Annotated in this window: 100 protein-coding genes, 4 tRNA genes, 1 pseudogene and 1 riboswitch (1 of these 106 running past the window's edge); of the genes and pseudogenes, 38 read left to right on the top strand and 67 right to left on the bottom strand. The window is 59.5% G+C overall.

Going from position 1 to position 115343, the window contains the following annotated elements; translation table 11 throughout:
* The 3 genes in view from hflK (LVD08_RS00525) to hflK (LVD08_RS00515) are tightly spaced (each overlapping or abutting the next) and all read right to left on the bottom strand, a layout consistent with a single transcriptional unit that may run on beyond the window.
* Window positions 1-417: the start of a protease modulator HflK gene (gene hflK / locus LVD08_RS00525; RefSeq protein WP_027610320.1), read on the bottom strand. 645 nt of this gene lie to the left of the window's left edge; only the first 417 of its 1062 coding nucleotides appear in the window; the start codon lies at window positions 415-417; the stop codon falls past the left edge of the window.
* The gene (gene hflC / locus LVD08_RS00520) at window positions 414-1460 is read right to left on the bottom strand and encodes a protease modulator HflC (RefSeq protein ID WP_247267135.1); all 1047 of its coding nucleotides are present in this window, start codon (window positions 1458-1460) and stop codon (window positions 414-416) included. The genes hflK (LVD08_RS00525) and hflC overlap by 4 nt, the downstream gene beginning before the upstream one ends.
* Window positions 1457-3421 (bottom strand): protease modulator HflK, encoded by a 1965-nt coding sequence (hflK, locus tag LVD08_RS00515; RefSeq protein ID WP_247267356.1) that lies wholly within the window; start codon window positions 3419-3421, stop codon window positions 1457-1459. The genes hflC and hflK (LVD08_RS00515) overlap by 4 nt, the downstream gene beginning before the upstream one ends.
* Window positions 3422-3631: 210 nt before the next feature.
* On the opposite strand from hflK (LVD08_RS00515), the gene lpdA reads away from it, so the two are divergent.
* The gene (gene lpdA / locus LVD08_RS00510) at window positions 3632-5032 is read left to right on the top strand and encodes a dihydrolipoyl dehydrogenase (RefSeq protein WP_247267134.1); all 1401 of its coding nucleotides are present in this window, start codon (window positions 3632-3634) and stop codon (window positions 5030-5032) included.
* Window positions 5033-5189: 157 nt separating this feature from the next.
* Here the strand turns inward: lpdA and LVD08_RS00505 are convergent, their stop codons facing one another.
* Window positions 5190-5663 (bottom strand): Lrp/AsnC family transcriptional regulator, encoded by a 474-nt coding sequence (locus LVD08_RS00505; RefSeq protein ID WP_141126007.1) that lies wholly within the window; start codon window positions 5661-5663, stop codon window positions 5190-5192.
* Between the two features lie 144 nt (window positions 5664-5807).
* On the opposite strand from LVD08_RS00505, the gene LVD08_RS00500 reads away from it, so the two are divergent.
* Entirely contained in the window at window positions 5808-6437 is a 630-nt protein-coding gene (locus tag LVD08_RS00500; RefSeq protein ID WP_041073815.1) for a LysE family translocator, read from the top strand.
* On the opposite strand, the gene LVD08_RS00495 is transcribed toward LVD08_RS00500, so the two are convergent.
* From LVD08_RS00495 to LVD08_RS00470, 6 genes are read right to left on the bottom strand one after another with little or no spacing between them, the layout of a single operon-like run.
* Window positions 6434-8566 carry a hypothetical protein gene (locus LVD08_RS00495; protein ID WP_247267133.1) on the bottom strand — a complete coding sequence of 711 codons (2133 nt, stop codon included), beginning with the start codon at window positions 8564-8566 and terminating at the stop codon, window positions 6434-6436. The two genes, LVD08_RS00500 and LVD08_RS00495, sit on opposite strands and share 4 nt — an antisense overlap.
* Window positions 8553-9746, bottom strand: a complete 1194-nt coding sequence (locus tag LVD08_RS00490; protein WP_247267132.1) for a DUF3142 domain-containing protein — start codon at window positions 9744-9746, stop codon at window positions 8553-8555. The genes LVD08_RS00495 and LVD08_RS00490 overlap by 14 nt, the downstream gene beginning before the upstream one ends.
* A 48-nt stretch (window positions 9747-9794) precedes the next feature.
* Window positions 9795-10613, bottom strand: coding sequence for a class I SAM-dependent methyltransferase (locus LVD08_RS00485; RefSeq protein WP_027610312.1), 819 nt, complete (start codon window positions 10611-10613; stop codon window positions 9795-9797).
* Window positions 10607-11761: an acyltransferase family protein gene (locus tag LVD08_RS00480; protein WP_247267131.1), complete on the bottom strand. Its 1155-nt coding sequence runs from the start codon at window positions 11759-11761 to the stop codon at window positions 10607-10609. The genes LVD08_RS00485 and LVD08_RS00480 overlap by 7 nt, the downstream gene beginning before the upstream one ends.
* Window positions 11758-13062, bottom strand: a complete 1305-nt coding sequence (locus tag LVD08_RS00475; RefSeq protein WP_247267130.1) for a glycosyltransferase — start codon at window positions 13060-13062, stop codon at window positions 11758-11760. The genes LVD08_RS00480 and LVD08_RS00475 overlap by 4 nt, the downstream gene beginning before the upstream one ends.
* Window positions 13056-14615, bottom strand: coding sequence for a glycosyltransferase (locus LVD08_RS00470; protein WP_247267129.1), 1560 nt, complete (start codon window positions 14613-14615; stop codon window positions 13056-13058). The genes LVD08_RS00475 and LVD08_RS00470 overlap by 7 nt, the downstream gene beginning before the upstream one ends.
* Between LVD08_RS00470 and LVD08_RS00465 the strand changes: the two genes are divergently transcribed.
* From LVD08_RS00465 to LVD08_RS00450, 4 genes are all read left to right on the top strand, one after another.
* Entirely contained in the window at window positions 14614-14757 is a 144-nt protein-coding gene (locus LVD08_RS00465) for a hypothetical protein (protein ID WP_247267128.1), read from the top strand. The two genes, LVD08_RS00470 and LVD08_RS00465, sit on opposite strands and share 2 nt — an antisense overlap.
* A gap of 284 nt (window positions 14758-15041) precedes the next feature.
* Window positions 15042-15377, top strand: coding sequence for a hypothetical protein (locus tag LVD08_RS00460; RefSeq protein WP_247267127.1), 336 nt, complete (start codon window positions 15042-15044; stop codon window positions 15375-15377).
* Window positions 15377-15640, top strand: coding sequence for a hypothetical protein (locus LVD08_RS00455; RefSeq protein ID WP_431061409.1), 264 nt, complete (start codon window positions 15377-15379; stop codon window positions 15638-15640). Before LVD08_RS00460 ends, LVD08_RS00455 begins: the two co-directional genes overlap by 1 nt.
* Complete coding sequence (locus LVD08_RS00450; RefSeq protein ID WP_247267126.1) at window positions 15637-17085, top strand: glycosyltransferase family 4 protein; 1449 nt, start codon at window positions 15637-15639, stop codon at window positions 17083-17085. Before LVD08_RS00455 ends, LVD08_RS00450 begins: the two co-directional genes overlap by 4 nt.
* A 19-nt stretch (window positions 17086-17104) precedes the next feature.
* On the opposite strand, the gene LVD08_RS00445 is transcribed toward LVD08_RS00450, so the two are convergent.
* The 19 genes from LVD08_RS00445 to mnmG all read right to left on the bottom strand — a co-directional run bounded on the left by LVD08_RS00445 (window position 17105) and on the right by mnmG (window position 36756).
* A complete protein-coding gene (locus tag LVD08_RS00445; RefSeq protein ID WP_247267125.1) occupies window positions 17105-19135 on the bottom strand; it encodes a pyridoxamine 5'-phosphate oxidase family protein in 2031 nt (676 codons plus the stop codon).
* A 60-nt stretch (window positions 19136-19195) separates the two neighbouring features.
* Entirely contained in the window at window positions 19196-19822 is a 627-nt protein-coding gene (locus LVD08_RS00440; RefSeq protein WP_247267124.1) for a glutathione S-transferase family protein, read from the bottom strand.
* Window positions 19823-19924: 102 nt separating this feature from the next.
* Entirely contained in the window at window positions 19925-20851 is a 927-nt protein-coding gene (locus tag LVD08_RS00435) for a LysR family transcriptional regulator (RefSeq protein ID WP_247267123.1), read from the bottom strand.
* Between the two features lie 75 nt (window positions 20852-20926).
* A complete protein-coding gene (gene glmS, locus LVD08_RS00430; RefSeq protein ID WP_247267122.1) occupies window positions 20927-22759 on the bottom strand; it encodes a glutamine--fructose-6-phosphate transaminase (isomerizing) in 1833 nt (610 codons plus the stop codon).
* Between the two features lie 2 nt (window positions 22760-22761).
* Window positions 22762-23538 (bottom strand): DeoR/GlpR family DNA-binding transcription regulator, encoded by a 777-nt coding sequence (locus LVD08_RS00425; protein ID WP_096795461.1) that lies wholly within the window; start codon window positions 23536-23538, stop codon window positions 22762-22764.
* Between the two features lie 228 nt (window positions 23539-23766).
* Complete coding sequence (gene glmU / locus LVD08_RS00420) at window positions 23767-25134, bottom strand: bifunctional UDP-N-acetylglucosamine diphosphorylase/glucosamine-1-phosphate N-acetyltransferase GlmU (protein WP_247267121.1); 1368 nt, start codon at window positions 25132-25134, stop codon at window positions 23767-23769.
* 117 nt (window positions 25135-25251) lie between these two features.
* On the bottom strand, window positions 25252-25677 hold the full coding sequence (locus LVD08_RS00415) for a F0F1 ATP synthase subunit epsilon (RefSeq protein ID WP_007954164.1): 426 nt from the start codon (window positions 25675-25677) through the stop codon (window positions 25252-25254).
* A 45-nt stretch (window positions 25678-25722) separates the two neighbouring features.
* Window positions 25723-27102 carry a F0F1 ATP synthase subunit beta gene (atpD, locus tag LVD08_RS00410; protein ID WP_027610292.1) on the bottom strand — a complete coding sequence of 460 codons (1380 nt, stop codon included), beginning with the start codon at window positions 27100-27102 and terminating at the stop codon, window positions 25723-25725.
* 27 nt (window positions 27103-27129) lie between these two features.
* The gene (gene atpG / locus LVD08_RS00405; protein ID WP_010565870.1) at window positions 27130-27990 is read right to left on the bottom strand and encodes a F0F1 ATP synthase subunit gamma; all 861 of its coding nucleotides are present in this window, start codon (window positions 27988-27990) and stop codon (window positions 27130-27132) included.
* 50 nt (window positions 27991-28040) lie between these two features.
* Window positions 28041-29585, bottom strand: coding sequence for a F0F1 ATP synthase subunit alpha (atpA, locus tag LVD08_RS00400; protein ID WP_047596971.1), 1545 nt, complete (start codon window positions 29583-29585; stop codon window positions 28041-28043).
* Between the two features lie 21 nt (window positions 29586-29606).
* Entirely contained in the window at window positions 29607-30143 is a 537-nt protein-coding gene (locus tag LVD08_RS00395) for a F0F1 ATP synthase subunit delta (RefSeq protein ID WP_007911956.1), read from the bottom strand.
* 12 nt (window positions 30144-30155) lie between these two features.
* Entirely contained in the window at window positions 30156-30626 is a 471-nt protein-coding gene (locus LVD08_RS00390) for a F0F1 ATP synthase subunit B (protein ID WP_011336718.1), read from the bottom strand.
* Between the two features lie 59 nt (window positions 30627-30685).
* Window positions 30686-30943: a F0F1 ATP synthase subunit C gene (gene atpE / locus LVD08_RS00385; protein WP_003097235.1), complete on the bottom strand. Its 258-nt coding sequence runs from the start codon at window positions 30941-30943 to the stop codon at window positions 30686-30688.
* A gap of 133 nt (window positions 30944-31076) precedes the next feature.
* Window positions 31077-31946 (bottom strand): F0F1 ATP synthase subunit A, encoded by an 870-nt coding sequence (atpB, locus tag LVD08_RS00380; protein ID WP_247267120.1) that lies wholly within the window; start codon window positions 31944-31946, stop codon window positions 31077-31079.
* A gap of 16 nt (window positions 31947-31962) precedes the next feature.
* Window positions 31963-32370, bottom strand: a complete 408-nt coding sequence (locus LVD08_RS00375; RefSeq protein WP_003229783.1) for a F0F1 ATP synthase subunit I — start codon at window positions 32368-32370, stop codon at window positions 31963-31965.
* A 148-nt stretch (window positions 32371-32518) separates the two neighbouring features.
* Window positions 32519-33391, bottom strand: coding sequence for a ParB/RepB/Spo0J family partition protein (locus LVD08_RS00370; protein ID WP_007960777.1), 873 nt, complete (start codon window positions 33389-33391; stop codon window positions 32519-32521).
* Between the two features lie 9 nt (window positions 33392-33400).
* Complete coding sequence (locus LVD08_RS00365; RefSeq protein WP_003229787.1) at window positions 33401-34198, bottom strand: ParA family protein; 798 nt, start codon at window positions 34196-34198, stop codon at window positions 33401-33403.
* 18 nt (window positions 34199-34216) lie between these two features.
* Window positions 34217-34861 (bottom strand): 16S rRNA (guanine(527)-N(7))-methyltransferase RsmG, encoded by a 645-nt coding sequence (gene rsmG, locus LVD08_RS00360; RefSeq protein WP_003229789.1) that lies wholly within the window; start codon window positions 34859-34861, stop codon window positions 34217-34219.
* Window positions 34858-36756 (bottom strand): tRNA uridine-5-carboxymethylaminomethyl(34) synthesis enzyme MnmG, encoded by a 1899-nt coding sequence (mnmG, locus tag LVD08_RS00355; RefSeq protein ID WP_247267119.1) that lies wholly within the window; start codon window positions 36754-36756, stop codon window positions 34858-34860. Before mnmG ends, rsmG begins: the two co-directional genes overlap by 4 nt.
* 568 nt (window positions 36757-37324) lie before the next feature.
* On the opposite strand from mnmG, the gene LVD08_RS00350 reads away from it, so the two are divergent.
* The 3 genes from LVD08_RS00350 to LVD08_RS00340 all read left to right on the top strand — a co-directional run bounded on the left by LVD08_RS00350 (window position 37325) and on the right by LVD08_RS00340 (window position 41331).
* Window positions 37325-37831, top strand: a complete 507-nt coding sequence (locus LVD08_RS00350) for a sigma-70 family RNA polymerase sigma factor (protein WP_247267118.1) — start codon at window positions 37325-37327, stop codon at window positions 37829-37831.
* Entirely contained in the window at window positions 37831-38778 is a 948-nt protein-coding gene (locus LVD08_RS00345; RefSeq protein WP_247267117.1) for a FecR domain-containing protein, read from the top strand. Before LVD08_RS00350 ends, LVD08_RS00345 begins: the two co-directional genes overlap by 1 nt.
* A gap of 117 nt (window positions 38779-38895) precedes the next feature.
* Window positions 38896-41331 carry a TonB-dependent siderophore receptor gene (locus LVD08_RS00340; protein ID WP_247267116.1) on the top strand — a complete coding sequence of 812 codons (2436 nt, stop codon included), beginning with the start codon at window positions 38896-38898 and terminating at the stop codon, window positions 41329-41331.
* Window positions 41332-41371: 40 nt separating this feature from the next.
* Here LVD08_RS00340 and mnmE read toward each other — a convergent pair whose 3' ends face one another.
* The 5 genes from mnmE to rpmH form a co-directional block, all read right to left on the bottom strand.
* Window positions 41372-42742: a tRNA uridine-5-carboxymethylaminomethyl(34) synthesis GTPase MnmE gene (gene mnmE / locus LVD08_RS00335; RefSeq protein ID WP_247267115.1), complete on the bottom strand. Its 1371-nt coding sequence runs from the start codon at window positions 42740-42742 to the stop codon at window positions 41372-41374.
* An 81-nt stretch (window positions 42743-42823) separates the two neighbouring features.
* A complete protein-coding gene (yidC, locus tag LVD08_RS00330) occupies window positions 42824-44506 on the bottom strand; it encodes a membrane protein insertase YidC (protein WP_027610285.1) in 1683 nt (560 codons plus the stop codon).
* A 2-nt stretch (window positions 44507-44508) separates the two neighbouring features.
* A complete protein-coding gene (gene yidD / locus LVD08_RS00325) occupies window positions 44509-44754 on the bottom strand; it encodes a membrane protein insertion efficiency factor YidD (RefSeq protein WP_080761984.1) in 246 nt (81 codons plus the stop codon).
* Window positions 44747-45148: a ribonuclease P protein component gene (gene rnpA, locus LVD08_RS00320; protein WP_011336726.1), complete on the bottom strand. Its 402-nt coding sequence runs from the start codon at window positions 45146-45148 to the stop codon at window positions 44747-44749. Before rnpA ends, yidD begins: the two co-directional genes overlap by 8 nt.
* A gap of 16 nt (window positions 45149-45164) precedes the next feature.
* Complete coding sequence (gene rpmH / locus LVD08_RS00315) at window positions 45165-45299, bottom strand: 50S ribosomal protein L34 (protein WP_003213577.1); 135 nt, start codon at window positions 45297-45299, stop codon at window positions 45165-45167.
* A gap of 566 nt (window positions 45300-45865) precedes the next feature.
* Here rpmH and dnaA point away from each other — a divergent pair.
* The 5 genes from dnaA to LVD08_RS00290 all read left to right on the top strand — a co-directional run bounded on the left by dnaA (window position 45866) and on the right by LVD08_RS00290 (window position 53407).
* Window positions 45866-47389, top strand: coding sequence for a chromosomal replication initiator protein DnaA (gene dnaA / locus LVD08_RS00310; protein ID WP_095139791.1), 1524 nt, complete (start codon window positions 45866-45868; stop codon window positions 47387-47389).
* Window positions 47390-47428: 39 nt separating this feature from the next.
* A complete protein-coding gene (dnaN, locus tag LVD08_RS00305; protein WP_003220202.1) occupies window positions 47429-48532 on the top strand; it encodes a DNA polymerase III subunit beta in 1104 nt (367 codons plus the stop codon).
* A 14-nt stretch (window positions 48533-48546) separates the two neighbouring features.
* Window positions 48547-49650, top strand: a complete 1104-nt coding sequence (recF, locus tag LVD08_RS00300) for a DNA replication/repair protein RecF (RefSeq protein WP_003220208.1) — start codon at window positions 48547-48549, stop codon at window positions 49648-49650.
* A 5-nt stretch (window positions 49651-49655) separates the two neighbouring features.
* Window positions 49656-52073 carry a DNA topoisomerase (ATP-hydrolyzing) subunit B gene (gene gyrB, locus LVD08_RS00295; protein WP_007960764.1) on the top strand — a complete coding sequence of 806 codons (2418 nt, stop codon included), beginning with the start codon at window positions 49656-49658 and terminating at the stop codon, window positions 52071-52073.
* A gap of 111 nt (window positions 52074-52184) precedes the next feature.
* Window positions 52185-53407, top strand: a protein-coding gene (locus LVD08_RS00290; protein ID WP_247267114.1) for an IS3 family transposase whose coding sequence is annotated in 2 segments (ribosomal slippage) — window positions 52185-52536 and window positions 52536-53407 — 1224 coding nt in all. Because the reading frame shifts where the segments join, the coding sequence is not laid out codon by codon here.
* Between the two features lie 87 nt (window positions 53408-53494).
* Here the strand turns inward: LVD08_RS00290 and mgtE are convergent.
* Entirely contained in the window at window positions 53495-54937 is a 1443-nt protein-coding gene (gene mgtE / locus LVD08_RS00285; RefSeq protein ID WP_027612263.1) for a magnesium transporter, read from the bottom strand.
* A gap of 321 nt (window positions 54938-55258) precedes the next feature.
* On the opposite strand from mgtE, the gene LVD08_RS00280 reads away from it, so the two are divergent.
* Window positions 55259-55777, top strand: a complete 519-nt coding sequence (locus LVD08_RS00280; protein WP_247267113.1) for a cell envelope protein SmpA — start codon at window positions 55259-55261, stop codon at window positions 55775-55777.
* 18 nt (window positions 55778-55795) lie between these two features.
* Here the strand turns inward: LVD08_RS00280 and LVD08_RS00275 are convergent.
* The 8 genes from LVD08_RS00275 to ltaE all read right to left on the bottom strand — a co-directional run bounded on the left by LVD08_RS00275 (window position 55796) and on the right by ltaE (window position 61907).
* Window positions 55796-55872, bottom strand: a tRNA-Arg gene (locus LVD08_RS00275).
* 71 nt (window positions 55873-55943) lie between these two features.
* Window positions 55944-56020 (bottom strand) — tRNA-Arg (locus tag LVD08_RS00270).
* A 71-nt stretch (window positions 56021-56091) separates the two neighbouring features.
* Window positions 56092-56168: transfer RNA gene (locus tag LVD08_RS00265), tRNA-Arg, on the bottom strand.
* Between the two features lie 107 nt (window positions 56169-56275).
* Window positions 56276-56366 (bottom strand) — tRNA-Ser (locus LVD08_RS00260).
* 62 nt (window positions 56367-56428) lie between these two features.
* On the bottom strand, window positions 56429-56617 hold the full coding sequence (gene csrA / locus LVD08_RS00255; RefSeq protein ID WP_002554426.1) for a carbon storage regulator CsrA: 189 nt from the start codon (window positions 56615-56617) through the stop codon (window positions 56429-56431).
* Between the two features lie 188 nt (window positions 56618-56805).
* Complete coding sequence (locus tag LVD08_RS00250; RefSeq protein ID WP_025112914.1) at window positions 56806-58047, bottom strand: aspartate kinase; 1242 nt, start codon at window positions 58045-58047, stop codon at window positions 56806-56808.
* Between the two features lie 90 nt (window positions 58048-58137).
* The gene (alaS, locus tag LVD08_RS00245; protein ID WP_247267112.1) at window positions 58138-60756 is read right to left on the bottom strand and encodes an alanine--tRNA ligase; all 2619 of its coding nucleotides are present in this window, start codon (window positions 60754-60756) and stop codon (window positions 58138-58140) included.
* Window positions 60757-60902: 146 nt separating this feature from the next.
* On the bottom strand, window positions 60903-61907 hold the full coding sequence (gene ltaE, locus LVD08_RS00240) for a low-specificity L-threonine aldolase (protein ID WP_247267111.1): 1005 nt from the start codon (window positions 61905-61907) through the stop codon (window positions 60903-60905).
* 275 nt (window positions 61908-62182) lie between these two features.
* Window positions 62183-62354: riboswitch (FMN riboswitch) on the top strand.
* Window positions 62355-62455: 101 nt separating this feature from the next.
* On the opposite strand from ltaE, the gene LVD08_RS00235 reads away from it, so the two are divergent.
* A complete protein-coding gene (locus LVD08_RS00235) occupies window positions 62456-62965 on the top strand; it encodes a 6,7-dimethyl-8-ribityllumazine synthase (protein ID WP_027612643.1) in 510 nt (169 codons plus the stop codon).
* 165 nt (window positions 62966-63130) lie between these two features.
* Here LVD08_RS00235 and astE read toward each other — a convergent pair whose 3' ends face one another.
* The 7 genes from astE to LVD08_RS00200 all read right to left on the bottom strand — a co-directional run bounded on the left by astE (window position 63131) and on the right by LVD08_RS00200 (window position 70993).
* Window positions 63131-64141 carry a succinylglutamate desuccinylase gene (astE, locus tag LVD08_RS00230; RefSeq protein WP_096795017.1) on the bottom strand — a complete coding sequence of 337 codons (1011 nt, stop codon included), beginning with the start codon at window positions 64139-64141 and terminating at the stop codon, window positions 63131-63133.
* A 12-nt stretch (window positions 64142-64153) separates the two neighbouring features.
* The gene (locus LVD08_RS00225; protein ID WP_007963090.1) at window positions 64154-64441 is read right to left on the bottom strand and encodes a hypothetical protein; all 288 of its coding nucleotides are present in this window, start codon (window positions 64439-64441) and stop codon (window positions 64154-64156) included.
* 57 nt (window positions 64442-64498) lie between these two features.
* Complete coding sequence (gene astB / locus LVD08_RS00220) at window positions 64499-65845, bottom strand: N-succinylarginine dihydrolase (protein ID WP_247267110.1); 1347 nt, start codon at window positions 65843-65845, stop codon at window positions 64499-64501.
* A gap of 163 nt (window positions 65846-66008) precedes the next feature.
* Window positions 66009-67478, bottom strand: a complete 1470-nt coding sequence (gene astD, locus LVD08_RS00215; RefSeq protein WP_247267355.1) for a succinylglutamate-semialdehyde dehydrogenase — start codon at window positions 67476-67478, stop codon at window positions 66009-66011.
* Entirely contained in the window at window positions 67475-68500 is a 1026-nt protein-coding gene (astA, locus tag LVD08_RS00210; protein WP_027612638.1) for an arginine N-succinyltransferase, read from the bottom strand. Before astA ends, astD begins: the two co-directional genes overlap by 4 nt.
* A gap of 51 nt (window positions 68501-68551) precedes the next feature.
* Window positions 68552-69571 carry an arginine/ornithine succinyltransferase subunit alpha gene (gene aruF, locus LVD08_RS00205; RefSeq protein ID WP_025112905.1) on the bottom strand — a complete coding sequence of 340 codons (1020 nt, stop codon included), beginning with the start codon at window positions 69569-69571 and terminating at the stop codon, window positions 68552-68554.
* A gap of 201 nt (window positions 69572-69772) precedes the next feature.
* Window positions 69773-70993 (bottom strand): aspartate aminotransferase family protein, encoded by a 1221-nt coding sequence (locus LVD08_RS00200; RefSeq protein WP_247267109.1) that lies wholly within the window; start codon window positions 70991-70993, stop codon window positions 69773-69775.
* A 310-nt stretch (window positions 70994-71303) separates the two neighbouring features.
* Between LVD08_RS00200 and LVD08_RS00195 the strand changes: the two genes are divergently transcribed.
* Entirely contained in the window at window positions 71304-76349 is a 5046-nt protein-coding gene (locus tag LVD08_RS00195; RefSeq protein ID WP_247267108.1) for a leucine-rich repeat domain-containing protein, read from the top strand.
* A gap of 26 nt (window positions 76350-76375) precedes the next feature.
* Here the strand turns inward: LVD08_RS00195 and LVD08_RS00190 are convergent, their stop codons facing one another.
* The 7 genes from LVD08_RS00190 to acs all read right to left on the bottom strand — a co-directional run bounded on the left by LVD08_RS00190 (window position 76376) and on the right by acs (window position 84654).
* Entirely contained in the window at window positions 76376-77368 is a 993-nt protein-coding gene (locus tag LVD08_RS00190) for a GlxA family transcriptional regulator (protein WP_247267107.1), read from the bottom strand.
* 232 nt (window positions 77369-77600) lie between these two features.
* Entirely contained in the window at window positions 77601-78365 is a 765-nt protein-coding gene (locus tag LVD08_RS00185; RefSeq protein WP_003227281.1) for an ABC transporter ATP-binding protein, read from the bottom strand.
* A 27-nt stretch (window positions 78366-78392) separates the two neighbouring features.
* Window positions 78393-79505: a M14 family metallopeptidase gene (locus tag LVD08_RS00180; protein ID WP_247267106.1), complete on the bottom strand. Its 1113-nt coding sequence runs from the start codon at window positions 79503-79505 to the stop codon at window positions 78393-78395.
* A 1-nt stretch (window position 79506) separates the two neighbouring features.
* Window positions 79507-80205 (bottom strand): ABC transporter permease, encoded by a 699-nt coding sequence (locus LVD08_RS00175; protein WP_097085837.1) that lies wholly within the window; start codon window positions 80203-80205, stop codon window positions 79507-79509.
* Window positions 80202-80891 (bottom strand): ABC transporter permease, encoded by a 690-nt coding sequence (locus LVD08_RS00170; protein WP_003227287.1) that lies wholly within the window; start codon window positions 80889-80891, stop codon window positions 80202-80204. Before LVD08_RS00170 ends, LVD08_RS00175 begins: the two co-directional genes overlap by 4 nt.
* 91 nt (window positions 80892-80982) lie before the next feature.
* Window positions 80983-81756: an ABC transporter substrate-binding protein gene (locus LVD08_RS00165; protein ID WP_027612633.1), complete on the bottom strand. Its 774-nt coding sequence runs from the start codon at window positions 81754-81756 to the stop codon at window positions 80983-80985.
* 942 nt (window positions 81757-82698) lie between these two features.
* Window positions 82699-84654, bottom strand: a complete 1956-nt coding sequence (gene acs / locus LVD08_RS00160; protein WP_027612632.1) for an acetate--CoA ligase — start codon at window positions 84652-84654, stop codon at window positions 82699-82701.
* Window positions 84655-85129: 475 nt separating this feature from the next.
* Between acs and LVD08_RS00155 the strand changes: the two genes are divergently transcribed.
* The 5 genes from LVD08_RS00155 (at window position 85130) to LVD08_RS00135 (ending at window position 90135) form a co-directional block, all read left to right on the top strand.
* Entirely contained in the window at window positions 85130-85390 is a 261-nt protein-coding gene (locus LVD08_RS00155; protein WP_247267105.1) for a DUF2790 domain-containing protein, read from the top strand.
* 553 nt (window positions 85391-85943) lie between these two features.
* On the top strand, window positions 85944-87194 hold the full coding sequence (locus LVD08_RS00150; protein ID WP_027612630.1) for a ribonucleotide-diphosphate reductase subunit beta: 1251 nt from the start codon (window positions 85944-85946) through the stop codon (window positions 87192-87194).
* A 346-nt stretch (window positions 87195-87540) separates the two neighbouring features.
* Window positions 87541-88074 carry a BRO-N domain-containing protein gene (locus tag LVD08_RS00145; RefSeq protein WP_247267104.1) on the top strand — a complete coding sequence of 178 codons (534 nt, stop codon included), beginning with the start codon at window positions 87541-87543 and terminating at the stop codon, window positions 88072-88074.
* A 113-nt stretch (window positions 88075-88187) separates the two neighbouring features.
* Window positions 88188-88901, top strand: coding sequence for an HNH endonuclease (locus tag LVD08_RS00140; protein WP_115989079.1), 714 nt, complete (start codon window positions 88188-88190; stop codon window positions 88899-88901).
* A 250-nt stretch (window positions 88902-89151) separates the two neighbouring features.
* The gene (locus LVD08_RS00135) at window positions 89152-90135 is read left to right on the top strand and encodes a hypothetical protein (protein ID WP_247267103.1); all 984 of its coding nucleotides are present in this window, start codon (window positions 89152-89154) and stop codon (window positions 90133-90135) included.
* Window positions 90136-90138: 3 nt separating this feature from the next.
* Here the strand turns inward: LVD08_RS00135 and LVD08_RS00130 are convergent, their stop codons facing one another.
* Both LVD08_RS00130 and LVD08_RS00125 read right to left on the bottom strand, forming a co-directional pair.
* Window positions 90139-91275, bottom strand: coding sequence for a hypothetical protein (locus LVD08_RS00130; protein ID WP_247267102.1), 1137 nt, complete (start codon window positions 91273-91275; stop codon window positions 90139-90141).
* A 63-nt stretch (window positions 91276-91338) separates the two neighbouring features.
* Window positions 91339-92154, bottom strand: coding sequence for a sulfite exporter TauE/SafE family protein (locus tag LVD08_RS00125; protein ID WP_247267101.1), 816 nt, complete (start codon window positions 92152-92154; stop codon window positions 91339-91341).
* Window positions 92155-92265: 111 nt separating this feature from the next.
* On the opposite strand from LVD08_RS00125, the gene LVD08_RS00120 reads away from it, so the two are divergent.
* Both LVD08_RS00120 and LVD08_RS00115 read left to right on the top strand, forming a co-directional pair.
* A complete protein-coding gene (locus LVD08_RS00120; protein WP_247267100.1) occupies window positions 92266-93033 on the top strand; it encodes an AraC family transcriptional regulator in 768 nt (255 codons plus the stop codon).
* Between the two features lie 93 nt (window positions 93034-93126).
* Window positions 93127-93435 (top strand): XRE family transcriptional regulator, encoded by a 309-nt coding sequence (locus LVD08_RS00115; protein ID WP_247267099.1) that lies wholly within the window; start codon window positions 93127-93129, stop codon window positions 93433-93435.
* A 9-nt stretch (window positions 93436-93444) separates the two neighbouring features.
* Here the strand turns inward: LVD08_RS00115 and LVD08_RS00110 are convergent, their stop codons facing one another.
* Together LVD08_RS00110 and LVD08_RS00105 are read right to left on the bottom strand one after the other, a co-directional pair.
* Window positions 93445-94962: an amidase family protein gene (locus LVD08_RS00110; protein ID WP_247267098.1), complete on the bottom strand. Its 1518-nt coding sequence runs from the start codon at window positions 94960-94962 to the stop codon at window positions 93445-93447.
* Between the two features lie 112 nt (window positions 94963-95074).
* The gene (locus LVD08_RS00105) at window positions 95075-96151 is read right to left on the bottom strand and encodes an MBL fold metallo-hydrolase (RefSeq protein ID WP_027612616.1); all 1077 of its coding nucleotides are present in this window, start codon (window positions 96149-96151) and stop codon (window positions 95075-95077) included.
* A 215-nt stretch (window positions 96152-96366) separates the two neighbouring features.
* Between LVD08_RS00105 and LVD08_RS00100 the strand changes: the two genes are divergently transcribed.
* The 5 genes and pseudogenes from LVD08_RS00100 (at window position 96367) to LVD08_RS00085 (ending at window position 100394) form a co-directional block, all read left to right on the top strand.
* Window positions 96367-96975 carry a TetR/AcrR family transcriptional regulator gene (locus LVD08_RS00100; RefSeq protein WP_247267097.1) on the top strand — a complete coding sequence of 203 codons (609 nt, stop codon included), beginning with the start codon at window positions 96367-96369 and terminating at the stop codon, window positions 96973-96975.
* A 156-nt stretch (window positions 96976-97131) separates the two neighbouring features.
* Entirely contained in the window at window positions 97132-98181 is a 1050-nt protein-coding gene (locus LVD08_RS00095) for a diguanylate cyclase (protein WP_027612614.1), read from the top strand.
* Between the two features lie 128 nt (window positions 98182-98309).
* A pseudogene (locus LVD08_RS28175) lies at window positions 98310-99170 on the top strand (PAS domain-containing protein); the annotation flags it as partial.
* A gap of 51 nt (window positions 99171-99221) precedes the next feature.
* Window positions 99222-99716 carry a methyl-accepting chemotaxis protein gene (locus tag LVD08_RS28170; protein WP_371260358.1) on the top strand — a complete coding sequence of 165 codons (495 nt, stop codon included), beginning with the start codon at window positions 99222-99224 and terminating at the stop codon, window positions 99714-99716.
* 144 nt (window positions 99717-99860) lie between these two features.
* Entirely contained in the window at window positions 99861-100394 is a 534-nt protein-coding gene (locus tag LVD08_RS00085) for a DUF1003 domain-containing protein (RefSeq protein WP_247267095.1), read from the top strand.
* On the opposite strand, the gene LVD08_RS00080 is transcribed toward LVD08_RS00085, so the two are convergent.
* Entirely contained in the window at window positions 100395-101336 is a 942-nt protein-coding gene (locus LVD08_RS00080) for a LysR family transcriptional regulator (RefSeq protein WP_247267354.1), read from the bottom strand. It lies immediately after the preceding gene.
* Between the two features lie 51 nt (window positions 101337-101387).
* Here LVD08_RS00080 and LVD08_RS00075 point away from each other — a divergent pair, with 51 nt between their 5' ends.
* Both LVD08_RS00075 and LVD08_RS00070 read left to right on the top strand, forming a co-directional pair.
* Window positions 101388-102089 carry a CTP synthase C-terminal region-related (seleno)protein gene (locus LVD08_RS00075; RefSeq protein ID WP_247267094.1) on the top strand — a complete coding sequence of 234 codons (702 nt, stop codon included), beginning with the start codon at window positions 101388-101390 and terminating at the stop codon, window positions 102087-102089.
* Entirely contained in the window at window positions 102086-102400 is a 315-nt protein-coding gene (locus LVD08_RS00070; protein ID WP_027612609.1) for an antibiotic biosynthesis monooxygenase family protein, read from the top strand. Before LVD08_RS00075 ends, LVD08_RS00070 begins: the two co-directional genes overlap by 4 nt.
* Window positions 102401-102595: 195 nt before the next feature.
* On the opposite strand, the gene LVD08_RS00065 is transcribed toward LVD08_RS00070, so the two are convergent.
* On the bottom strand, window positions 102596-102922 hold the full coding sequence (locus tag LVD08_RS00065; protein WP_247267093.1) for a DUF2025 family protein: 327 nt from the start codon (window positions 102920-102922) through the stop codon (window positions 102596-102598).
* A 222-nt stretch (window positions 102923-103144) separates the two neighbouring features.
* Here LVD08_RS00065 and LVD08_RS00060 point away from each other — a divergent pair, with 222 nt between their 5' ends.
* The 3 genes from LVD08_RS00060 to LVD08_RS00050 all read left to right on the top strand — a co-directional run bounded on the left by LVD08_RS00060 (window position 103145) and on the right by LVD08_RS00050 (window position 106049).
* Window positions 103145-104269 (top strand): glycerophosphodiester phosphodiesterase, encoded by a 1125-nt coding sequence (locus tag LVD08_RS00060; RefSeq protein ID WP_247267092.1) that lies wholly within the window; start codon window positions 103145-103147, stop codon window positions 104267-104269.
* Between the two features lie 138 nt (window positions 104270-104407).
* Entirely contained in the window at window positions 104408-104713 is a 306-nt protein-coding gene (locus LVD08_RS00055) for a PepSY domain-containing protein (RefSeq protein WP_007917758.1), read from the top strand.
* 160 nt (window positions 104714-104873) lie between these two features.
* Window positions 104874-106049, top strand: a complete 1176-nt coding sequence (locus LVD08_RS00050) for a GAF domain-containing sensor histidine kinase (protein ID WP_247267091.1) — start codon at window positions 104874-104876, stop codon at window positions 106047-106049.
* Between the two features lie 123 nt (window positions 106050-106172).
* On the opposite strand, the gene LVD08_RS00045 is transcribed toward LVD08_RS00050, so the two are convergent.
* Together LVD08_RS00045 and LVD08_RS00040 are read right to left on the bottom strand one after the other, a co-directional pair.
* Window positions 106173-106619 carry a hypothetical protein gene (locus LVD08_RS00045; RefSeq protein WP_096795042.1) on the bottom strand — a complete coding sequence of 149 codons (447 nt, stop codon included), beginning with the start codon at window positions 106617-106619 and terminating at the stop codon, window positions 106173-106175.
* Between the two features lie 110 nt (window positions 106620-106729).
* Window positions 106730-108352 carry a methyl-accepting chemotaxis protein gene (locus tag LVD08_RS00040; protein WP_247267090.1) on the bottom strand — a complete coding sequence of 541 codons (1623 nt, stop codon included), beginning with the start codon at window positions 108350-108352 and terminating at the stop codon, window positions 106730-106732.
* 276 nt (window positions 108353-108628) lie between these two features.
* On the opposite strand from LVD08_RS00040, the gene LVD08_RS00035 reads away from it, so the two are divergent.
* Together LVD08_RS00035 and LVD08_RS00025 are read left to right on the top strand one after the other, a co-directional pair.
* Window positions 108629-109651 carry a transporter gene (locus LVD08_RS00035; RefSeq protein ID WP_247267089.1) on the top strand — a complete coding sequence of 341 codons (1023 nt, stop codon included), beginning with the start codon at window positions 108629-108631 and terminating at the stop codon, window positions 109649-109651.
* Between the two features lie 383 nt (window positions 109652-110034).
* Window positions 110035-111648: an inorganic phosphate transporter gene (locus LVD08_RS00025; RefSeq protein ID WP_247267088.1), complete on the top strand. Its 1614-nt coding sequence runs from the start codon at window positions 110035-110037 to the stop codon at window positions 111646-111648.
* A gap of 121 nt (window positions 111649-111769) precedes the next feature.
* Here LVD08_RS00025 and LVD08_RS00020 read toward each other — a convergent pair whose 3' ends face one another.
* Window positions 111770-112666, bottom strand: coding sequence for a LysR family transcriptional regulator (locus LVD08_RS00020; protein WP_247267087.1), 897 nt, complete (start codon window positions 112664-112666; stop codon window positions 111770-111772).
* 120 nt (window positions 112667-112786) lie between these two features.
* Here LVD08_RS00020 and LVD08_RS00015 point away from each other — a divergent pair, with 120 nt between their 5' ends.
* Window positions 112787-113542 carry an SDR family NAD(P)-dependent oxidoreductase gene (locus LVD08_RS00015; RefSeq protein ID WP_123588718.1) on the top strand — a complete coding sequence of 252 codons (756 nt, stop codon included), beginning with the start codon at window positions 112787-112789 and terminating at the stop codon, window positions 113540-113542.
* Window positions 113543-113701: 159 nt separating this feature from the next.
* Here the strand turns inward: LVD08_RS00015 and LVD08_RS00010 are convergent, their stop codons facing one another.
* Entirely contained in the window at window positions 113702-114133 is a 432-nt protein-coding gene (locus LVD08_RS00010; protein WP_247267086.1) for a multidrug/biocide efflux PACE transporter, read from the bottom strand.
* 89 nt (window positions 114134-114222) lie between these two features.
* On the opposite strand from LVD08_RS00010, the gene LVD08_RS00005 reads away from it, so the two are divergent.
* On the top strand, window positions 114223-115077 hold the full coding sequence (locus LVD08_RS00005; protein ID WP_247267085.1) for a LysR family transcriptional regulator: 855 nt from the start codon (window positions 114223-114225) through the stop codon (window positions 115075-115077).
* Window positions 115078-115343: the final 266 nt, after the last annotated feature.

The following is a 115343-nucleotide window of genomic DNA, read 5'->3' as shown; positions in this document are numbered from 1 at the left end:
CACCCGCACATCCAGTTGCACCACGCCGGCGTCGCCGGTCAGTAAATAGCCGGAACCGGCCAGTGCATCGCTCAGTGGCGTGGCGAAGGTTGCTACACGATCAGCCTTGATCGCCTCACTGCTGCGCAGCAGGTTTTCCACTCGGCGCTCGATGACCCGATCCGCCGCCGGCAGCAAAACCACCTGCTCGAACGGCTGCGGCCAGGCCAGCAACAGCCCGGCATTCTGGACGCGGTGCAGTGCGCCAAAGTGCAAGACCACCGCGCGATTTTGCGGATCAATCTGCCGCACATTGGAAAACGCCCACGCCAACGCAGCCAATACCGTTACCGCATATAAGGCGAAAAACGCCAGGCGTCCGGCCTGAATCCACGGACTGCTCAACGAATGTGTTCCACGTGGAACTTCATCACTCATGGCTGCGATCCGGATTTGTTTTCAACAGTCGGCGGGCCGTCCACCAGCACGCGGAATGGCGCGGCGTCGGTGCGCAGGATCAGCTTGGTGTCCGGCGTAACGATGGTGCCAAGGGTATCGAGTGAGCGCAGCAGGTTGTACAGCTGCGGCGAGCCAGCATAGGCACGGCCGTAGATTTGCGCGGCTTCGACCCGCGACTGTGCTTCGATTTCTGCGGCCTTCACCGTGGCATCGGCCTGGACAATTCGCGCATCGCGCTCGGCCGCAGAACGGATCTGCGCGGCTTCTCGCTTGCCGATGGCGGTGCGTTCGGTGGCGATTGTTTCACGCTCGGCGCGCATCCGATCAACCGTGGCCGTGAGCGTGACCGAAGGCAAGGTCAGGCGTTCGATGCCCACCTGAACCACACGCACGCCGTAGGTGGCGAGCAGTTGCTGGTCGATCTGCTGACGCAGTTGCGCTTCGAAATCGGCGATACGCACTTTGCTGGCATCGGTATTCACCAGATCCGCCAGGTCGAAACTGCTGGCGGTGGTTTCCAGCGCCGAACCGACAAAGGTGCGAATCTGCCGCGCCGCTTCGTCCGGCTGGTTCTGCACCGCGCGCATGAAACGCTGCACATTGTCCGGGTCGCCCTGCACCTGCCACGCCACGTAAGCCTGAACGATGATGCGCAAACCGTCGCGGGTGCCGACATCCTGCAAACCACTCGAGGTGGTACGCAGGCGCAGATCCACCGGGATCGCCGCTTCGAACGGCGCCGGCCAGCGCCAGCTCAAACCAGGCTCAAGCAGTACCCGCGACGGATTACCGAAACGAGTGATGACGGTGGCCTCGCCCGAGCGCACCTGGACCAGGCTTGCCGCCGCGATGGCAAACCCCACCAGCAACAACGCCCAGCCCATGCGCCGCCACGGGAATGGCCCCGCCTCTTCCGGCGCACCGTGGTGATGGTGATGATGCCCATGATGATGGTGATGCCCGGCGTGGCCGTGATCGTGGCCGCTGTGGTCATGGGAATCGTGAGTGTGCGACTGGCTCAAGGGGCAACTCCTGGTTGAGCGGTGGTGCGCGCAGGCGTCGGATCAGCCGGCAGCGTGAACGTACGCAGATCGATGGTCGGCGCATTGCTGCTGCCGCCTAAACGGTGGTCGAGTACCAACAATTTGGCCTTGTTCAGACCCAGGCTGAGCTGACTCAGATATTGCTCGAGCACGAACGCCTGGCCAGCGCTGGCATAGGCTTTCTGCTCAGCCTTGAATTTCAGATCCGCCGCCTGCGCGGTGGCGTTGATTTCACGGGCGCTGGCAATGGCCTGATCGCGGGCGAGACTGGCCTGCAACTGCGCCTGATTACTCGCTTCTGCCGCAGCACCGCGCTCACGGGAGATCAACGCCTGCGCGCCGATCTGCGCGGCTTGCACGCCGTGATAAGCATTGGCGGCGCCGGCAGGGGGATGAATTGCTTCGACCACGGTGGCGAGAATCTCAACACCGCTGTCGAGTTTCTGTAGATCACCTTGCACTGCGCGGCCGATTTCTTCGCCCAGCCCTACCCGGTCAGCACCGAGCAAACCGTCGAGGGTGCGCGAGGCAAAATCGTGCACCAGAATCCGGCTCGCGGTGCTGCGAATCAGCGTCGGCACATCAGCGTTGTTGTAAGTGGCGGCCAAGGCATCCTGATCACGCAGACCAATGCGATAAACGAAGCGCACGTCCATGTTGACGATCTGAAAGCTCTGCTGATCGCCACGGCTGCTGGCGATCACCTGGGATTTGTCATTGACGTGGCTGGCATCCCACAAGCGGTTGGCGGCCATCGGCGCCGGGCCTTCGGCAGGCTCAGCCTGGGTCGGGGCAGGAGCATCGCCGACGCTGGTCGCCAACTCATGCACCACGCCATTCTCGACGTTCAATACACGGCCCAATGGCCACGGCAGACCGGCGTGCAATCCCGGACCGAACACTTGCACCGGCTTGCCGAAGCGCTCGTAGATACCTCGCCCCTGCAGCGGGATTTCGTGGATACCGGTCAGTAACCAGCCGACCGCAGCGACCAGCACCAGCACCGGCAGGAAGGCCCGGCGCATATAGCTGAACGCCCAGATCTGGCGCAGATCGATGCCGAACCGGTTGTGCAGTTCATGCTGCAAGGCGAGCAACGGCTGCGGTGGCCAGCGCAGCATATCGGCAACAAAACTGCGCGCCAGCAGGGTCGGTTCGAGCTGCTCGCGTCGAGGGCTGAACACCGACAGAACTGCGCGCAATAGCAACTCGATCGCGACGAATGCCGGCAAGATCCCGATCAACACCGCAAGCCGTACTGGCCACACCGACGCCTCGCTGGCGAACAGCAGGCACAACGCGCCCAGCACCAGACTGATGATCGCCACCCGCGCCAGTTGCGCGAGAGACCCGGCTTCCGGCCATTGCGCCGGACTCTCCTGAGCCAGTTGCCGCTCCAGCACCAGCAGGCCGAAACCCAGCAGCAACATCAGCGCCGCGCCCACCGTGGCCGACAACCCGACCGCAGCGGCAGGCAATGCCAGATTCCACACCTGCCCGATGGCGAGCACAATCAGCACTGACCAGCCGCCCAGCCACAACGTGGCCGCACCAATCTGACCGAGCAGGTGCAGACCACGCTGACTCAATCGCTCCAGCAGCCGTTCGTACCAGCCATCTGGCGCTACTGGCTCCAGCTCCTCGGTCAGCGCCACCGATACCTGCGGGTCAATCACCCCTGCACGCCATTGCGTCACCCACCACGCCGACTGCAAGCCGGCGACCAACACCAGCAAAGCCGCGCCCAAATTCACCAACAAGGCCGGCCATATCGATTGCGCGGCAAACAGTTCGACAAACAGCGCCAGCAGCCACCCTGCCCCGGCCAATCCGCCGAGACCGATGGCCAGACGACGCAAACGTCGCCCCTGCGTGGACGCTTGTTGAAAGCGCGGCAACCCGGTCACTTGCGTGCCATCGACATCCAGATCGACTTGCATATCACCCCAAAGCCATTGATTCACCGGTCTTATCGTTACGATATAACGAAAAGCGTGAAATATTCGTACACAAATTCGCTTATCTAAAGATGCGCAACCTGTCGCTTGCCTGAAGCCTTGACCGAAATGTCCGGAAACGCACATATTACGTTCGTAATTTTATCGACCGACTACTTTTAGCGATCCGCATCCCCAACGAGGAGCAACAGCATGAGCAACTACGACGTGGTCATTCTGGGCGGCGGCCCCGGTGGTTATAACGCGGCGATCCGCGCCGGCCAGCTGGGCCTGAAGGCAGCCTGCGTGGAAGGCCGCGCCACCCTCGGCGGCACCTGCCTGAATGTCGGCTGCATGCCGTCCAAAGCCTTGTTGCACGCCTCGGAGTTGTACGACGCGGCCATGGGTGCGGAATTCGCCAACCTCGGCATCGAGGTCAAACCCACGCTCAACCTCGCGCAAATGATGAAACAGAAAGACGAAAGCGTGAGCGGCCTGACCAAAGGCATCGAGTTTCTGTTTCGCAAGAACAAGGTCGACTGGATCAAGGGCTGGGGCCACATCGACGGCCCGGGCAAAGTCACGGTGACCGACGAGCAAGGCAACAAGACCGAGCTGAGCGCCAAGGACATCATCATCGCCACCGGCTCCGAACCTACGCCCCTGCCCGGCGTCGAGATCGACAACAAACGCATCCTCGACTCCACCGGCGCGCTGTCGCTGAGTGAAGTACCCAAGCATCTGGTGGTGATTGGCGCCGGGGTGATCGGCCTGGAACTGGGCTCGGTCTGGCGGCGTCTCGGCGCCCAGGTGACCGTGGTCGAATACCTCGACCGCATCTGCCCGGGTGTTGATGGCGAGGCCGGCAAAACCCTCCAGCGTGCGCTGAGCAAGCAAGGCATCAGCTTCAAATTGAGCTCGAAGGTCACCAGCGCCACCCCCTCGGTCAACGGTGTGCAGCTCAGCGTCGAACCCGCCGCCGGTGGCAACGCTGAATTGCTCGAAGCCGATTACGTGCTGGTCGCGATCGGCCGGCGCCCGTACACCAAAGGCCTGGGCCTGGAGAACGTCGGCCTGAGCACCGACAAGCGCGGCATGCTCGCCAACCGCCAGCACCGTACCGAGGCAACCGGCGTATGGGTGATCGGTGACGTGACATCCGGGCCGATGCTCGCACACAAGGCCGAAGACGAAGCGATGGCCTGCGTGGAACAGATCGTCGGCAAGGCCGGCGAGGTCAACTACGAGCTGATCCCCAACGTCATCTACACCCGGCCGGAGCTGGCCAGCGTCGGCAAGACCGAAGAGCAGCTCAAGGCTGAAGGGCGCGCTTATAAGGTCGGCAAGTTTCCGTTCACCGCCAACAGCCGGGCCAAGATCAACCATGAGACCGAAGGCTTCGCCAAAGTCCTCGCCGACGAACGCACGGACGAAATTCTCGGCGTGCACCTGGTCGGCCCGAGCGTCAGCGAAATGATCGGTGAGTACTGCGTGGCTATGGAGTTCAGCGCGTCAGCCGAAGACATCGCGCTAACCTGCCATCCGCACCCGACCCGCTCCGAGGCGCTGCGTCAGGCGGCGATGAATGTCGAGGGGATGGCGACGCAGATGTAGATGGTCACCCGAACCCTGTGGGAGCTGGCTTGCCAGCGATGGCGTCAGTCCTGTAACCATTGCGATCGCTGACACACCGCTATCGCTGGCAAGCCAGCTCCCACAGTTGACCGTGTTCCTGCTGGAGGATTGCGGTCGAATGTGGGAGCAACCCGCTCTACAGCGGAAGATGCCCCAACGGCAACGCCCCCGGCGTCTTCACCGTGTGAATCGCAAAGTTGCTGCGAATGTCACTCACCCCCGGCAGCTTCAGCAGGCAGCCGCTGAGAAAGCGGTCGTATGCGCGCAGGTCCGGCACCACCACCTGCAACAGAAAGTCCGACTCCCCCGACACCAGAAACGCGGAGATCACTTCCGGCAGCGCCGTGACCGCTGTGTAAAAGGCTTCGGCCTGCTCATCGTTGTGGCGCTCGACCTTGACTCCGACAAACACTGTCAGCCCCAGTCCCACTTCATCGCGATCGAGGTTGGCCTGGTAGCCACGAATCACCCCGGCCTCCTCCAGCATCCGCACCCGGCGCAAGCAAGGTGACGCCGACAGGCCGATCTCGTCCGCCAGCTCGACATTGCTCAGCCGTCCGTTGCGCTGCAAGGCAGCGAGAATCTTGCGATCAAAAGCGTCGAGTTTCATCTTTGGCAGATCCTGCTGGTCAAGGCACAAAAAGAAAGCAGGTTATGCCAATCGCAAGGGTTTTTGAAGCTGACTTCGCAAGCACCTGCCCCGCCCTTGCGCCATAGACTTTGCTCACCGAATCGATAACGAAAGGGCTGCGACATGACGAGTTTCTGGCTGTTTTTTCTGGCATTGGCGGTGGTCTTCCTGTTGCCCGGCCCGGACATGATTCTGTTGCTGCAAACCGGTGCCCGCCAGGGTCGCGGTGCGGCGCTGGCAACCGCCGTTGGCCTGGCGATCGCCCGGGGCTGTCACGTGGCATTGGCGGCATTGGGTCTGGCGGCGCTGTTCAAGGCGGCGCCGTGGACGTTTGATCTGGTGCGCCTGGCCGGTGCGGCGTACCTGCTGTGGATCGGCATTCAATGCCTGCGCAGCAGCCTGCTGCCGAACCTGAATACGGCTGCCGTGACTGACACCCAAGGACAATGGCGCGAGGCGATTCGCCGTGGCCTGCTGACCAATCTGCTCAACCCCAAGGCCTTGCTGTTCTGCTCGGTGCTGTTGCCGCAATTCATCGTCAATGACGGCGCAGCGGTGCTGACCCAGTTTGCCACCCTCGGCGGGTTGCTGGTGGGCATCGGGCTGCTGTTCGACAGTGCCTATGCCCTGACCGGCGCGGCGCTGGGCCGTTGGCTGCAACACAGTCCAACCGCCCAACGCGTTCAGCAATGGCTGTTCGGCAGCCTGTTGATCGGCTTCGCCGTACGCCTGACGTTTATTCAGCAGGCCTAGGGTTTGCGGGACTTGCGCCGACGACTGAACAACACCAGCACGCCAGCACTGATTAACAGCAGGACACCGACCACCGGCCACTTGTACGGACGCAACGAATTGCGCACAGCGTCGGTCACCTGGGTGACGTAACGCTTGTCGGCGTTTTCGAAATCCGGATAGGGGCACTGATTACCGAAGTCCACCGCCCACGGCACGTACGGGCCTTCATTGACGTAGCGTCGATACAGCGCGCTCTGCTCTTCCAGGCTGCTGTTGAAACCCGCAGCGTTACACAACACCGCCGCAAACGCCTGACTGGTGTGCGGCAAATTATCGGCGGCCCGGCTGGCCAGCGCGGTGGCGACAAAACGGTAGTGATAACGCTCATCCGGCTGCGCTTCACTGGCCTTCTGGCGCTGGACTTCAGCCTCGGCCAGCAGCGGCCCGACTTTCAGCTCGGTGTTTTCCAGGCTGTAGTTGCCGCCAAACGTGGCGTAGTCCGGCGCCATCTCGTAACCGAGAATGTCCATGCCCCATTCACGCGCGGTCCACGCCGCGTTGTACAAGGCGCTGGCGCGTCTGGTCGGCCACCACGCAGCGTCAGCCTTCATCCGTTGCTCGCCGTACAGACGGGCCTTGTGCTGCAGATCGGGATTGTCGAAATAGCCGACCGCTTCCTCGTAATGCCCTTCACGCAGCAAGCGTCGCCCCAGCAGATTGCGCAGGCTGGCGGCGACCGGCAGCGGCACGTAGTTGTCGCGCTGCTGCTGGGTCAGCGCGGGTGGCGCCGGCACGTTGTCATCGACATAGCGTTTGAGCTCATCGACGGTCAGCACGCGCTCGGCCACCGTCGCCGCGTCGAACCAATAAATGCCGTTGCTGCGATACAACTGCACGAACGCTTGCAGGTATTCGCCACGTTGCAGCGCCAGAATCGCACTTTCGCCCTCGACCCGGCATTTCGGCTGGACGGTTTCGAAGTCCCAGTAAGGGGTGCGCCGGTAACCCCAATCTTCGCTCTGCGGGAACGCCTGCGCAGCTTTGGCATAGGCGGCAGCTGCGGCATTTTTATCGCCGTCACGCACCGCCAGTTTGGCCCGCAGCCACCACGCCAGTCCGCCGTCACCGGCGTTTTCAAGGAAGGCTTTGGCGCTGGCGTAATCACCTTGTTGATAGTTCATGGCCGCCAGTCGATCGGCGTTTTCCAGGCTGCCACGGGTGCTGTCCTGCAGCAGCTTGATCAGTTTCTTCTCATTCGGCGGTTGCTCGTCGAATGACCAACCCATGCGGCTGATCAACGAAGCGGTAACCAGTTGCTGCACGGCTTTGCGCTCCAGCAACTTGGCCAGTTGCGGCTCGGGCAGTTCGGCCAGCTCATTCATCAGTTGTTTCAGCGAGGTGTAACCCACGGCCGAACCGTGCAGGTTCTGCGCTTCATACAATTCGATGGCGCCGTTCCAGTCGCCGGCGTTGCGCAGCACCCGCGCCTCTTCACCGAGGCTGGCCACACCGAGTTCCAGCGGATCACTGAAGCCATCGATGCTCAGTTGTCGAGCCTGACGGAAGGCCCCACGTGCATCCTCCAGCACTTCGATGACATCGCCCGCCTCGGCACTCGTGGCAAACCAGGCACGGCCCAGGGAATACGCTGCCCAGGTGCTGCGCAGCGGGCGCTGATCGGCCGGCAGTGCCAGCACTTTGTTGAAGTATTCGATCGCCAGCGGATGATCGCCAGTGGCAAACGCCACCGCGCCGGCCACGTACAAGCGAATTTCCGCTGGCAGGCTGGCGCCCTGCGCCTCGACCTGACGCGCATCGCTCAGGCCACGCAGTTGCTTGACCAGCGCCTGTTGTTCGGCGCTCAGACCGACCTGCTCGGCTTTTTCGCGCAGCGCAGCAGGCTCGCTTGCGTCGCCGTACATGTCGTCGGGATTGTGCGTCGCAGCGGTGACGTTCTTCAGCCCGGCAATGGTCTTGCCGAGGCGGCTGATCTCGAAGTTGAAGTTGCCCTCCGGCAAATCGGCCAGGGTTTGCCCGCGATTGTCGAGCAGGCGCATGGGGAAGTCCGGGCCGCAGGCCAACGCCGAACCCAGCGGCAGGCTGAGGCTCAGGCAGAGCAGATGGCGGGGCCAGTTACGGGTCAACATGCGAACCTCCTTGATCAATAAATGCACAGCGCGCCCAACCGATGGCGCGTTGTCCACCCGCCGGCAAACGACCGTCGCGCAGGCGGGTGAAGGTAAGCAGATCCGCGCTCTGTTGCAACGAGTAACCGGCAAGCGCATCGGCGCCTTCGCAAGCGCTGGCCTTGACGATGATGCGCGTGGGCCAGGCACTGTCGAGGTTTCCGACATTGCGCAGGGCGATGTCCTGCAGGCCATTGTGGTCGCTGAACGTCAGGCCGAGTTGGCTGCTCAACGCATCGCCGCGGGCCACGGCGCGCAACGTGGTCAGGCTCCAGGCCCGACGATCATTGGCCAGCGGCAGGCGAAACCAGATCAGCCCGGCCAGATGTTCCTGCGGGTCCTCGCGCAGCGCTTTTGCAAGTCGGCTCAGTTGCAACGGATCGGCGAGCAGTTCCCGGCGTTGCCCTTCACGTTCGATCGGTACTTCGCTTTCCACCACCGGGGCACCGTCGGCATCCGGCAGCAGCGCCACGCCATAGGCCGGCAGCGCCAGATAGAACGGTTTGCTGCTGATTTTGCCCCAGGCGCCGGCCCAGCGCCGAGCCTGCTCGGGGTCGAACAGCCCGCGTCGCGGATCGCTGACGGCGTGCACCTGCAGCACACTGCTGTCGACTGTGGCCAACATCGCCGGCAGCTGTGAACTGCCGAGCCACGCCGGCAGCGCGGTGATGCTCAGCGGCAACGATGCGGGCAACGCGGAATGCAGATGTGTCAGGAACTCGGTGTATTCCGGCAGACGCGCATTACCCGCGTCATGATCGATCTCGACGCCACTCAGGGTCAGCCCCTGCGCCTGCCAGTCGGCGACAACCTGAAGAATCTGCGCCGTGACCTGCGACTGATCCAGACTTTTGAGCTGACCGTCGAGACGAATCACCGCGATCAGAGGCCGGCCATCGTGCTTGAGCAACGGCGCATCGATCCGCGCCCGATGCCAGCCGTCACTGGGGAATGCCTGCAAGGCCAACACGCGCAGGGTCGAAAAGTCGCTGCGGCTGTCTTTCAGCGCGAGCTCATGGGCGGACGTCCATTGCCGTTGCCAGACGTAGAGTTGCTGATCGATTGGCGCTGCGTCCTGTCGTTCACAAGCACAGAGCAACAACACCGCCAGCATGGCCGACAACCCGACGATAACGCGCATACCTTGCAGATCCCTGAGACATCAGGCTGCAAGGTTACACAAAAGCACTCAGGGCTTGCGGGCAATGATCACCTGACTCTTCGCCACCACCGCGTCCAGCGCCTGCTTGATCTGTGCACCACGGGGCGAATCGAGCACCGCTTGCCAGGTATTGGCCCAATGCTCGAGCAACGGGTGATCGGGGTTACTGAATTCGACCTTGGCTTCCCAGAACAACAGCATCCACATCGACCAGTAAAAGCCGTATTGACTGTGGCTGATGATCTCCAGCCCGGCGTCACTGACCATCGCCTTGAACTGCTCTTCACTGATGATGCGAATGTGGTTGGGTTTCTGGAAATAATCCGGCGAGGCAATGTCTTTCTGCAAATCTTCCGAGCTGGGATGCGGCACGCTCAGCAGGTACAGCGCTCCCGGCTTGCCGACCCGTACCAGTTCGGCGAGAAATTGCGCCGGATCGTCGACATGCTCGATGACTTCGGTGGAGACCACGCGGGTGGCGGTGGCATCGGCAATCGGCAGCGGGTTGCAGTCGGTCACGTGGCATTCGACGCTGCGTGCCGGGGTATCGCTCAGACGCTGGCGGGTGGCCTCGACTTTGGCCGCGTCGATGTCGGCAATGATGATCTTCGCCCCGCGCATGCCGCAGAAATGCACATTACCGCCGTCGCCACAGCCGACATCGAGCAACGTGTCATCGGCGCTCACCCGAAAGCCTGTGAACAGCTCGTCGGTCTCCTGATTGAACCAGCCACTGAGCTTTGCGTCGTACAGGCCGAGCATGTACGGATCAACCTTGTCGGCGGCAGATGGCACAGCAACCGGTGCGGGAGACGTTGCCGTGAGTTTCTTCAAAAGGCTCAGCATGAGGTAGCTCCAGAGGATGGGACGGCGGTTCGCGACGTACCGAGGCGGCGCACCAGCGCGGCGCCGCGATTGCGCATCGGCATTTCGATGAATCGGTAATTCAATTCGCTGAGCAGCGCGATCAGACCGCCGGCGATCAGCACCGTGAGAATCGGGTGCCCGGCCGGACTGGGCAGCCCCGCGTCCTGCAAGCGGAAGATCAATTCACGGACCAGCAGATAGGCCGGAATATGGATCAGGTAGATGCCGTAGGAACGGCTGCCGATCCACGCCATCAGCCGTTGCAACCTTCCGGGCGGCAGCAGGTAATCGCGGTTGTACGAGGCAATCCACACCAGCAGCGCGCTGAGCACGGCGATCGTGCCGATGCGGTAAGAGGCGAACGTGAAGCGGTCGGTGGCCATGTAACTCAGCAGCAACGCCAGCACAGTCAGTACCGAAACGCCGGCCCACGGCCGCCGCAGGAACCTCGGTTCCCAACGGGAATACCCCGGCTGCGCGCTCCACATCGCCAGCAATACGCCGAGGGCCAGGGCATCGGTGCGCACCACCATCAGCAAGGGCGTGCGCAACGTGAACAGTTGCACCGCGACCAGCGCCAGCAATACCCAGCCCAGATGTCGGCGACACACGACAATCAGCAGCGGGAACAGCAAGTAGAACTGCTCCTCCAGTGCCAGGCTCCAGTAGACGAAACTGCTGCCGTATTCGTACTGAAAGAAACTGTCGGCAAAACGGAAATTGGCGTACTGCAACACCCCGGCCAGCGTTGCCTGCAGGTTGGCGTGCAGCGTGCCAAACGCACCTGAGCGATTGAGCAAGACACAGGCCAGCAACATCAGCGCCAGCCACAGCCAGGCCGAGGGCAACAAACGAAAGGCCCGGCGCAGCCAGAAATTGCGTGTCTGCTCCCAGCACTGTCGACGGCTCGTGCAGCCTTGCAGCACGGGGATCAGGCTGCGGGCGATGACAAATCCGGAGATCGCAAAAAACAGGTCAACGCCCCACCAGGACTGCGCCCAATGGTGGACTGTTTGCAGCAGCGGCACGGTGTCGGTGAACAGGCTGCCCTGCAGGTGATGAAACAGCACACCGAGCACCGCGATCGCACGCAGTACCTCGATGTCCATGATCCGCTTGCCGTTCATGCCCCGCGCATCTCGGGGTCTGCGGCGAACCGGCGCTCGAACAACTGCCCCAGAAACACCTGCAACCGCTGCTCGGCCACTGCCTGACTGCAGAAATCCTGCAGGCTGCTCACCGCCTGAGCGGCCATCTGTGCATAACGTTGCGGATCGTCTTTGGCGACCGCATAGCTGGCGCGATAGGCCGTGCACAACGACGTCCAGTTGGTCACATAACGCAGGGTGCGGAAGGCCTTGCGCGGGTCATGCGGCCAGGCCGTGAGCTCGTCGGTGGAGTCGATCAGAAAGGCGTTGTCGGCACTCAGGTAATCGATCATTGCCGTCGTACGCGGCGCCACCGCCGGTTTGCCGCAGGACATGAATTCCATCAACGGCAGGCACTGGCCCTCGCCGTAGGACGTGTTGACCACATAGCGGGTCGCCTGCACCAGGCGCTCATAATCGGCGTCCGCGAGGTAGCCGTAGATCAGCACGATCCGGCAGCGGTAGGACTGATTCTTGTACAGGTGGTGGAGGATGTCGCTCAGCGCTTCTTCGGCATCGTGGTGCGTCAGTTTCAGCACGAGCGTTGCGTCCTCGACCTCGCGGAACGTCACGCAGAATGCACTGAGCATGTCCTCCCAGTTCTTGCGCCCATCGCCGGGATTGAACACTGAGGTGTAGACCACGCCGTCGAGCAGCAACTCCTGCTCCCTGACCGGCGCATGAAAATCGAGTCCCTTGCCCGTGCGCAAAGGCCGGGGGGCGAATGCGTTCAAGTCAAGTTTGCGACTGTCGGCCACCAATCCCTTGATCTTCAACCGTACCGGTCCATTCGGTGGCTGGCCCTGCAACGGCGCACCGCGGGCGGCAAAGCGATCCCATACCGGCGCAGGCACCGCGACGATCGGGTAATCGCTGTCCATTGCCTCGCGCACCGCGTTAACGGTGTAGCTGGAATGGGTGATCGCCGCTCCGCAAGCCTGCAGCACCGTGCGCCAGTCGTTGCGCGGCTCACCGGCAAACGGCTCATTGGGGATGGTGCTGAACTCCCACGCAAACACCGGCAAAGTCGGACACATCAGGTGTACCGGCGTGCGATGGGGCGGCGAGAACGACAGGAAGACGCACGGCTCGCCACTGGCCCGGCATTCCTCGTAAAGCGCGTCGACTTCGGTCAGCGGATCGGCCACTTCCACCACGCGTCCGAGACGCTCGAGTACCGGGCGATATTCCTTGAGCACGAAGTAATAGCTGTACTCCGAGCGCCCCAGATTCTGTGCAATGGTGTGCTGGTTGGTTTCCGAATGAATGATGATCAGCATGAGGCGTTTTCCGTCACTGACGCAGCATTGGCGGGATGCGGTGCAAGCCCGAAAAATTCCGCCATGCGCGTTTGCACGGGGGCAAAAGCGCAGTAGTCATGCATGCGCTCGACCGCTGCCGCCGACATCTGCCGGTACCGCTCCGGCTGGTCTTTGGCCATGCGGTAGCTGTCCTCGTAGGCTTGTTTCAGTGAAGCCCAATCCGGGCGGTGGCGCAGGGTGCGGTAAATCAGCCGCGAGTCCTGCGGCCAGATGGCGGGTTCTTCGCTGGACTTGATCACGAAGGCGACGCTGTCGTCGATGTAGTCTTCCATGGCCGTGTGGTCCGGAGCGATTACCGGTTTGCCACTGGACATGAACTCCATCAATGGCAGACACAGGCCCTCACAGCGCGAGGCGTTGACGTAGTAACTGGCAGCGGCATAAAGCCGGGTGTACTGGGCGTCATCCAGATAACCGTGCAACACCACCACCCTGCAGGCAAAGGGTGAGAGCTGCGCCAACAGGGTCATTAATTCGCTGTAGTAAGACGCGAGGTCGTTCTGGGTGATTTTCAATACCAACGTGGCATCGGCCGTTTCCCGAAACGCCCAGCAAAACGCGGTGATCAGTTGATGCCAGTTCTTGCGGCCATCTTTGGGGTTGAATACGGTGACGTAGACCACACCGTCGACCGTGGTGTCGACCACCGACGTGGTGTCCGGCAGATCCAGCGGCGGCGGTTCGACCACTGCCACCGCCTGTGGACCGGCGATACTCGGCAGCTGTCGCTCCAGCCAGGCATGCGCCCTGCGTGAGAAAAGATCACGCAGTCCCTCCCAATACCAGTGATGCAGAAACTTCACCCGCGGCTGTTGCTGTTCGCGGCCTGCATCCAGGCGCCACTGGCGCAGGTAGTGCCGGGCGATGACCAGGCGCCGTTTGAAGGTCAGCGGAGGAGGTCGCTGTGCCTCGATCGCGGCCAGTTGCTCGGCGGTCAGTGGTTTGGGCAGCAGGTCATCGGCTGAGAGCGCCAGCGTACGGCTGTCGAAAATGCAGCCCTTGATCGCCAGCGGCGTGCCTGGATTGACCGGCGCCGGAACTTGCTGCTGACGAATCGCCGCAAAGTTCTCCCACAATGGTGTCGGCAACACCAGTACCGGAAAGTCCTCGCCCAGCGCCCGGCGAATCGCCCGGGCAGTATGGCTGGACAGAGTAATCACCCGCCCTTGTCGGGCCAGCATCAGCGTCCAGTCGTGGCGCGGATCGTTGTCCCAGATCTCGTCCGGGATCGAATCGAACTCCCAGGCAACCACACACAGGGTCGGACACTCGAGATCGGTCGGCGTATTTTGCGGCGGGGTGAAGGAGAGAAACAGGCTGTCTTCGCCCGCCTCGCGCAATTGGCGAAAGAGCGGATCAACCTCGGTGATGGCGGACACCACATGCACCCGCCCAAGGCTTTCCAGCACTGGGCGATAAGCCTTGAGCACGAAGTAGTAACTGTATTCGGGACGCCCGAGACTCTGGCTGATGGAACGGTCGTTGACGTCCGAGTAAAGAATGAAGTTCATGGCATCCCACGATGAAGCCGCCATCCCGGCTGCTTCAATCCATGACGGCGAAGCGCTGAATCGTGGTCGGCATGCCGACACTCGTCCTGCATCTTCCAGCCCGTCTTTGTTCTTGTTTTTAGTGGTCGGTTTTACCTTGTGACGCGGCAATCCTGGTGAACCTGGAAAATCGCGACGAAGCGCATTCTAAACACATCCGACGAACGTTCGTGAACCTCCGGAACAGAATAAATGTGTCTACGCTGATGAGAACTGACCGGTCACGGTTTGGAGTGTTGAAATTACTTTGCAATTGGCACAGATTGGTAACAAACAACTACAACAACTATTTCGCCTGTCGTCTTGTCGATTTTTTCCTTCGATCTGACAGACCTTCCCTTAAAGCCTGCAGGAAGTGGCGAAAGTTAAAGACCAAGGGGTCGCTGTTTGAAAAATCGTCTGTTCGTCACGGATTTTCATGGATCCGCGGGACAACATATCCGGACACCCCCGCTGGGAGTTGACGCGGATTGGGAGCTGCTGAACGCGGCTTCGACATACCACCGCATGACACCGGACAGTCTTGCCCTGCCGCAGCCACAAGACAGAGGCGCAACCGTCGCCATTGGCGCGATTCCACCAGTAGCCGTTTTCAAATTCACGTTCCGCAGCGTATCCGTCGTTCAGGCCTTCAAACCTCTCATCGCTGACTTGCGAAAAACCGTCGCGCAACTCCCGCCCGCACCTGTTGTGAATGCGAGCGACATGGTGGAGGGCGTCTGATGGGGCATGTGCGTGTGACAGGCCTGGGCAAGGTCTACAAGCAATACCCCTCGCGCTGGAGCCATCTGGTCGAATGGTTGGTCCCGTATGCTTCGCGGCGTCACTACCAACATTGGGCGCTGCAAGACATCACCTTCAATATCGCTCCCGGTGACGCAGTAGGCATCACCGGTATCGAAGACTTCGTCGATTGCTCGTGGCTGAGTGCCAAGACATCGATTACCCGCAGCGCCGAATTGGCGAATACGGAGCGCGCTCTATGACCCGATTAATGGTGGAATGTACCCATGTATTCAACCACCCGAAACTCAATTCGGGGATTCAGCGGGTGGTGCGAAACGTCATCAATCAGTTGCCTCCGAATGCCCAAGGCTTCGAGTGCATTCCGGTAGTGCTGCTCAACGGCAAACTTTACCAGGTTCTTCATCTTGCCCCCTTCACCACACCGGTGTTGAATACTCTCGCTGCATTCGGTGATCGGCTGGAGCGCCTGTCGCATCGTTTCTGGCAATGGCAGCAACGACTCGGCGCCAAGTGCACCTCGCAATCGGCGAAAAAACTGATTTATTTTTCTTATCGTTTGACCGCCTTCGGCACATTCGGCATTTCCTTGCGGGTTTTCAGAAAAGTAAGCCGCTTCCAACTGCTGAAACGTTGTGCACCGGTGCGCCATCAACCAGGCGATCAGCTGGTGTTGCTCGACTCCTCTTGGCATTCAGATATTTTTCCTCACGTCGAACAGCTCAAACATGAGGGTGTCGGTGTAATCGCGGTGATCTACGATCTGATCCCTGTGACTCATCCGCACTTCTACGAGGCGCGCCCAGCGCAGGTATTCAGTGAGTGGTTCGACTGGATCGTCCGCACCGCTGATGGCTATATCGCGATTTCTGCCACCGTGCGTGACGAAGTACGGTCAGAAGTGCAACGCCGGATCGGGAAAGTACAAACCGAAAAACGTTGGTTCGATTACTTTTACCTGGGGGCGGAGCTGGATCTGCACAGCGAGAACGTAATCGTTGACCCTTGCCTGCAACGAATTTTTAACTCCCCTGAGCCTGTGTTTCTGATGGTCAGTACCATCGAGCCGCGCAAGAATCATGCTTACTTGTTGGATGCTTTCGACCGCGCATGGGCAAGTGGCTCGAATGCAAAACTGTGCATCGCAGGACATGTAGGCTGGAAGTCTGACGAACTATCCAATCGAATACGCAATCATCCAGAGTTGAATCAGCGTCTGTTCATGTTCAACAACCTGAGTGACACCAGCCTTGAATATGCCTACGCGCATGCCAGCTCCCTGGTGTTTCCTTCTTTCGTGGAAGGTTTCGGTCTGCCACTTGTAGAGGCAATGAAACGCGGGCTGCCGGTCATGGGGAGTGATATTGCAGTGTTCCGTGAAATCGGGCGCGATTTCATGGCCTACTTTGATTTGAATAATCCTCAAAGCCTGGCTGACCTGATCGACAAATTCGAACGCAGCGGAAAATTCCCGGCAACTCGCAATGTCGGCGAATGGAGTTGGATCGGCTGGCGCGAGGCGAGTTTGCAATTGGTCGAACACAGCGCAAGAAATGTCAGGACAGCAATGGCGCGAGATGTCGAGAGTTTTGAGGACACGAGTGAACCCGTACGTACAACCACCTCAAAGCCCGAAACCACAAGGTTACGCACACCTACGTCAGTCAGTTCATCGCCCCATTGGTGAACCCGTTACATCACGAAGCTTAAAGATCCAGCACCAGCAATTGCTCACTCTGCGCCGGCACCGCGCAGCAAATCAGCACCTGCCCCGCTTCCGGCAGGTCTGCCGGGGGCTGTGGATAATTCACCGCGCCACTGACCAGACGTGTCTTGCAGGTGCCGCACGAACCTCCCCGGCAACTGAACTCGGGGCGCAGGCCACGGCTTTCTGCGAGCTCCAGCAGACTGCCGCCGTCCGGCTGCCAGCGCGCCTCTTTGGCCGAACGCTCGAACATCACCGGCACTGACGTGATGGCGGCCGGTGGTTGCTCGATGACCGCCGCATCCGGGTCCGGCTGACGCCTGAGCGTCGACGGGCCGAAGGTCTCGGCATGGATCCGTGCGTCGCGAATGTCCAGCTCGCGCAGACTGTCGTAGACACTTTGGGTAAAAGCGCCGGGGCCACAGACAGCAAAATCGATCTGGTCGTAATCCTCGACCTCCAGCAGATCACGCAGCAGTGCCCGATCAATGCGCCCATGGCGGTCGAAATCTTCGCCTTCATGCACGTCGGCCTCCGGCTGACTGAGCAGGCGAATCACCCGTACCGCATCGCCAGCACTTTCCAGCACGCGATCGATTTCCTCGCGAAACGGCTGATCGGCCAGGCTGCGCGAACTCTGCAGCAACCACGTCGGCCGGATCCCCCGGGTGCGCAGGCCTTGATATACCACCTCGCGCAGCATCGACAGCAACGGCGTGATACCAACCCCCGCCGCCAGCAGCACCAGCGGCCGGTGTTCCAGCGGCGCCACCGTGAAGTGCCCCTGTGGCGCCCGTGCCTCAAGAACATCGCCGACCCGGATCTGCTGGTGCAAATGGCCTGAAACCAGGCCCTCGCGTTTCACACTGATGCGCAGGAAATCATCCGATGGCGCACTCGACAGGCTATAAGTGCGAATATGCGTTTCACCATCCAGAGTGAAGCGCAACGGCAGATGCTGGCCAGCCTGAAACACCGGCATCCCTGCGCCATCGTCCGGTTGCAGATAGATCGAGCGGATGTGCTGGCTCTCCCTTTCGATGCGGGTCACCCGCAGCGGCCGCCAGCGGTCACCCAGCGCTTTGGCCTGCAAGCGTGCATCGGCCTGGGCCCAGGTGCCGGTCAGCAGACTGGTGGGCGACATGCCGTCGAAGCGCCAGCGCAGGGCCAGTGCCGCCGGGCGCCGCACCAGTTTCTCTACCTCGAATGTCCACAGGCGCTCGGCGCCCTGGAACGCTTCGATCTGCGGCCCGTCGAGGATGATTTCGGTCCGCCCGCTCAGTTGCAGCACATCGCCTGTGGAAAAGTCGATGAACAGCAGGCCGGCCTTGGGATTGAGCAGCAGGTTGCCGAGGGTGTTGAAGTGCAGATTGCCGGCAAAATCCGGGATGGTCAGACGATTACCTTCAACCCGGACAAACCCGGCCTGCCCGCCACGATGGGAAACATCCACCGCACGTTGTCCGTCCACATCGACGTAACTGGCGACGAAGAAGGTATCGGCGCTTTCGATCATGGCTCTGGCTGCGTCATCAAGACCGTCGTCGTGCTGCGCTGGCCGCGTCTGCGGATCGCCCAGCGGCACGCGCTGGAACTGGCGCAGTTGAATGTATTGCGGACAGTTGCCGAAAGCCTGATCCACGCTCACCTCGAAACCCTGCACGGTCAGATTGTCGACATGACCGTTGAGGCGATTGCGGCGGCGGGTATGCAACTCAATGCCGAGCAACCCGATCGGCTCGCCATTGCGCAATTGCGCCGGATCATCGGCAGCGGGTTGGCTGGCGAAATGCAGATGCTCGGGATCAGGCGAATGCGCAAATCCCGGCGCGCCTTCGAGCACACTGGCCCAAGGACGCCCGTCGGTATCGACCGCGCCGTACAGCATGAACGGTAACTGCTCATAAAAGGCGCGGTGCTGATCCGGCATCCAGTCACGAATCACTTTTCGGCCGAAGGCCTCCATGCGCTCGGCAACGCCGACATGGGCCTGCAGTTGTTGCTCGCCAGCGTGCCACGGTGAACGTTCCATCACGCATCTCCCCGCGCCGCCGGCGCATTGTGGATAACTCGATCAGATCGGGCCGACCTCTCAGGCAGTCTTTTGCAGACCGGCGACCGTGCGCGGCATGCCGACAAAACCGGGCAAGGCTTCGATACGCGCCAGCCAGGCACGCACGTTGGCGTAGTCGTCCAGCGACACGTTGCCTTCCGGCGCATGGGCGATGTAGCTGTAGGCGGACACGTCGGCGATGGTCGGCTCGCTGCCGGCCAGATACGGGGTCTTGCCCAGTTCCACCTCCATCACTTTGAGCAGGTTGTGCGCACGGGTAATCGCTTCTTCAGCATTCAACTGTGCGCCAAACACCGTCACCAATCGTGCAGCAGCAGGTCCGAAAGCAATCGGCCCTGCAGCGGCCGACAACCAGCGCTGCACCCGTGCTGCAGCGACCGGATCGGTCGGCAGCCAGCGGCCATTGCCGTACTTGAGCGCCAGATACACCAGAATCGCGTTGGAGTCGGCCAGCACCACACCGTCATCGTCGATCGCCGGCACCTGACCGAAACTGTTGATCGCCAGATACGGCGCCTGCTTGTGCTCACCCTTGGCCAGATCGACCAGGATCAGTTCAGTCGGCAGTTGCAGCAGGGACAACATCAGCTCTACCCGATGGGCGTGGCCGGAACGCGGGAAGTTGTAGAGTTTGATCGCTTGCATGGTCGACTCCGCTGGAGGGGGCGCCGTTCGGGATGGCAGCGCCGATGGAGGCCATCTTCCCCTCATCCTTGAAGCAACAGAATCACCAGCAGTCGCAATCGATTATTTCACCTGATGAAATAAAGCCGCGTTTTGCAGCGCCGGATGCTCTCGCAAGGCCTTCACCGCATGGTCGACAAAACTGCGCACCCGCGCTGGCGCCTTGCGTCCGCCCTGATACACCACGTGAATCGGCAGCGGTGGCAGTTCGAAATCGGCGAGGACAATTTCCAGTTCACCGCAGGCCACCTTGCCGGCGACCTGATAGGACAACACCCGGGTCAGTCCCAACCCCAGGCAGGCCGCAGTAATCGCCGCCTGGTTGGCGGTGACCACCAGCCGAGGCTCGGGTCGCACGCTAAGCGCTTCGCCCTGATCCACAAACGGCCAGTTGCGCAACTGGCCGATGGCCGACGTCGTCACCACCGGTGCACCGGCCAGTGCATGCGGATGCGCGGGACGGCCGTGTCGAGCCAGATAGTCCGGCGAACCACAGATCACCCGCCGCACCTCGCCGACCCGGATCGCGTGCTGATTGCTGTCCGGTAACTCACCAATGCGTACCGCGACATCGATGCCCTCCTCGACCATGCTCACCACCCGATCGACCAACAGCGCATTGATCGAAACATCCGGGTATTGCGTCAGATAAGCCGCCATCAGCGGTGTGACAAACAGCTCGCCGAACAATACCGGCGCGGTCACCGTCAATTGCCCACGCGGCTGGGCATGACTGCCGGCCGCCGAATCCTCGGCTTCCTGCACCTCGGCGAGAATTCTCCGACAGTCTTCCAGATAACGCTGACCGGCCTCGCTGAGGTGCACAGTGCGTGTCGTGCGAATCAGCAACTGTGTACCGATGCGCTGCTCCAGCGCCGCCACGGCGCGGGTGACACTGGCGGCGGACAAGCCAAGACGCCGCGCCGCCGCCGAGAAGCCCTGCTCCTGGGCCACGGTGGCGAAGATCTGCATTTCCTGGAAGCGGTCCATGGATGTCCTCGATTCAGATACAAAAATCGCAGCCGAGGCTGCGATTTTTGCGGGTCAATGTCAGCTGTGGATAACTTATTCCACCGTCACCGACTTCGCCAGGTTGCGCGGCTGGTCGACGTCGGTGCCCTTGAGCACGGCGACGTAGTACGACAGCAGCTGGAGCGGGACGGTGTACAAGATCGGCGAAAGGATGTCGTGGATGTGCGGCATCTGCACCACGTGGGTGCCTTCGCCGTTGGTCATCCCGGCTTTCTCGTCAGCGAATACGATCAGTTCACCACCACGGGCACGGACTTCCTGCAGGTTGGACTTGAGCTTCTCCAGCAGTTCGTTGTTCGGCGCCACGGTGACCACCGGCATGTCGTTATCCACAAGCGCCAGAGGGCCGTGCTTCAGTTCCCCAGCCGGATAGGCTTCGGCGTGGATGTAGGAGATTTCCTTGAGTTTCAAGGCGCCCTCCATTGCGACCGGGAACTGCGCGCCACGGCCGAGGAACAGGGTGTGATTCTTCTCGGCGAACAGTTCGGCGATTTTTTCCACGGTGCTGTCCATCGCCAGCGCTTCGCCGAGACGGGTCGGCAGGCGACGCAACTCTTCCACCAGCGTGGCTTCAACGCCTTTGCCGAGCGTGCCGCGTACCTGACCCAGCGACAGGGTCAGCAGCAACAGGCCGACCAGTTGCGTGGTGAACGCCTTGGTCGAGGCTACGCCGATTTCGCGACCGGCCTGGGTCAGCAGCGTCAGGTCGGATTCACGCACCAGCGAGCTGATGCCGACGTTGCAGATCGCCAGGCTGGCGAGGAAGCCCAGCTCTTTGGCGTTGCGCAGCGCGGCCAGGGTGTCGGCGGTTTCGCCGGACTGCGAGATGGTGACGAACAGGGTGTCCGGCTGCACCACCACCTTGCGGTAACGGAATTCGCTGGCGACTTCGACCTGACACGGAATACCGGCGAGTTCTTCGAGCCAGTAACGCGCGACCATACCGGCGTGGTAGCTGGTACCGCAGGCGACGATCTGCACGTTGCGCACTTTGGCGAACAGTTCGGCAGCCTGTGGACCGAAGGCCTGCACCAGTACCTGATTGTTGCTCAGGCGACCTTCTAGGGTACGTTGCACCACGACGGGCTGTTCGTGGATTTCCTTGAGCATGTAATGACGGAACTCGCCCTTGTCAGCGGCTTCGGCACCATCGCTGTACTGCACGGTCTGGCGCTCGACGGCGTTGCCGTTGACGTCCCAGATCTGCACGTCATCGCGGCGAATTTCGGCGATATCGCCTTCTTCCAGGTACATGAAGCGGTCAGTGACCTGGCGCAGCGCCAATTGGTCGGACGCGAGGAAGTTCTCGCCCAGGCCCAGACCGATCACCAACGGGCTGCCACTGCGTGCGGCAACCAGACGATCCGGCTGTTGTGCGTTGATCACGGCCAGACCGTAGGCGCCGTGCAGTTCCTTGACGGTGGCTTTCAGCGCGACGGTCAGGTCAGGCTGATCCTTGAGTTTGTGGCTCAGCAGGTGCGCGATGACTTCGGTGTCGGTGTCCGAAGTAAACACGTAACCCAGCGCTTTCAGTTGCTCACGCAGGGCTTCGTGATTCTCGATGATGCCGTTGTGCACCACCGCGATATCACCGGAGAAATGCGGGTGCGCGTTACGCTCGCACGGTGCACCGTGGGTCGCCCAACGGGTGTGGGCGATACCGAGACGGCCAACTAGCGGCTGTGCGGCCAGCGCCGCTTCCAGCTCGCTGACCTTGCCCGGACGGCGCATGCGCTCGAGCTTTTCATCGTTGGTGAAAACCGCCACACCGGCGCTGTCATAGCCGCGGTATTCAAGGCGCTTGAGGCCTTCGAGCAGGATGGCGGTGATATTACGTTCAGCAACTGCGCCGACAATTCCACACATGCTTATTTCTCCTGACTGACAGCCGCGCAAATCACGCTGATACCGCGGGCCTGTATCTGATCGCGGGCCTCTTCAGGCAGGCGATCATCGGTAATGAGGGTATGGACGCTGCTCCACGGCAGCTCCAGGTTGGGAATCTTGCGGCCGATCTTGTCGGCCTCGACCATCACGATGACTTCACGCGCCACGTCGGCCATCACCCGGCTCAGACCGAGCAACTCGTTGAACGTGGTGGTACCGCGCACCAGATCGATACCATCGGCGCCGATGAACAACTGGTCGAAGTCGTAAGAGCGTAGTACCTGCTCCGCCACTTGGCCCTGGAAGGACTCCGAATGCGGATCCCAGGTGCCGCCGGTCATCAGCAGCACCGGCTCGTGTTCGAGTTCGCTCAAGGCGTTGGCCACGTGCAGGGAGTTGGTCATCACCACCAGACCCGGCTGCTGGCCAAGCTCGGGAATCATCGCCGCAGTGGTGCTGCCACTGTCGATGATGATGCGGGCGTGCTCGCGGATACGTTTGACGGCGGCGCGGGCAATCGCCTGTTTGTACTTTGAAACGCTTTGGCCCGGTTCAGCGACCAATTCCTGCGGCATGGTGATCGCCCCGCCGTAACGGCGCAGCAACAGACCATGGCTTTCCAGCGCAGCCAGATCCTTGCGGATCGTAACTTCCGAGGTTTCGAAGCGCTTGGCCAGTTCATCCACGCTGACTTCGCCCTGCTCATTGAGCAAGGCGAGGATATTGTGCCGGCGCTGGGGTGTATTGCGTTTCGACATGACGGTCTAAGTTTCGATTCGAAAGATAACGGAAGCAATCAAAACCTATCGGCCATAAATCGTCAAGCGACAGATCGAAAATTTTAGAAACGACACAGACGAATATGGGAGCGGGCTTGGTCGCGAATGCGGAGGGTCAGTCACTGAAATGTGAAACTGAAACACCGCATTCGCGAGCAAGCCCGCTCCCACATTTGGATTCAAGCATTAAGTGCAGCTGTGGATAACTCAACTCTTCTTGATCTTCTCCGGCCGCTTCCAGCCGTCGATATTTTTCTGCCGCGCCCGACCAACGGCCAACTGGGCGTTATCCACATTCTGGGTGATGGTCGAACCAGCCGCGGTAGTTGCCCCGGACGAGATATCCACAGGTGCGACCAACGAGTTGTTGGAGCCGATGAACACGTCCTCGCCCAATACGGTTTTCCACTTGTTGGCGCCATCGTAGTTGCAGGTAATGGTGCCCGCGCCAATGTTGGTGCGGGCGCCGATTTCCGCGTCGCCCAGATAGGTCAGATGCCCGGCCTTGGCGCCCTCACCCATGCGCGCGTTTTTCAGTTCGACAAAGTTACCCACATGCGCGCGTGCTTCGAGCACCGTGCCCGGACGCAGACGGGCGAACGGACCGGCATCGCTGCCTTCACCCAGCACCGCACCTTCGATGTGGCTGTTGGCTTTGATCACCACGCCTTTGCGCAGGGTGCTGTCCTTAATCACGCAGTTCGGGCCGATCACCACGTCGTCCTCGATGACAACATTACCTTCGAGAATCACGTTGATGTCGATCAGCACATCGCGACCGACGATGACTTCGCCACGCACATCGAAACGCGCCGGGTCACGCAGGGTCACGCCTTGCGCCATCAGCCGGCGGCCGGCGCGCAGCTGGTAATGCCGCTCCAGTTCCGCCAGTTGCTTACGATCATTGGCGCCCTGCACTTCCATCGGGTCGTGCGGTTGCTCGGTAGCTACCACCAAGCCGTCGTTAACCGCCATTTCGATCACGTCGGTCAGGTAGTACTCACCCTGGGCGTTGTTGTTCGACAGGCGGCTCATCCAGTCGGCCAGACGATTGGCCGGCACGGCGAGGATGCCGGTGTTGCCTTCAGTGATCGCACGCTGGGCTTCGCTGGCATCTTTGTGCTCAACGATGGCTGCGACCTTGCCGTCAGCATCACGCACGATGCGGCCGTAACCGGTCGGATCTTCCAGCTCGACGGTCAACAGGCCCATCTGCCCCGGTACGACATGTTTAAGCAGGCGCTGCAGGGTTTCAACTTCGATCAACGGCACGTCACCGTAGAGGATCAACACCGTGTCGGCGCTGATGAACGGCACAGCCTGAGCCGTTGCATGACCAGTGCCCAATTGCTGGTCCTGCAGCACGAAATTCAGGTCGTCAGCCGCCAGACGCTCACGCACCACATCGGCACCATGGCCAATGACCACATGGATGCGCTGCGGATCAAGTTGCCGCGCGCTGTGGATAACATGGCCAAGCATGGAATTGCCGGCAACCGGGTGCAGCACTTTCGGCAACGCCGAACGCATACGGGTGCCTTGACCGGCCGCGAGGATAACGATTTCGAGAGACATGACTGGCTACCAATCCTGGGTGGTCAGCGACTGCGACCGGGTTGTAAAAATCGGAAAAGAAAAAAGGGTAGCCGAGGCTACCCTTTTTTATCAATCGCACAACAAGTGGCTGACGGATTAACCGCCAAACTTCTTGCGGATCTGCTGGACGGTGCGCAGCTGAGCTGCAGCCTCGGCCAGACGTGCGGACGCAGCTCCGTAGTCGAAATCTGCGCTCTTCTCGTGCAGAGCAGCTTCGGCAGCCTTGAGAGCTGCCTGGGCTTGAGCTTCATCCAGGTCGGCGGCACGTTGCACGGTATCGGCAAGCACCTTGACCATGTTCGGCTGAACCTCGAGGAAACCACCGGAGATGTAGAACACCTCGGCTTCCCCGCCTTGCTTGATCAGGCGGATCGGACCTGGCTTCAGATTAGTGATCAGCGGCGCGTGACCCAGAGCGATACCAAGATCACCCAGTGCACCGTGCGCAATCACCATCTCGACCAGGCCGGAAAAGATTTCCCCTTCCGCGCTGACGATATCGCAATGGACTGTCATAGCCATCTGATTGCCTCAACCTAAATTAGCGCCCGTTGCCGGGCGCCGGGATTACAGTTTCTTGGCTTTCTCGATCGCTTCTTCGATGCCGCCAACCATGTAGAACGCTTGTTCTGGCAGGTGGTCGTAGTCACCGTTGAGGATGCCTTTGAAGCCAGCAATGGTGTCTTTCAGGGAAACGTATTTACCCGAAGCACCGGTGAAGACTTCAGCCACGAAGAACGGCTGCGACAAGAAGCGCTGGATCTTACGAGCACGGTTTACCAACTGCTTGTCGGCTTCCGACAGCTCGTCCATACCCAGGATCGCGATGATGTCTTTCAGCTCTTTGTAACGTTGCAGAACGTACTGAACGCCGCGAGCGGTGTCGTAGTGGTCCTGACCGATTACGTTCGGATCCAGCTGGCGCGAAGTCGAATCCAGTGGATCTACCGCTGGGTAGATACCCAGGGAAGCGATGTCACGGGACAGAACGACGGTGGCGTCCAAGTGGGCGAAGGTGGTCGCTGGCGACGGGTCGGTCAAGTCATCCGCAGGTACGTATACCGCCTGGATCGAGGTGATCGAACCTTCTTTGGTCGAAGTGATACGTTCTTGCAGAACGCCCATCTCTTCAGCCAGGGTCGGCTGGTAACCTACTGCCGAAGGCATACGGCCCAGCAGTGCGGATACTTCAGTACCGGCCAGGGTGTAACGGTAGATGTTGTCGACGAACAGCAGAACGTCGTTACCTTCGTCACGGAACTTCTCGGCCATGGTCAGGCCGGTCAATGCTACGCGCAGACGGTTTCCCGGCGGCTCGTTCATCTGACCGTAAACCAGTGCCACTTTGTCCAGAACGTTGGAGTCCTTCATCTCGTGGTAGAAGTCGTTACCCTCACGAGTACGCTCACCCACACCGGCGAACACGGAATAACCGCTGTGCTCGATGGCGATGTTACGGATCAGTTCCATCATGTTTACGGTTTTGCCTACACCGGCACCACCGAACAGACCGACTTTACCGCCTTTGGCGAACGGGCAAACCAGGTCGATAACCTTGATGCCGGTTTCCAGCAGGTCGTTGCCGCCTGCTTGCTCAGCGAACGAAGGTGCTGCGCGGTGAATGCCCCAGCGCTCTTCGGTGTCAATTGGACCGGCTTCGTCGATCGGGTTACCCAGAACGTCCATGATCCGGCCCAGAGTCGCTTTACCGACCGGTACGGAGATGGCTGCGCCGGAATCGGTAACTTCCAGACCGCGCTTCAAGCCCTCGGTGGAACCCATCGCAATGGTGCGAACCACGCCGTCGCCCAGCTGCTGCTGAACTTCCAGAGTGGTTTCGGCCGCGCTGACTACTTTCAGCGCGTTGTAGATGCTCGGTACGCTGTCGCGTGGAAATTCCACGTCGATAACGGCGCCGATGATTTGAACGATACGTCCGCTACTCATAGCTGGATCCTCTGAATATTTGAACCGTTAAACCGCGGCAGCGCCGCCGACGATTTCCGAGATCTCTTGGGTGATCGCAGCCTGACGCGCCTTGTTGTAGATCAGCTGCAAATCGCTGATCAAATCACCGGCGTTGTCGGTAGCGTTCTTCATCGCGATCATCCGCGCAGCTTGTTCAGCCGCGTTGTTCTCGACCACCGCCTGGTACACCTGCGACTCCACGTAGCGCACCATCAAGCCGTCAAGCAGCTCTTTGGCGTCTGGTTCGTAGAGGTAGTCCCAGTGGTGCTTGAGTTCTTGATCCGGGGTTGCCACCAGTGGAATCAACTGCTCCACGGTAGGCTGTTGTGTCATGGTGTTGATGAACTTGTTGGATACCACGGACAGGCGATCGATACGGCCCTCCAGGTAGGCATCCAGCATCACCTTGACGCTGCCGATCAAATCATTGATCGACGGCTCTTCACCCAGGTGGCTGATAGCTGCAACGACGTTACCGCCGAAGTTGCGGAAAAAGGCCGCACCCTTGCTACCGACTACACACAGATCAATCTCGACGCCGTTTTCGCGGTTTACCGCCATGTCCTTGACCAGGGCCTTGAACAGGTTGGTGTTCAAGCCGCCGCACAAACCACGGTCACTGCTCACGACGACATAACCAACACGCTTTACTTCACGGTCGATCATGAACGGGTGGCGGTATTCCGGGTTGGCGTTGGCCAGATGCCCAATTACCTGGCGGATACGCTCCGCATAAGGACGGCTGGCTGCCATGCGCATTTGTGCCTTGCGCATTTTGCTCACCGCCACTTTTTCCATGGCGCTGGTAATTTTTTGCGTGCTTTTGATGCTCGCAATCTTACTGCGAATCTCTTTTGCGCCTGCCATGTAACACCTATCAGGTTAGCAAGCGGGAGCCTTGCGGCTCCCGCTGCGGCTTACCAGGTTTGGGTGGCCTTGAACTTCTCGATACCGGCTTTCATGCCAGCGTCGATTTCGTCATTGAAGTCACCTTTAACGTTGATCTTGGCCATCAAATCGGCGTGATCGCGGTTGAAGAAAGCAATCAGCGCTTGTTCGAAGCTGCCGATCTTGGCGATTTCAATGTCAGTCAGGAACCCACGCTCAGCGGCATACAGCGACAGCGCCATGTCAGCGATCGACATTGGTGCGTATTGCTTCTGCTTCATCAGCTCGGTAACGCGCTGACCATGCTCAAGTTGCTTACGGGTCGCTTCGTCCAGGTCAGAAGCGAACTGGGCGAATGCCGCCAGTTCACGGTACTGAGCCAGAGCGGTACGGATACCACCGGACAGCTTCTTGATGATCTTGGTCTGAGCGGCACCACCCACACGAGATACCGAAACACCGGCGTTCACTGCAGGGCGGATGCCCGAGTTGAACATGGCCGATTCCAGGAAGATCTGACCGTCGGTGATGGAAATCACGTTGGTCGGAACGAACGCGGAAACGTCGCCAGCCTGGGTTTCGATGATCGGCAGTGCGGTCAGGGAACCGGTTTTGCCGGTCACTGCGCCGTTGGTGAACTTCTCTACGTATTCTTCCGAAACGCGGGATGCGCGCTCCAGCAGACGGGAGTGGAGATAGAACACGTCGCCTGGGTAAGCTTCACGGCCTGGTGGACGGCGCAGCAGCAGGGAAATCTGGCGGTAAGCCACTGCTTGCTTGGACAGATCGTCATAAACGATCAGCGCGTCTTCACCGCGGTCGCGGAAGAATTCACCCATGGTGCAACCGGAGTACGGTGCCAGGAATTGCAGCGCAGGAGATTCCGAAGCACTGGCAGCCACGATGATCGTGTTGGCCAGGGCACCGTTTTCTTCCAGCTTGCGAACCACGTTGGCGATGGTCGATTGCTTCTGACCGATCGCTACGTAGACGCAGAAAATGCCGCTGTCTTTCTGGTTGATGATCGCGTCGATCGCCAGAGCGGTTTTACCGATCTGACGGTCACCGATGATCAGCTCACGCTGGCCACGGCCGACAGGGATCATGGCATCGACAGCCTTGTAGCCAGTCTGTACAGGCTGGTCTACCGACTTACGCCAGATCACGCCCGGTGCAACTTTCTCGACCGCGTCGGTCAAGGTGTTGCCCAGTGGACCTTTGCCGTCAACAGGGTTACCCAGTGCATCGACTACGCGACCCAGCAGTTCCTTACCAACCGGAACTTCGAGGATGCGGCCGGTGCACTTGGCGCTCATGCCTTCAGCCAGACTGGTGTATGCGCCCAGTACAACGGCACCTACGGAGTCTTGCTCCAGGTTGAGGGCCATACCGTAGACGCCGCCCGGAAACTCGATCATCTCGCCGTACATGACGTCGGCCAGACCGTGAATCCGCACGATGCCGTCAGATACGCTGACGACAGTGCCTTCGTTACGGGCTTGGGAGGTCACATCGAGCTTGTCGATGCGGCCCTTGATAATTTCACTTATTTCGGAAGGATTGAGTTGCTGCATTGCTCTGCTGCCCCTTCAAACTCAAGATTTCAATGCTTCGGCAAGTTTCGCGATTTTGCCGCGAATCGAGCCATCGATAACCAGGTCGCCGGCGCGGATAACGACACCACCTATAAGGGCAGCATCCTCCGCAACTTGCAGGCGCACTTCCCGGTTGAGTCGTGCACTGAGAACCTTGGCGAGTTTGTCTTGCTGTTCTTGGTTCAATGCAAAAGCACTGGTCACTTCAACGTCTACCGACTTCTCTTGTTCGGCCTTGTACAGGTCGAACAGAGCGGCGATCTCCGGCAGAAGCGGGAGACGGTCGTTTTCGGCAACGACATTGATGAAGTTCTGTGCCTTGGCATCAAACTTGTCGCCGCACACGTCAATGAACGTGGCGGCCTTTTCTGCGCTCGTCAGTCGCGGGGCCTTGAGCACGCGCTGCATGGTGTCGTCTTGCGACACCGCTGCAGCCAGGCCGAGCATGGCTGACCAATTGGCCAGTTGCTGGTGGGCCTGAGCGTGCTCGAAGGCCGCCTTAGCGTAAGGTCGGGCCAACGTGGTCAGTTCTGCCATGATCGCCCTCGCTTAGATTTCAGCAGCCAGTTGGTTAACCAGCTCTGCGTGCGCGTTTTGATCGATTGTGGCACCCAGGATCTTCTCGGCGCCGCCGACAGCCAGCAAGCCCACTTGGGCGCGCAGCTTGTCTTTGACACTGTTCAGTTCCTGTTCGATCTCGGCTTGAGCCTGAACCTTCACACGGTCAGCGTCGATACGGGCTTTTTCAACAGCCTCTTCAACGATCTGGTTACCGCGTTTCTTGGCTTGCTCGATGATTTCAGCTGCCTGAGCTTTCGCTTCGCGCAGTTGCTGACCCGCTTTCTCTTGGGCCAACTCCAGGTCGCGAGCTGCACGGCTGGCAGCGTCCAGACCATCAGCGATCTTCTTTTGACGTTCGTGCAGAGCAGCGATGACCGGAGGCCATACGAACTTCATGCAGAACAGTACAAAAATCAGGAACGCAACGGACTGGCCAATCAGGGTCGCATTAATGTTCACGCCAACACCTCGCAGTTACGTTGTCCATCACACCAAATTACTCGGAAGAATCCGGGTAATTAGCCAGCGATCTGACCAACGAACGGGTTCGCAAAGGTGAAGAACAGAGCGATACCAACACCGATCATGGTTACGGCGTCGAGCAGACCGGCAACGATGAACATTTTAACTTGCAGCATTGGAACCATTTCTGGCTGACGCGCTGCGCCTTCCAGGAACTTGCCGCCCAGCAGGCCGAAACCAATTGCGGTACCCAGTGCGCCCAGGCCGATCAACAGTGCAACAGCGATAGCGGTTAGACCAACTACAGTTTCCATCTTTCCTCCCGACTTTTACGTCGTATGGTTTAGGTTTTTTAGATTAAAGCGGTAAAACAAATCGTTTCAGAGGCCCGGTTAAGAGCCCCCTCCCGTTTGACCGGGAGGGACATCAGATCAGCCAAGGCTGCTCTTAATGGTTTTCTTCGTGCGCCATCGACAGGTAGACGATGGTCAGCATCATGAAGATGAACGCCTGCAGAGTGATGATCAGGATGTGGAACACAGCCCACGCCCACTGCAGAACAACGCCCAGGCCACTCAGCCAGAGCAGGCCGCTGCCGAACATCACAGCGATCAGAATGAACACCAGCTCGCCGGCATACATGTTGCCGAACAGACGCAGGGCCAGAGAGATCGGCTTGGCGATCAGGGTCACGAATTCCAGCAGGAAGTTCACCGGGATCAGCAGGGCCTGAACGAAGATGTTCTTGCTGCCGAACGGGTGCAGGGTCAGTTCGCCGATGAAGCCGCTGATGCCCTTGACCTTGATGCTATAGAAAATGATCAGTGCGAAAACCGAGAACGCCATGCCCAGGGTCGCGTTCGGGTCGGTAGTCGACACGGCACGGAACGGGATGTGGTGGTCGCCGGTGATCAGGATGGCCAGCTGAGGAATCCAGTCGACCGGTACCAGGTCGACGGCGTTCATCAGGAACACCCAGACGAAGATGGTCAGTGCCAGCGGTGCAATCACCGGGCTACGGCCATGGAAGCTGTCTTTCACGCTGCCATCGACGAATTCGACCAATACTTCAACGAAGTTCTGCAAAGCACCTGGCTGACCCGAAGTCGCTTTCTTTGCCGCCATGCGGAAAAGGAAAACGAAGATCAGACCCAGCGCGACCGACCAGCCGAGGGTATCGACATGGAAAGCCCAGAAGCCCATTTCCTTGGCTTCTGCTGCGGTGTGGGCAAAGCCCCAGCCGCCGTTAGGTAGCTGACCGAAGGTCAGGTTCTGCAAGTGGTGCTGGATATAGCCCGAAGCGGTTGTTTCTGCCATGGTTGCCTCAAACGCCCTAAGGTCTCGAAAGTCTTGTTCTCATCAGCAGGGGAGCGAACCAGCTGACCGACTGAGTCAGCACGAAAGCGCCGAATACTGCGATCGGCGCCAATGGCTTCACACCTGCAAACACCAGTGCAAACAGCACTGCCGTCAAAATCAGTTTGCCTGCCTCGCCGGCATAAAATGACCGGACAATGGACTGGGCTGCTCGGGCGCCGGAAAACCGAAATGCCTTGTGAGCGAAATAAACATTGGGCAGCAAGGCTATCAGGCCTCCGCAAAGTCCCGAGTATCCGGCAACGACTCCGTGCCATTGCCAGAGCGCCAAAGCGGCAATGAGCAAAATGACAAATTGAGCCATCAACACCGGAAAAACCGCCAGGCGATGGAACGGCAGGCGGTTTGGCTTGCGGGTTTCCATCACGTTTGCTCTCCAATGGTCGGCTGCCAGAATTCAATAACTTGGCATAATTTGTGCCGACAAAATGCGCGCAGAGTATAGGGGCGGTTCTGCCCCTATTCAACTGTCAGGTAGTGATTTCCGACTGCGCGCTACATGAGGAAATGTTTCAGCGGATGTGTGCGAGCACACCTTGAAGCTCATCGAGGGAGTTGTAACCGATGACCAACTGACCTTTTCCCTTCTTGCCGTGGCGAATCTGCACCGCAGAGCCTAGGCGCTCGGCCAGACGCTGTTCGAGCCGGGCGATATCCGGGTCGGGTTTGGCCGCTTCCACAGGCTCCGGTTTGCCACTCAACCACTGACGAACCAGTGCCTCGGTTTGGCGCACAGTCAGGCCGCGTGCGACAACATGTCGCGCCCCTTCCACCTGCTGGTTGTCCGGCAGACCGAGCAAAGCACGGGCATGACCCATTTCCAGGTCACCGTGGGACAGCATGGTCTTGATGACTTCCGGCAGTGCAATAAGTCGCAACAGGTTAGCCACAGTCACGCGGGACTTACCCACAGCCTCGGCAACCTGTTGTTGAGTGAGCTGGAATTCCTGCTGCAGTCGCTGCAAGGCGACGGCTTCCTCAATCGGGTTCAGGTCTTCACGCTGGATGTTCTCGATCAGCGCAATGGCGATCGCGGTCTCATCCGGCACATCACGGACCATCGCCGGGATGGTTTCCTGGCCGGCCTGCTGGCTGGCGCGCCAGCGGCGTTCACCGGCGATGATTTCGAAGCGGCCACCGCCAATCGGGCGCACCACGATCGGCTGCATCACGCCTTGTGCCTTGATCGACTGCGCCAGCTCTTCCAGCGCTTGCGGATCCATGTCGCGGCGTGGCTGGTATTTGCCACGCTGCAGCAGATCCAGCGGCAGGTGCTGCAGTTCACGGGTATCGGCCTGCGCCGCCTGTTCTTCCAGCGCGCTGACGGTCGGACCACTCAGCAGTGCATCCAGTCCACGTCCGAGACCTCGTTTCTTGACGGCCATGGGGATTCCTTAAGTTGGCTGGGCAGCGGCGATGCGTGAATTTTTGCGCTGACGGCGAACCATCTCGCCCGCCAGGGCCAAATAAGCCAGCGCGCCGCGCGATTGCTTGTCGTAGGCCAGTGCCGGCATACCGTAGCTCGGTGCTTCGGCCAGGCGGATGTTGCGCGGGATCACCGTGTCGTACAGCTGCTCGCCAAAGTGTTCCTTGAGCTGCGCCGAAACATCGTTCATCAGGCTCAGCCGCGGGTCGTACATGGTGCGCAGCAGACCTTCGACCTTGAGGTTGGGGTTCAGCAGTTCGGCGATGCGCTTGATGTTATCCACAAGGTCGCTCAAGCCTTCGAGCGCAAAGTATTCGCACTGCATGGGGATAATCACCCCGTCAGCAGCGACCAGTGCGTTCAATGTGAGCATTGACAGCGACGGCGGGCAGTCGATCAAAATGTAATCGTAGTTTTCACGGATCGGCGCCAGCGCGCTGCGCAGACGGCTTTCCTTCATCTGCATTTCCAGCAGCACCACTTCTGCCGCGGTCAGGTCGCGGTTGGCCGGCAGCAATTGATAACCGCCGTGCTCGGAGTAGTGCATGGCCTGGGCCAGATCGCATTCGCCGATCAGCAGGTCGTAGACCGAGTTCTCCAGGCCATGTTTATCCACACCGCTACCCATGGTGGCGTTGCCCTGTGGATCGAGATCGATCAACAGCACCCGGCGCTTGGTCGCGACCAGGGATGCTGCGAGGTTGATGCAGGTGGTGGTCTTGCCCACACCACCCTTCTGGTTCGCTATCGCGAATACCTTAGCCATTCTTGCTTGTGTTCCCAATCATGCCGTGCGGCGCAGTATCAGCAGATGGCGTTGGCCTTGGCAACCGGGTACGGCCAGGGCGTGTTCGCTATCGAGTTTGAAGTCTGCCGGCAATGCTACCAGCTCATCGGCCGGATGAACGCCCTTCATTGCCAGCCAGCGCGTGTCGGCATCGCCGAGGTGGCGAGTCCAGTTGGTGAAGTTCTCCATACTGCTGAAAGCCCGGGAAATGATCCCGTTGAATGGCTGGGCAGGCTGGAAGGCTTCGACGCGACTGTGGATAACTTGCAGGTTATCCAGTTTGAGTTCGAGTTTGACCTGAGTCAGGAAGCGGGTTTTCTTGCCGTTGCTGTCCAGACAGGTCACTTGCGAGTCCGGATACAGGATCGCCAGCGGAATGCCGGGCATGCCGCCGCCACTGCCAACATCGAGCCAACGGCCGTTTTCGATGAACGACATCACGCTCAAGCTATCGAGCAGATGCCGCGAAACCATTTCATCAGGATCGCGCACTGCAGTCAGGTTGTAGGCCTGGTTCCATTTGATCAACAGGGCCAGGTAACCCAGCAGCAATTCGTGCTGGGCTGCGCTGAGATTGACACCGAGCTCGCGGGCTCCTGTGGATAACTCTTCGGCGTGTTGCGAAGTGACCTTAGAACTCAAGCGCTTTGCTCCAACTGACGGCCCGCGCCGCGTTTTTTCAAATGAATCATCAACAGCGAAATCGCTGCCGGGGTCACGCCCGGGATCCGCGAAGCCTGGCCGAGCGTCTCCGGACGCGTGGCACCGAGCTTGCTCTGAATCTCCTTGGAGAGACCGGAAATGTTGGTGTAATCGATATCCACAGGCAATTTCGTGTCTTCACTGGCGCGCAGACGGGCGATTTCGTCCTGTTGACGGTCGATGTAACCGGCGTATTTGGTCTTGATTTCAACCTGTTCGGCGACCTGTGGATCTTCAGCGCCCTGCCCGGTCACTTCGACCAGACCAGCGTAGTCGATTTCCGGACGGCTCAAGAGGTTGAGCAAGTTGTATTCGTGAGTCAGCGGCGTGCCGAATTTTTCCGCAATCGCATCGCCCTGCTGGGTGCCCGGGCGAACCCAGGTGCTCTTCAGGCGCTGCTCTTCGAGTTCGATGCTTTCGCGTTTCTTGCAGAAGGCCTCCCAACGCGCGTCATCGACCAGACCCAGTTCACGACCTTTTTCGGTCAAACGCAGGTCGGCGTTGTCCTCGCGCAGAATCAGGCGGTACTCGGCACGGGAAGTGAACATGCGGTACGGCTCTTGGGTACCGAGGGTGATCAGGTCGTCGACCAGCACGCCGATGTACGCCTCATCGCGACGCGGGCACCAGGCTTCTTTGCCCTTGGCACGCAGCGCGGCGTTGGCCCCGGCGAGCAAACCTTGCGCACCGGCTTCTTCGTAACCGGTGGTGCCGTTGATCTGACCAGCGAAGAACAGACCGCCGATGACTTTGGTTTCCAGGCTGTATTTCAGGTCACGCGGGTCGAAGTAGTCGTACTCGATCGCATAACCCGGACGCACGATGTGCGCGTTTTCCATGCCGCGGATCGATTGCACGATCTGCAATTGCACGTCGAACGGCAAGCTTGTGGATATCCCGTTCGGGTACAGCTCATGGGTGGTCAGGCCTTCCGGCTCGATGAACACCTGATGGCTTTCCTTGTCGGCAAAACGATGGATCTTGTCTTCGATCGACGGGCAGTAGCGCGGGCCGATGCCCTCGATTTCGCCGGCGGCGGAATACATCGGCGAACGGTCGAGGTTCGCCGCGATGATTTCGTGGGTGCGGGCGTTGGTGTGGGTAATCCAGCAACTGACCTGGCGCGGATGCTGTTCCTTGTTGCCCATGAACGACATGACCGGGATCGGCGTGTCGCCCGGTTGCTCGGTCATCACCGAGAAATCCACAGACTTGCCGTCAATGCGCGGTGGCGTACCAGTTTTCAGGCGACCAACACGCAGCGGCAGTTCACGCAGACGATGTGCCAGGGCAATCGACGGCGGGTCACCGGCACGACCGCCGGAGAAATTCTGCAAACCGATGTGGATAAGTCCACCGAGGAAGGTACCAGTGGTCAATACCACGGAATCGGCGAAAAACCGCAGACCCATTTGCGTGACAACACCACGTACCTGCTCTTGCTCGACGATCAGGTCGTCAGCGGCCTGTTGAAATATCCACAGGTTCGGTTGGTTTTCCAGAATTTCGCGGACAGCGGCCTTGTACAGAATGCGGTCGGCTTGCGCACGGGTCGCCCGTACGGCCGGACCTTTGCGGCTGTTCAATACGCGAAACTGGATGCCGCCCAGATCGGTAGCCATGGCCATCGCGCCGCCGAGGGCGTCGATTTCCTTGACCAGATGGCTTTTGCCAATGCCACCGATGGCCGGGTTGCAGCTCATGGCACCGAGGGTTTCCACGTTATGCGTCAGCAACAGGGTTTTTGCCCCCATACGTGCTGAGGCCAGTGCTGCCTCGGTACCGGCATGACCGCCGCCGATGACGATCACTTCAAAACGGGAAGGGAAATCCACCACGCACCTCGTGCCTGCTTAAGTAGGTATTCAGGAATAGTTTGAGATCAGGTTTCTGGACCTGGTCGACAAGTATAGGGACTTCGCCCTTCCTAAAGAACCCTTTGCACAAAATTTAACCAGCTGTGGAGAACTCGAGGTTAAAAGAATAAAAAAGAGAGAAATTTATAAAACCTTTGTTTTAATGCTTATTCTTACTGACCGACCTTTCTGTGGATAGATTGCTACAGGCCTTATTATTCAATGTGTACAGGGTTTCAAAACCCTGTTATCAGGTCCTCAGGAGGCCCTTGGATAACCGGTTTAAGCCTGTGGATGAATGGGGTGGTTATCCACAGAGGTAGTTATATCCAGTTTTCACGCCCTGTTATCAACTGACCTCAGTGGCAGTTATTCACAGGGCTTAATCCACAGAAATTCAACCAGACGGTTTTTTCAGGACGCAGTAAAACGCCACCGAGAGATCGGAGACGAGCATGAAGTCGATGGTGGGATGTGACGGGGCTATTGTGAGAGAACGTAACAGAGGCTAATAATAGCCATTATCATTAACTCGTCAGTTTCTCCCATGTCCCTACCCGCCCATCATGCTGCGATCGAGCAAATCTACGAGCAACACCATTCGTGGCTGTATGGATGGCTCAAGGGCAAACTGCACGACGCCTGCGATGCTGCCGATGTCGCGCATGACACTTTCGTGCGGATCCTCGCGGCACGTAATGCGTCGCAGATTCGCGAACCGCGGGATTATCTGGCGACCATTGCACGCGGCCTCGTCATTGATCGCTATCGAAGACAGGCCATCGAAGTTGTCTACTTGCAGACCTTGGCTGCTCGACCAGAAGCCACCGCCATCAGCGAAGAAGACAAGGCGCTGATCATCGAAACCCTGATCGCTGTGGATAAAGCCTTGGCCGGTCTGGGCGCGCGAACCCAGAAGATCTTCATGCTTTCGCAGATCGACGGTTTGACTTATCAACAGATCGCTGCGCAGTTGCAGGTTTCCCTGACCACAGTAAAGAAGCACATGATCCGCGCCCTGACGGAATGTGCCCTGATCATGGCGCAGCGTTGATGCCCACTGCACCGAACCGCAAGGTTTTCGAAGCGGCTGCCAGTTGGTACGTGCAGTTTCAGGCCGATCCGCCGACTCTCGCCGATCAAAAAGCCTGGCAGCTGTGGATAGATAGTGATCCAGCGCATCTGGCGGCCTGGAACCAGATGGAACAACTGCAGCGTCAGCTCGGCACTTTGCCGCTGGATTTGAAACGTCGCGCACTGAATACCGGCCAACAAAGGCGCCAGATCCTGAAATTATTACTGCTCGCGACAGGGACGGGGATCCTTGGCTGGAACGCCCAACAACATACCTCCCTTGGAAATGCCTGGGCTGATTACAAAACCGGCGTTGGCCAGCGTCGCAACATCTCATTGGCGGATGGCAGCCAGATCCAGCTCAATACCGATACGGCCATCGATGTGTCTTTCGACGCAACGCAACGGCTGATTCGTTTGCGCTCGGGTGAAGTCCTCATTCAGACCGGCAAGCTCGGCGATCAGCGGCCGTTTTTGGTCGAAACCGGGGATGGCCGAATTCAAGCGTTGGGTACCCGTTTTTCTGTGCATAAGTTGTCGGGCTCAACGCGGGTTGGCGTACTGGAAGATCGGGTCAGCGTGCAACCCGCTGATCAATCAACGCGCGCGATGATCTTGAAAGCAGGCGAAGGTGCGGATTTCGATAGTCGGCATATCGGGCTCATTCAACCCTTCGAATCCTCGGCAGTGGCCTGGACCAATGGCCAGCTGATTGTGCTCGATGCGCGGCTGGGCGAGGTAATCGAAGAGCTGGGGCGTTATCGCAGCGGTGTTATGCACTGCGATAGTCGTGCCTGGGATCTACGCGTATCCGGCACCTTTCGGCTCGATTCCACCGATGCCGTGCTGGCCAATCTTCAGGCCTTGTTACCGATCAACGTCCGCTACTTCACCCGTTACTGGGTCTCGATCAGCCATAGCGTCTGATTGAAAATCTCCTGGGGAAAAAAATCGAAAGCAGGGTTATCTTTTTTTGTCCTGACCCGGCCCTTCAGGTAATCGCGATAAACGCGGCTCTTCGCCACCTTCAGGGCTTATCCACACATGCGTCTTCCCACGTTCCGTCAGCGTTTTTCCCACCACTGCATTGCCTACAGCCTACTGATGACCAGTGCCGCGTCCTGCCTGGCAATGACCAATAACGCCTTCGCGGCAACGGTCGCGCAGCGCTACACCATTGCTGCCGGCCCGCTGGACAATGCTTTGAGCCAATTCGCCTCCACTGCAAACGTGATTCTGTCGTTCTCGCCGCAGCAGACCAACCGTTTACGCAGTACCGGACTGAACGGCAACTTCACCGTCGAACAGGGATTCGCCCAACTGCTGCAAGGCTCAGGTTTGCAAGCCGTACCCCAAGCGCCGGGTAGCTACATTCTGCAGGGGCTGCCCAATGGTGATTTGCTGGAGCTGGCCCCGACCAACATCAACGGGCAATTGGCCAATCCGATGGATCTGGATTACGCCGCCGACGTCGGCTATAGGGCGCAGAACAGCCGGATCGGTACGAAAACCAGCACGCCGTTGTCGGAAACGCCGCGTTCGGTATCGGTGGTGACCGCCCAGCGCATGAAAGATCAGAAATCTCAGACGCTCACCGAGGTACTCGGCTACGTTCCCGGCATCTTCGCCCCACCGTTTGCAGCGGGCGACAGCCTGGCCGGCGATCTGTTTTTCATTCGTGGTTTCAACGCCACCGATTACGGCTACGGCCTGTTGCGCGATGGACTTCGCGTGCAAGGCAACCGTTATGACACCAGCACCGAACCTTACGGTTTGGAGCGCGTGGAAATTTTCCGCGGACCATCGTCCTTGCTCTATGGGGAAAACGCACCGGGCGGCCTGGTGAATCTGGTGAGCAAGCGGCCGACCGCAGCTCCACGCGGCGAAGTGCAACTGGGTTATGGCTCGAATAATCGCCGGCAGATTGGCATCGATGTGTCCGGGCCACTCAACGACAGCGGCAATGTGTTGGGACGAGTGGTGATGCTCGGACGCAAGTCCGACACCCAGACCGATCACGTACCGGATGACCGCATTTACATCGCCCCGTCGCTGACGCTGAATTTCGACGACTTCAACACCCTGACCCTGCTGGCCAACTACCAGAAAGATCACACCAATATGGAACTGGGTCTGCCGGCGGCCGGCACATTGCTGAGCAATCCCAACGGCAAGCTATCCAAAGGCACCATGCTTGGCGATCCGGACTGGAACACCTTCGAACGGGAAACCTGGAGCACCGGTTATGAGTTCAGCCATTCCTTCAACGATGACTGGCAGTTCCGCCAGAACTCGCGCTACATGCAGTCGCGGATCACCCGCCATGAAACGTGGCCGGGCAACCTCAATAACGCAGGCTTCGGCACGCGCCTGAACATGACCGCGTACGATCGCTTCAACAAATCCATGGTGTATTCGCTGGATAACCAACTGGAAGGCAAATTCCAGGTCGGCGAGCTGGAAAACACCGTGCTGTTCGGCGCCAGCTACGACCGCACTTCGTTCAATCAGGACTGGAATGCTGGCATCGTCGGGCCAATCGATATCTACGACCCGGTTTACTTGCGCGATCCGACTACACCGATTGCGGTGCAGAACACCCTGCTCGAACAACAGATGAAAGGTGTTTATGCCCAGATCCAGAGCAAATATGACCACTGGTTGTTCTTGCTCGGCGGGCGCCAGGACTGGGTCGACAGTGATTTCCGCGACAAAGTGGCCAAGGGCAGTAACATCAGTTCCGAGGACAAGAAGTTCACCTACCAGGGCGGCGTGATGTACCAGTTCGATAACGGCATGACGCCGTATGTCAGCTATTCCACCTCGTTCGTACCGGTACAGCAGATTTCCAATGCCGGCACACCGCTCGATCCGATCACCAGCAGCCAATACGAAGTGGGCCTCAAGTACGAACCGATCGGCTGGGATACCGCGTTCACCGCGTCGGTATATGACTTGCGCAAAAAGGACGACACCTACTTCGACTCGACCACATCGACCTACCGCCAGGTAGGCGAAAGCCGTTCCAAAGGCGTGGAGCTGGAACTCAACAGCAATCTGACCCAGAACCTCAATGTGACAGCGGCATACACCTACACCGACGCGCGGATTACCAAGGACGCGGCGACCTCGTTGGTCAAAGGCCACCAGATGACCGGCGTGCCACGAAATCAGGCGTCGGTCTGGACCAAGTACCGTTTCCTCGATGGCGATTTGAAAGGTTTGTACGTGGGTGGTGGCGTGCGTTACTTCGACAGTGCCTTCGCCTACACCTCGCCTTCGCTGTACGGCAAGCTGGACGCCGGCGACGTCACGTTGGTGGATGCGGCAATCGGCTATCAGATTGACACGCACTGGAGCGTCGACCTGAACGCCAAGAACCTGTTCGACAAGGAATATGTGTCGGGATGCAACGATGCTGGGCGTTGCTACTGGGGCGAAGATCGCACCTTACTCGGTACGGTGTCTTACAACTGGTGAAACCAAAGGGCTGTGGATAAATTGTCCACAGCCCATTTGGTCATTTACCGATGCAGAAGCTGGAGAAGATCCGGCCAAGCAGGTCATCGGAGCTGAATGCCCCGGTGATTTCTCCCAGAGAGTGCTGGGCCTGACGTAAATCCTCGGCCAGCAGCTCACCGGCACCGGCCAACGTCAGCTGTGCGCGACCATGTTCCAGCGCTGCACTGGCATGGCGCAGAGCCTCCAGATGACGGCGACGGGCACTGAAGCTGCTTTCCGAGGTTTGCTCATAGCCCATGCAGGCCTTGAGGTGTTCGCGCAGCAATTCCAGCCCTTCGCCAGCGGATTTGGCGCTGAGGCTGATGGTCACGTGGCCATCGTCGCTGACTTCCAGAGCGATCGCTTCACCCGTCAGGTCAGCCTTGTTGCGAATCAAGGTGACTTTCGCCGGATCCGGACGGGTTTCGAGAAATTCCGGCCACAGAGCAAACGGATCTGCAGCTTCCGGTGCGGTGGCATCGACTACCAGCAGCACCCGATCCGCTTCAGTGATCGCTTTCAACGCACGCTCGACGCCTATTTTTTCCACCTGATCGTCGGTATCGCGCAGCCCTGCGGTGTCAACCACGTGCAACGGCATGCCGTCGATGTGGATATGTTCGCGCAGGATATCCCGGGTGGTGCCCGCAATTTCGGTCACGATCGCGGCTTCGCGTCCAGCCAGGGCATTCAACAGGCTGGACTTGCCGGCATTTGGACGACCGGCGATCACCACCGTCATGCCATCTCGCAACAACGCGCCCTGCCCGGCTTCACGCAGCACGGTGGATAACTCTTCACGTACCTTGTCGAGCATGCTCAGTACGTGACCGTCGGCCAGGAAATCGATTTCCTCTTCCGGGAAGTCGATGGCGGCTTCGACGTAGATGCGCAGGCCGATCAATTGTTCGGTGAGGTTATGCACACGCTGGGAAAACGCCCCCTGCAGGGAGCGCAAGGCATTGCGAGCAGCCTGTGCAGAACTGGCTTCGATCAGGTCGGCGATCGCCTCGGCCTGAGCCAGGTCGAGTTTGTCATTGAGGAACGCGCGCTCGCTGAATTCACCCGGGCGAGCCAGACGGCAACCCAGTTCCAGGCAACGCTTGAGCAGCATATCGAGGACGATCGGGCCACCGTGCCCCTGCAACTCCAGCACATCTTCGCCAGTGAACGAGTTTGGTCCCGGGAAATACAGGGCCAGTCCTTCGTCCAACACCTGCTGATCAGCACTGAAAAACGGACCGTAATGCGCGTAACGCGGGTTTAGTTCACGGCCGCTGATGGCTTTGGCTGCAACGCTGGCCAACGGTCCGGAAATACGGACGATGCCGACACCGCCGCGACCTTGAGCGGTGGCGACAGCAGCGATGGTTTCACGAGGTATGCTCATAAACCGGAATCCAGACAAAAGTGGCAGATAGCAAAACGCCCCACTAGGGGGCGTTTTGAGTGGTGTTATCCACAGAGTAAGTTACGCCTCGGCTTTTTTCGTCGCCGCTTCGATCTTACGCGTGATGTACCACTGTTGGGCAATCGACAGGCAGTTGTTCACAACCCAGTACAGCACCAGACCAGCCGGGAACCACAGGAAGAAGAAGGTGAAGATGATTGGCATCATTTTCATGACCTTCGCCTGCATCGGATCCGGTGGAGTCGGGTTCAGACGCTGCTGAATGAACATGGTCGCGCCCATGATGATCGGCAGGATGAAGAACGGATCCTTGATCGACAGGTCGGTGATCCACAGCATGAACGGCGCCTGGCGCATTTCCACGCTTTCCAGCAGAACCCAGTACAGCGAAAGGAAAACCGGCATCTGCACGAGGATCGGCAAGCAGCCGCCCAGCGGATTGATCTTCTCTTTCTTGTACAGCTCCATCATGGCTTGCGACATTTTCTGCCGGTCATCGCCATGTTGCTCTTTCAGTGCAGCCAGTTTCGGTGCTACGGCACGCATGCGCGCCATGGATTTGTAGCTGGCAGCCGACAGCGGGAAGAAGATCCCTTTGATCAACATGGTCAGGAAGATGATCGACCAGCCCCAGTTACCCACGATCGCGTGGATGTGTTGCAGCAACCAGAAGATCGGCTGAGCGATGAACCACAGAATGCCGTAGTCGACTGTCAGTTCCAGACCTGGGGATAACTGTTTCAGTACGGCCTGGCTTTTCGGCCCGGCGTACAGAATGGCGCTGGTTTCAACTTTGGCACCCGGTGCAGCGGTCAGCGAAGGACCGGTGTAACCGATGATGTAGTTGCCTTTGCTGTCCTTACGCGTCTGAACAATGTTGTTTTCGCCCTTCGGCGCAACCCATGCAGTCACGAAGTAGTGTTGCAGCCAGGCTACCCAGCCACCGGTGACGGTTTCCTTGAGCTGACCTTTGTCCATGTCTTTCATGGACACTTTCTTGTACGGCTCGGAACTTGTCCACAGGGCAGCGCCCAGGTAAGTCGCGGTGCCGGTGGCAGTGGTCGACGAAGGGTCGGCACTGGCGTCGCGCTTCAGTTGGGCGAACATCGAACCCGACCAAGGCTGAGCGCTCTGGTTATCCACAAGGTAGGTCACGGTTACGTCATACAGGCCGCGTTTCAGGGTGAAACGCTTGATGTAGTTGACGCCGTCCTTGCTGAACTTCAGGTCGACGACCAATTGGTCCTGACCGTCAGCCAGTTGATAACTTTTCTTCTCCGAGGCGTAAACCGGACGACCGGCCGGGCTTGCGTCCGGACCGTTGGTGCCGATCAGGCCGCTTTGTGCCAGATAAGTACGTTCGCCGCCGTTGTCGAACAGCTGGAACGGTACATCAGGACGATCCTGACGACGTGGATACAGTGGCAAAGTCAGTTGAGCAACGTCACCGCCCTGGGGATCGATCGCCAGATCGAGCACGTCGGTTTTGACCTGGATCAGATCCTTGCTGGCAGCGACCGGGGTTTCCACAGGTGCGCTGGTGTCGCTTGCGGCACGCGGAATATCGTCACTGGCGGAAGCGTTATTGCCAGGAACGGTGTCCGGCAAACCGGATGCAGTCGTACTGGAAGCAACATTCTGAGTCGGCAGGGCAGCCTGGCCATAGTCCTGGTTCCATTTAAGAACCATAACGTAGGACACGATTGCCAGGGCGACGATCAGGATCGTGCGTTTGATATCCATGATTACTCGGCCATCGAAGAAGAACGGGAGGTAGGGATAGGTGGAACCGGGTCATAACCACCGGGATTCCACGGATGACAGCGACCTAAACGACGAAAGGCCAGCCAGCCACCGCGCAGAAGGCCATGATTTTCGATGGCTTCATACGCGTAGCAAGAACAACTGGGGTAGAAACGACAGTGACTGGCCATCAAAGGACTAATGGCGTAGCGATAAAACTGGATCGGAACGAGTGCCAGTTTACGCATCTGGACTGTCTACCCCTACAGTTTCGGTTTTGACTGCTGGAACTGGCTTGTTACGGGCCAGACGCTTCCAGAGTTTGCCGAAATGCTGAATCAATTCGGGGTTTTCTACGTCGCCCAAACCTTTGCGCGCGACGATAACGATATCCCAGCCGACCAGAGAATCCTGGTGCAGACGGAACGATTCGCGCATCAGACGTTTGAGGCGATTGCGCTCAACGGAGAGCTTTACGCTCTTTTTCCCGATAACCAGCCCGAGACGGGGGTGATCAAGATCGTTGTTGCGCGCAAGGAGCAGGAGATTTTTCCCCGGAACCTTGCCGGTAGGGGAGTCAAAGACTGCCTTGAAATGCCGGGGGGTAAGCAGACGCTTTTCCCGACTGAAGTCCTGACTCACCTCCAGTACCGGATTATCAAACTGCCAGACGCGCACGACCTTTGGCGCGACGACGCGACAGGACAGCGCGACCGTTCTTGGTAGCCATGCGAGCACGGAAACCGTGGGTACGAGCGCGTTTGATAGTGCTTGGTTGGAAAGTACGTTTCATGTCGTGTTACCTGGTTCGTCCACAACGGGCCGGAATGGCCCCCGTTTTAAGAGACCGGGGATTCTAGAGAAAGCAAGCCCTCAGGTCAATTTCCAACCAACGTTTCCTTATAAATAGATCTCTGGAGCTTCCGGAAGCGAAATCCTGTTTGCCAGACATAAAAATAAAGAAGGGAATTATTTAAAGCTTTTCTGTAAAGCTTGTAAAAGCTAGGGCAGCCGTCTTCTGTGGATAACCACCTTCAGCCCTTGTAGAGCGGGATGTACAGAGAATGACAACTACAGTGGAAAACCGTGTTCAGCCTGTGCTGCGCTGTCGGATAACCTGTGTGTGGAATGGCCTGTTATCCACAGGCTGGTTATCCACCGAGTTCCACCCCCAGTTGTCCAGTGCCCTCAGAGGCGGTTATCCACAGAGCTTATGCACACACCGTTGGTCGCCTTTTTACCGGTTAACGCATTGATTAATCATGGTCACCACACAACCTGCATGTGGATAAGTGGACGGCTCGCCGCTACAATGGCCGCTTGTTTTTGCCTCACCGGCTTTCAACTTAGGGGATATCCGTGTCAGTGGAACTTTGGCAGCAGTGCGTGGAGCTTTTGCGCGAGGAGCTGCCTGCCCAACAATTCAACACCTGGATCCGTCCACTACAGGTCGAAGCCGAAGGCGACGAGTTGCGCGTCTACGCACCGAACCGTTTTGTGCTGGACTGGGTCAACGAAAAGTACCTCGGTCGCGTCCTTGAACTGCTGGATGAGCACGGCAACGGCATGGCGCCAGCGCTTTCCTTATTAATAGGCAGCAAACGCAGCTCGGCACCGCGTGCCGCGCCGAACGCGCCGTTGGCCGCTGCGCAGGTGTCCCAGGCTCAGGCCAATACCGTGCCGGCCAGTGCGCCAGCACCCGCTCCAAGTGCAGCTCCGGCCAAGCGCTCGACGCAGAAAACCGAGGAAGTCAGTGAAGAGCCGTCCCGCGACAGCTTTGACCCGATGGCCGGTGCGGCCTCGCAACAGGCCCCGGTTCGCGCCGAACAGCGCACCGTTCAGGTCGAAGGCGCGCTCAAGCACACCAGTTACCTGAACCGCACCTTCACCTTCGAGAATTTCGTCGAAGGCAAGTCCAACCAGCTCGCCCGCGCGGCGGCCTGGCAGGTGGCGGACAATCCTAAACACGGTTACAACCCGCTGTTCCTTTATGGCGGCGTCGGCCTGGGTAAAACCCACTTGATGCACGCAGTGGGTAACCATCTATTAAAGAAGAACCCGAATGCCAAGGTCGTGTACCTGCATTCCGAGCGCTTCGTGGCCGACATGGTCAAGGCGCTGCAACTGAACGCGATCAACGAATTCAAGCGTTTCTACCGTTCGGTGGACGCTCTGCTGATCGACGATATTCAGTTCTTCGCCCGTAAAGAGCGTTCTCAGGAAGAGTTTTTCCACACCTTCAACGCCCTGCTTGAAGGTGGCCAGCAGGTCATTCTCACCAGTGACCGCTACCCGAAAGAAATCGAAGGCCTTGAAGAGCGCCTCAAATCCCGCTTCGGTTGGGGCCTGACGGTTGCCGTCGAACCGCCGGAGCTGGAAACCCGCGTGGCGATCTTGATGAAGAAGGCCGACCAGGCCAAAGTCGAGTTGCCTCACGATGCGGCGTTCTTCATCGCCCAACGAATTCGTTCCAACGTCCGTGAGCTGGAAGGCGCGCTGAAACGCGTGATCGCCCACTCGCACTTCATGGGCCGCGACATCACCATCGAGTTGATCCGCGAATCCCTGAAGGACTTGTTGGCACTGCAGGACAAACTGGTCTCTGTGGATAACATTCAGCGCACTGTCGCCGAGTACTACAAGATCAAGATTTCCGACCTGCTGTCCAAGCGTCGTTCGCGCTCGGTGGCACGTCCGCGTCAGGTGGCCATGGCATTGTCCAAGGAGCTGACCAACCACAGCCTGCCGGAAATCGGCGATGTGTTTGGTGGTCGCGACCACACGACGGTGTTGCACGCCTGCCGCAAGATCAACGAACTTAAGGAATCCGACGCGGACATCCGCGAGGACTACAAGAACCTGCTGCGTACACTGACCACTTGATGAACTCCAGCGCAGCTTATTAAGGCAAGGGACTAGACCATGCATTTCACCATTCAACGCGAAGCCCTGTTGAAACCCCTGCAACTGGTCGCAGGCGTCGTCGAGCGCCGACAGACCTTGCCGGTACTGTCCAACGTGCTGTTGGTCGTCGATGGCCAGCAACTGTCGCTGACCGGTACCGATCTGGAAGTCGAGCTGGTCGGTCGCGTGCAACTCGAAGAGCCGGCTGAAACCGGCTCCATCACCGTGCCTGCGCGCAAGCTGATGGACATCTGCAAGAGCCTGCCCAACGACGCGCTGATCGACATCAAGGTCGATGAGCAGAAGCTGGTCGTGAAGGCCGGTCGTAGCCGTTTCACCCTGTCGACCCTGCCGGCCAACGATTTCCCGACGGTTGAAGAAGGCCCGGGTTCGCTGACCTGCAGCCTGGAGCAGAGCAAACTGCGTCGCCTGATCGAACGCACCAGCTTCGCCATGGCCCAGCAGGACGTGCGCTACTACCTCAACGGCATGCTGCTGGAAGTCTCGGCCGGTGTGATCCGCGCCGTGGCAACCGACGGTCATCGTCTGGCCATGTGCTCGATGCAGGCCGATATCGGTCAGCCGGATCGTCACCAGGTGATCGTGCCACGCAAAGGCATTCTGGAACTGGCGCGTCTGCTCACCGAGCCGGATGGCAACGTCAGCATCGTTCTGGGTCAGCACCACATCCGCGCCACCACCGGCGAATTCACCTTCACCTCGAAGTTGGTCGACGGCAAGTTCCCGGATTACGAGCGCGTTCTGCCGAAGGGCGGCGACAAGCTGGTACTGGGCGATCGTCAGGCCCTGCGTGAAGCGTTCAGCCGTACCGCAATTCTGTCCAACGAGAAGTACCGCGGCATCCGTCTGCAACTGGCCAATGGTCAGTTGAAGATCCAGGCCAACAACCCGGAGCAGGAAGAAGCGGAAGAAGAAGTGGGCGTTGAATACAACGGCGGTTCGCTGGAAATCGGCTTCAACGTGAGCTACCTGCTCGACGTGCTGGGCGTGATGACCACCGAACAGGTTCGCCTGATCCTGTCCGACTCCAACAGCAGTGCGCTGGTGCAAGAGTCCGACAATGACGACTCGGCTTATGTTGTCATGCCGATGCGTCTGTAATCAGCTGATCCTGGATGTCCTTAAGTCGTGTTTCGGTCACCGCGGTGCGTAATCTGCACCCGGTGACCTTCTCCCCCTCCCCCCGCATCAACATTCTTTACGGCGCCAACGGCAGCGGCAAAACCAGTGTTCTGGAAGCCATTCATCTGCTGGGGCTTGCCCGTTCGTTTCGTAGCACGCGGCTGTTGCCGGTCATCCAGTACGAGCAACTCGCCTGCACGGTGTTCGGTCAGGTCGAACTGGCCGAGGGTGGTCACAGTGCGTTGGGGATATCTCGCGACCGTCAGGGCGAGTTCCAGATCCGCATCGACGGGCAGAACGCTCGCAGTGCCGCGCAACTGGCAGAGATCCTGCCGCTGCAACTGATCAACCCCGACAGCTTCCGCCTGCTCGAAGGTGCGCCGAAGATTCGCCGGCAGTTTCTCGATTGGGGCGTGTTCCACGTCGAACCGCGTTTCATGGCGACCTGGCAGCGTTTGCAGAAGGCCTTGCGCCAGAGAAACTCCTGGCTGCGGCATGGTACACTTGACGCCGTTTCGCAAGCGGTTTGGGACAGGGAGCTGTGCCAGGCCAGCGCTGAAATCGATGAATACCGCCGCGCTTACATCAAAGCCTTGAAACCAGTCTTTGAACAAACCTTGAGCGAACTGGTTGAGCTTGAAGGTTTGACGCTCAGCTATTACCGAGGCTGGGACAAGGACCGGGAATTGAGTGCCGTACTGGCTGGCTCCGTGCAACGGGACCAGCAAATGGGTCATACCCAGGCCGGACCGCAACGCGCTGACTTGCGCCTTAGATTGGGCGCACACAACGCCGCGGACATCTTGTCCCGGGGTCAGCAGAAGCTGGTGGTTTGTGCCTTGCGAATTGCCCAGGGGCATCTGGTGAGCCAGGCCCGACGCGGCCAGTGTATTTATCTGGTGGATGACTTGCCGTCCGAACTGGACGAGAGCCACCGTCGCGCGCTGTGCCGCTTGCTGGAAGACTTACGCTGCCAGGTTTTCATCACCTGTGTAGATCACGAATTATTGAGGGAAGGCTGGCAGACGGAAACGCCAGTCGCTCTGTTCCACGTGGAACAGGGCCGTATCACCCAGACCCACGACCATCGGGAGTGAAGGCATTGAGCGAAGAAAATACGTACGACTCAACGAGCATTAAAGTGCTGAAAGGCCTGGATGCCGTACGCAAACGTCCCGGTATGTACATTGGTGACACCGACGATGGTAGCGGTCTGCACCACATGGTGTTCGAGGTGGTCGACAACTCGATCGACGAAGCCCTCGCCGGCCACTGCGACGACATCAGCATCATCATCCACCCGGATGAGTCCATCACCGTCAAAGACAACGGCCGTGGCATCCCGGTAGACGTGCACAAAGAGGAAGGCGTTTCCGCCGCCGAGGTCATCATGACCGTCCTCCACGCTGGCGGTAAGTTCGACGATAACTCCTACAAGGTATCCGGCGGTCTGCACGGTGTAGGTGTGTCGGTCGTGAACGCCCTGTCCGAAGAGCTGGTACTGACCGTACGCCGCAGCGGCAAGATCTGGGAACAGACCTACGTCCACGGTGTACCTCAGGCGCCGATGGCGATCGTTGGCGACAGCGAAACCACCGGTACCCAGATCCACTTCAAGGCTTCCAGCGAAACCTTCAAGAACATTCACTTCAGCTGGGACATTCTGGCCAAGCGCATTCGTGAACTATCCTTCCTCAACTCCGGTGTCGGCATCGTCCTCAAGGACGAGCGCAGCGGCAAGGAAGAGCTGTTCAAGTACGAAGGCGGCCTGCGTGCATTCGTTGAATACCTGAACACCAACAAGACTGCGGTCAACCAGGTGTTCCACTTCAACATCCAGCGTGAAGACGGCATCGGCGTGGAAATCGCCCTGCAATGGAACGACAGCTTCAACGAGAACCTGTTGTGCTTCACCAACAACATTCCGCAGCGCGACGGCGGTACTCACCTGGTGGGTTTCCGTTCCGCACTGACGCGTAACCTGAACAACTATATCGAGCAGGAAGGTCTGGCGAAGAAGCACAAAGTCGCGACCACCGGTGACGATGCCCGTGAAGGCCTGACCGCGATCATCTCGGTAAAAGTGCCGGATCCGAAGTTCAGCTCGCAGACCAAAGACAAGCTGGTGTCTTCCGAAGTGAAGACCGCGGTCGAGCAGGAGATGGGCAAGTACTTCTCCGACTTCCTGCTGGAAAACCCGAACGAAGCCAAGCTGGTCGTCGGCAAGATGATCGACGCGGCGCGTGCCCGTGAAGCGGCGCGCAAGGCCCGTGAGATGACCCGCCGTAAAGGCGCGCTGGACATCGCCGGTCTGCCGGGCAAGCTCGCTGATTGCCAGGAAAAAGATCCTGCGCTGTCCGAACTGTACCTCGTGGAAGGTGACTCCGCGGGCGGCTCTGCCAAGCAGGGACGTAACCGCAAGACCCAGGCGATCCTGCCGCTGAAGGGCAAGATCCTCAACGTCGAGAAAGCACGCTTCGACAAGATGATCTCGTCCCAGGAAGTGGGCACGCTGATCACTGCACTCGGCTGCGGTATCGGTCGCGAAGAGTACAACATCGACAAGCTGCGCTATCACAACATCATCATCATGACCGATGCTGACGTCGACGGTTCGCACATCCGTACCCTGCTGCTGACCTTCTTCTTCCGTCAGTTGCCGGAGCTGATCGAGCGCGGCTACATCTACATCGCCCAGCCGCCGCTGTACAAGGTCAAGAAAGGCAAGCAAGAGCAATACATCAAAGACGACGACGCCATGGAAGAGTACATGACGCAGTCGGCCCTGGAAGATGCGAGCCTGCACCTGAACGAAGAGGCTCCGGGCATTTCCGGTGAAGCGCTCGAGCGTCTGGTGAACGACTTCCGCATGGTGATGAAGACCCTCAAGCGTCTGTCGCGCCTGTACCCGCAGGAACTGACCGAACACTTCATCTACCTGCCGGCGGTGAGCCTGGAGATGCTCGGCGACCACGCCAAGATGCAGGACTGGCTGGCTCAGTACGAAGTGCGTCTGCGCACCGTCGAGAAGTCGGGCCTGGTCTACAAGGCCAGCCTGCGTGAAGATCGTGAACGTGGCGTTTGGCTGCCAGAGGTCGAGCTGATCTCCCACGGCCTGTCGAACTACGTCACCTTCAACCGCGACTTCTTCGGCAGCAACGACTACAAGACTGTCGTCACCCTCGGCGCTCAACTGAGCACCCTGCTCGACGAAGGCGCGTACATCCAGCGTGGCGAGCGCAAGAAAGCGGTCACCGAGTTCAAGGAAGCCCTCGACTGGCTGATGGCCGAAAGCACCAAGCGCCACACCATCCAGCGCTACAAAGGTCTGGGTGAAATGAACCCGGATCAGCTGTGGGAAACCACCATGGACCCAAGCGTGCGCCGCATGCTGAAAGTCACCATCGAAGACGCCATTGGCGCAGACCAGATCTTCAACACCCTGATGGGTGATGCGGTCGAACCTCGCCGTGACTTCATCGAGAGCAATGCGCTGGCGGTTTCGAACCTGGATTTCTGACCCCGGCCGGCGGCAAACAAAAAGGCCAACGCTCATGCGTTGGCCTTTTTATTGACAGTGTCGCGTCCTGAATAAGGTTTACACCTTCTGACCAATCTTCAGGAGGATTCAATGGATACCGGAAAAAGGCGGAGCCAGCGCGATTACACGCTAGCTTTTAAATTGTCAGTTGTAGATCAAGTCGAAAAAGGCGAGTTGAGTTATAAAGAGGCTCAACGGCGCTTTGGCATTCAAGGCCGGTCCACGGTACTGGTTTGGTTACGCAAGCATGGCCGACAGGACTGGAGCCAAGGCGCCTCAATCCGAGCGCCGCGGAGCAGGCCGATGACCGACCCCAACCTACCGCTGACACCCGAACAGCGGATCAAAGAGCTTGAAGAACAGTTGGCGCTGAGCAATCAGAAGGCCCAGTTCTTTGAAGCTGTCGTGAACGTCTTGAAAAATGATTACGGTGTGTCCATCGTAAAAAAGCGACCCGGCAAGTCCTCTCGCAAGGGCAAATCCAAGACCTGAGCATTACCAGGGCTTGCCTGTTTATGGGCATTTCGCGCCAAGCGTATTACAAGCGCAACCGAGCCTTTGACGCGAGAGTTTGCCAAGACCAGCAGGTAGTGGAATTCGTTCTGGAAAAGCGTCGGCGCCAGCCGAGGCTTGGGACACGCAAACTGCACCACCTGATGCTAATTGAAGCTGCAGCGACGCTACGTGTCGGTCGAGACCGCCTGTTTACCATCTTGCGAGAGGCGCGAGAGCTGGTTCCTCGCAAACGTGCTTATCATAAAACCACGCATAGCCATCATCGCTTCCGCCGTCACCCCAACCTACTCAAAGCTGGCCCGGAACAAGTTGTAGCCAGCAGACCTGAGCAGGTTTGGGTCGCAGACATTACCTATCTCCCAACGCGGGAAAGTGTCGCTTACGTTAGCCTGATAACAGACGCGTACTCACGCAAAATCGTGGGTCATCATGTGCACAGCAGCCTGCATACGGAGTCGGTGGTCAGGGCGCTGCAGAAGGCTGTTAGTCAGCGAAAATCCAATCAACCGCTCATTCATCATTCAGATCGCGGAGCCCAGTATTGCTCCGATTTATACCAACGGATGCATACCCGGCATGGAATCAGGTGCTCAATGACTGACGGTTATGATTGCTATCAGAACGCTATGGCGGAAAGGGTAAATGGGATTTTGAAGACTGAGTTTTTGCTGCATCGCCCCAAAGACCTGGCGGATGCAGTGAAAATGGTGGATGAACCGGTGCAAATCTACAACCGGGAGCGGCCGCACTTATCCCTGAAATACAAACCGCCCGATGCGGTGCATCGGGCGTTTTGAGACTGAAACAGGTGTAAACCTATTTCAGGACTAGACAACAGGCACAAAAAAGCCCGCCATTTCGGCGGGCTTTTGTATGGCAGCGAATCAGAGCAGGAAGATCGTCGCCAACCCCAGAAAGATGAAGAAGCCACCACTGTCGGTCATGGCCGTGATCATCACGCTGGCGCCCATCGCCGGGTCGCGGCCCATTTTGGCCAGCGTCATCGGGATCAACACCCCCATCAGCGCCGCGAGCAGCAGGTTGAGGGTCATCGCCGCCGTCATCACCACGCCCAGCGACCAACTGCCGTAAAGCAGGTAGGCGACCACACCGATCACCCCACCCCAGACCAGACCATTGATCAACGCCACCGCCAGCTCCTTGCGCATCAGACGCGAGGTGTTGCCAGTGCTGACCTGGTCGAGCGCCATGGCACGCACGATCATGGTTATCGTCTGGTTACCGGAGTTACCGCCGATACCCGCCACGATCGGCATCAGCGCCGCCAGCGCCACCAGCTTCTCGATCGAGCCTTCGAACAGACCGATCACCCGCGACGCGACAAAGGCAGTGATGAGGTTGATCGCCAGCCATGCCCAACGGTTGCGCAGGGATTTCCAGACGGAGGCGAAGATATCTTCCTCTTCGCGCAGACCCGCCATGTTGAGGACTTCGCTTTCGCTCTCCTCACGAATCAGGTCGACCATTTCGTCAATGGTCAGACGGCCGATCAGCTTGCCGTTCTTGTCGACCACCGGGGCCGAGATCAAGTCGTAACGCTCGAACGCCTGAGCCGCGTCATAGGCGTCTTCGTCCGGGTGAAAACTCACCGGATCGCTGGCCATGACTTCAGAAACCTGCTTCTCCGGGTCGTTGACCAACAGACGCTTGATCGGCAGCACGCCCTTGAGCACGCCGTCGTAATCGACCACGAACAGTTTGTCGGTATGGCCCGGCAGCTCTTTGAGCCGACGCAGGTAACGCAGAACCACTTCGAGGCTGACATCCTCACGGATCGTCACCATCTCGAAGTCCATCAGCGCACCGACCTGCTCCTCGTCATAGGACAGGGCCGAACGCACGCGCTCGCGTTGCTGCTGGTCGAGCGTCTCCATCAGCTCATGGACGACGTCTCGCGGCAGCTCGGAGGCCAAGTCAGCAAGTTCGTCGGCGTCCATGTCCTTGGCCGCAGCCAGGAGCTCGTGATCGTCCATGTCGGCGATCAGCGTTTCACGAACGGAATCGGATACTTCGAGAAGAATGTCGCCGTCGCGATCAGCCTTGACCAGTTGCCAGAGCGTCAGACGATCGTCCAGCGGCAAGGCTTCAAGGATGTAGGCAACGTCGGCGGAGTGCAGATCATCGAGTTTGCGTTGCAGCTCGACCAGGTTCTGCCGGTGAACCAGGTTCTCGACCCGGTCGTGGTGCGCGCCTTCCTGGCGATGAGTCAGGTCTTCGACGACCTTCTGGCGCTGCAGCAGCTCAACGACCTGAGCCAGGCGATCCTGCAGGCTTTCCTGGGTTTTCTTTACTTCGATTTCGGACATAGGCGAACTCCACTCCCAGCAGCGGGGCACGCCGGAAGGATCAATCAGTCAATTCATGATTGGTGAAACGGGCTACTGAGTAACTACTGGGTAAGTCCATGGAGGTTTTCCATAAGCCCCGGCGGGGCTGACGGGCGCAATGATACACCGCCTGACGGTTTTAAACGTTAAAAAATCGCGGTCGAAACAAGTGCTTGCGCGACAAAGTTGAGCGCTGTCCTGACCCGTGCAGATGCGACGACTCATCTTGAAAAGAAAACACACCGGCGTTGAAAAATGTAGCGACTACCCTTGAGCGTAGACCGTCATGGAGGACGTCGAATGCTATCCAGAACATCCCTTTTTGTAGTCGCCAGCCTGCTCTGCCTGCCACCCGCCGGAGCCGCCACCACCCTTCACCGCTGCGAGGCTGCCGACGGCGGCATCACCTTCACGACCCTGAGCTGTGCGAGCGACGAGCAGCTTTCAGAGCAACAGGTTCACCCCTACTCGCCCGGATCCGTCGTACCGATCATGCCGGAACACAACCATGAGGAAATATCCGGTATGACAATCAGAGGACGTGAACCGGGCATCGTTGGCCGCCTGGCGGACAAATGCGGCAACCTGATCGATGCCAGGCAGCGCCGCGCAGCAATCATCAATCAACGAGTGATTGCCGGCATGAGCCAACAGGATGTCGAGAGCGCGCTCGGCAAACCGGACAAGGTGAATATTCGAACGTCGACGACTAGCTATCGCTATGACCTGAAAAGAGGCCGAAGTGCTCAAGTCGATTTTGACGAGAAGGGATGCGTGAAAGGAAAAGCCAAATCGCAGACAACAAAAAGCCCGCGTTAAACGCGGGCTTCTTGAATATGGTGCACTCGACAGGATTCGAACCTGTGACCGCTCGGTTCGTAGCCGAGTACTCTATCCAGCTGAGCTACGAGTGCATTTGTGTTTTTAAACCAGACCACAACTGGCTGAAGCCGAGTTCTTTATATCGCTATAAACAACTCTTAAATGGTGCACTCGACAGGATTCGAACCTGTGACCGCTCGGTTCGTAGCCGAGTACTCTATCCAGCTGAGCTACGAGTGCATTTGTGTTTTTAAACCAGACCACAACTGGCTGAAGCCGAGTTCTTTATATCGCTATAAACAACTCTTAAATGGTGCACTCGACAGGATTCGAACCTGTGACCGCTCGGTTCGTAGCCGAGTACTCTATCCAGCTGAGCTACGAGTGCATTTGTTGCGCCGCATTATAGCCCGTCTAATCTCTATTCCAACCACTTTTTCTAATAAATTCAACAACTTACAGAAAAAGCCAGATTACAACGTACTAAGCAAATAATGGCGGAGAACGGGGGATTCGAACCCCCGACACCCTTTTGAGGTGTACTCCCTTAGCAGGGGAGCGCCTTCGGCCACTCGGCCAGCTCTCCGCAACACGGGGCGTATATTAACCACCTTCTTCCCCGTTTGCAAACATAAAAATCGATAAAAATTAATGGCTTGGTTCTTCGTCCTTCTCTTTCTTTATACGCAGGTAAATTTCCTCACGGTGCACGGCAACCTCTTTCGGGGCGTTGACGCCGATGCGCACTTGATTTCCTTTGACGCCGAGCACGGTCACGGTGATTTCGCCATCACCGATAATCAGGCTTTCTGCGCACCGACGAGTCAGAATCAGCATACCTTTCTCCTCACGCATTTCATTTCAGGGACAACAGTCTGCAAAAAAAAGGCACCCGACCTACAACCGGAGCGATCGTAGCCCTACAGGCCTGAGTATTGACCAGCGCGAGCAAAAGAACAGTTCAGGGCTCGCGCCATTCAAAAAATAAAGGGCGCGGTCAGACCGCGCCCTTCAGGTGACCGGATTTACTCGCCCTGACGGGCCGGCGCGTCCAGTTCGAAAGCCGTGTGCAGGGCGCGCACGGCCAGTTCCAAGTACTTCTCTTCGATCACCACGGAAACCTTGATTTCCGACGTCGAGATCATCTGGATGTTGATGCTTTCCTTGGCCAGGGATTCGAACATGCGGCTGGCCACGCCTGCGTGGGAACGCATGCCGACGCCGACGATCGAGACCTTGGCAATCTTGGTGTCACCCACCACTTCCCGGGCACCGATCTCGCGAGCGGTGTTTTCCAGCACGGTCTGTGCGGCCTGGTAGTCGTTGCGGTGCACGGTGAAGGTGAAGTCGGTGGTGTTATCGTGCGCGACGTTCTGCACGATCATGTCGACTTCGATGTTCGCGGCACTGATCGGGCCGAGAATCTTGAACGCCACGCCCGGGGTGTCTGGCACGCCACGGATGGTCAGCTTGGCTTCATCGCGGTTGAAAGCGATGCCGGAAATGATCGGCTGTTCCATGGTTTCCTCTTCATCAATAGTAATGAGGGTGCCCGGACCCTCCTTGAAGCTGTGCAGTACGCGCAGCGGAACGTTGTACTTGCCGGCGAATTCCACCGCACGGATCTGCAACACCTTGGAACCGAGGCTGGCCATTTCCAGCATCTCTTCGAAGGTGATCTTGTCCAGACGCTGAGCGACCGGCACCACACGCGGGTCAGTGGTGTAGACACCATCGACGTCGGTGTAGATCTGGCACTCGTCAGCCTTCAATGCAGCCGCCAGTGCCACGCCTGTGGTGTCGGAACCGCCACGGCCGAGGGTGGTAATGTTGCCGTGCTCGTCGACGCCCTGGAAACCGGCGACAACCACCACGCGACCTGCTTTCAGATCACCGCGAATCTTCTGGTCATCAATCTGCAAGATACGCGCTTTATTGTGCGCACTGTCCGTCAGGATCCGCACCTGATTACCGGTGTACGACACCGCCGGCACACCGCGCTTGATCAGCGCCATGGCCAACAGGGCAATCGTCACCTGCTCACCGGTGGAGACGATCACGTCCAGCTCACGCGGAACCGGTTGCACGTCGCCACTGATTTGCTTGGCCAGATCGATCAGACGGTTGGTTTCGCCGCTCATTGCAGACAGCACAACCACCAGGTCATCGCCGGCATCGCGGAATTTCTTAACCTTGTCGGCGACCTGCTCGATTCTCTCGACAGTGCCGACCGAGGTGCCTCCAAATTTCTGTACGATCAAAGCCATTTCAAAGCCGCCTCTGCCCATGAAGGGCGCCCAATAATCACTCGAACAGCCGCCGGACCCGCCACTAGACTGCGGACCCGGCGGGCCGTCTTATAAACCCTGCTCGACGAATGGAACGGTCAGCGCCAGTGCGCCATCCAGTGCGCCGGCGTCAACACCGCCGCCCTGCGCCATGTCCGGACGACCACCGCCCTTCCCGCCCACTGCCGCAGCAGCCTGTTTCATCAAATCACCGGCTTTGAGTTGGCCAGTCAGGTCCTTGGTTACGCCTGCAACCAGTACGACCTTTTCCTCATGGACACTGCCGAGCAGGATCACTGCGCGGCCGAGTTTGTTTTTCAGCTGATCGACCAGCGCCAGCAGCGCCTTGCCATCCTGACCATCCAGACGTGCGGCCAGAACCTTCACGCCTTTGACGTCGACTGCCGAGTTCGACAGATCGTCGCCCGCGGCGCTGGCGGCCTTGGCCTGCAACTGCTCGAGTTGCTTTTCCAGCGCGCGGTTGCGCTCCAGCACGGCCGACAGCTTGTCGATCAGATTGTCGCGGCTGCCCTTGACCAGGTTGGCCGCTTCCTTGAGTTGTTCTTCTGCAGCGTTCAAGTAGGCCAGTGCCGCAGCACCAGTGACTGCCTCGATACGACGCACACCCGATGCCACACCGCTTTCGCTGATGATTTTCAGCAGGCCGATGTCGCCGGTACGGTTGGCGTGGATACCGCCACACAGCTCGACGGAGAAATCGCCGCCCATGCTCAGCACGCGCACGTTGTCGCCGTACTTCTCGCCAAACAGCGCCATCGCGCCTTTCTGCTTGGCGGTTTCGATGTCGGTTTCTTCGGTTTCAACTGCGGAGTTCTTGCGGATCTCGGCGTTGACGATGTCTTCCAGCGCTTTGATCTGCTCCGGCTTGATCGCTTCAAAGTGGCTGAAGTCGAAGCGCAGACGCTGGCTATCCACCAACGAGCCCTTCTGCTGAACGTGCTCGCCCAACACCTGGCGTAGCGCAGCGTGCAGCAAGTGGGTGGCCGAGTGGTTCAGCGAAGTCGCGTGACGCACCTCGGCATCGACGTGGGTTTCCACTGGCGCGCCGATGGTCAGGCTGCCGGAATCCAGCACGCCGTGGTGCAGGAAGGCGCCGCCGGTCTTGGTGGTGTCACGGACGTCGAAACGTGCGTTACCGGCCTGGAGGAAACCGCAGTCGCCAATCTGGCCGCCGGACTCAGCGTAGAACGGCGTCTGGTTCAGCACGATCACCGCCTCTTCGCCTTCACTCAAGACGTCGACCGACTGGCCATCTTTATAGATAGCGACGATTTTTGCCGAACCGCTGGTGTCTTTGTAACCGGTGAACTCGGTGGCCACATCAACCTTGACCAGGGTGTTGTAGTCCAGACCGAACGAGCTGGCGGAACGCGCACGAACACGCTGGGCTTCCATTTCACGCTCGAAGCCGACTTCGTCGACGGTCAGGCCGCGCTCGCGAGCGATGTCGGCCGTCAGGTCCATCGGGAAACCGTAGGTGTCGTAGAGTTTGAACACCACGTCGCCCGGCACCACGGTGCCTTTGAGTTCCAGCAGATCCTGTTCGAGGATCTTCAGGCCGTGCTCCAGAGTCTTGGAGAACTGCTCTTCTTCAGCCTTGAGTACGCGCTCGATGTTGCTCTGCTGCGTTTTCAGTTCCGGGAAGGCTTCGCCCATCTCGGCGACCAGCGCCGCAACAATCTTGTAGAAGAAGCTGCCGGTGGCGCCCAGCTTGTTGCCGTGACGGCAGGCGCGACGAATGATCCGGCGCAGCACGTAGCCGCGGCCTTCGTTGGACGGCAGCACGCCGTCGGCGATCAGGAAACCGCACGAACGGATGTGGTCGGACACCACTTTCAGCGACGACTGGTCGCCATTTTCGCAGCCGATCGCTTCAGCCGAGGCTTTGAGCAGGTTCTTGAACAGGTCGATGTCGTAGTTGGAATTGACGTGCTGCATCACCGCACTGATCCGCTCCAGGCCCATGCCGGTGTCGACCGACGGCGCTGGCAACGGATGCAACACGCCATCGGCGGTGCGGTTGAACTGCATGAACACGTTGTTCCAGATCTCGATGTAACGGTCGCCGTCTTCTTCCGGCGAACCCGGTGGGCCGCCCCAGATGTGCTCGCCGTGATCGTAGAAAATCTCGGTGCACGGGCCGCACGGGCCGGTATCGCCCATGGTCCAGAAGTTGTCGGACGCGTACGGCGCGCCTTTGTTGTCGCCGATGCGGATCATGCGCTCGACCGGCACACCGATCTCTTTGGTCCAGATGTCATACGCTTCGTCGTCGGAGGCGTAGACGGTGACCCAGAGTTTTTCCTTCGGCAGTTTCAGGACGCCGGTCAGGAAGGTCCAGGCGAAGGTAATCGCGTCGTGCTTGAAATAGTCACCGAAGCTGAAGTTACCGAGCATTTCGAAGAAGGTGTGGTGACGAGCGGTATAACCGACGTTTTCCAGGTCGCTGTTCTTGCCACCGGCACGCACGCACTTCTGGCTGCTGGTTGCGCGGGTGTACGCGCGCTTTTCCTGGCCCAGGAAGCAGTCCTTGAACTGGTTCATCCCCGCGTTGGTGAACAGCAGGGTTGGGTCGTTGCCCGGAATCAAAGAGCTGGAGGCTACACGGGTGTGGCCTTGCTCTTCGAAGAAGCGAAGGAAGGCTTCACGGATTTCTGCGCTTTTCATTAGGTTCTTCCACGGAGGCTGCGGCCAAAGGCCTGTACGAAACGTCAACAGACGAAACGACGGCAAAGGGCCGCATTATATCGGCCCTTCGCGCGGGGTACAGCGTGTTTATACGATAGTAACGGTCAATTGGACGGCTAACGCTGTCACTTGCGCGAAAACTCGACGAATGTCGCGATCACTTGCTCGATTTGCGAGCGACTGACGTCCATGTGCGTGACCATGCGCAAGCGCGCGGCGGCGCTCAACTTGATCCCGCGTTCGGCGGCAAACACCTTGAGCGCTTCGGACTGATCGCCCATTTGCACGTAGACCATGTTGGTCTGCACCGGCTCGACGCTGAACCCGGCCTCGCGCAAGCCTTCGGCCAAAAACCGGGCGTTGGCATGGTCATCCGCCAGGCGCTCAACGTGGTGATCCAGCGCGTACAGCCCCGCCGCCGCGAGCAAACCGGCCTGACGCATGCCGCCGCCGACCATTTTGCGCAGGCGGCGGGCCTTGCCGATCAGCTGCTCAGTGCCACACAGCACCGAACCGACCGGCGCGCCGAGGCCTTTGGACAGGCACACCGATACCGAATCGAAATGTTGCGTGATCTCGCGGGCATCCACCCCAAGCTTGACTGCCGCGTTGTACAGCCGCGCGCCGTCCAGATGCAGGGCCAGACCGTGCTCCCGCGTGAATTGGCGCGCGCGGGCCAGATACTCCAGCGGTAACACTTTGCCCTGCATGGTGTTTTCCAGCGCCAGCAGCCGGGTACGGGCGAAGTGAAAGTCATCGGGCTTGATCGCCGCTGCTACCTGATCCAGATCCAGCGAACCGTCGGCCTGCACTTCCAGCGGCTGTGGCTGGATCGAACCGAGCACCGCCGCGCCGCCGCCCTCGTACTTATAGGTGTGCGCCTGCTGGCCGACGATGTATTCGTCGCCACGTTCGCAATGCGCCATCAGGCCCAGCAGATTGCTCATGGTGCCAGTCGGCACGAACAGCGCAGCGGCGAAACCCAGCCTTTTCGCCAATTCGGCTTCCAGACGTTTGACCGTCGGATCTTCGCCGTACACGTCGTCACCGGTAGCCGCCGCAGTCATCGCGTCGAGCATGGCAGGAGTCGGTTGGGTGACGGTGTCGCTGCGAAGATCGATAACGCTCATGAACCTGGCCTCTGGTCAGCAGGGGAAATCCCTTTTCGAAGGTGAATTACTGCGGTCATGGCGCCGATTAATCAACCCTTGAGTGAGAAAAAGCACATTACTCCTTGAAAGGACGCAACCCAATGTGGGAGCGGGCTTGCTCGCGAAGGCGGTCTGTCAGTGACACATCTGCTGACTGACACATTGCTTTCGCGAGCAGGCTCGCTCCCACAGGTTCTGTGCAAGGCCGGAAAATATGTGATAAAAACGCTGCGCCGCCCGAGAAAGGGCGGCAAAAACGTTCTCAGGGCGGGGTGCAATTCCCCACCGGCGGTAATTGCGCGCAATGCGCATAGCCCGCGAGCGCTTGGCGACGAACACGGCTTTTGCTGTGATCGGCGGCAAGGTCAGCAGACCCGGTGTGATTCCGGGGCCGACGGTCATAGTCCGGATGAAGAGAGAACGGGATTGACACCAAAGGGCCACCCGCGCGCTTGTGTGCTCGTGCGTACCCTTGAATCCCTTTCAATTCATAACGCCCTGTTTTTCACACAAACAGGAGTCAGAACATGCAACCCACCGCTATCGACAGCAAAACCAAACACCCTCACGGCGAGCGCGTTGCGTTCATCCAGGCCTGCTGGCACAAGGAAATCGTCGACCAGAGCCGTAAAGGCTTCGTCGCCGAAATGCTGGCTCAGGGTTATCAGGAATCGGACATCGACTTCTTCGAAGTCGGCGGCGCCTTTGAAATGCCCCTGCACGCCAAGTTGCTGGCCAAAACTGGCCGTTATGCCGGCATCGTCGCGGCCGCTCTGGTCGTGGATGGCGGCATCTATCGTCACGAATTCGTCGCCCAGTCAGTGGTCAGCGGCCTGATGCAGGTGCAACTGGAAACCGAAGTGCCAGTGTTCTCGGTGTCCCTGACCCCGCATAACTTCCATGCCGGTGAAGAACATCAGAAGTTCTTCTTCGAGCATTTCGTGCACAAGGGTCAGGAAGCGGCGCGGACTTGCGCGGATACGCTGCAGAAGGTTCGTGCGCTGCGTCGCAGTGAGCCACGTGCAGTAGCGGTCTGAGTCTGTCTGGGTCGAGCGCGACCCCAAACCTCACTCAAATCTAAATGTGGGAGCGGGCTTGCTCCGGGCGGCGTTCCGACGAAAGCGGTGTGTCAGTGACGAATCTGTGTACTGACACACCGCTTTCGCGAGCAAGCCCGCTCCCACATGGGGTCTGAAGTGTTCTCAGGATAAGTGTTCGTCGGTGGCCGGCACGATCAGGATGCCCGCACGCAAGCCGTTCTTGACCTTGGGATTAGGGAAGATGATCCGCGCGCCCTCTTCCTCGATGACCCAGCGGGTATTGGCCAGATCTTCGGCCAGCACATAACCCACATCCAATTCAGAAAAGTTCTCGATGTCCGCTGGCAGGTTCAGGCGGAACGCATCGCTGTGCTTGATGATTTCCCGGGCGACGCTGAACAGCTGCAAACCATCCAGTCCCTCTGCTGCCAGATCCGGCTCATTGCCTTCGATGATCTGCTTCAGACGAGTTTCCAGACGTGAAACATCCACCCCTTCGTTCTGCCCGAACGGCCGCGCCTTGCCCAGTTCCAGGGTGAAAGCCTCGGCACCGAGTTTGTCGTAGGTGTACGAGCTGAAAACGATCGACGGTTTGTTCTGCAGCAGCACCGCCTCCATTCCGGCGGCGCGCAGACGCGCCAGTTCGCGGCGCGAATGCTGGCGACCTTCTTTCCACGGGTACAGCGCGAACTGCTCGATCTTCGAACCACGAATGGCGGTGTGCAGGTCGTAGTGCAGGCGCTGCCGATCCGGCAGGCTGAAGAAGCTCGCTGCCAGACGCTCCAGCTCGCAGGCGCGGATGGCTTCGGAACCGCTGGTTTGTTCATGCCGGCCGTTGAACAGCCGGTTGACGTCCTGCTCGACGAAGCGCTCGCCCTTGCGAATCGCTTCCGGGTTGCCGAACAGGAACAGAATGCGTGCACGCGGCTTCAGATCGCCGCGAGCGATGTCATGCAGCAGCCGATCGAGCAACTCGATCGGCGCTGTTTCATTGCCGTGGATACCTGCCGACAGCAGCAGGTCCAGGCCATTGTCGCGCGCTTCGGGCGGCCGGACTTCCAGCGCACCCTCGCTCAACCAGCGCATGCGCACGCCTTCGACAGTCAGTTGAGTCTTCTCCGCCGGTTCGCGGCCGGCGAGGGTCAGTTCAAGCAGTTTGCCGAGGGCGAGCATAGAGCGGTTTCCTTAGTGATCGTGGTTGCAATCCGGGCCGTGCACATGGTCTTCGTCACCGACTTCAGCCGGTTCCATTTCCAGTTGCAGACTTACCAGATTAGTTGCCAATGGGCGCAGCAGCAGGTTGGCGTACTCTTCGTCACCTTCCTCGACGTCCACGCCGATCAGCAGTTGGCCACGGCCGTCCTGCTGGATCCACAGCTCTTTGCCTTGCCACATGACCGCGACGCGGGTGCACGAGGTTTGCAGTTGCGTGCCGTCGGTGTCTTCAAGGATCAGCTGCAGGGAATCGCTCATGTTTTTACTCTCTTGGGGAGACAAGCCGCGCGTCGCGTTCAGACGACGCGCCGGCCATCAATTGATCTGGAATGGATAAACCGCGCCCAGTTTAAGGATTTGCGTCAGTTCATCCAGTGCCGTCCGGCATTCAAGCAGCAACTGCGGGTCCGCCAGATCGGTTTCGCTCAGGCGGTCGCGGTAGTGCTTTTCAACCCATGCGGTCAACGAACCGTACAACGGGGCCGTCATGATAACCCCTGGGTTGACCGCCGCCAGCTCGGTTTCGTTGAGCGCGACGCGCAGTCGCAGGCACGCCGGTCCACCGCCGTTCTGCATGCTTTGCTTGAGGTCGAAGACTTTGACTTCGCGGATCAGCCCGCCGGAGCTGGTCAGCCCTTGCAGGTAGTTCCACACGCGCTCGTTGCCACGGCATTCTTCCGGCACGATCAACAGCATCGAGCCATCAGGACGCGACAGCAACTGGCTGTTGAACAGGTAGGAGCGCACCGCATCGTCCACGGTGACCGCCGAACGCGGCACGCAGACCGACTGGAACTGGCCGCCGACCTTGGCCAGTTTGCCCTGCAACTCGGCCAGCATCTGCTCGGTGTCGAGGAACGCATCCTCGTGATAGAACAGCACCTCGCCGTTACCCACCGCGATCACGTCGTTGTGGAAGACGCCCTGGTCGATCACCGCCGGGTTCTGCTGCGCGTAGACCACGCCCTCGTCACGCAGACCGTGCAGACGCGCCACCGCTTGCGACGCTTCCAGGGTCTGGCGCGCCGGGTACTTCTGCGGCGCCGGGTAGCGGGTGTCGAACGCACTGCGACCGAACACGAAGAACTCGACACCGGCCTCGCCGTACTCACGGCAGAAGCGCGTGTGGTTGGCCGCGCCTTCGTCACCGAACTGCGCCACCGCCGGCAACGCGGCGTGATGGGCGAAGTGTTGCTGATCGGCGAACATCGCACCGAGCACGCGGCTGGTGGTCGGGTGTTCGATGCTGCGGTGGTATTTGCAGTTGAGGTTGGCGGCGGTGAAATGCACGCGACCGTCAGCGGTGTCGGCACTCGGGCTGACAGTGGCGGCGTTGGCCACCCACATGCTCGATGCCGAGCAACTGGCGACCAGCAACGGCATGGCTTCCTTCGCTGCACGCTCGATCACTTGCGCGTCGCTGCCGCTGAAACCCAGACGGCGCAACGCGGCCACGTCCGGACGCTCCTGCGGCGCCAGCACGCCTTGCTGAAAGCCCATTTCCATCAGCGCTTTCATTTTCGCCAGACCTTGCAGCGCCGCTTCCTTCGGATTCGAGGATTGCTGGCTGTTGCTCTGGGACGCAACGTTGCCGTAGGACAGACCACCGTAGTTATGGGTCGGCCCCACTAGACCGTCAAAATTGACTTCATAGGATTTCATCAGCGAGGCTCCACGAGAATCTGTTGTTATAGGCTTCAAGTAACAATTCAGTCAGACCGCGTCGCGGCTATCGCGAGCAGGCTCACTCCTACAGGTTTGGCGGTGTTCACACATGCTGTGTTCGACACAAGTCTTGTAGGAGTGAGCCTGCTCGCGATGGCCGTTACGCCATTTTCACGCCAGGCGTCAGGGCCGCAGGCAACACCAGACTTGGGGTTTCCAGCGACGCCACCGGGTACGCGCAGTAATCCGCCGCGTAGTAAGCACTGGCGCGATGGTTACCCGAAGCCCCGACGCCGCCGAACGGCGCGCTGCTCGCGGCACCGGTCAGCTGTTTGTTCCAGTTGACGATACCGGCGCGGCTTTCCAGCCAGAACTGCTGATAACGATCTTCGGAATCCGACAGCAAACCAGCCGCCAGGCCATAAGCGGTGTCGTTGGCCTCAGCGATCGCCGCAGCGAAATCGGCGTAGCGAATCACTTGCAGCAACGGGCCGAACAGTTCTTCGTCCGGACGCTCGGCCACGGCGGTCACATCCAGAATGCCCGGGGTCAGCAAGGCAGACTGCGCTTGCGGCTGAGTCATCGCCAGCAACGACACCGCGCCATTGGCCAGCAGGTGTTGCTGGGCATCCATCAGCGCTTTCGCCGCGCCAAGGGAAATCACCGAGCCCATGAATGGCGCCGGCTGTTGATCGAACGCACCGACTTCAATCGTTGCGCTGACTTCCACCAGACGCTTGAGCAGGCTGTCGCCCCATGCGCCTTGCGGCACCAGCAACCGGCGCGCACACGTGCAGCGCTGACCGGCGGAGATGAACGCCGACTGAATGATCGTGTACACCGCCGCGTCCAGATCACCCACCTGATCAACCACCAGCGGGTTGTTGCCGCCCATTTCCAAAGCAAGAATCTTGTCCGGACGCCCGGCGAACTGCTGATGCAGGTGATTGCCGGTGCGGCTCGAACCGGTGAAGAACAAGCCATCGATGCCCGGGTTCGCCGCCAGGGCGATACCGGTTTCGCGAGCGCCTTGCAACAGGTTCAACACGCCGGCCGGCAGACCGGCTTCGATCCAGCACTTGACCGTCAGCTCGGCGACTTTCGGCGTCAGCTCGCTTGGCTTGAACAGCACGCTGTTACCGGCCAGCAGCGCCGGCACGATGTGCCCGTTCGGCAAATGGCCGGGGAAGTTGTAAGGGCCGAATACCGCCACCACACCATGTGGCTTGTGGCGCAGCACGGCGGTGGCGTCGCCCAGCGGGCCGCTCTTCTCGCCGGTACGTTCGCGGTAGCTCTGCACCGAGATCGCGATCTTGTTGACCATGCTGGTAACTTCGGTCGCGGCTTCCCACAACGGTTTGCCGGTTTCCTCACCGATGGTGCGGGCCAGTTCGTCACTGTGGTTTTTCAGGGCGGCGGCGAAGGCCTCGAGCACGCTGATGCGCTCGTCCAGCGAACGCCGCGCCCAACCCGGAAAGGCCTGACGCGCAGCCTGCACGGCCGACTCGACCTGAGCGGCAGTCGCGCCCTCCCCCGACCACAGCACTTGCTGGGTCACCGGGTTCAGCGACTGAAAGGCTTCGCCCTGACCGGCCAGCCATTCACCTGCGATGTATAGCGAATTCATTATTTCGACTCCCGAGCAGCAGACAACGCCACGGCGCGCACTTGATCGCCGGCGTTGAGTTGAAGACGTTTGGCGGTCAGCGGATCGACCACCAGCGTGCCGGCAGCCAGGCGGGCCGGCGCAGCGGTGATGCGGCAGTCTTCGCGCTTGCGGTTATGGATGATGAACGGCGTGGCGTCATCGCCCGGTGTACCGATTGCCAGCACCAGTGCTTCGCTGTCGCGGACTGCGCGGATCTTGCTGGTTTCGCACTCGATGGCCGGGCCGGCGTCGAAGATATCGACGTAGCCCTGATAGCTGAAACCTTCGCTCTTGAGCATCGCCAGCGCCGGTTCGGTGTCCGGGTGCACCTGACCGATGACGTTGCGCGCATCCGGCGACAGGAAGCAGGTGTACAGCGGGAATTTCGGCATCAGTTCGGCGATGAACGCCTTGTTGCCAACGCCGGTCAGGTAATCGGCCTGACTGAATTCCATCTTGAAGAAGTGCCGACCGAGGCTTTCCCAGAACGGCGATCGACCGGCCTCATCGGAGACGCCGCGCATCTCAGCGATGATCTTGTTGCCGAACAGTTCCGGGAACTCGGCGATGAACAGCATGCGCGCCTTAGACAGCATTCGGCCGTTCAGGCCGGTGCGGTAATCGGCGTGCAGGAACAGCGAGCACAGCTCGGAGTTGCCAGTCAGGTCGTTGGCGAGGAACAGCGTCGGAATCTCGCGATAGATGTTCAGCTCTTGCGAGGCGCTGACGGTCAGGCCGACGCGGAAGTTGTACCACGGCTCACGCAGACCGACCGCGCCGGCGATGGCGGAAATCCCCACCACGCGACCGTTGTCGTCTTCGAGCACGAACAGGTAGTCCGCATCGCCACGGCCGGCTTCGCCGCGAAAGGTCTTCTCGGCCCAGCCGACCCGATGGGTCAGGCGCTCTTCGTTGGCCGGCAACGTGGTCAGGCCGGTGCCGGTGCTGCGGGCCAGGTCGATCAGCGCGGATAAATCGCTGCTGCGTACGGGACGAACAATCATGCTATCTCCTCAAACGGGCCGCCTTCGCCACCCGTGAAACTCGCTAAGGCGTTAAACCGCCACCAGGCGCACGCTGGCACCTTCACCGACGCCCAGGGCTTCGGCTGCTTCCAGATCCAGGGTCACCGGTTTTCCCGGCGCGTAATCGAGTTCCAGCAACACCGCGCGGTAATCCTGCAACTGCGCGTTGGCCACCAGATACTGGCGCCCGGCGCCTTTGACCGGCTCGCCGATCTTCACCGGCACCACACGGCTCTGAGCGATCGAACGGATCCCCGAAACACGTGCATGCAGGGTCGGGCCACCGTCGAAAATGTCGATGTAGTGATCGGTCTCGAAGCCTTCGCGCATCAGGATGTCGAAAGTGATCTGCGCACGCGGGTGCACCTGGCCCATCGCTTCTTGAGCGGAATCCGGCAGCAGCGGCACGTAGATCGGGTAATGCGGCATCAGTTCGGCGAGGAACGTGCGGCTCTTCAGGCCACACAGGCGTTCGGCCTCGGCGTAGTTGAGGTCGAAGAAGTTGCGCCCGATCGCGTCCCAGAATGGCGAATCGCCGTTCTCGTCGCTGTAACCGACGATCTCGGTCACCACCGAATCGGCGAAACGCTCCGGGTGGCTGGCGACGAACAGCAGGCGACCACGGGAATTGAGCTCGGCCCACGGCGAACCCACCAGCTCGCGCTGCACGTAGAAACTGGTCAGCAAGCTGTTGCCGGTCAGGTCGTGGCATTGCGAAAGCACGTGGATCTTGTTGTGGATCTTCAGTTCGCGGGAGGCGTGGACGAAGGTCTCGTTGCGGAAGCTGTAGAACGGCTCGGAGTAACCGGCCGAGGCAACGATGGCCGAGCAGCCGACCAGTTTGCCGGTGGCGGTGTCTTCGAGGACGAAAAAGTAGCTCTCCTCCCCGTTGAAACTCACTTCGGCGGCGAACGAGGCTTCGCTCGCGGCGATCTTGTCGCTCAGACGTTCCACGTCATCCGGCAAGGAAGTGACACCAATCGGACTGTCCGCAGCCAGACGCTGTACCTCGCCCAGATCAGCCATTTGCGCAGGGCGCATCACCAGCATGGTGTCACTCCTTTCTCTTATAAATTTACAGAAGAAAAAACACCGGACCTTGTAGGAGTGAGCCTGCTCGCGATTGCGGTATGTCAGTCGACTCATTGGTTTCTGACAGACCGCAATCGCGAGCAGGCTCACTCCTACAGTGGATCGGGTTCGGCATAAAATTTTGATCGACGCCCGAATCCTCGGGCGCCGAAGGGTCAATCAGGCTTGCGTCAGTGTTGCCGCGGCGCGTTCGAAGCGGTCCAGACCGGCATCGATATCGGCGTCTTCCACCACCAGGCTCGGGGCGAAACGGATCACGTCCGGGCCGGCCTGCAGAATCATCAGGCCTTCTTTTTCAGCGGCGTTGAAGATGTCCTTGGCCTTGCCTTTCCAGGCGTCGCTCAGCACACAACCGATCAACAGACCGAGGCCACGCACCTGAGTGAACAGGCCGTACTTCTCGCCGATCTGCTGCAGACGGGTCTTGAATTTGTCGTGCTTGGCGTTGACGCCGCTCAGCACCTCAGGGGTGTTGATCACGTCGATCACCGCTTCGGCAACCGCGCACGCCAGCGGGTTGCCGCCGTAGGTGGTGCCGTGGGTGCCGACGACCAGATGTTTGGCCAGCGCTTCAGTGGTCAGCATCGCGGCGATCGGGAAACCACCGCCCAGGCTCTTGGCGCTGGTCAGGATGTCCGGGGTCACGCCGTAATGCTGATAGGCGAACAGGTGGCCGGTACGGCCCATGCCGGTCTGCACTTCGTCGAACACCAGCAGCGCGTTGTTCGCGTCGCACAGTTCACGGGCACCTTGCAGGTAAGCCAGTTCGGCCGGCAGTACACCGCCCTCGCCCTGGATAGGTTCGAGCACGACCGCACAGGTCTTGTCGGACACCGCCGCTTTCAGCGCGGCCAGATCGTTGTAAGGAACGTGGGTGATGCCGGTGATTTTCGGACCGAAACCGTCGGAGTACTTCGACTGGCCACCGACGTTAACGGTGAACAGGGTACGACCGTGGAAGCTGTTGAGCGCGGCGATGATCTCGTACTTCTCGCTGCCGAAACGGTCGAACGCCACGCGACGGGCCAGCTTGAACGCGGCCTCGTTGGCTTCGGCGCCCGAGTTGCAGAAGAACACGCGCTCGGCGAACGTGGCGTCGATCAGCTTGTGCGCCAGGCGCAGGGCCGGCTCATTGGTGAACACGTTAGACACGTGCCACAGCTTGTTCGCTTGCTCGGTCAAGGCACCGACCAGCGCCGGATGCGCGTGGCCCAATACGTTTACGGCAATCCCGCCGGCGAAGTCGATCAGCTCGCGACCGCTCTGGTCCCAGACGCGGGAACCGGCGCCACGCACCGGAATGAAAGCGGCAGGCGCGTAGTTGGGAACCATTACCTGGTCGAAATCGGCGCGTTGTACCGCAGCGTGCTCAACGGACATCGGAGTCTCCTGAAGAGGAACACCCGCCTGAAACTGGCGAGCGATGGGGGGATTGTAAGGACAGTTTTCAGCCCGGCCTTGCCGCCAAGCGACAACTTCTTATAGCGCAAACCCCGGATTTTCCCGGGTTTACGGCAATGCGACATATAGCGTCGCAAAGGCGCAGTTTAAACTGCACGCCGCCATTTGCGCAGACGTACCGGGGATCTTAATCAAGAGAGTTTTGTGGCGTGCGGTATATATGTACCGCACATCGAATCAACGGCCGGTGTTTGCTAGGGACCTTTCTCCAGGCAAACGGCCTCACCCCATGATTCAAGAAACCACACCCGCCCTCGCGACACTGCCCGACCCACTGCTGCTACCCCGGCAGGACGCACACTATCAACCGCTGCTCCAGGCCATCCCGACATGGCTGATGCAGGCTGCGGCACACAAGCGCACGGCATTGAAACGGGCCAGTCCGCTACTGCCCGCCAACCTCAAACAGGCATCACTCACCGAGCATGCAAAACTGCGCGCGCTTAATGCCTCGCACTGGACCGCACACAACCGCGTCGAACGAAGCCTTGCCCGGTTGCAGGACGCCAAAGCGTTCGCCGAACCGCTGCTACGCGCCGAGATAGAAAACCGTTTTGGCCTCAAACTGGATGTCAGGCAGACCTTCCTGCGCCTGTACCTGCCCGACCATGTTCCGTGGCTGCGCCTCAAATCCGGTGCCGCGCGCACCTGGACCGTCTCGTTGCTGGACGCCGCGCTACACAATTTTGAAAGCAGCGAGACCAGCGCTGACGCCTTTGAGTCCGCCTCGGGTTATGTCAGTCAGCCCTCACCTGACGGCCAGTTCAGCGTGCTGCCGAACATCCCCAAGGCGATGCCGATCCCTGCCTTCACCCGCCTGTGTCGCGAGCTGGATATCGGCCGCCGCTACAACACTTATCTGCAAGACAATCTGGGCATCAGCAATCCGCTGGTCGCAGCCGTGCTGCAACCGCAGGTTTGCACGAGTGACAAAGCCGCACTGGTCGCCGCCCTGCAAATGGCCTACATGCAAAAGCTGCTGGGGGCCGATGTCCATCGCCTGATCCTCGGGCTGCTCGATGGCTTGCAGCATTTGCGCCTCAATCGTCAGGCGTGGCATTGCCATGTGCTGACGATGATGAAAGTCCGCCTGACCGGCATCGTACTGTTCGCGCCGAATCTTGAAGCTGCAAACGCAGCAGCGCGAGTCGTGGTTTACATTCCCGATGACCCGCAACACCCGGTCAAGGAATACGCCAGTTCCGCTGCCTTCGCTGAGGAGCTGGCGCGACGCTTGCGCGATCCGGACTATCAAGTCTTCTTCAGCCGTTTTATCGACCACGCCGAGCGCGGCGCTTTCTTCGGTCAGTTGCGGGCCTTGCTCAGCCCCGTCACCTGGCAACCCGTACCGGCCGGCGATCCACGCCCCAGCTGGCGCGAGCATCCGGCCGTGCGGCCTTTTATGCAGATCGTCGCGACCCCGATCCGGGGTGAGCTGTGGGTTTACCTCTACCAGCGCAAGCTCGACAAGATGCTCAACGATGCCCGCGTCATCGCCGTCTCGACGGCCATGGTCGATCGCAAGGCGCGCTGGGCACTCTGGGATTCCTTCACGGACATCGCACAGTCGTTGCTCAACCTCGTCGCGTTCGTCGCCTTGCCATTCGTGCCATTTCTCGGCGAGCTGATGCTTGCCTACACGGCCTACCAACTGCTCGACGAGACGTTCGAAAGCATCGTCGACTGGGCCGAAGGACAGTCCGGCGAAGCGTTCGCGCATTTGATCGGCGTCGTGGAGTCCATGGTGCAGGTCGGCACTTTCGCCGCCGGCGGCGCTATCGCCGTCAGCGAGTTTCGCGCGCTGTTGCCTGCCAATGTCGTCCAGTTCATCGACCGCTTCATTCCGGTGAAAACGGCCAATGGCAAGACCCGCTACTGGAAACCCGACCTGCGCCCTTACGAGTGGCCCGGCACGCTGCCCAAAGACATCCGAACCGATGCACTGGGCTTGCACACCCACCTGGGCAAGAGCCTGCTGGCCCTGGAAGACAAGTTGTATGCCGTCAGCCTTGACCCCGAAACGGGCGCCCATCGCATCGACCATCCGACGCGCCCCGAGGCTTACAAACCCGCACTCAGGCACAACACCGCAGGCGCCTGGCAAACCGAAATTGACCAGCCACTGGCTTGGGATCGCGCCACCGTGCTCAGCCGCAGCAGTGCGCAGATGCAGCGCCTTCCCGCCGCTCTGCGGGAGCGCCTGCTGAATATCAGTGGCTGCGAGGAAAACACCCTGCGCCAGATGCACGTCGAGCGCGATCAATTGCCACCCTTACTCAGTGACACGCTGCAGCGCTGGCAGATAGATCAGGACATTCAATTGTTCATCGAGCAGATTGGCAGCTCGAATGCCGAGGATTACCTCAAGGCCGACCCGGCCACCCAACTGCAACTGCTTTTCGACAACGGCGACTGGCCTGCCGACCGAGGCCTGCAACTGATCGACCGTCAAGGCAGAACCCTGTGGCGCAGCCCCGTCGCCGATATGCCCTTCATACAAATCGAGGGCTCACGACTGGACGATGGCGACCTGCTCAAGACCTGTCTGCAACGCCTGACAGAATCGCAACGAAGGCGGCTATTGAGCGAAGCCCTGCATACGCCCGCACCCTCGGCCGAGGCCCGCGCAACTAGCCTGCGGCGCAGCGTCGCCGAGCTGGCAAAGCGCAAACGCCAAAGCCTGTTCGAGGATCAATATCGTCAGTTACAGCGCGGCGCCAGCCCGCTGGTACAGGTACTGATGGATGCCGAACCCGGCCTGCCGAAGGCGTTGGCGCAATCGATACTGGAAACGGCAAGTGATGCTGAATACCTGCAATTACAGCGTGGAACACTCTCCGCAAGACTGGTGGTTCTGACCCAGGAAACGGTTCTGCAAGTGCGCGCAACCCGAGCCTTTGAAGGGCTGGAGCTGCAAGCGACAGTCAATAATCTGGATACGGATCGGCTGGCCCTCCATTCGCTGCCACGCTTGCCGGGCTGGTCGCCGTCGATACGAATGGAGCTCAGGCACTACAGCCATAGCGGGCAACTGATCGACAGCCTCGGCGCGCAGGACGCGCTCATTCGCAAGGTGCTGGTACTGACCGAACAGGGCGACTATCAGCCGTTCGACGCTAGCGGTGAGTCACTCAGCGCGCCGGGTTCACTGTATTCAAGCCTGCTGCATGCCCTGCCCGATGCAGAACGTTCGGCGCTGAACATCCACATCACGCAAGACCTGCAGCTCAAGCAGTTGATTCGTGACCACGCGCTCGACCGTCAAGCGTTGCTGAACCTGCTATCGCAAAATCCGATTCGCAAACCCGCTTACGACCCCACCGTGATGCGCCTGCGTGGCGGTACCAGTGGCTATCGGCGCATGCCTACCAATACGCCGACGCTGCACGCCCATGCCCACTGGCTCCTGCCGCACTTGCTGCCCGAGGAACTCAATGCATTCGTCGAGCGCCTGCAACGCCATCCGAACGGCCCGCGAGCGGAGCTGAGCCGCTTGATCACTGAACGCAACCGCCTCGACGCGGTGCTGAGTCCGTGGACTGAGGGTATTCCCCTCGTTCATCCGCAGTCCGGCGCCCGCCTCACCACCGAGCAATATGCGATCCAGCGTCATCGCCGACGGCAGATGCGGGTCGACATCCTGGACTGCTGGAAGCAGCAGGTTTCCTTGCCGGAGAACACCGAGCAGACCATCGATCTGCGCCTGTCACAGTCAATCATCGGAGAGCTGCCACAACTTGAGGTGAACTTCAGTCACGTGGACTACCTGACCATCGAGGGGGTCGGCAGCACACAGGGTATACACGGTTTTCTGAACTGCTTCTCCGGCTTGCGTCGTCTGGCGCTGCGCAATTTCCAGCTGGGCAACCTGCCGGAGTCGATCAGCCAGTCGCCACAACTGCGCGAGCTGATTCTCAGCGACTGCAACATCACCCTGACAGCCGAGAGCCACACAACACTGGCAGCCTTGACTCAGCTGAGAACCCTGGACCTGTTCAGGAACCCGCTAGGACTCACCCCCAATGTCGAAAAAATGCCCCGACTCAATTACATCGATGTGTCGGAGACCGGCATATCCGAACTGCCACCCGGCCTGCTCACGCGCCCGCTATTGCGCACCGCGTTGCTCAACGACAACCAGATTCGGTCGTTGTCTCCCGCCCTTTTCGAGCTGCCCAACAACGTTCCGGAAGGCTTCGATCTGAGCGGCAATCCGATTGCCAGCGCAGACCGGGAGCGCATCAAACGCCACTTCAACGACACCCGCCAGGACTTCGGCGTAATGGCCGAACAGGCTGATCTGCTGCGCGTACAGGCGCTGTACGCACACATGGATCTGGAACAGGCCAGTGAATTTTTCTATCTGCTACCCGGCACCCTGGTCGAGGGTCGAATCGAACTTGCACGGCTTGAGCGTGAATACAGCGACTTGAGTAGCAACCTCGCCAACTGGGCGACCGACCATCCTGCCTTGCACCCGATCAGTGGCGAACCCTTCACGATTGAGCAAGTGCTGAACGAGCACGCCGCACGTCACGAATTCAAATCGCTCATTGAGCAGTGCTGGCGCCGGGAAACCGAGCAAGACGAACCGGATCAGAACCTCCAGCCACTGCATGACTTGAACCTGGCGACGATCATCCGCGGCGATTTGCCCGTACTCAATGCCGATTTCAGCCATGTCACGCATCTGTACCTCAGAAGCCTGCCGGGTCAGACGTTTGGAATCGACAGGTTTGTCGAGACGTTCGCCAGCCTCAGAGGACTGACGATTTATCAATATCGGCTTGAACACATTCCGCCGGCGGTGTTTCGCATGGCCAAGCTGACCTATTTGTCGCTTTCACACTGCGAGTTGACGCTCACGCCGCAAAACGCCCTTGAGCTTGCGCAAATGGAGCGCCTCGATCACCTGGACTTGAGTGACAACCCGTTGGGCGAGACGCCGGATGTCAGCCAGATGACTAATCTGCAAACGCTGATGCTGGACAACAGCGGCATCACCAGCCTGCCACCGGGCATGCTGCAACTCGAACACCTGGAAATCGCCGACCTGAGCGACAACGCAATCACCCAGGTTCCCAGCGATATCCTGGAGTTGCCAGAAGAGCGTGCGGAAAAATTCAGCCTGCGGAGCAATCCGCTCTCTGAGCTGAGCCTGCAACGGCTGATCGCCTACTTCAGAAAGCACCGCATCGATTTTGGCGTGGAAGCCGTCATCGAACGGGCGGAAATGGAGGTATCCACGTCTGAAGATTCGGGGGTCGATGAGTGACGCTCAGCGGGTTCTGCCGGGGTGCGTCAACCGCGCTCCGGCGGCACTGACGACAGTTCGAACGGACTGCTGCTGCGCCGCTGGTTGCGATCTTCGCGCGGCGTGGCGCCGAAGAAGTTGCGGTAGGCGCTGGAGAAATGCGGCCCGGAGGAGAAACCGCAGGACAGGCCGATCTGGATGATCGACTTGCTGGTTTGCATCAACATCTGCCGGGCCTTGTTCAGGCGCAATTCCAGGTAGTACTGGCTCGGCACGCGGTTGAGGTATTGCTTGAAGATCCGCTCCAGTTGTCGACGGGACACGCACACGTGCTGGGCGATTTCGTCGGTGGTCAGCGGCTCTTCGATGTTGGCTTCCATCAGCAGCACCGCTTGGGTGAGCTTCGGATGGCTGGAACCGAGGCGGTTCTGCAGTGGAATGCGCTGGCGTTCACCGCCCTCGCGGATGCGCTCGACCACCAGTTCTTCGGACACCGCACCGGCCAGTTCTGCCCCATGATCACGGGCCAGCACCGCCAGCAGCAGGTCGAGTACCGACATGCCGCCACACGCGGTCAGGCGATCACGATCCCAGTCGAACAGGTGACTGGTGGCGATGACTTTCGGGAAACGCTCGGCGAAATCGTCCTGCCAGCGCCAATGCACGGCCGCACGATAACCGTCGAGCAGACCGAGCTGCGCCAACGGATAGACACCGGCCGACAGACCACCGATCACGCATCCGGCACGCACCAGTTGCTTGAGCGTGCTGCTGAGGGCCGGGGCCAGGGTGGTCGGTGGCTCGTCGGCGAGCAAAAAGAGTTTCTGGAAGTTTTCCAGCTTGCCGGTCCAGGCTTCGCCGGGCAGTTGCCAGGCACCTTCCGTCGCCGCTTCAGGATTGGTTTCGGCCTGGAGGAACGACAATTCGTAAACCACCTCCGGATGCACCTGCTGCGCAACACGCAAGGCCTCCTCCGCCAGCGCCAGCGTCAGAGCTTTAGTGCTGGGCCAAATCAGGAAACCAATTCGATGGGCAGTCATGGGCGGGCAATCCGAAACGAAGAACGGTGATGAAGGCATGGGCCAATGCTAGCCCGTAATCGAAGCTGTCGCAGGTCCATTGTGGGAGCGGGCTTGCTCGCGAAGGCGGTGGTTCAGGCAGCAATGATGTTGACTGATCGACCGCTTTCGCGAGCAAGCCCGCTCCCACAGAGGGACCGAGCCAGCCTTCAGGTCGCGAAGCATGACCTAATCTGGTGCATAACGGCAGCGATTACTTGAGGCTACCTGAGAGGAATTGTTGCAAGCGCTCGGATTGCGGATTGACCAGCACTTCGCGCGGGTTGCCGCTCTCTTCCACGACCCCTTTGTGCAGGAACACCAACTGGTTCGACACTTCACGGGCGAAGCCCATTTCGTGCGTCACCACGACCATGGTGCGGCCTTCCTGAGCGAGGGCCTGCATGACTTTCAGTACGTCGCCGACCAGTTCCGGGTCGAGCGCCGAAGTCGGTTCGTCGAACAGCATCACTTCCGGCTCCATCGCCAGCGCACGGGCAATTGCCACACGCTGCTGCTCGCCACCGGACATGTGCCCCGGGAACGCGTCTTTACGATGGGCCACACCGACCTTGTTCAGGTAGTGCTCGGCCTTCTCGCGCGCTTCAGCCTTGGACACGCCCAGCACGTGGACCGGCGCTTCCATGATGTTTTCCAGCGCAGTCATGTGCGACCACAGGTTGAAATGCTGGAACACCATCGACAGGCGCGAACGCATGCGCTGCAGCTGTTTCGGATCAGCGGCTTTCAGCGCGCCGTCCTTGTTCGCTACCAGTTTCAACTCTTCGTTGTTGAGCAGGATCTTGCCCGCGTGCGGCTGCTCAAGCAGGTTGATGCAGCGCAGGAAAGTACTTTTGCCGGAGCCACTGGAGCCGATGATGCTGATCACATCGCCGGCTGCCGCCTTCAGGGACACGCCCTTGAGCACTTCGTGACTGCCATAGCGTTTATGCAGGTCTTGGACTTCAAGTTTGTACATGCGGTCGGTTCTCACAAAAACAGTCAGTCAGTCGTTGAGCAAGCGCCCGTGACGCAGCGCTTCGCGCCCCGCCACCTTGGCCAGCCAGAAACCGGGTTGGGCATAGCGCAGCCGTTCAATGGCAAACAGCACCCCGGACGTACCAGCACACACCGTGCTGACCCGATCGGACACAGGGTCGATCACTTCGAAAATCTCATCCCCGGCGTCAACCCACTCGCCGGGTTTACGCAGAAAACTCACCACACCGGGGTGCGGCGCCAACAGTAATTCAGTGCCTTCGAACGGCATGCCTTCGCACGGCTCGCTGGCCGGCTTCGGCCACTCGCCCGTGATCAGGCCTTGCTCAGCGAGGAACGCCAGAATGCCTTCGGCCCAGGCCTGCGCATCAGCGCGGTCGGTATTGGCCTGACCGCCCAGCTCGACGGTGGTCGCCAGGCACGCCAGTGGAATCTGCGCGTCCGGGAACTGCCGCGACAGACGCAACCATGGCAACGAGCACGCTTCATCGAAGGAACTGCCGCCGGAATCTTCCGCCAGCAAACCGACCTTCACATTCAGATGTGCGGCCAGCGAACGCCACTGCGGCCAGTGCTGCGGCAGCGCATACATGTGCAGCGCGGCTTCAGCGTCGCAATGCAAGTCGAGCACCACGTCGGCAGTGCAGGCGTGGCTGAGCAAAACGCGCTGCATGCCTTGCAACTGGCTGCTCGCCTCGGGCAATGCCGCCAGATGATCAGCCATGGCCTGACGGATCAGGCGAATGTTGGCGTGCGGATCGTCACCGAGACGCTCGGCCAGCTTCTCCGCAACCGGTGCGCTCAGCTCGACGAAATCGCGGTTGAAATTCTTGCCGCTGCCCGCCTCGAAACGCCCCTGATGATTGCCTTGCAGCAATTGGCCGAGGCCCAGCGGGTTGGCGACCGGTACCAACTCGATCACACCGTTGAGCAGGCCTTGGGCTTCGAGTTCGCCGAGGCGTTTTTTCAGCTCCCAGGCGGTGCGCATGCCCGGCAGTTCGTCGGCGTGCAGGCTGGCCTGGATGTAAGCCTTGCGCTCGCCGCTCCCAAACCGGAACACCGAAATCTTGCGCTCGCTGCCCAGATGGCTCCACGGCAATACGTGGTCGATGCGTTCCATATCAGTGCTTCCGTGGGGCCAGATAGCTCAGCCAGCGACGCTCGGCCAGCTTGAACAGGCGCACCAGAATGAAGGTCAGGCACAGGTAGAACACGCCGGCGGTGATGTACGCCTCGAACGGCAGGTAGTACTGCGCGTTAACGGTACGGGCCGCGCCGGTGATGTCGATCAGGGTCACGATGGACGCCAGACTAGTGGTCTGCAGCATCATGATCACTTCGTTGCTGTACTGCGGCAGCGCCCGGCGCAGGGCCGACGGCAACAGGATGCGCTTGTACAGCTTGAAGCGCGACATGCCCATGGCCTTGGCGGCTTCGATCTCGCCGTTCGGCGTAGCCTTGAGGCTGCCGGCGATGATTTCCGCGGTGTAGGCGCTGGTATTGATCGCGAACGCCAGGCACGCACAGAACGTCGCGCTGGACAGCCACGGCCACAAGAAGCTTTCACGTACCGCTTCGAATTGCGCCAGACCGTAGTAGATCAAAAACAGCTGCACCAGCATCGGCGTGCCGCGGATCACGTAGGTGTAGAGCCACGCGGCGCCGTTAACGATCGGGTTCTTCGAGACGCGCATCAGGCCCAGCGGCAGTGCCGCCAACAGACCGAACAACAGCGACAGCGCGAGCAGTTTGAGGGTGGTCAGCAGGCCGCCGAGGTACAGCGGCATGGCCTCCCAAATGACGTTGTAGTCGAAGATCATAGATCAGCCGCCCTTACGCCTACCGAGTAGCGCTTCTCAAGGTGACGCAGCGCCAGCAACGAGACGCTGGTGATCACCAGGTACATCGCCGCCACTGCGAGGAAGAAGGTGAAAGGCTCGCGGGTGGCGTCTGCCGCCTGCTTGGCCTTGAACATCATGTCTTGCAGACCGACTACCGAAATCAGCGCGGTGGCCTTGGTCAGCACCAGCCAGTTGTTGGTGAAGCCGGGAATCGCCAGGCGAATCATCTGCGGCACCATCACCCGGAAGAACACCTGAAAACTGCTCATGCCGTACGCCATGCCCGCTTCGGCCTGGCCCTTGGGGATCGCCATGAACGCACCACGGAAGGTTTCCGACAGGTAGGCGCCGAAGATGAAACCGAGGGTGCCGATACCGGCGGCCAGCGGGTTCAGGTCGATGTAGTCGTCATAGCCGAGCATCGGCGCGACGCGGTTGAGCAAGTCCTGACCGCCGTAGAAAATCAGCAGGATCAGCACCAGGTCGGGTATCCCGCGGATCACCGTGGAATACAGATCGCCCAGCCACGCCAGCCAGCGAATCGGCGACAGGCGCAACGCGACCCCGATCAGCCCGAGAACGATGGCCAGGGCCATGGACGACAAGGCGAGCTGAAGCGTCAGCCATGCGCCATCGAGGATGACAGCCCCGTAGCCTTTCAACATGATTCAGGTCCTCGAAAGTTGGGATGAAAAAATGGCGCAAACCGCAGAGATCCTGTTGCTTGCGCCATTTCTGACTTGTCGCAGAGACGTGTTACTTGCCGTAGATATCGAAGGCGAAGTACTTGTCCTGGATGGCTTTGTATTTACCGTTTTCACGGATGGCCGCGATGGCAGCGTTGATCTTGTCTTTCAGCGCGTCACCCTTGCGCACAGCAATGCCTACGCCGTCGCCGAAGTATTTGACGTCGGTGAACTGCGGGCCAACGAAGGCGAAGCCTTTGCCGGAATCAGTGTTCAGGAAGCCGTCCTGCAGCAGGGTGGCATCAGCCACGGTACCGTCGAGGCGACCAGCAGCCACGTCGAGGTAGATTTCGTTCTGCGAGCCGTATGGCTTGATCTCGGCACCCAGCGGGGCCAGGACTTCGCGAGCGAAACGCTCGTGGATCGAACCACGTTGCACGCCGATGTTCTTGCCCTTGAGCTCAGACAGGTTGTCGCTGACAACGGTGCCTTGCTTCATGACCAGACGGGCCGGGGTGTTGTAGTACTTGTTGGTGAAGTCCACGGACTTCTTGCGGTCTTCAGTGATCGACATCGACGACAGGATCGCGTCGATCTTGCGCACTTTGAGTGCCGGGATCAGACCGTCGAACTCTTGCTCGACCCACTGGCACTTGACCTTCATTTCTTCACACAGGGCATTGCCGATGTCGTAGTCGAAACCAACGATGCTGCCATCCGGCGCTTTGGAAGCGAACGGAGGGTAAGCCGCTTCGATACCGATCTTCAGAGGTTTTTCATCAGCGAAGGAATTCAGCGACAGCACGGACAGTGCCAGGGCGCCAAGCAGCACAAGTTTCTTCATCTTGGGACTCCATCGGTAAAGGGCAAAAACGGCAGAGTGAGCGACAGCCCAATATGCGAATGGGTGAATCGGGAAAGCGGTGCAGCATCGGTGGGAAATTTCCCGGTGAAACCTCCAGGGGTTTCAACGTCAGCCACGATGAGCGAGTGATCGGCATTCTAACGACAGGCCCGAAGCCGATATTTCTTCAATGCGACAACTAATTACAGATGCACAGAGAAACCCGCTTGAGCGCATTGACAGCCTTGCAAATTCATGCAAGAGCGAAAGACAGTGAACCGATCTATGCTGCAAATTGCGGGCCTATTATTCGCAAACCCTTCTAATCCGGCAAGCGCAGCGTTGTGTCTTATTTTTCACTGGGGGTTTTAAGGCTCTAAAACGGGGCATTGCGTTTCCCTTCGCCCCGCGGCGGGGCGGGCGGTTACACATTTAGTTACTCGGGTAGGCATGGGTAACAGCGGGAAATGGCTTGCACAGGAAATCGATAATTATTGGTTGGGTGGGTTTGGGTTTCTGACAGGGGATTACTGCGGCGTCTGACAGATTGCCTTCGCGAGCAAGCCCGCTCCCACAGGTTGATCGCATTCTGTCTGAAATAATGCAGGCCCACTGTGGGAGCGGGCTTGCTCGCGAAGAGGCCAGCAAAACCACCACAAACCCACCAGACAAAATAGCTCCGGCTGGACTGCATTCTTCCAGACAGACCACACATCAACCTGTGGGAGCGGGCTTGCTCGCGAAGAGGCCAGCAAAACCACCACAACCCCACCAGACAAAATAGCCCCGGCGGGACTGCATTCTTCCAGACAGAACACACTTCAACCTGTGGGAGCGGGCTTGCTCGCGAAGGGGCCAGCCCTGCCACCCCAAAAACCTCCAGACACAAAAAAGCCCCACCCGGCAAACACCGGACAGGGCTTTTCAATGCATCAGACAGGCTTACGCCACATTCATCGTCTTGTGCGTATCAATCAAATGCTGCACCACACCCGGATCCGCCAGGGTCGAGATATCCCCCAACCCATCGTACTCAGCCGTAGCAATCTTGCGCAGAATCCGCCGCATGATCTTGCCCGAACGGGTCTTCGGCAGCCCCGGCGCCCACTGGATCACGTCCGGCGAAGCGATCGGGCCGATCTCTTTGCGCACCCAGTTCTTTAGCTCCAGACGCAGTTGCTCGCTCGGCTCTTCGCCATTCTTCAAGGTGACGTAGACATAAATGCCCTGCCCCTTGATGTCGTGCGGCACACCGACCACCGCCGCTTCGGCGACTTTCGGGTGGGCGACCATCGCGCTTTCGATCTCGGCGGTGCCCATGCGGTGGCCGGAGACGTTGAGCACGTCGTCGACACGCCCGGTGATCCAGTAATAACCATCGGCATCACGCCGCGCACCGTCACCGGTGAAGTACATGCCACGGAAAGTCTTGAAGTAGGTGTCGACGAAGCGGTCATGATCGCCATACAGCGTACGCGCCTGCCCCGGCCACGAGTCGAGAATCACCAGATTGCCCTCGGCCTCGCCCTCGATGATGTTGCCGAGGTTGTCGACCAGTGCCGGTACCACGCCGAAGAAAGGACGTGCCGCCGAACCCGGCTTCAGTGCATGCGCCCCCGGCAGCGGGCTCATCATGTTGCCGCCGGTTTCGGTCTGCCACCAGGTATCAACGATCGGGCAACGGGACTTGCCGACATTCTTGTAGTACCAGTCCCAGGCTTCCGGGTTGATCGGCTCGCCGACCGAACCGAGCAGACGCAGGCTGCTGCCATCCGCGCCCTCAACAGCAGCGGTACCCGAAGCCATCATTGCGCGGATCGCGGTCGGTGCGGTGTAGAGGATGTTGACCTTGTGCTTGTCGACGATCTTCGCCACCCGGGTGATGTCCGGGTAGTTCGGCACGCCTTCGAACAGCAGCGTGGTCGCGCCATTGGCCAGCGGGCCGTAGACGATGTAGCTGTGGCCGGTGACCCAGCCGACGTCGGCGGTGCACCAGTAGATTTCGCCCGGACGGTAGTCGAACACACGCTCGTGGGTCATCGCCGCGTACAGCAGATAACCGCCGGTGGTGTGCTGCACGCCCTTCGGCTTGCCGGTCGAGCCGGAGGTATAAAGGATGAACAGCGCTTCTTCGGCGCCCATCTCTTTTGGCGCGCAGACGGTGCCCGCCACTTTCATCAGGTCTTCGTACCAGATGTCGCGATGCTGGTTCCACTTGATGTCGCCACCGGTGCGCTTGCACACGATGACCTTCTGGATGCTGCTGGTTTCCGGGTTGGTCAGCGCGTCGTCGACGTTGGCCTTCAGCGAGATCTTCTTGCCGGCACGGATGCCTTCGTCAGCGGTGATCACCACTTTCGAGCGGCAGTCGATGATCCGACCCGCCAGCGCTTCCGGCGAGAAACCACCGAACACAACCGAATGAATCGCGCCGATGCGGGTACAGGCCAGCATGGCGACCACGGCTTCGGGGATCATCGGCATATAGATAGTCACCACGTCGCCGCGATGCACGTCCTGACCACGCAGGGCGTTGGCCAGTTTGCAGACTTGTTCGTGGAGTTCGCGATAAGTGATGTTGCGGCTTTCGGAAGGATCGTCGCCTTCCCAGATTATTGCGATCTGATCGCCGCGCTCGGCCAGATGACGGTCGAGGCAGTTGTAGGAAACGTTCAGAGTGCCGTCGGCGAACCATTTGATGTCGACATGGTGATCGTCGAAGGAAGTCTGCTTCACCGTGGTGAAAGGCTTGATCCAGTCGAGGCGCTTGGCTTGCTCGCGCCAGAAACCGTCAGGGTTGACGACCGACTGCTGGTACATGGCTTTGTAGGTCGCCTCGTCAGTCAGCGTATTGGCCAGAACCTCGGGACGAACGGGATACAGAGAAGCCGCACTCATCTTTCTTACCTCGGTGGAATAGTTGTTTTTGTATGACCCCGTTGTAGCCGGGCCGGGCCCATAGAACCATTCGACGATGGTAGTAACAAGCCCCTACAAAACATGGCGATACCCAGACAGCAAGCCCGACGCACTACCCCCAAACACCCCAAACCCCTTGTAGGAGCTTGCCTGCAAGCGATCCAGACAACTCGGTTCCCCAGACAAATTGCATCGCCAGAAAACGCTCTTCCCCACCCTAACGACCGATTGTTACCAAAACCGCCAAAAGTGTTTATCAAAACCCCACCTGTTTACCCCCACCCCACCTCCCTAAAATCCACTCCGCCGACAAGGCAAACGCGATTAACAACGTTACAGCCCCCACGAAGGCCGTTAATCCAGCTCTCAAGTAATAACTGCAAATGATGAAGTTCCACACGCAACCCTAGAAAGGTTGCGTGACCCCACTCGACCTCAAAAAGGTAAATCTGAAATGAAAGCTTTATTGGTTCTGGCCCTCAGCAGTCTGTGCGCAACCGCCATGGCAGACGAGGTCCCGACTGATGTCGCACAGCAACAACCGGTGATCGAGGAATACACTTACTCCACTCACCTGGACATCGCCAAAGTTGTATCGATGAGCGAAGTGCCGAATATCTGCGAAGTGGTACCGGCCAAAATGGAGTACGACGACTCCAAGGGTCAGCGCCACATCCTGCGTTACAGCGTCATGGGTAACGGCTGCACCAATTGATGATCGAGACTGCACCGAATCGGACCGCTCAGCGCCTCATTTGAGGGTCGATTCCAGCCCGGCTTCGGTCGGGCTCAGTTGTGTCTGGAGTCGTCAAAAATGCTTGCAAAACACTAGATGTAGTAAAAAACCGGTTTTTTTGTTCGTTTTTTGAGCAAATCCACAATCGCGAGATTTTTACGAAAAAAAATCTATCCCCGGCAAAGCCCTGTAAACCCGCACTCTCATCGAAAAACCAGCCTCCTCGACCGCTCCATGCGCGGATTCGCCTCAGCACAGCCGTGTTTTTTTCCCTATAATGCCGCCCTAATCGGGTCAGCAATATTCCCTTACAGGGAGCAAAAGCCATTCTGAAGCCCCGCAGCAGCGTCAACGCTGATCTGCGCCCGTCAGAGGCTCTCGGAAACCCGTACAAAATTTTGTTTTATTGCCTGCCTTGGCTGCCGCAAAAAACGATTCCTTAAGATCCAACGCGGTCTGTACGACCGTGTGAAAAACCAACCAATCAGGTTTCACACGGGGCGACAGGCCCTCACGCAGGAGACGACACGTCATGCTGAGCTGGGACGAATTCGACAAAGAAGACAGTGAAGTAGCAGCAGTGAAAGGCGCCAACGCCGGCCACGCTACTGAAGCCAACATGGACCGCCTCGACAGCGCCGGCGGTGCCGCAGCGCTGGAAGCCCGCGCCGTGACCGCCGACGACTCGGCCGCCGTGGCCCGCGCCAAGGCCGCACTGGATTCCCTCGACGTCGCCGAAGGCCTCGCCGAACTCGAAGGCGCCTCCGCCCGTGTCGCCGTTGACGAAAAGCGCATGATCAACTGCCGCGCCGACCTCAACCAACTCGTACCCTTCAAGTACGACTGGGCCTGGCAGAAGTACCTGGACGGCTGCGCAAACCACTGGATGCCGCAAGAAGTCAACATGACCGCCGACATCGCCCTCTGGAAAAACCCGGAAGGCCTGACCGACGACGAGCGCCGCATCGTGATGCGCAACCTCGGCTTCTTCTCCACCGCCGACTCCCTGGTTGCCAACAACCTGGTCCTGGCCGTGTACCGCCTGATCACCAACCCGGAATGCCGCCAGTACATCCTGCGCCAGGCGTTCGAAGAGGCGATCCACACCCACGCCTACCAGTACTGCATCGAATCGCTGGCCATGGATGAAGGCGAGATCTTCAACATGTACCACGAGATCCCATCGGTCGCCAAAAAAGCAGCCTGGGGCCTGAAATACACCCGTTCGATCTCCGATCCGAAGTTCGAAACCGGCACCCCGGACACCGACAAAGAACTGCTGCGCAACCTGATCGCCTACTACTGCGTGCTGGAAGGCATCTTCTTCTACTGCGGCTTTACCCAGATCCTCTCCATGGGCCGCCGCAACAAAATGACCGGCGTCGCCGAGCAGTTCCAATACATCCTGCGCGACGAATCCATGCACCTGAACTTCGGCATCGACGTGATCAACCAGATCAAAATCGAAAACCCACACCTGTGGGATGCCGAAATGAAAGAAGAAGCGACCCAGATGATCCTGCAGGGTACGCAACTGGAAATCGAATACGCCCGCGACACCATGCCTCGCGGCGTACTGGGCATGAACGCGGCGATGATGGAGGACTACCTGAAGTTCATCGCTAACCGTCGTTTGTCGCAGATCGGTTTGAAAGAAGAGTACCCAGGGACCACTAACCCGTTCCCTTGGATGAGCGAGATTATGGACTTGAAGAAAGAGAAGAATTTCTTTGAGACTCGCGTGATCGAATACCAAACTGGTGGTGCGTTGAGCTGGGACTAATGGTCTCGCTCGCCACGATTTGACGATTGCTGCTTGAGTCGCCAAGTCGAGAAAGCAAAAGCCCCGATCTGATCGGGGCTTTTTTATGGACGATTGGTAATCGTTTTTTACGCCTACGTCACAGCGCTCAATCTCCTACAGCACTTACAGCCGCGTCCCATTGAAGGCCGCTACAAGCACTACTAAGCTCTATCGCAGGTGCCTAAGAAACGCCCAACGTAGAAAGCTTGGTCAGTGACACAGACGTGTGATTCTTCGGTGACAACTGCTCTGCTCGTTGGGATTTCTTAAGTCCGTTCTACGTTGGGGTCAGGCCCTCCCAAAATCTAACGTAGAGGTCATAGATATGTCTGATCCGCTCCCGGTAATAGTGTTCTCTCGCCACAACCTTTCTCTCCATGCCCTTCTATTAGAAAACCAGCCTTGGTTCTCCGCTCGCGATGTCGGCCGCTTGATGGGTTTCCATCTGAATGATCGGGTGGTCAACAAGCTAGATAGCGATCAGCGACGCGTCATGTGGATTGAGTACTTTCGAGAACCAGAACAGCATCTGATGCTCAGTGAGTCCGGGGTGTACGCGCTGTTGGTCTATCACTACGTTCCGGGTAATCGGTTGTTGCGGGAATGGCTGACCAATGAGGTGGTGCCGACATTGCGCGATGCTGCGGATTCAGGAGATTCGAATCGGCCAATGTTGAGCTTGTTGGATTGGCCGGAGATGTCTTTGAGTTTGCTGCATTGGCAGGATGAGGGCTGGATTCGGCTTCGGGATATGCCTCACCTGTTGAACGATCAAAATCCACGACGAGCTTCTTTAGAAAAACCCTGGTGGCGAAGGGTTACGCAGGTGTTTCAGTCCTCGAAGCACTCGATGGGCTAGGGATGGATTTGTAGGATCTCGCAGGATTCGTCGCTTTTTTCTGTAGGATTTTTCGTAGACAGATGTGATGGCCACTCAGTATCGTCCGAGGGTTTTCACCCCTCGGCGACTGTATGGCTATGGAAAAAAGTAATAGCGACTGGAGTGAAGTAGAGATTCAGGCGGCGGTCGACGCCTACCTACGGATGTGGTCGTGTGAACAGAAAGAACAGGCATACAACAAGGCACACGAGAATCGCGTACTTCGCGAGGGCGTACTGGCTGACCGAACCAAGAGCTCTATCGAATTTCGGATGCAGAACATTTCTTCCGTCATGGTCGAGTTGGGCCGTGAACCTATCAAGGGTTACAAACCTGCCAAGAATGTCGGCGCTAATGTCGCGCGTAGTATTCGTACAGCGCTCGATGTTTCCAGCGTTGTTACTCCTGAGGACTCTGATCCCACGGCGGACGAAGAAAAGCTAGAACAGCGTGCGGCCAAATTTGAGCGGCAACCATTCCTGTACGTCCCAAAAGGGATAAAAAATCCTGTTTGGACCGAGTCCACCAGGAAGACTTACTTTCGCGATCCTGAACTGAGGGGCTGGGTTCGTCAGCAGGCCAATGGAAAGTGCGAAGGCTGTGGCGAAGAAGCGCCATTTAAAAAGAATGGGAAACCGTTTCTGGAAGCGCATCACGTTAAACATATGTCGCAAGAGGGTTCTGACCTTCCTTCGAATGTTGTGGCGTTGTGTCCCAACTGTCACCAACGTTGCCACCATTCGGACGACAGAGAGGCTTTCACTGCTTGGCTGTATGACAACGTTGGAAGACTCGAAAAGGAATAATCGCGGTTTTCTGACTAACCGTATTGGCTGATCTTGGGGCTGCTTCGCAGCCCAGCGGGAGCAAGCTCCCTCGCCACAGGGGTGATGTGCTGCCTGCAGTGGCGGGGTGAGGGTTGAAATCTGGTTGATGCCTGGAATCGCCAGCAGGCTGGCTCCCACAGGTTTTGCATCATCCTGAAAACAATCAGTGCAACCCGCCGCGCCTCCCGCTATTAATACCCCTCCCCCACTCAAGGATCCGAGCCCTGCCATGAAATTCGATCTCGCCTACTGCCTCAGTCTCGACGACAAGTTGTCGATCTATGACGTTCGCGATCTCAATTTCGATGAGACGGTGGCGTTCGATTCTGCGAAGGAACACTTCCAGTGCCCCAACGATGCCTGTCGTTCGGCGTTCGAGGCTTCCAACGAGTTGGGCACGTTTAACGCGAAGAACGTGAATTACGTGCGCACGCCGCACTTCAAGAACTTGCCCGGTACGCAGCATGTAGCGGGTTGTCCGTATGTGAGTTTGAAGGCGTCGGCGTCGGGGGTTGAGACGGCGGAGGGTGAGGTGGATGACGGGCGGGAGGAGCATTTTCCGTCGGAGTTGTTGCTGACGCGGCGTGAGTATGGGCACAAGCCAGCTGCGCCGGCGGGCGCGGCGGATGTGTTGCGGGATGATCCGGTGCGGGTGGCGCAGGTAAGTTCCAGGGAGTCGCCGGGGCGTGAGACGGCGCCGGACAAGACCAGTGTGTTTGCGCATCCGGTGGAGTGTTTTGTGTCGAACTTCGCCGACAAGGAATTGCTCAAGCGCATGCCGTTGAAGATCGGTGAGCACACGGCGCCTTATGGCTCGTTCTTCAAAAAGATTGAGTATCTGACGGACAACAAGGGGCTGATTTACTGGGGCAAGATCAAAGAGATCAAGGATTACACCCAGAGTTTTCGCATCGATTTCGAGCAGAAGGTCTGGTTCAAGCAGGCGGATGAGGCGAAGAAGAAGCCGTATTCGGTGAACGTGTACTTGAGCAAGAAGTTGATCGACAACTACCGCAAGCGCAAGGCGTTTCTGGAAGAGATCAAGCATGCGATCGACAGCGATAAGGAGTTGTTCTGTTTCTTCTATGGCGTGACGCCGGAGTTGAAGCAGGTGCCGAGCAAGAAGAACCCCGAACAGACGTTCGGGGTGTTCAGTGCCAACATCGAGAATCTGGATCACTTCATTGTGCGGGAGGCGCCGGGGTTGGCGTGACGGTTAGCCTTTGGGCAATTGCAGTTTGGCTTCGCCACGGTGCTGGTTGACCAGCGAGTACGGCAGCACTGACCAATCGGGGTTGTCGCAGTTACGTTGGTAACGGGCGAAGTAAGCGCCCAGGTAAATCCCCTTCGGTGTGAAGTGCCAGTTGGAATAACCCCAGACGCTTTCATCGGTGTAATCGCAACTGCCGTCATCTTCGGCGGGCTTCTTCATCTCTTCGGGATAGAGCGTGGTGAACTGTTTGACCAGCCACGGTGCCATGACTTTCATCTGATCGTATTCGGTGGCCGCGCTATTCGGTTCACCAATCCACACTACATCTTTGAGTTTCAACAATTCGCCGGTGTGGACGTCGAGGTTGATTGGCGAACTGCCAAAATCCGGGTGGGCACCGCCGCAGCTGTAACCGGTGGAGATGTCCAGGCTGACCACGTCGGGCGAGAGAAACTCAGGGGCAGCACCTTGATCGAATTCGGCGTATTCCCCGCCATCCATCATGCAGCGGTGATAGTCGATGACTTCAGTCCAGAGCCGTCCGAGCAAGTGGTTGTTGATCCGCTGCTGCTCTTCCTTCGTAAAGCCAGACTCGACACTGAACAGCGAAATCTTCGACTCAGGCTCCGTCCACCATTGCAGGTCGTAGCCCATGAAGTTTTCTTTCTTCTCCGGTTTGAGCTTGAGCCCCTGTAAGCGCAAATACTCGTAGGGATCGCTCTTCGGCAGAGTGGCAATAAAGGGCAGCGTAGTTGCGCTCGGCGCAGGAAGTTTGGCTTCGGTCAGTTGCACCGGTAGCTTCTTGCCCTTGGGGTTTTGCCATTCGCCCTGCCAGCCATTGGCGGTGGATTTCAACTTCAGGGTTGGCAGCGGTTTGTCGTCGCCATAGCGGTTGTTGCCTTCAACAAGGTTCAACGTGCTGTCTTGCAGCGAGCCGCTGAGTTCCAGGTCGCGGTGATACTTCTCATAGAAGTAGCGGCCGGTAACTTCGTCCTGCTGCGTGGTGTTGAGCTCCACCACAATCGGCATCTTGCCCAGCGTACCGGTGAATACGTGTCGGCCATCTTCGGCATGGGCGGTGGAAATTAGTGTGAACAGCGCCGCAGCGTATGGCGCCAGGCGCAGCAGTCCCTTGAGCATGGATCGATCCCTGAATGAATGAGGCTGCGAAGTATGCAGAGGATGCGTGCAGGAATCGAGGCTCTACTTGAGCAGCATGCCCAACATCACGATGATCAGCAGCGCGATATAAACCCAAGCATGCACCCGATCCGGTATCCGCCCGATCCACGGCGTGGCCATTCGAATCCCGACCAAGGACCCCAGCGTCAGCACCGCAAACGCCAGCAAATCCACATACCCGACAAACCACACGCCCAGATCCGTCTCGCTGAAACCGGCCAGTGCCATGTAGGTCAGCGTCCCGGCCACCGCCACCGGCACGCTCAACGGGTTCGCCATGGACGTGGCCTGGGACATGCTCAGTCCGCAGCGGCGCAGGAGCGGCACGGTCATGACGCTTCCTCCTACACCGAGGAACGTGGCGATGGCGCCGATGCCTACGCCGCCGGCCGATATTTCCTTGCGATCCAATCGGCGTGGGATGACGCCTTCGCTGCGGGTGAGGAAGCCTCGTCTGAGCAGGCAGTCGATGATGGTCACGCCGAGGTAGGCGATAAAGGCGTAGCGAATGATTTCGCCGCTGACCCACACCGCGGCGATCGCGCCGATGATCGCGCCCAGGGCGATGAAGCCGCCGAGGGGCCACAGGTAATGGCGGATCAGGTTGCCGGCGCGGCGGTGTTTGTCGGTGGCGATCAGGGCGTTGACGATCATCACGCAGGTCGAGGTGGCGACGGCGATGTGCATGGCCGATTGGCCGATGGGGTCGTCGGCGCCGTGGCTGGCGCTGAGCATGCGATAGAGCAACGGCACGACGACGAAGCCGCCGCCGAAGCCGAACAGGACGGCGGTGATGCCGGTCATACAGCCGAAGAGGGTCAGCAGGAGGTAGAACATGGCGCGTCTTCCGGTGGTGGGGAACGGTCGACGATAGAGCGGCGCGGCTTGGCCTGCTTCAGCAACTCAGCCAATAATGTTTGCGTTTACGCCAACTACCGGAAACGCTCGATGCGCAATGTTTCGATCAATCAGCTGGATGACACGCCGCGCCCGGTGGTGGCGATCGGTACGGATTATTCCCACGGCCACCTGTTGCCATTTCATACACACCGGCGGGCGCAGTTGTTGTACGGCGCGACCGGGGTGATGCAGGTTCGTACTCATGACGGCAACTGGGTGGTACCGCCGCAACGGGCAGTGTGGATTCCGCCGGGGGTGGCGCATGAGGTGCTGATGCTCGGCGTGAGTACGCGCAGTGTGTACATCGAGCCGGGCGCGGTGGATTTGGGCGAGCGCTGCCAAGTGATCAATGTGTCGCCGTTGATGCGGCACTTGCTGATGGAAGCAGTTGAAGTGCCGCTGGCTTATGACCTCGACGGTCGCGACGGCGTACTGATCGACCTGCTGCTGCATGAACTGGCGCGGAGTGCGCCCCTGCCCTTGCACATTCCGCTGCCGACTGACGGAAAGCTCCTGGCTTTGTGTCAGACCTTTCTGCATCAACCCAACGCTCATCAGTCGCCGCAACACTGGGCCGATCAGTTGCACGTAAGCTTGCGCACCTTCAACAGACTGTTTCGGCAGCAGACCGGGTTGAGCTTCAGCCAATGGCGGCAACAGGCCTGCGTGGTGCTGGCGCTGGCGCGTCTGGCGGCCGGTGAAGCGGTGACGCGGATCGCTCTGGACTTCGGTTATGAAAGCCCGGCGGCGTTCTCGACGATGTTCCGGCGCATCCTCGGACAGGCACCGTCCGTCTGGTTGGAGGCGGCGAACTAGGGCAAATCAAAAAATGCGTTTGATCCCGGCCGAAAACAACTGTACAAAAACACAGTACATTTTCAATCAGCACTCTTGAGCCCGGAGCACACCATGGCCTCTCTTGCGATGAACCACATCCTCGAACGCATTGCCCTTTTCCAGTTCACCCCGGCGCACTGCGTCCAGGCCCGAGCGATGCTGGGCTGGAGCGTGGAACAACTGTCGCGCGAGGCGGAGGTTGCGGTGGATGATATCCAGCGGTTTGAAGCGCAGCAGGAAGTGGCGGATGCGGCGCGGCTGGCGTTGGCTTATCGGTTTGAGGCACAGGGGTTGGTGTTCTTTCCCGGGTTTGCGCCGGGTCGCAAATTGAATCCCCAGGCCATGCAGCAGAACGTTGCAGAGCGTGGGGATTTTGCTTAGGTGGAATGATTACTTGAACGCAGGGTGCCGCAGCTCGGCCGAGGCTTGTTCATAGCTGTAGGCCATGGCGAACAATTGCGGCTCGCTCCATGCTTTGCCGAAAAAGAACACGGATGTGGGTATACCGTTAGCGCTCATGCCCGATGGCAGGGTTACCGCGGGATAACCAGCCACTGCGGCAGAAAATTGCGAGTAACCATCCGCTTCGGCAACCATTGCGTCGAGGTTGTGTTCGCGCAGTTGCTCGTCAATGGCGTCCTTGAAGTTTTTGCTGATGCTCAAGATCAATCCGCTGGCCTGTTCGTGAGTCATGTCCAGCGCATTCATCGCTTCGAGCGTGGCCTGCCCATAGCCCTCCTTGCCGGGATTGAGCTGATTGAAGTCGATCAGGTCCTGCAACGACTGGATCGGCAGACCGGAACGGCTGACGAGATATTCAGGCAATTCGTATTTCATCGCGCCCATCAGACCGGGTACGAAATTATCGATATCAGGTAAACGAACGGTCACTGGCACGAGCGTCGCACCTTGTTTCTCGAGTGTGATCATTGCCTTCTGAAACTCCACTCCAGGGGTCAGCGTCACACCGCCCGTTCCTTCGTATGCGACGGGATAACCAATACGTTTGCCTTGTAGAGCATCCATTGCCAGCAGCGCCGTGTAGTCGATTCCTGTCGGGGCGACCGATGTCGCGGAGTCCGCAGCATCCATGCCTTGCAACACGTTGAACATCAACGCTGCGTCACGGACAGTACGTGTCAAAGTACCAGGGGTGTCTTGCAGACGGGTGATTGGCACCACCCCGGTGCGACTGAACAGACCCAAGGTGGGTTTGACGCCGATTACGCCATTGGCCGATGCCGGGCAAGTGATCGAACCGTTGGTTTCCGTGCCCAAGGAGATCGGCGCGAAACCGGCAGCCACGGCAGCGGCCGATCCAGAACTGGAACCGCAGATTTCCTCGCTCAGTGCATGCGGGTTTTTCCCTTGCCCACCACGTCCGCTCCAACCATGGGGTAACCCCATTTCCCGCACATAAGCCCATTCGCTCATGTTGGCTTTACCCAGAATAATCGCGCCGGCATCCCGTAGCTGTTTAACCACAAAAGCATCGTTGGCTGCCGGCTGACCGACCATGGCCAAGGAGCCGGCGCTGGTTTGCAGGCTGTCGGCGGTATCAAAATTGTCTTTGAGCAGCACCGGAATACCATGCAACGGGCCACGCGACAGCCCCTCGTTACGCTCGTTATCCAGCGCGGTAGCTATTTCGATGGCTTGTGAATTCAGTTCGACGATGGCGTGGATAGCAGGGCCTTGCTTGTCCAGCTCGGCAATTCGCTGATGGAAGTGTTCAACCAGTTCAACAGCAGTGAGCTCATTGTCGGCCATCATTTTGCTGAGTTCACTGACGCTGGCGTAATGAAGATCAGTGGCCGAATGGGCACTGGCAGCGACTCCTGTCGCTGCCAGTGCGACCAATATGGATTTCGTCAGCGTATTCACGCGACGTTTGAAGAAATGCGTCATGTCTATCGTCCTTGTTTAGGCTAATCACGAGTGATTCATTCACTCGCGACCAAGCCTACCGAGGACATAGGAAAGAGCTGTCAGCCAGCTGGACTACCGACAGTAGGAAAAGTCATCCCGACTTGTAGCCGCTACCAGCAATTGGGGCGTTTTCCGACACATCCTGCTCCATATTCAGCCACCACGTGTGCCCCCGCTGCGGCTGCATCAAATTAAACGCCTCGCCCATTCGCGGCGTGGTAATCGAAACACTACGCTCCCAGGCCAGCGCCAGAATCCGGTCAAACGGCTCATGCCAGGCGTGCATTGCCAGGTCGAAGGTGCCGTTGTGGATCGGAAACAGCCAGCGGCCCTTGAGGTCGAGGTGCGCTTGCAGGGTTTCTTCGGGTTGCATGTGCACGTGTGGCCATTCGACGTTGTAGGCGCCGGTTTCCATCAGGGTCAGGTCGAACGGGCCGTATTGTTCGCCGATGCGTTTGAAGCCGTCGAAGTAGCCGCTGTCGCCGCTGAAGAAGATCCGCGTGTCGCCGTCGATCATCACCCACGAGGCCCACAGGGTGCTGTTGCTGTCGAACAGGCTGCGGCCGGAGAAGTGCTGCGAGGGAGTGGCAACGAAGCGGATGCCGGCGATTTCGGTGCCCTGCCACCAGTCGTACTGGCGAACTTTACTGGCGTCGATGCCCCATTTGATCAGGGTGTCGCCGACGCCCAGCGGGGTCAGGAAATAGTTGGTTTTGGCCGCCAGTTGCAGTACCGCCTGGTAATCGAGGTGGTCGTAATGGTTGTGCGACAGGATCACCGCTTCGATCGGTGGCAACTGGTCGATGCTGATCGGCGGCTGGTGAAAACGTTTCGGGCCGGCCCATTGCACGGGCGACGCACGCTCGGCGAAGACCGGGTCAGTGATCCAGAATTTGTCGCGCATTTTCAGCAGCAGGGTCGAGTGGCCGAGGCGGTAAACGCTGTGATTCGGTGCTGCCAGCAGGTCTTCACGGGTCAGCGGTTGCACCGGGATCGCGGCGGCCGGTCGGGTATTGCGCGGCTTGTTGAAGATCATGTTCCACATGATCCGCAGCATCTTGCGCCCACCTTCGCGCTGCACCGGCGCATGGTTACGGAACAGCCCTTGATCCTGGCGAGAGGCTTCAGGCGTGGAAGTTTGATCCGCAGAAAAATCTGGATTGGCCATGACTGAGAGACTCCAGAAAAACCGCGCAATTCACGGTTTTTCACGGTGGGACGATAAATGGCCAAGGCACGCACGCATCAGCCGAACTGTCTGTTTTTAGGTTGCGCGGATTAACGCAACATTACACTGGGCGGTGTAGTTTCTAGGTTGCATGAAACGTGATGACAAGTAAACTGCCAAGTGTAATTCCACCCCTTCTCTGCCGAAGCGTACTTATGACAGCTCCACAGCGCCTTACCGACCGCAAACGCGAAGCCATCATCCAGGCGGCAATTGCCGAATTCCGTGCCAACGGGTTCGAGGTCACCAGCATGGACAAGATCGCGGCCACCGCCGGGGTGTCGAAGCGCACGGTGTACAACCACTTTCCCAGCAAGGAAGAGCTGTTCGCCGAAATTCTCAACCAACTCTGGGCACGGATTACCGACGAGCAAGCCGTGACCTATCGCGCGGATCAGCCGCTGCGCGAGCAACTGCTGCCCATGTTGCTGGCAAAACTGCAGATGATGGCCGATGACAACTTTCTCGGACTGGCACGGGTGGCGATTGCCGCCACCATCCATTCCCCGGAGCGCGCGCAGGACATGGTGGCGCGCATGGGCGAGCGCGAGGAAGGCCTGACGGTGTGGATTCGCGCTGCGCTGGCGGATGGTCAGCTGAAAACCGTGAACGCAGAATTCGCCGCGCAGCAGGTGCAAGGGCTGTTGAAGTCGTTCGGTTTCTGGCCGCAGATTTCCATGGGCCTGCCGCCGCTGGATGCAGACACGCAAAAAGCCGTGGCCGAGTCGGCCATGGAGATGTTTCTGGCCAGATACCAGCTCTAAACCGGTCCTCTCCTGCGCCCCGCCACGATTAAATGGCTCGGAAGGACACTGATTATTCCCGTTGGAATAAATGACAATGTCCGACAATTGACCGACGAACGGTCAACCTGAAAAAACACTTCAAAGTATTTCAGGATGAATCTGGCGCAGGACATCATGGAAAATCAACGCGGCAAAGGCTTGTCATTCGCCAGACGCATTTATCTGCCCAGGATCATCGGTCTGGGTGTCGGCTTTTTCAGCGTCGCGGCCGCGCTGTATCCGTTGCACATGCCGAACTGGCTCTGGGCGCTGCTGGTGTTCAACGGTTTTATCTGGCCGCATCTGGCCTACCAGATTTCGACCCGCTCGACCTTCCCCTACCATGCCGAACGCCGCAACCTGTTGTACGACTCGTTGTGCGGGGGGTTCTGGACCGCGTGCTTTCAGTTCAATCCGCTGACCACCGTGACCATCCTGTCGATGATGACCATGAACAATGTCGCCGCTGGTGGACGACGTCTGTTCCTGCTGGGCGCTCTCGCCCAAATCGCCGGCGTGCTGCTGGGCTGTTTACTGTTCGGCTTCAAGTTCAGCCTGACGATGACGCAAATCGAGGTTTGGGCCTGCCTGCCGATGCTGACCTTGTACCCCTTGGCCTTGGGCATGGTCAGTTACCAACTGGCGATCAAACTTGCACAACACAAACGTGCACTCAGAGACCTGAGCCGCACCGACAGCCTCACTGGGCTGCTCAATCACGGCGCCTGGAAGGATCTGCTCCATACGCGTTTCACCCGCTGCCGAGATAACAACACCCAGGACATTCTGGCGCTGATCGACATCGATCATTTCAAGACCATCAACGACAACTATGGGCACATCGTTGGCGACGCCGTGCTGCGCGAGTTGAGCCAGGCACTCAAAGGGCTGCTGGCCGAAGGTGAACGGGCCGGCCGTTATGGCGGCGACGAGTTTTGCCTGATCCTGCCCGACCAGCCACTCAATAAAGCCGAGGCGCAAATGGAACGATTGCGTCAGGCGATGGATCAATATCGGCACCCGGATGTGCCAGAGCTGCGCGTCAGCCTGAGTATCGGTCTGGCCCGGTTTCAGCCGTCGTACAGCGACGCGGTTGCCTGGCTGGATGACGCCGACAAAGCGCTGTACACCGCCAAACACACGGGGCGCAACACCATCAGCGTGGCGCTGAGCAGTCCGGGCTAAGAAGACGCCCCCCCCCCTCTCTCAGCCTTGAAAAGGCTGCAAACAGGTTGATTCGCAATTTCTTGTACAACTCAATGCAGTTTGTATAAGATCAGCTCGTCAGCCTGGATGCTGGCACTTTGCAGTCAATGACAAATGCTCATCCAGCATTTGCTCTGCCAGCGCGGAAACAGGGACACAAACCTCGTCTTTCCCTACTTCCAGGTACTGCCCCTATGTTTTTCAAACGCCACCAGTCCGAACTCAACGACCTTCAACACACCATCACCGAACAGAACGGCCTGCTTGAAGCGATCAATCGCTCCATGGCGGTGATCGAGTTCGACCTTGAAGGCGTAGTGTTAAAGGCCAATGACAACTTCCTCAAAACCATGGGCTACCGCGCCGAACAGGTGATCGGCCAGCCTCATCGCTTGTTCTGCACTCCGGAGTTTGGTCGCAGCGCGCAATACACTGAACTGTGGTCGCGCCTGAAAAACGGCCAGTTCCAGTCCGGTACCTTCGAGCGGATCAACAGCCAGGGCCAGCCGGTCTGGCTGGAAGCCAACTACAACCCGATCAAGGATGCGTCGGGACGCGTGGTCAAAGTGGTCAAGTTCGCCATGGACGTGACGAACAAAGTCCAGCAGGAAAGCGAGGCCGATGCCAAGCTGCAGGCGATCGACCGGGCGATGGCGGTGATCGAATTCGACCTCAACGGCGGCATTCTCACCGCAAACCAGAATTTTCTGACGCGCATGGGGTACACGCTCGCTGAACTGAAGGGTAAACATCACCGCTTGTTCTGCCGCGCGGAGCTGGTCAACAGCAGCGCCTACGAGGATTTCTGGCGACGGTTGAATCAGGGTGAGTTGTTCCAAGGCCAGTTCGAACGCGTCGACAAGCGCGGCCAGAGTGTGTGGCTGGAGGCCAACTACAACCCGGTATACGACGCTGCCGGGCGGTTGTGCAAAGTGGTGAAATTCGCCACGGACGTCACCGCCCGCGTCGAGCAGCACGAGCACGATGCGCGCAGCGCCAGCGCTGCTTATCACATCTCGGTGGAAACCCGGAAAGTCGCCGAGCAAGGCACTCAGGTGATCCAGCAGGCGGCCAGTGAGATGCGCGAAATCGCTGACGATATCGCGCAGTCATCAACGCTGATCGCGCAACTTGGCGAACGCTCGGAGCAGATCACGGCGATCGTCAACACCATCCGTGCGATTGCCGACCAGACCAATCTGCTGGCGCTCAACGCGGCGATTGAAGCGGCGCGCGCCGGGGACCAGGGGCGCGGGTTCGCGGTGGTGGCGGACGAAGTGCGGCAACTGGCGGCGCGTACCAGCGGCTCGACGGCGGAGATTTCCAACATGATCGGCCTGATCCAGAGCGAAACCCGTCAGGCGATCAAGAGCATGGAAGGGACTCGCGGGCGGGCGGCGCAAGGCGTTGAACTGGCGGATCAGGCTGGCAGCGTGATTCTGCAGATCCGCGATGGCGCCAGTGAAGCGGTGCAGGCGGTGAGCATGTTTGCCAATGAGCGCGCGCCGGGCTGAGAGACCGCGTCGCGGCCTTCGCGAGCAGGCTCGCTCCCACATTGGAATGCGTTCCCCTGTAGGAGCGAGCCTGCTCGCGAAAGGGCCATAAGCCTCGATGCAGGACTATAGTGACCCTCAGTCCCAAGTCCTGCCGAGCCCATCATGACCATAGAAAAACCCGACGTCCCCGCCACTGCCCCCGTCGACCACCTGCGCTTCCACCGCCCCCACGCCCACCTCAACACCACCTTCGGCAACGACACGTTCGCCTTGCGCGCTGAGGCCTTCGCGCGGTTCTTCGGCACGCCGACCTTTCTTGGCGCACAAACCCTGATCGTGCTGTTGTGGGTGTGCCTCAATGCGACGGGTATCACCACTTTCGACGTGTATCCGTTCATCCTGCTCAACCTCGCGTTCAGCCTGCAATCGGCTTATGCCGCGCCACTGATCCTGCTGGCACAAACCCGGCAAGCCGCGCGGGACAAGGCGCAATCGGACGCCGACGCGCAACACCGTGAAGCGCTGGCCGTGGCCAACAGTGAGCGCCAGGCTCAGGCCGCGCAGACCACCGCGCAACTGCTCGAACTGCTGGAGCAGAACACCCGCCTCACCGAAATGACCAAGAGCCTGACCGAGCGCATCGAAGGCCTGACCCGCGAACTGCATGCGCACATCTGCCAGAACCCGCAACGCTGATCACGGCAACCGCAGTGCCCGCCCCAGTTCATCGAACAGCGTGACCACCGAGCGCAACGCGCGGCAATCCGGGCGGGTCAGCAACCACAGCGCGGTGTCGTAGCCGTGCAACGGTTCGCTGAGGGCCTGCAAACCTTCAGTGATCAGAAAGTCCGGCAACGCCGCCACCCCGAGTCCGCCGCGCACCAGTTCCGTCACCGACAGCATGCTGTTGCAGCGATAAGCCGGGGTCACACCGGGCAACTGCTGGCGACGCCAGGCAACGGTCGGGTGATCCGGCAGAAACTCGTCCGGGGCGATCCAGGTCAGCGCCGCCAGATCCGTCGCAGCGACGTTTTGCAGATAACGCGCACTGGCGCAGACCCGGTAGGAAATCTTCGCCAGTTGCCGTCCGACCAGATGCTCCGGCGGTGTACGCGTCAGGCGCAGGGCGATGTCGGCATCGCGGCGGTTGAGGTTGGCGAAATCGTTGGAGGTGCTCAGCTCGAGAGTCAACGCCGGATAGTTCGGCATGAACTGCGCCAGCGCCGGCAACAGCAGGCCTTGCAGCACCGAGTCGGTGCAGGTCAGGCGCACCGTGCCGCTGACCACTTCGCCGCCCTGCTCGACACCGATCCGCGCCGCTTCCAGTGCCTGCTCGGCGCGTTCGGCTTGCTCGGCCAGAGTCTGCGCGAGGGTGGTTGGCAGGTAACCGGCGCGGCTCTTTTCGAACAATTGCTGACCCAGCGCTGACTCCAGACGACGTACGGCGCGAAACACCGTCGACACGTCTACCCTGAGCAGCTGCGACGCCCGGGCCAGAGAGCCGCCGCGCACCAACGCAAGGATCAGCGCCAGATCCGGGTAATCGAGTCGATAGTGCGTCGCTGCATTGATCACTTGGGGAAACGCCAATATTGAGTGCGTGAACGCCAATCTATAGTGAGCCCCGGTGATCGACAACTGCACACCCTCCCCCAGAGGTTCATCACTCACTCAAATCAAGGAAATCCCATGGACGCCATTTCCATCGCCCTGATCGGCGATCACGATCCGCAAGTCACCGCCCACCAGGCGATCCCCGTTGCCCTTGGCCTGATCGCCGAGCAGAGCGGCCGCGATGTGCAATTCGAATGGCTGCCCACCGAGCAGATACACGCCGACACTGCGCTGGATCACTTTGACGGCTTCTGGTGCGTCCCGGCCAGCCCCTACAAAAGTGAGGCCGGTGCACTCAGGGCCATCCGTTTTGCCCGCGAACAACAGCGCCCTTTCCTCGGCACCTGCGGTGGTTTTCAGCATGCGCTGCTGGAATTTTCCCGCAATGTGCTGGGCTGGGCCGATGCCGAGCATGGCGAAACATCGCCGGATTCACCGCGAGCCGTGCTCACACCGCTGACCTGTTCGTTGGTGGAGGCGGTGGACAGCATTCACCTGGTCGCCGGCTCGTTGATCGCCAAGGCGTACGAAACGTCGCAGATTCACGAAGGCTATCGCTGCCGATTCGGAGTGAATCCGCAGTTCGAACAAGAATTGCTGAGCCATCAGCTACGCGCCGTGGGGCATGATTCGGCTGGCGACTTGCGCGCGATCGAATTGACTGACCATGTGTTTTTTGTCGCCACGCTGTTTCAACCGGAACGCGCAGCGCTCAAGGGCAACATCCCGCCACTGGTGCGGGCGTTCGTCGAAGCGTGTGCGGAGCAACGTCCATGAAGCCGAACGAGCCTTGCTTCGCGGTGATTTTCACCTCGACCCGCACCGAGGGTGACAACGGTTATGCGGCGGCGTCGGAACGGATGATGGAGCTGGTCAGCCAGCAACCGGGATTTCTCGGCATTGATTCGATTCGTGGGGAAGACGGGGTCGGGATCACCATTTCGTACTGGCAGAGCGAGGCGGCGATTCTGGCCTGGCGCGAGCATCCGGAGCACCGGGTGATTCAGGCGCGCGGGCGGGCGCAGTGGTATTCGAAGTTTCAGACCCGGGTGTGTCGGGTGGAGCGGGAGTATCGGTTTGGGCAGTGACTTTGGCGGCGCGCTGACTGGCCCCTTCGCGAGCAAGCCCGCTCCCACAGGTACCGCGTTTGGGTTTTGAATTTGGTTGTGTGCTCACTGGCCTCATCGCCAGCAGGCTGACTCCCACAGGGATTTGTGAACGCCACAGATCCAATGTGGGAGCGGGCTTGCTCGCGAAGAGGCCGGAACAGCCACTACAAAACTTCAGCCCTTCACCAGACTGCGCACCGCCACAATCTCCGGCACCTCAACCTTGCTCATGTACACCCGCAACGGCTCGCTGATGTTGATCCGCTCATCGATGTTCTGATCCAGCAACAACTGAATCAGCTCGCGCTTCAAGGTCATGGTCGTCTCAGAGGCCGGCGCCCAGACGAATTCATTCACAGGAATAATGCCGTCATCGGCCACGTCCATGCCGAACGAATCTTCGCTGAATCGCACGATGTACTGGCCGGTCTTGCGGTTGAGGCCGACAAAACCCTTGAGGTCATCGGCGGCCTGACAGATGAGTTGGGAAGTGATGCGCATGGTAAACCTCACGAAAAATCATCGATGGTTTACACGCAGGGCAACAGAATCGGCGCGCCCTCTGCCGGAGCGTCTGCCGAGGGCAAGCGTACTGCAAACCGCGCCACAAAAGTGCAGGAAAAATCGCTTTTAATACGTTTATGTCGGTCTGGCGATAGCACCCAATCGATTCAGTTGTTAAAAGGTACGTCTTTGAAAATGCCCTGCGAAAGGAACTCGAACATGCCCGCCACTTTCACCCAAAGCGCCCTCATGCTGAGCCTGCTGCTCGGTCTCGGCCAGGCCCACGCCGCCCAGACTGACGTCAACGCGCTTGCCGCCGCCCATGGCATCCCGCATCCAGCCGTGATCGCTCACCGTGGCGCGTCCTTTGATGCACCGGAGTCCACCGCCGCCTCCTACAAACTGGCCCGCGACCTCGGCGCCGACTACCTGGAAATGGATTTGCAGCGCAGCAAGGACGGCGTGCTGTTCGCCCTGCACGATAACAACCTGCAGCGCACCACAGACGTCGCGACCAAGTTCCCGGAGCGCAAGGACAGCCCGGCCACCGCCTTCACCATGGCCGAATTGAAAACCCTCGACGCCGGCAGCTGGTACAACAAGGCTTACCCGGATCGCGCGCGTCCATCCTACGCCGGGCTGAAAATCCTCACCCTCGATGAAATCATCGACATCGCCCAGGCCAACCCGAAACACAAACCGGGCCTGTACATCGAAACCAAGGAGCCGCAGCTGTTTCCGGGCATCGAGCATGACCTGAAAGAGAAGCTGCAGGATCGCGGCTGGCTGAGCCCGGCCGGTTCGAAACTGGCGAAAAGCGAGTTGGCCGTCGGCCAGGGCAAAGGCAAGGTGATCCTGCAGACTTTCGAGAAGAACAGCCTCGAACTGCTGCAAAAGGAAATGCCGCAAGTGCCAAAAATCCTGCTGCTGTGGGTCGGCGAAGGCAGCATCGAGCCGAAATCGAAGGTGACCTTTGCCGAGTCCGGCGAGAAGGACAAAAACGTGTTCTACGGCAAGCAGGAGCCGAAGTCCGACGCCGAGTTCAAACAGTGGGTTGATTTCGCCAAGGTTCACGGCGCCATCGGCACCGGCCCTTCGGCGAAGCTGACCAAGAGTGGCGACCAGAGCTATTCGGATCTGGTGCAACCGTGGATGAACCAGTACACCCACGATCAGGGCATGCTGGTGCACGTGTACACCGTCGATGAGCCGGTGGACTTCGAGAAAGTCATGGCGGCCGGGGTTGATGGCATCTTCACCAACCGTGCCAGCGAACTGTTGAAGTTCTACAAGCGTCCGGCGACGGCCAGTGTGGATCAGGTGTTGAAGAACAACGGGTTCTGATCGGCAGACCGGGTTGTCCGCATCGCGAGCAGGCTCACTCCTACAAGAGCGCTGCACGCGATGTGGGGTTTTAAGGGTGAATTAAGTTGCGGTGGTTAACCTGAGCCCACTTCAACGAACAACCCAAGGAATGACCCGATGAAAACTTTGACTGCCCTGTTTACCGCCGCTGCCCTGACCCTGACTGCTGGCCTCGCCCAGGCCGATGTGCGCGTCGACCAGATCCCTGAGTTGGTCAAATCCGGCAAGATCAAGTCGCTGGAGTCGATGAACGCCGAGGCACTGAAACTGCACCCGGGTGCGACCATCACCGACACCGATCTGGATAACCACTTCAACGGTTACGAGTACGAAGTCGAGCTGAAAACCGCCGACGGCAAAGAGTTCGACGTCGACTTCGATGCCACCACCGGCAAAGTGCTGAGCAACAAGCAAGACACCTGATACACCGCCAAAGCAAAGCCGCACGATCAGCGATCGTGCGGCTTTTTTGCGTCCGTTGCCCGGCGAATCACGCGGATGCCGCCTGAAGGGATGCCAAAACCGCCATCAGACCGCTAGTATGGCGACCATCAGATAACGATTGCAGCCGAGAACGATGGGCATGAGGCAGACAGCGGCAGCAGACATCGCGACAATCGGACGGATCAGCGCGGTTCCGGCGATCCTTCAAGTGATCCGCGAACTGACCGGCCTGCGCTTTGCCGCCGTAGCGCGGGTTACCGAGGATTCGTGGACAGCCTGCGCGGTCCTCGATCAGCTGGATTTCGGCCTGCAGGTTGGTGGCGAGCTGGATGTGGTCACCACGCTGTGCCACGAAATCCGTGCTGCGCACACCTCGGTGGTGATCGACAAGGCCAGCGAAGACCCGCTCTACCGCGATCATCACACCCCCCGCCTGTACAAGTTCGAGAGCTATATCTCGGTGCCGGTGTTCCGCACTGACGGACGGTTTTTCGGCACGATCTGCGCGCTCGATCCGAACCCGGCAGAGCTCAAGTCCAGCAGCATCCAGAGCACCATGGAGTCGTTCGCGCGGATGCTCGCGCTGCAGATCGAAGCCGAGGAAAACGCGCAGCGCACCGAAACCGCGTTGTTGCAGGAACGCGAAACCGCCGAGTTGCGCGAACAGTTCATCGCCGTGCTCGGCCACGACTTGCGCAACCCGTTGTTCGCCATCAGCGCCGGCGCCGAAATGCTTCTGCGCAAGCATCCGGATCCTGCCATCGAGGTGCGGGTACGCAATATCCTTGGCAGTGCGCAAAGGGCGACGCGGTTGGTGGATGATGTGCTCGACTTCGCTCGCGGACGCTTGGGCAAGGGCATTCCAGTGGATATCCAGCCCTGCGCGGATTTGACCGAAGCCGTGCAGCAAGTGGTGACGGAGATTCGCAACGTGCATCCGCAGCGCGCGATTCAGGCGTCCATCGGCGATTTGCGGGGCGTGCCCTGTGACCGGGCGCGGATCGCTCAACTGCTGTCGAACCTGCTGGCCAATGCCGTGACCCATGGCGACCCGGAAGGGGATATCGAAGTCATCGCCCAGGTCGAGCACGGTGCGTTGATGCTGGCGGTGAAGAATCAGGGGCATATTCCCGAGGCGGTTTTGCCGCATCTGTTCCAGCCATACTCGCGCCCGACCGGCAGCGCGCCCCAGGCCGGGCTCGGTCTGGGGCTGTACATCGCCAGCCAGATCGCCCAGTCCCATGGCGGGCATTTGCATGTGGCGTCCACCGCACAGAGCGGCACGCTGTTCACCTTCAGCCTGCCAACCCTCTGAAACACACCGCAGTTCTCTGTAGGAGTGAGCCTGCTCGCGATAGCGGTGTGTCAGTCACCATGAATAAGGCAGATATACCGCTATCGCGAGCAGGCTCACTCCTACAGGGGAATCGCGTGATGCTTAAGCCGAAGTGCTGACCAGCGAGCCCGAGCTGCTCGATCCGGAATCCTGCAACGCCTGCAACAACGCCGCCGTGGCCGTCTGCAACGAAGCCGAGGTGCTGGAGATTTGCGACTCGGCGGACGCCACGTCGGCAGCCTTGGCATCAGCGTCTTCCTGCTTGGCCTGAGCCGCTTGCAGCGCCTGCTGCTGTTCCTGCAATTGCTTTTGCAGCTCGGCGATCTGCTTGCGCAATTCTTTCACCGAATCCGACTCACCGCTGCTGTCGGAACTGCTGTCGCCTGCCGGAGCCGCGCCCCCGCCAGCCGCCACTTTGCTGGTGTCGGCGCTGACGCCCGCGCTGCTGGTTGCAGGGGTCGAGGTGTCGTCACTCGCGTCGCTGATCCTGGTCTTGCTGGTGGCGGTGCTGACGGTCTGATTGATCGAAACGGAGGTGATGCTGACCATGGGAGGGCTCCAATGCCGGTTTTAGATAACCGGCCATCGGCGGCACTCGCACGGATTTGAGATCGACTGTGTACCGACTCGGTAACCGAACCGGTACACGTCAGCTGACCTCAGGCGCTCAGGCGTGCAGTGACTTCGTTGAGTTGCCCGGACAGGCCGTGCAGGTTCTGGCTGGCGCTTTCAGTGCGCTGCACGCTGTTGAGGTTGGTACTGGCGATCGAGGTGATCTCTGTCAGGTTGCGCGAGATGTCTTCGGCCACCGAGGTCTGCTCTTCGGCGGCGGTAGCGATCTGGCGGTTCATGTCGCGGATCGCTTCCACTGCGTGGGTGATGCGCTCCAGCATCGCACCGGCCTGGGTCACTTGCTCGACACTTTCGTCACTGCGCGCCTGACCGCTTTCGATCGCTTGCGCAGCGTCCACGGCACCGGTCTGCACGTTCTGAATGATCTGATTGATCTCGATGATCGACTCGGCCGTACGCTGCGCCAGATTGCGCACCTCGTCGGCGACCACCGCAAAGCCGCGTCCGGCTTCACCGGCCCGCGCCGCTTCAATCGCCGCGTTGAGCGCCAGCAGGTTGGTCTGTTCGGCGATGCCGCGAATCACTTCCAGCACTTTGCCGATGCGGCCGCTGTCGCTTTCCAGACGACGAATCACTTCCGCGGTGTTGGCGATTTCGCCACGCATCTGAGTGATGGTGTGGATGGTGCCTTGCATGACCTTTTCACCCTGCTGGGCAGACTGGTCGGCATCGTCGGCAGCGCGCGCCGCATCCGCCGCGTGACGGGCGACTTCCTGGGCAGTGGCAGACATTTCGTTCATCGCCGTGGCCACCTGATCGGTGCGGTTGAACTGCTCGTTGGTGCCGCCGGCCATGGTCGTGGCGATCGCATTCAGTTCGCCGCTGGCGCTGTCCAGATCACTGGCACTGCGTTGCAGGTGGGTAAAGGTTTCGGCGAGGAAATCGCGCAGGGTATTGGCCGCGGCGGCGAGGTTGCCCAACTCGTCCTGACGGTCGTTGGCAACGCGCTCGGCGAGGCGCCCACGGCTCAACTGGGTGACGTAGTCGATCAGCTTGCGGATCGGCTCGATCAGGTTGCGGTTGACCAGCCACAGGCTCAGCAAACCGATCAGCAGACCCGAGCCGAGCATCACCAGAATCCCCAGCAGCACGGTGCTGTCAGCACTGGCGCTGATTTGCGCCGACTGTTCGGTGCCCTGCTTGCGCAGCTCGGCGACCAGTTCGCTCATCTGATCGCTGGTGGCACGGTCCACACCTTTGACGGCGCTGTCGCCAGCCGTTGGATCGGCACCCGCAGCGACATAGGCATCGCGGCCCTTCTGGTAAGCGCTGCCGAGTTGGCGGTGCTCATCACGCAAGCGTTCGATGCGGGATTTCAGCGCCGGCTCAAGACCTTTCTGCCCGGCCAGTTCACCGAGAATGTTCTGCACATCGCGCTGACGATCTTCGAACTGGCTCCAGTACTTGGCCAGGTCCGCCGGTTGCTTGCCGCGCAGCAAGACGTTTTTCCACTCCTGCACCTGCACTTTGAATTGCAGGTTGGCCTCGTCGATCAGTTGCGAGGTGTGCAACGGGCCGGCGATCAACTGGCTGTAGTTCTGCACGCCGTTGGACAGGAAATGAAAGCAGGCCAGTGCGATCAACAGCATCGCCAGCAGGCTGCCGCCCAGCAGGGCGAGAATTTGTGCTCTCAAGGATTTTTGCAGCATCGCGAGATACTCAGGACAGGGATGAGGCACGCCCGGTAAGGCGTGGAATTTTGCCGGACATCCGTGTCGGCGAGCCTTGGCTCATGGCCAAGCGCGCGCAACGTAACCCAAGCGTGATCGGCGTACCAGAGCGCTTCTTGAAGAAAATCCGACCGCCGGTAAGACATTGATCTGGCGTCACTTTGTCGTCACACAAGTGTCATCTGCGGTTGCGATGATGCGGCTCAGTGAACCTGCTATTCCGCGACCGACGCGCCCTCCTCGCAGCGAGCCTCCATGAACCACAGCCTTGATCTCAGTCATCGCGATCCTGATTTGTTCGGTCTGCTTTACGGCTTCCGTTTTCGTCCCGGTGAACGTGGCCGCGAAGTCGATTCGGCGACCGCCCTGCGTTGTCTGCAAGACGACAGCGACAGTGATGAATTCCTCTGGCTGCACCTGAACCTGGCGCACGCCGCGTGCGAGCGCTGGATGAAAAGTCATCTGCAATTGCCCGAAGAGTTTTTCGAGGCGCTGCACGAAGGTTCGCGCTCGACGCGCATCGAACACGTTGACTCGGCGTTGCTGGCAGTGGTCAACGACGTGGTGTTCAACCTCAGCAGCATGGTTTCCTCAGACGTGTCGACGCTGTGGGTCTGCGTGCGCAGCAAACTGATCGTCAGCGCACGCCTGCAACCGCTGCACTCGGTGGACAAATTGCGTTCGTCGGTGAAGGCCGGCGAATGCTTTCGCTCGCCGTCGGAACTGCTGGTGCACTTGCTGCGTGATCAGGGTGAAGTGCTGACGCAGATCGTGCGCAAGACCAGCATGAGCGTCGATCTGGTCGAGGACGAATTGCTCTCCTCACGGCTGTCGACCAACCGCGCCGAACTCGGCGCCAATCGCCGGGTGCTGGTACGCCTGCAACGGCTGTTGGCGCTGGAGCCGGGATCCTTGCTGCGCCTGCTCAATCGTCCGCCGCCGTGGCTGCAGAAGGAGGACGTCAAGGAGCTGCGCAAATCCACCGAGGAGTTCGCGCTGATCATCAACGACCTCACCGCCCTCGGCGAGCGGATCAAACTGCTCCAGGAAGAAATCGCCGCCAACCTCAACGAACAGAGCAACCGCACACTGTTCACCCTGACCGTGGTCACGGTGCTGGCGCTGCCGATCAACATCATTGCCGGTTTTTTCGGCATGAACGTGGGGGGAGTGCCACTGGCGACGGATCCCGAGGGGTTCTGGATTCTGGTGGCGCTGGTCGCGACGTTTACCGTGATTGCCGGGCGCTGGGCGTTTCGCAAGCGTAGGGATTATTGACCCCTGATTTATGTGTTCACCACAGATCTCTGTGGGAGGGGGCTTGCTCCCGAAGGCGTCAGGTCAGCCAACATCATCGCTGAATGACAGACCGCATTCGCGAGCAAGCCCGCTCCCACCCCGGATCGCGACCAGCCAAAATACTTCATTCACGGCCCATCTCCTGTGGGAGGGGGCTTGCTCCCGAAGGCGTCAGGTCAGCCAACATCTTCGCTGAATGACAGACCGCATTCGCGAGCAAGCCCGCTCCCACATTAAGATCTTCATCAGCCTTCAGATCAGCGGTGAGCTAATCCGCCAAACACTGACCTGCCGCAGTCTCTCTGTAATATTTAGCAACGATCATGACCGACACTCCTTCCCTCGCTCAGGATTGTCCGCTCATGGCTACTCCCTCCCTGACCGCCCGCCAGGCCTCTGCCCCCAGCGGCCGGCCGGCACTTGATAAAAAACCCGGGCCGTTCACTTACGTGGTGTTCTTCGCGGTGCTCGCCATGGGGATGCTGTTCACCGCTTACAGCCTGATGCACGACATGCATGAACTGGGCACCACCGTCACCACCTGGACCCCGTTTTTGCTGCTCGGCGTAGCGCTGCTGATTGCGCTGGGTTTCGAGTTCGTCAACGGTTTCCACGACACCGCCAACGCGGTCGCGACGGTGATCTACACCCACTCGCTGCCGCCGAACGTGGCGGTGGTCTGGTCGGGGTTCTTCAATTTCCTCGGGGTGCTGCTGTCCAGCGGCGCCGTGGCGTTCGGCATCATCGCCCTGCTGCCGGTGGAGCTGATTCTGCAGGTCGGTTCGTCCGCCGGTTTCGCGATGATCTTCGCCCTGCTGATCGCGGCGATCCTGTGGAACCTCGGCACCTGGTGGCTGGGCCTGCCGGCCTCCTCTTCCCACACACTGATCGGCTCGATCATCGGCGTCGGCGTGGCCAATGCCTTGATGCACGGGCGCGACGGTACCAGCGGCGTGGACTGGGCACAGGCGACCAAGATCGGTTACGCCCTGCTGCTGTCGCCGCTGGTGGGCTTCGGCTGCGCGGCGCTGTTGCTGCTGGCCATGCGCGCCTTCATCAAGAATCGCGCGCTGTACAAGGCGCCGGAAGGCAACAACCCGCCACCGTGGTGGATTCGCGGTTTGCTGATCGCCACCTGCACCGGTGTGTCTTTCGCCCACGGCTCCAACGACGGGCAGAAAGGTATGGGCCTGATCATGCTGATTCTGGTTGGCACCTTGCCGATGGCTTACGCGTTGAACCGCACCATGCCCGCCGATCAGGCGCTGCAGTTCGCTGCTGTCGCCGAAGTCACCCAGCAAGCGCTGGTGAAAAACACCCCGCTGCCAGCCCCGGTGGATCCGCGTCCGGTACTGTCCGATTACGTGCGCAGCAAGCAAGCAACGCCGCAACTGATCCCCGCCCTCGCCGCTCTCACCGGGCACATTGGCGAAGAGGTCAAAGGCTATGGCTCGCTGTCGAAAGTCCCGGCCGAGGCCATGGGCAACGTACGTAACGACATGTACCTGGCCAGCGAAAGCATTCGCCTGATGGACAAGAACAAGGTCGGCAATTTCGACGCCGACACCACTGACAAACTGCAACTGTTCAAACAGCAGATCGACAACGCCACACGCTTTATCCCGCTGTGGGTGAAGATCGCCGTGGCCATCGCCCTGGGCCTCGGCACCATGGTTGGCTGGAAACGGATTGTGGTGACGGTCGGTGAAAAAATCGGCAAGACCCACCTGACCTATGCCCAGGGCGCCTCAGCGGAAACCGTGGCGATGCTGACCATCGGCGCGGCGGACATGTTCGGTTTGCCGGTGTCGACCACCCACGTGCTGTCATCGGGTGTGGCCGGGACCATGGTCGCCAATGGCGGTGGTTTGCAGATGAAGACCATCCGCAATCTGCTGATGGCGTGGGTGCTGACCTTGCCGGCGGCAATTCTGCTGTCGGGCAGCCTGTACTGGCTGTTCACCCAGATCTTCTGAACAACCTGCCCCCCTGTAGGAGTGAGCCTGCTCGCGATAGCGGTGCTTCAGTCACATTTGCATCGACTGACAGCACGCCATCGCGAGCAGGCTCACTCCTACAGTTGATCTGCGGTATCGGTCAGAGCGTCGAACGAATCACCTCCCCCAACCACTCCATGAACACCCGCACCCGCAGCGGCAAATGCCGTTGCCGTGCATACAGGATTGAAATCGCCATCGCCGGCGCGGTGAACTGCGGCAGCACAGTCAGCAGCTCACCGGTGTCCAGATGGGGCTGCATGCCGGTGCGCGGCACCTGGATCAGGCCGAAGCCGCCCAGGCACGCCGACTCGTAAGCATCGGTGCTGTTGACCGTGACGCTGCCAGCCATCGGCAATCGCCGCACCTGTCCGTCCTGTTCATACACAAACCCTTCCGAGCGCGAACCGAGCACGCCGACGTAGTGCACCAGCCGATGCTGCGCCAGGTCCTCCAGCGTCTGCGGCACGCCGTAGCTCTCAAGGTACGCGGGGCTGGCGCAGTTGATCATCGGGAAGTCGCCCAAGTGCCGCGCCACCACCGATTGATCCGGCTGCGCGCCAATGCGCACCACGCAATCAAAACCCTCGCTGAGCAGATCGACGCGGCGATCGGTGCTGCTGATTTCCAGTTCCAGATTCGGGTGGCGCGCCATGAACTCCGGCAGCAGCGGCATGATCAGGCGCCGCGCGAGGATGTTCGGCATGTCGACACGAATCCGCCCGCTCAGCGAGGCCGGATCCTGCCGAAACAGCCCCTCGATCTCGTCCATGTGTGACAGCAGATCCTTGCTGCGTTCGTACAACACCAGACCGTCCTGAGTCGCCTGTACCTTGCGCGTGGTGCGTTGCAGCAGGCGGGTGCCGAGCAGGGTTTCCAGGGCCTGGACATGTTCGGAAACCGTCGAGCGCGGCAACCCGAGACTCTCGCCAGCAAGGGTGAAACTCGACAGTTCGCTGACCCGGACGAAGGTGCGCAGCAGTTCCAGTTTGTTCATGAGGACACCCGTTGATTGTTCGGCTGAGTCGATCAGTGATTCCGGTTTCAGTCTGTTTATCACCCCATGGCGGATAAATAAACTTTGCTCATCACCACTCACCGCAATCGAGGATTTCACATGAGCCGCAAAATCGCATTGATCACCGGTGCCAGCCGTGGCCTGGGCAAGAACGCCGCCCTGCACCTCGCCGCCGAAGGCGTGGACATCATCGGCACCTACAACAGCCGCGCCGATGAAGCCCAGGCGCTGGTGGCTGAACTGGAACAACGCGGTGCCAAAGCCGTGATGCTGCAACTGGACGTCGGTCGCAGCGAAACCTTTGCCGATTTCGCCAAACGAGTTGAACAAGCGTTGCAGCAACTGGACCGTCCGCGCTTCGACTTCCTGATCAACAACGCCGGTATCGGTGTGCACGCGGCGTTCGCCGAGACCACCCCGGAACAGTTCGACCTGCTGATGAATATCCAGCTCAAAGGGCCGTTCTTCCTGACGCAACAACTGCTGCCGCTGATCAATGACGGCGGCCGGATCATCAACATCTCCAGCGGCCTGACCCGCTTCAGCCTGCCGGGTTATGCCGCCTACGCGGCGATGAAAGGCGCGATGGAAGTGCTGACCCGCTATCAGGCCAAAGAGCTGGGCGCGCGGCAGATCGGCGTGAATATACTGGCGCCGGGCGCGATCGAGACTGATTTTGGTGGCGGTGCGGTGCGCGACAACGCGGCGTTGAACGCGATGGTCGCGAGCAATACCGCACTGGGTCGCGCCGGGCAGCCGGATGATATTGGGGGTGCGCTGTCGATGCTGCTGGCGCCGGGGGCGCAGTGGATCAACGGGCAGCGGGTTGAAGCATCCGGCGGCATGTTCCTCTAAACCCAAACAGTGTGGCGAGGGAGCTTGCTCCCGCTGGGGTGCGAAGCGCCCCCCAAAACCGGCCAATGCGGTCTGACAGACAGACCGCGTTTATCGGGTTTACGACTGCTACGCAGCCGAGCGGGAGCAAGCTCCCTCGCCACAGTTTGTCTTCCAGACTCAAGCAGCACGGGCCGTCAATAACCGCTCGCGCACCACGTCATAGCCCCAGTGATACACATAGGTGTACGGCAGGAAGAACAGCAGCACGCCGATGTCCAGCAAAAACGCCTGCCACAAGCTGACCGACAGCCACCAGGCAATCAGCGGCACGCCCATCACGATCAATCCGCCCTCAAACAGCAGCGCATGGACCACCCGGGTCCAGGCGTTGTGCGCGACGTGCAGGCGCTTGAGCATGCGGTCGAAAAAGCCGTTGAACAGCACGTTCCACGCCAGCGCCAGCAGGGCAATCAGCACGGTCACCGCGCCCATGTCCAGCAGCGGTTTGTCCATGATCCACGCCAGCAACGGCGTACAGATCAGGATCGCCAGACACTCGAAACCGATGGCCTGGAAGATACGTTCAGTGATGGATTTGTTGCCAGTCATGGCCTGACTCCTTGAGTGAAGAGGGTTGCCATGATCGGCCACCGCACCGATACTTCATAACCAATAACCATCGACCAAGGCGATAGTTCATGGCTTCGCAAGAAGTGCTGTTGGCGTTCGTGCAAGCGGCCACTCAGGGTTCGTTTTCTGCAGCGGCGCGCAAGCTGGGGCGCAGTCAGTCGACCATCAGTGCGGCAGTGGCCAGCCTGGAGATCGATCTGGATCTGATTCTGTTCGACCGCAGCAGCCGCAAACCGACCCTGACTCCGGCCGGCCATGTGATGCTGCAACGGGCCGAGGCGATTCTGGCGGCCACCAGTCGTATGGAAATGAGCGCCCGGCAACTGGCACAAGGCGTCGAGCCGAAGCTGACCGTGGCGATTTCCGACACCTACCAGTCAGCGCGATTTGAAGCGGCACTGGTCGGCTTCGAGCAGCGTTATCCGGACCTGGAACTGGAATGCTTGATCGCCGAGTGTGACGACCTGATCGAGTTGGTCCAGCGTGGCCGCGCACACTTGGCGTTTGCCGAAATGCAGGACACCTATCCACCGGATCTGGTGACCTCGACCGTCGCCGAGCGCACTGACCTGGCGCTGTTCGTCAAAGATGATCATGTGCTGACCCGTGTCGAACGGGTCGACCAGCAGGTGCTGGAGCAGCATCGCGAGTTGCGCCTGGCGACCATCGTCAATCCCTACGACAGCCGGGCAAAGGGCCGGGTGTGGTCGGCGCCGAGTTACCTGATGCTGATGGAAATGGCGGAGATGGGCTTTGGCTGGGCGGCGCTGCCGCGCTGGCTGGTGGCGCGTTTCGGTAATGGCTCGCTGGTGGAACTGACGTTGCGCGGCTGGCCGCGGCCGGTGTATGTCGATGCGTTGTGGTCGCGGATTTATCCGCCGGGGCCGGCGGGGAGCTGGTTGCTGAGCAAGATGCTGGAATAGAAGCTCCCAATCGCGAGCAAGCCTGATGTTTTCATGCTGACTTTACCGGCCCCTTCGCGAGCAAGCCCGCTCCCACAGTTCGAATGCGCTCACCTGTGGGAGATGCTGGAATAGAAGCTCCCAATCGCGAGCAAACCCGAACTTTTCATGCTGACTTCACTGGCCCCTTCGCGAGCAAGCCCGCTCCCACAGTTGGAATGCGCTCACCTGTGGGAGATGCTGGAATAGAAGCTCCCAATCGCGAGCAAACCCGAACTTTTCATGCT

The organism is Pseudomonas sp. YL2, from assembly GCF_023063025.1.
GTDB classification, from domain to species: domain Bacteria; phylum Pseudomonadota; class Gammaproteobacteria; order Pseudomonadales; family Pseudomonadaceae; genus Aquipseudomonas; species Aquipseudomonas putida_A.
Note: the sequence above shows the minus strand (reverse complement) of the source record. Positions and strands in the feature narration are given on the sequence as shown.

What these genes read in the sequence shown, in the direction of transcription:
- LVD08_RS00505 (WP_141126007.1), bottom strand. Translation starts at nt 5,663, where the DNA reads ATGAAACTCGACGCTTTTGATCGCAAGATTCTCGCTGCCTTGCAGCGC.
- atpE (WP_003097235.1), bottom strand. Translation starts at nt 30,943, where the DNA reads ATGGAAACTGTAGTTGGTCTAACCGCTATCGCTGTTGCACTGTTGATC.
- LVD08_RS00180 (WP_247267106.1), bottom strand. Translation starts at nt 79,505, where the DNA reads ATGGAACGCATCGACCACGTATTGCCGTGGAGCCATCTGGGCAGCGAG.
- atpB (WP_247267120.1), bottom strand. Translation starts at nt 31,946, where the DNA reads ATGGCAGAAACAACCGCTTCGGGCTATATCCAGCACCACTTGCAGAAC.
- glmS (WP_247267122.1), bottom strand. Translation starts at nt 22,759, where the DNA reads ATGTGTGGAATTGTCGGCGCAGTTGCTGAACGTAATATCACCGCCATC.
- LVD08_RS00365 (WP_003229787.1), bottom strand. Translation starts at nt 34,198, where the DNA reads ATGGCTAAGGTATTCGCGATAGCGAACCAGAAGGGTGGTGTGGGCAAG.
- LVD08_RS00395 (WP_007911956.1), bottom strand. Translation starts at nt 30,143, where the DNA reads ATGGCAGAACTGACCACGTTGGCCCGACCTTACGCTAAGGCGGCCTTC.
- LVD08_RS00340 (WP_247267116.1), top strand. Translation starts at nt 38,896, where the DNA reads ATGCGTCTTCCCACGTTCCGTCAGCGTTTTTCCCACCACTGCATTGCC.
- LVD08_RS00020 (WP_247267087.1), bottom strand. Translation starts at nt 112,666, where the DNA reads ATGAACAAACTGGAACTGCTGCGCACCTTCGTCCGGGTCAGCGAACTG.
- LVD08_RS00350 (WP_247267118.1), top strand. Translation starts at nt 37,325, where the DNA reads ATGTCCCTACCCGCCCATCATGCTGCGATCGAGCAAATCTACGAGCAA.
- LVD08_RS00150 (WP_027612630.1), top strand. Translation starts at nt 85,944, where the DNA reads ATGCTGAGCTGGGACGAATTCGACAAAGAAGACAGTGAAGTAGCAGCA.
- astB (WP_247267110.1), bottom strand. Translation starts at nt 65,845, where the DNA reads ATGAAATCCTATGAAGTCAATTTTGACGGTCTAGTGGGGCCGACCCAT.
- LVD08_RS00075 (WP_247267094.1), top strand. Translation starts at nt 101,388, where the DNA reads ATGGACGCCATTTCCATCGCCCTGATCGGCGATCACGATCCGCAAGTC.
- glmU (WP_247267121.1), bottom strand. Translation starts at nt 25,134, where the DNA reads ATGTCTCTCGAAATCGTTATCCTCGCGGCCGGTCAAGGCACCCGTATG.
- LVD08_RS00435 (WP_247267123.1), bottom strand. Translation starts at nt 20,851, where the DNA reads ATGGACCGCTTCCAGGAAATGCAGATCTTCGCCACCGTGGCCCAGGAG.
- ltaE (WP_247267111.1), bottom strand. Translation starts at nt 61,907, where the DNA reads ATGAGCGTTATCGATCTTCGCAGCGACACCGTCACCCAACCGACTCCT.
- LVD08_RS00440 (WP_247267124.1), bottom strand. Translation starts at nt 19,822, where the DNA reads ATGCAAGCGATCAAACTCTACAACTTCCCGCGTTCCGGCCACGCCCAT.
- LVD08_RS00425 (WP_096795461.1), bottom strand. Translation starts at nt 23,538, where the DNA reads ATGTCGAAACGCAATACACCCCAGCGCCGGCACAATATCCTCGCCTTG.
- atpG (WP_010565870.1), bottom strand. Translation starts at nt 27,990, where the DNA reads ATGGCAGGCGCAAAAGAGATTCGCAGTAAGATTGCGAGCATCAAAAGC.
- LVD08_RS00475 (WP_247267130.1), bottom strand. Translation starts at nt 13,062, where the DNA reads ATGCTGATCATCATTCATTCGGAAACCAACCAGCACACCATTGCACAG.
- LVD08_RS00035 (WP_247267089.1), top strand. Translation starts at nt 108,629, where the DNA reads ATGAACCACAGCCTTGATCTCAGTCATCGCGATCCTGATTTGTTCGGT.
- LVD08_RS00100 (WP_247267097.1), top strand. Translation starts at nt 96,367, where the DNA reads ATGACAGCTCCACAGCGCCTTACCGACCGCAAACGCGAAGCCATCATC.
- LVD08_RS00015 (WP_123588718.1), top strand. Translation starts at nt 112,787, where the DNA reads ATGAGCCGCAAAATCGCATTGATCACCGGTGCCAGCCGTGGCCTGGGC.
- LVD08_RS00195 (WP_247267108.1), top strand. Translation starts at nt 71,304, where the DNA reads ATGATTCAAGAAACCACACCCGCCCTCGCGACACTGCCCGACCCACTG.
- LVD08_RS00370 (WP_007960777.1), bottom strand. Translation starts at nt 33,391, where the DNA reads ATGGCCGTCAAGAAACGAGGTCTCGGACGTGGACTGGATGCACTGCTG.
- LVD08_RS00250 (WP_025112914.1), bottom strand. Translation starts at nt 58,047, where the DNA reads ATGGCTTTGATCGTACAGAAATTTGGAGGCACCTCGGTCGGCACTGTC.
- LVD08_RS00170 (WP_003227287.1), bottom strand. Translation starts at nt 80,891, where the DNA reads ATGTTGAAAGGCTACGGGGCTGTCATCCTCGATGGCGCATGGCTGACG.
- LVD08_RS00235 (WP_027612643.1), top strand. Translation starts at nt 62,456, where the DNA reads ATGCAACCCACCGCTATCGACAGCAAAACCAAACACCCTCACGGCGAG.
- LVD08_RS00105 (WP_027612616.1), bottom strand. Translation starts at nt 96,151, where the DNA reads ATGGCCAATCCAGATTTTTCTGCGGATCAAACTTCCACGCCTGAAGCC.
- LVD08_RS00465 (WP_247267128.1), top strand. Translation starts at nt 14,614, where the DNA reads ATGGCATCCCACGATGAAGCCGCCATCCCGGCTGCTTCAATCCATGAC.
- LVD08_RS00135 (WP_247267103.1), top strand. Translation starts at nt 89,152, where the DNA reads ATGAAATTCGATCTCGCCTACTGCCTCAGTCTCGACGACAAGTTGTCG.
- rpmH (WP_003213577.1), bottom strand. Translation starts at nt 45,299, where the DNA reads ATGAAACGTACTTTCCAACCAAGCACTATCAAACGCGCTCGTACCCAC.
- LVD08_RS00010 (WP_247267086.1), bottom strand. Translation starts at nt 114,133, where the DNA reads ATGACTGGCAACAAATCCATCACTGAACGTATCTTCCAGGCCATCGGT.
- acs (WP_027612632.1), bottom strand. Translation starts at nt 84,654, where the DNA reads ATGAGTGCGGCTTCTCTGTATCCCGTTCGTCCCGAGGTTCTGGCCAAT.
- aruF (WP_025112905.1), bottom strand. Translation starts at nt 69,571, where the DNA reads ATGCTGGTGATGCGCCCTGCGCAAATGGCTGATCTGGGCGAGGTACAG.
- LVD08_RS00445 (WP_247267125.1), bottom strand. Translation starts at nt 19,135, where the DNA reads ATGGAACGTTCACCGTGGCACGCTGGCGAGCAACAACTGCAGGCCCAT.
- LVD08_RS00125 (WP_247267101.1), bottom strand. Translation starts at nt 92,154, where the DNA reads ATGTTCTACCTCCTGCTGACCCTCTTCGGCTGTATGACCGGCATCACC.
- LVD08_RS00055 (WP_007917758.1), top strand. Translation starts at nt 104,408, where the DNA reads ATGAAAACTTTGACTGCCCTGTTTACCGCCGCTGCCCTGACCCTGACT.
- LVD08_RS00115 (WP_247267099.1), top strand. Translation starts at nt 93,127, where the DNA reads ATGGCCTCTCTTGCGATGAACCACATCCTCGAACGCATTGCCCTTTTC.
- alaS (WP_247267112.1), bottom strand. Translation starts at nt 60,756, where the DNA reads ATGAAAAGCGCAGAAATCCGTGAAGCCTTCCTTCGCTTCTTCGAAGAG.
- LVD08_RS00050 (WP_247267091.1), top strand. Translation starts at nt 104,874, where the DNA reads ATGAGGCAGACAGCGGCAGCAGACATCGCGACAATCGGACGGATCAGC.
- LVD08_RS00450 (WP_247267126.1), top strand. Translation starts at nt 15,637, where the DNA reads ATGACCCGATTAATGGTGGAATGTACCCATGTATTCAACCACCCGAAA.
- LVD08_RS00140 (WP_115989079.1), top strand. Translation starts at nt 88,188, where the DNA reads ATGGCTATGGAAAAAAGTAATAGCGACTGGAGTGAAGTAGAGATTCAG.
- LVD08_RS00110 (WP_247267098.1), bottom strand. Translation starts at nt 94,962, where the DNA reads ATGACGCATTTCTTCAAACGTCGCGTGAATACGCTGACGAAATCCATA.
- LVD08_RS00190 (WP_247267107.1), bottom strand. Translation starts at nt 77,368, where the DNA reads ATGACTGCCCATCGAATTGGTTTCCTGATTTGGCCCAGCACTAAAGCT.
- LVD08_RS00025 (WP_247267088.1), top strand. Translation starts at nt 110,035, where the DNA reads ATGGCTACTCCCTCCCTGACCGCCCGCCAGGCCTCTGCCCCCAGCGGC.
- hflK (WP_247267356.1), bottom strand. Translation starts at nt 3,421, where the DNA reads ATGCAAGTCGATCTGGATGTCGATGGCACGCAAGTGACCGGGTTGCCG.
- astE (WP_096795017.1), bottom strand. Translation starts at nt 64,141, where the DNA reads ATGCTCGCCCTCGGCAAACTGCTTGAACTGACCCTCGCCGGCCGCGAA.
- LVD08_RS00495 (WP_247267133.1), bottom strand. Translation starts at nt 8,566, where the DNA reads ATGTTGACCCGTAACTGGCCCCGCCATCTGCTCTGCCTGAGCCTCAGC.
- LVD08_RS00070 (WP_027612609.1), top strand. Translation starts at nt 102,086, where the DNA reads ATGAAGCCGAACGAGCCTTGCTTCGCGGTGATTTTCACCTCGACCCGC.
- LVD08_RS00060 (WP_247267092.1), top strand. Translation starts at nt 103,145, where the DNA reads ATGCCCGCCACTTTCACCCAAAGCGCCCTCATGCTGAGCCTGCTGCTC.
- atpD (WP_027610292.1), bottom strand. Translation starts at nt 27,102, where the DNA reads ATGAGTAGCGGACGTATCGTTCAAATCATCGGCGCCGTTATCGACGTG.
- dnaN (WP_003220202.1), top strand. Translation starts at nt 47,429, where the DNA reads ATGCATTTCACCATTCAACGCGAAGCCCTGTTGAAACCCCTGCAACTG.
- LVD08_RS00375 (WP_003229783.1), bottom strand. Translation starts at nt 32,370, where the DNA reads ATGGAAACCCGCAAGCCAAACCGCCTGCCGTTCCATCGCCTGGCGGTT.
- recF (WP_003220208.1), top strand. Translation starts at nt 48,547, where the DNA reads ATGTCCTTAAGTCGTGTTTCGGTCACCGCGGTGCGTAATCTGCACCCG.
- yidD (WP_080761984.1), bottom strand. Translation starts at nt 44,754, where the DNA reads ATGCGTAAACTGGCACTCGTTCCGATCCAGTTTTATCGCTACGCCATT.
- LVD08_RS00225 (WP_007963090.1), bottom strand. Translation starts at nt 64,441, where the DNA reads ATGAGCGATTCCCTGCAGCTGATCCTTGAAGACACCGACGGCACGCAA.
- LVD08_RS00470 (WP_247267129.1), bottom strand. Translation starts at nt 14,615, where the DNA reads ATGAACTTCATTCTTTACTCGGACGTCAACGACCGTTCCATCAGCCAG.
- csrA (WP_002554426.1), bottom strand. Translation starts at nt 56,617, where the DNA reads ATGCTGATTCTGACTCGTCGGTGCGCAGAAAGCCTGATTATCGGTGAT.
- LVD08_RS00085 (WP_247267095.1), top strand. Translation starts at nt 99,861, where the DNA reads ATGACCATAGAAAAACCCGACGTCCCCGCCACTGCCCCCGTCGACCAC.
- LVD08_RS00490 (WP_247267132.1), bottom strand. Translation starts at nt 9,746, where the DNA reads ATGCGCGTTATCGTCGGGTTGTCGGCCATGCTGGCGGTGTTGTTGCTC.
- yidC (WP_027610285.1), bottom strand. Translation starts at nt 44,506, where the DNA reads ATGGATATCAAACGCACGATCCTGATCGTCGCCCTGGCAATCGTGTCC.
- LVD08_RS00500 (WP_041073815.1), top strand. Translation starts at nt 5,808, where the DNA reads ATGACGAGTTTCTGGCTGTTTTTTCTGGCATTGGCGGTGGTCTTCCTG.
- LVD08_RS00145 (WP_247267104.1), top strand. Translation starts at nt 87,541, where the DNA reads ATGTCTGATCCGCTCCCGGTAATAGTGTTCTCTCGCCACAACCTTTCT.
- mgtE (WP_027612263.1), bottom strand. Translation starts at nt 54,937, where the DNA reads ATGTCCGAAATCGAAGTAAAGAAAACCCAGGAAAGCCTGCAGGATCGC.
- atpA (WP_047596971.1), bottom strand. Translation starts at nt 29,585, where the DNA reads ATGCAGCAACTCAATCCTTCCGAAATAAGTGAAATTATCAAGGGCCGC.
- LVD08_RS00485 (WP_027610312.1), bottom strand. Translation starts at nt 10,613, where the DNA reads ATGCTGAGCCTTTTGAAGAAACTCACGGCAACGTCTCCCGCACCGGTT.
- LVD08_RS00120 (WP_247267100.1), top strand. Translation starts at nt 92,266, where the DNA reads ATGCGCAATGTTTCGATCAATCAGCTGGATGACACGCCGCGCCCGGTG.
- LVD08_RS00005 (WP_247267085.1), top strand. Translation starts at nt 114,223, where the DNA reads ATGGCTTCGCAAGAAGTGCTGTTGGCGTTCGTGCAAGCGGCCACTCAG.
- LVD08_RS00040 (WP_247267090.1), bottom strand. Translation starts at nt 108,352, where the DNA reads ATGCTGCAAAAATCCTTGAGAGCACAAATTCTCGCCCTGCTGGGCGGC.
- LVD08_RS00280 (WP_247267113.1), top strand. Translation starts at nt 55,259, where the DNA reads ATGCTATCCAGAACATCCCTTTTTGTAGTCGCCAGCCTGCTCTGCCTG.
- LVD08_RS00185 (WP_003227281.1), bottom strand. Translation starts at nt 78,365, where the DNA reads ATGTACAAACTTGAAGTCCAAGACCTGCATAAACGCTATGGCAGTCAC.
- LVD08_RS00480 (WP_247267131.1), bottom strand. Translation starts at nt 11,761, where the DNA reads ATGAACGGCAAGCGGATCATGGACATCGAGGTACTGCGTGCGATCGCG.
- LVD08_RS00095 (WP_027612614.1), top strand. Translation starts at nt 97,132, where the DNA reads ATGGAAAATCAACGCGGCAAAGGCTTGTCATTCGCCAGACGCATTTAT.
- LVD08_RS00345 (WP_247267117.1), top strand. Translation starts at nt 37,831, where the DNA reads ATGCCCACTGCACCGAACCGCAAGGTTTTCGAAGCGGCTGCCAGTTGG.
- LVD08_RS00045 (WP_096795042.1), bottom strand. Translation starts at nt 106,619, where the DNA reads ATGGTCAGCATCACCTCCGTTTCGATCAATCAGACCGTCAGCACCGCC.
- LVD08_RS00165 (WP_027612633.1), bottom strand. Translation starts at nt 81,756, where the DNA reads ATGAAGAAACTTGTGCTGCTTGGCGCCCTGGCACTGTCCGTGCTGTCG.
- astA (WP_027612638.1), bottom strand. Translation starts at nt 68,500, where the DNA reads ATGATTGTTCGTCCCGTACGCAGCAGCGATTTATCCGCGCTGATCGAC.
- LVD08_RS00175 (WP_097085837.1), bottom strand. Translation starts at nt 80,205, where the DNA reads ATGATCTTCGACTACAACGTCATTTGGGAGGCCATGCCGCTGTACCTC.
- LVD08_RS00065 (WP_247267093.1), bottom strand. Translation starts at nt 102,922, where the DNA reads ATGCGCATCACTTCCCAACTCATCTGTCAGGCCGCCGATGACCTCAAG.
- LVD08_RS00200 (WP_247267109.1), bottom strand. Translation starts at nt 70,993, where the DNA reads ATGTCCGTTGAGCACGCTGCGGTACAACGCGCCGATTTCGACCAGGTA.
- LVD08_RS00130 (WP_247267102.1), bottom strand. Translation starts at nt 91,275, where the DNA reads ATGCTCAAGGGACTGCTGCGCCTGGCGCCATACGCTGCGGCGCTGTTC.
- mnmE (WP_247267115.1), bottom strand. Translation starts at nt 42,742, where the DNA reads ATGAGCATACCTCGTGAAACCATCGCTGCTGTCGCCACCGCTCAAGGT.
- lpdA (WP_247267134.1), top strand. Translation starts at nt 3,632, where the DNA reads ATGAGCAACTACGACGTGGTCATTCTGGGCGGCGGCCCCGGTGGTTAT.
- LVD08_RS00155 (WP_247267105.1), top strand. Translation starts at nt 85,130, where the DNA reads ATGAAAGCTTTATTGGTTCTGGCCCTCAGCAGTCTGTGCGCAACCGCC.
- LVD08_RS00455 (WP_431061409.1), top strand. Translation starts at nt 15,377, where the DNA reads ATGGGGCATGTGCGTGTGACAGGCCTGGGCAAGGTCTACAAGCAATAC.
- LVD08_RS00415 (WP_007954164.1), bottom strand. Translation starts at nt 25,677, where the DNA reads ATGGCTATGACAGTCCATTGCGATATCGTCAGCGCGGAAGGGGAAATC.